Origin of the sequence: Seohaeicola zhoushanensis (genome assembly GCF_014656415.1) — a bacterium.
Taxonomy (GTDB): Bacteria; Pseudomonadota; Alphaproteobacteria; order Rhodobacterales; family Rhodobacteraceae; genus Seohaeicola_A; species Seohaeicola_A zhoushanensis.
In genome coordinates this window covers 56,836-168,750 of sequence record NZ_BNCJ01000008.1, presented here as the reverse complement: position 1 = coordinate 168,750, position 111,915 = coordinate 56,836, and the positions used below count along the sequence as shown (strand labels likewise).

General features: G+C 66.5%; 112 protein-coding genes (1 of these 112 only partly in view). 46 read left to right on the top strand and 66 right to left on the bottom strand.

The window, feature by feature from the left end:
* Together IE266_RS15050 and gluQRS are read left to right on the top strand one after the other, a co-directional pair.
* Positions 1-21, top strand: the end of a protein-coding gene (locus IE266_RS15050; protein ID WP_189680915.1) for a class I SAM-dependent DNA methyltransferase. It extends 594 nt beyond the left edge of the window; 21 of the gene's 615 nt are visible here — the last part of the coding sequence; the start codon falls outside the window, past its left edge; its stop codon occupies positions 19-21.
* Complete coding sequence (gene gluQRS, locus IE266_RS15045) at positions 18-881, top strand: tRNA glutamyl-Q(34) synthetase GluQRS (protein WP_189680914.1); 864 nt, start codon at positions 18-20, stop codon at positions 879-881. Before IE266_RS15050 ends, gluQRS begins: the two co-directional genes overlap by 4 nt.
* 104 nt (positions 882-985) lie before the next feature.
* Here the strand turns inward: gluQRS and IE266_RS15040 are convergent, their stop codons facing one another.
* The 9 genes from IE266_RS15040 to IE266_RS15000 all read right to left on the bottom strand — a co-directional run bounded on the left by IE266_RS15040 (position 986) and on the right by IE266_RS15000 (position 8,508).
* A complete protein-coding gene (locus IE266_RS15040) occupies positions 986-1,384 on the bottom strand; it encodes a rhodanese-like domain-containing protein (RefSeq protein WP_189680913.1) in 399 nt (132 codons plus the stop codon).
* Between the two features lie 33 nt (positions 1,385-1,417).
* Positions 1,418-2,806: an amidase family protein gene (locus tag IE266_RS15035; RefSeq protein ID WP_189680912.1), complete on the bottom strand. Its 1,389-nt coding sequence runs from the start codon at positions 2,804-2,806 to the stop codon at positions 1,418-1,420.
* Between the two features lie 68 nt (positions 2,807-2,874).
* Complete coding sequence (locus IE266_RS15030) at positions 2,875-3,084, bottom strand: hypothetical protein (protein ID WP_189680911.1); 210 nt, start codon at positions 3,082-3,084, stop codon at positions 2,875-2,877.
* A gap of 106 nt (positions 3,085-3,190) precedes the next feature.
* Positions 3,191-3,937, bottom strand: a complete 747-nt coding sequence (locus IE266_RS15025; RefSeq protein WP_189680910.1) for a maleate cis-trans isomerase family protein — start codon at positions 3,935-3,937, stop codon at positions 3,191-3,193.
* Positions 3,938-5,083, bottom strand: a complete 1,146-nt coding sequence (locus IE266_RS15020; RefSeq protein ID WP_189680944.1) for a M24 family metallopeptidase — start codon at positions 5,081-5,083, stop codon at positions 3,938-3,940. It lies immediately after the preceding gene.
* A gap of 2 nt (positions 5,084-5,085) precedes the next feature.
* Positions 5,086-6,135 (bottom strand): pyridoxal-phosphate dependent enzyme, encoded by a 1,050-nt coding sequence (locus IE266_RS15015; protein ID WP_189680909.1) that lies wholly within the window; start codon positions 6,133-6,135, stop codon positions 5,086-5,088.
* A gap of 51 nt (positions 6,136-6,186) precedes the next feature.
* Complete coding sequence (locus tag IE266_RS15010) at positions 6,187-7,248, bottom strand: methyltetrahydrofolate cobalamin methyltransferase (RefSeq protein ID WP_189680908.1); 1,062 nt, start codon at positions 7,246-7,248, stop codon at positions 6,187-6,189.
* Between the two features lie 10 nt (positions 7,249-7,258).
* On the bottom strand, positions 7,259-8,185 hold the full coding sequence (locus tag IE266_RS15005; protein WP_189680907.1) for a methylenetetrahydrofolate reductase: 927 nt from the start codon (positions 8,183-8,185) through the stop codon (positions 7,259-7,261).
* A gap of 26 nt (positions 8,186-8,211) precedes the next feature.
* Positions 8,212-8,508, bottom strand: coding sequence for a virulence factor (locus IE266_RS15000; RefSeq protein ID WP_189680906.1), 297 nt, complete (start codon positions 8,506-8,508; stop codon positions 8,212-8,214).
* 254 nt (positions 8,509-8,762) lie between these two features.
* On the opposite strand from IE266_RS15000, the gene IE266_RS14995 reads away from it, so the two are divergent.
* Both IE266_RS14995 and IE266_RS14990 read left to right on the top strand, forming a co-directional pair.
* The gene (locus IE266_RS14995) at positions 8,763-9,878 is read left to right on the top strand and encodes a Ppx/GppA phosphatase family protein (protein ID WP_189680905.1); all 1,116 of its coding nucleotides are present in this window, start codon (positions 8,763-8,765) and stop codon (positions 9,876-9,878) included.
* Positions 9,879-10,011: 133 nt separating this feature from the next.
* Positions 10,012-10,713 (top strand): RlmE family RNA methyltransferase, encoded by a 702-nt coding sequence (locus tag IE266_RS14990; protein WP_189680904.1) that lies wholly within the window; start codon positions 10,012-10,014, stop codon positions 10,711-10,713.
* Here the strand turns inward: IE266_RS14990 and IE266_RS14985 are convergent.
* Together IE266_RS14985 and IE266_RS14980 are read right to left on the bottom strand one after the other, a co-directional pair.
* The gene (locus tag IE266_RS14985) at positions 10,660-10,893 is read right to left on the bottom strand and encodes a hypothetical protein (RefSeq protein WP_189680903.1); all 234 of its coding nucleotides are present in this window, start codon (positions 10,891-10,893) and stop codon (positions 10,660-10,662) included. The genes IE266_RS14990 and IE266_RS14985 overlap by 54 nt on opposite strands.
* 108 nt (positions 10,894-11,001) lie before the next feature.
* Positions 11,002-11,862, bottom strand: a complete 861-nt coding sequence (locus IE266_RS14980; protein ID WP_189680902.1) for a YihY/virulence factor BrkB family protein — start codon at positions 11,860-11,862, stop codon at positions 11,002-11,004.
* 81 nt (positions 11,863-11,943) lie between these two features.
* On the opposite strand from IE266_RS14980, the gene IE266_RS14975 reads away from it, so the two are divergent.
* Complete coding sequence (locus IE266_RS14975; RefSeq protein ID WP_189680901.1) at positions 11,944-13,062, top strand: acetoin utilization protein AcuC; 1,119 nt, start codon at positions 11,944-11,946, stop codon at positions 13,060-13,062.
* A gap of 3 nt (positions 13,063-13,065) precedes the next feature.
* On the opposite strand, the gene IE266_RS14970 is transcribed toward IE266_RS14975, so the two are convergent.
* Positions 13,066-13,386 carry a hypothetical protein gene (locus tag IE266_RS14970; protein WP_189680900.1) on the bottom strand — a complete coding sequence of 107 codons (321 nt, stop codon included), beginning with the start codon at positions 13,384-13,386 and terminating at the stop codon, positions 13,066-13,068.
* A gap of 152 nt (positions 13,387-13,538) precedes the next feature.
* On the opposite strand from IE266_RS14970, the gene IE266_RS14965 reads away from it, so the two are divergent.
* Genes IE266_RS14965 through IE266_RS14955 form a run of 3 tightly spaced genes read left to right on the top strand, consistent with a single transcriptional unit; the run spans position 13,539 to position 17,621 of the window.
* The gene (locus tag IE266_RS14965; protein ID WP_189680899.1) at positions 13,539-14,189 is read left to right on the top strand and encodes an ABC transporter ATP-binding protein; all 651 of its coding nucleotides are present in this window, start codon (positions 13,539-13,541) and stop codon (positions 14,187-14,189) included.
* Positions 14,186-16,588, top strand: coding sequence for an FtsX-like permease family protein (locus tag IE266_RS14960; RefSeq protein ID WP_373310584.1), 2,403 nt, complete (start codon positions 14,186-14,188; stop codon positions 16,586-16,588). The genes IE266_RS14965 and IE266_RS14960 overlap by 4 nt, the downstream gene beginning before the upstream one ends.
* Positions 16,578-17,621, top strand: coding sequence for a lipocalin-like domain-containing protein (locus IE266_RS14955; RefSeq protein WP_189680898.1), 1,044 nt, complete (start codon positions 16,578-16,580; stop codon positions 17,619-17,621). Before IE266_RS14960 ends, IE266_RS14955 begins: the two co-directional genes overlap by 11 nt.
* A 3-nt stretch (positions 17,622-17,624) precedes the next feature.
* Here the strand turns inward: IE266_RS14955 and IE266_RS14950 are convergent, their stop codons facing one another.
* The 10 genes from IE266_RS14950 to iscR all read right to left on the bottom strand — a co-directional run bounded on the left by IE266_RS14950 (position 17,625) and on the right by iscR (position 25,784).
* A complete protein-coding gene (locus tag IE266_RS14950) occupies positions 17,625-18,845 on the bottom strand; it encodes a cysteine desulfurase (RefSeq protein ID WP_189680897.1) in 1,221 nt (406 codons plus the stop codon).
* Entirely contained in the window at positions 18,838-19,428 is a 591-nt protein-coding gene (locus IE266_RS14945; protein WP_189680896.1) for a Yip1 family protein, read from the bottom strand. Before IE266_RS14945 ends, IE266_RS14950 begins: the two co-directional genes overlap by 8 nt.
* Positions 19,425-19,913, bottom strand: a complete 489-nt coding sequence (locus tag IE266_RS14940; RefSeq protein WP_189680895.1) for a YIP1 family protein — start codon at positions 19,911-19,913, stop codon at positions 19,425-19,427. Before IE266_RS14940 ends, IE266_RS14945 begins: the two co-directional genes overlap by 4 nt.
* On the bottom strand, positions 19,913-21,193 hold the full coding sequence (locus IE266_RS14935; RefSeq protein WP_189680894.1) for a SufB/SufD family protein: 1,281 nt from the start codon (positions 21,191-21,193) through the stop codon (positions 19,913-19,915). Before IE266_RS14935 ends, IE266_RS14940 begins: the two co-directional genes overlap by 1 nt.
* Positions 21,193-21,948 carry a Fe-S cluster assembly ATPase SufC gene (gene sufC, locus IE266_RS14930; protein WP_189680893.1) on the bottom strand — a complete coding sequence of 252 codons (756 nt, stop codon included), beginning with the start codon at positions 21,946-21,948 and terminating at the stop codon, positions 21,193-21,195. The genes IE266_RS14935 and sufC overlap by 1 nt, the downstream gene beginning before the upstream one ends.
* 67 nt (positions 21,949-22,015) lie before the next feature.
* Complete coding sequence (locus tag IE266_RS14925) at positions 22,016-22,330, bottom strand: heavy metal-binding domain-containing protein (protein WP_189680892.1); 315 nt, start codon at positions 22,328-22,330, stop codon at positions 22,016-22,018.
* 4 nt (positions 22,331-22,334) lie between these two features.
* Positions 22,335-22,673: a DMT family protein gene (locus IE266_RS14920; RefSeq protein ID WP_189680891.1), complete on the bottom strand. Its 339-nt coding sequence runs from the start codon at positions 22,671-22,673 to the stop codon at positions 22,335-22,337.
* A gap of 23 nt (positions 22,674-22,696) precedes the next feature.
* Positions 22,697-24,220, bottom strand: coding sequence for a Fe-S cluster assembly protein SufB (sufB, locus tag IE266_RS14915; RefSeq protein ID WP_189680890.1), 1,524 nt, complete (start codon positions 24,218-24,220; stop codon positions 22,697-22,699).
* 15 nt (positions 24,221-24,235) lie between these two features.
* Positions 24,236-25,279: a cysteine desulfurase family protein gene (locus IE266_RS14910; protein ID WP_189680942.1), complete on the bottom strand. Its 1,044-nt coding sequence runs from the start codon at positions 25,277-25,279 to the stop codon at positions 24,236-24,238.
* Between the two features lie 46 nt (positions 25,280-25,325).
* Positions 25,326-25,784 carry a Fe-S cluster assembly transcriptional regulator IscR gene (gene iscR / locus IE266_RS14905; RefSeq protein WP_189680889.1) on the bottom strand — a complete coding sequence of 153 codons (459 nt, stop codon included), beginning with the start codon at positions 25,782-25,784 and terminating at the stop codon, positions 25,326-25,328.
* Between the two features lie 188 nt (positions 25,785-25,972).
* On the opposite strand from iscR, the gene IE266_RS14900 reads away from it, so the two are divergent.
* The 3 genes from IE266_RS14900 to IE266_RS14890 are packed head-to-tail and all read left to right on the top strand — an operon-like array spanning position 25,973 to position 27,448.
* Positions 25,973-26,626: an alpha/beta hydrolase gene (locus IE266_RS14900; RefSeq protein ID WP_189680888.1), complete on the top strand. Its 654-nt coding sequence runs from the start codon at positions 25,973-25,975 to the stop codon at positions 26,624-26,626.
* Positions 26,627-26,628: 2 nt separating this feature from the next.
* A complete protein-coding gene (locus tag IE266_RS14895) occupies positions 26,629-26,871 on the top strand; it encodes a hypothetical protein (RefSeq protein WP_189680887.1) in 243 nt (80 codons plus the stop codon).
* Positions 26,861-27,448, top strand: coding sequence for an HD domain-containing protein (locus tag IE266_RS14890; protein ID WP_189680886.1), 588 nt, complete (start codon positions 26,861-26,863; stop codon positions 27,446-27,448). The genes IE266_RS14895 and IE266_RS14890 overlap by 11 nt, the downstream gene beginning before the upstream one ends.
* Before the next feature lie 57 nt (positions 27,449-27,505).
* On the opposite strand, the gene IE266_RS14885 is transcribed toward IE266_RS14890, so the two are convergent.
* On the bottom strand, positions 27,506-28,414 hold the full coding sequence (locus tag IE266_RS14885; protein WP_189680941.1) for a collagen-binding domain-containing protein: 909 nt from the start codon (positions 28,412-28,414) through the stop codon (positions 27,506-27,508).
* 257 nt (positions 28,415-28,671) lie between these two features.
* Between IE266_RS14885 and IE266_RS14880 the strand changes: the two genes are divergently transcribed.
* A complete protein-coding gene (locus IE266_RS14880) occupies positions 28,672-29,886 on the top strand; it encodes an NADP-dependent isocitrate dehydrogenase (protein WP_189680885.1) in 1,215 nt (404 codons plus the stop codon).
* A 71-nt stretch (positions 29,887-29,957) separates the two neighbouring features.
* Here IE266_RS14880 and IE266_RS14875 read toward each other — a convergent pair whose 3' ends face one another.
* From IE266_RS14875 to IE266_RS14865, 3 genes are all read right to left on the bottom strand, one after another.
* Entirely contained in the window at positions 29,958-31,781 is a 1,824-nt protein-coding gene (locus IE266_RS14875; RefSeq protein ID WP_189680884.1) for a calcium-binding protein, read from the bottom strand.
* Between the two features lie 128 nt (positions 31,782-31,909).
* Positions 31,910-32,704, bottom strand: a complete 795-nt coding sequence (locus tag IE266_RS14870; RefSeq protein WP_189680883.1) for a class II glutamine amidotransferase — start codon at positions 32,702-32,704, stop codon at positions 31,910-31,912.
* Positions 32,705-32,911, bottom strand: a complete 207-nt coding sequence (locus IE266_RS14865) for a DUF6356 family protein (RefSeq protein ID WP_189680882.1) — start codon at positions 32,909-32,911, stop codon at positions 32,705-32,707.
* Positions 32,912-33,026: 115 nt separating this feature from the next.
* Here IE266_RS14865 and IE266_RS14860 point away from each other — a divergent pair, with 115 nt between their 5' ends.
* Positions 33,027-33,485, top strand: a complete 459-nt coding sequence (locus tag IE266_RS14860) for an Lrp/AsnC family transcriptional regulator (protein WP_189680881.1) — start codon at positions 33,027-33,029, stop codon at positions 33,483-33,485.
* On the opposite strand, the gene IE266_RS14855 is transcribed toward IE266_RS14860, so the two are convergent.
* Together IE266_RS14855 and dksA are read right to left on the bottom strand one after the other, a co-directional pair.
* Positions 33,466-34,587: an FAD-dependent monooxygenase gene (locus IE266_RS14855; protein WP_189680880.1), complete on the bottom strand. Its 1,122-nt coding sequence runs from the start codon at positions 34,585-34,587 to the stop codon at positions 33,466-33,468. The two genes, IE266_RS14860 and IE266_RS14855, sit on opposite strands and share 20 nt — an antisense overlap.
* A gap of 75 nt (positions 34,588-34,662) precedes the next feature.
* Complete coding sequence (gene dksA / locus IE266_RS14850) at positions 34,663-35,085, bottom strand: RNA polymerase-binding protein DksA (protein ID WP_189680940.1); 423 nt, start codon at positions 35,083-35,085, stop codon at positions 34,663-34,665.
* 182 nt (positions 35,086-35,267) lie between these two features.
* Between dksA and IE266_RS14845 the strand changes: the two genes are divergently transcribed.
* The 7 genes from IE266_RS14845 (at position 35,268) to IE266_RS14815 (ending at position 41,765) form a co-directional block, all read left to right on the top strand.
* Entirely contained in the window at positions 35,268-36,110 is an 843-nt protein-coding gene (locus IE266_RS14845) for an AAA family ATPase (protein WP_189680879.1), read from the top strand.
* 10 nt (positions 36,111-36,120) lie between these two features.
* Positions 36,121-37,020, top strand: coding sequence for an AEC family transporter (locus IE266_RS14840; RefSeq protein WP_189680878.1), 900 nt, complete (start codon positions 36,121-36,123; stop codon positions 37,018-37,020).
* Between the two features lie 127 nt (positions 37,021-37,147).
* On the top strand, positions 37,148-38,449 hold the full coding sequence (locus tag IE266_RS14835) for a calcium-binding protein (RefSeq protein WP_189680877.1): 1,302 nt from the start codon (positions 37,148-37,150) through the stop codon (positions 38,447-38,449).
* A 133-nt stretch (positions 38,450-38,582) separates the two neighbouring features.
* Positions 38,583-39,032 carry a GNAT family N-acetyltransferase gene (locus tag IE266_RS14830; RefSeq protein ID WP_189680876.1) on the top strand — a complete coding sequence of 150 codons (450 nt, stop codon included), beginning with the start codon at positions 38,583-38,585 and terminating at the stop codon, positions 39,030-39,032.
* Positions 39,029-40,399 carry a DUF2927 domain-containing protein gene (locus IE266_RS14825; protein WP_373310583.1) on the top strand — a complete coding sequence of 457 codons (1,371 nt, stop codon included), beginning with the start codon at positions 39,029-39,031 and terminating at the stop codon, positions 40,397-40,399. Before IE266_RS14830 ends, IE266_RS14825 begins: the two co-directional genes overlap by 4 nt.
* A 10-nt stretch (positions 40,400-40,409) precedes the next feature.
* On the top strand, positions 40,410-40,577 hold the full coding sequence (locus IE266_RS14820; protein WP_189680875.1) for a hypothetical protein: 168 nt from the start codon (positions 40,410-40,412) through the stop codon (positions 40,575-40,577).
* A gap of 3 nt (positions 40,578-40,580) precedes the next feature.
* Positions 40,581-41,765, top strand: a complete 1,185-nt coding sequence (locus tag IE266_RS14815; RefSeq protein ID WP_189680874.1) for a vWA domain-containing protein — start codon at positions 40,581-40,583, stop codon at positions 41,763-41,765.
* Between the two features lie 329 nt (positions 41,766-42,094).
* Here the strand turns inward: IE266_RS14815 and IE266_RS14810 are convergent, their stop codons facing one another.
* Both IE266_RS14810 and IE266_RS14805 read right to left on the bottom strand, forming a co-directional pair.
* Positions 42,095-43,486: a glutamine synthetase family protein gene (locus IE266_RS14810; RefSeq protein WP_189680873.1), complete on the bottom strand. Its 1,392-nt coding sequence runs from the start codon at positions 43,484-43,486 to the stop codon at positions 42,095-42,097.
* The gene (locus IE266_RS14805) at positions 43,483-44,865 is read right to left on the bottom strand and encodes an aspartate aminotransferase family protein (RefSeq protein WP_189680872.1); all 1,383 of its coding nucleotides are present in this window, start codon (positions 44,863-44,865) and stop codon (positions 43,483-43,485) included. The genes IE266_RS14810 and IE266_RS14805 overlap by 4 nt, the downstream gene beginning before the upstream one ends.
* A gap of 126 nt (positions 44,866-44,991) precedes the next feature.
* Here IE266_RS14805 and IE266_RS14800 point away from each other — a divergent pair, with 126 nt between their 5' ends.
* Positions 44,992-45,996, top strand: a complete 1,005-nt coding sequence (locus tag IE266_RS14800) for a proline racemase family protein (protein WP_189680871.1) — start codon at positions 44,992-44,994, stop codon at positions 45,994-45,996.
* A gap of 69 nt (positions 45,997-46,065) precedes the next feature.
* On the opposite strand, the gene IE266_RS14795 is transcribed toward IE266_RS14800, so the two are convergent.
* Positions 46,066-46,821, bottom strand: a complete 756-nt coding sequence (locus tag IE266_RS14795; protein WP_189680870.1) for a hypothetical protein — start codon at positions 46,819-46,821, stop codon at positions 46,066-46,068.
* Between the two features lie 57 nt (positions 46,822-46,878).
* The gene (hisI, locus tag IE266_RS14790; RefSeq protein ID WP_189680869.1) at positions 46,879-47,244 is read right to left on the bottom strand and encodes a phosphoribosyl-AMP cyclohydrolase; all 366 of its coding nucleotides are present in this window, start codon (positions 47,242-47,244) and stop codon (positions 46,879-46,881) included.
* A gap of 67 nt (positions 47,245-47,311) precedes the next feature.
* On the opposite strand from hisI, the gene IE266_RS14785 reads away from it, so the two are divergent.
* Together IE266_RS14785 and IE266_RS14780 are read left to right on the top strand one after the other, a co-directional pair.
* Positions 47,312-47,764 (top strand): iron-sulfur cluster assembly scaffold protein, encoded by a 453-nt coding sequence (locus IE266_RS14785; RefSeq protein WP_189680868.1) that lies wholly within the window; start codon positions 47,312-47,314, stop codon positions 47,762-47,764.
* A gap of 50 nt (positions 47,765-47,814) precedes the next feature.
* Complete coding sequence (locus IE266_RS14780) at positions 47,815-49,224, top strand: methyl-accepting chemotaxis protein (RefSeq protein WP_189680867.1); 1,410 nt, start codon at positions 47,815-47,817, stop codon at positions 49,222-49,224.
* A 162-nt stretch (positions 49,225-49,386) separates the two neighbouring features.
* Here the strand turns inward: IE266_RS14780 and IE266_RS14775 are convergent, their stop codons facing one another.
* The 5 genes from IE266_RS14775 to sciP form a co-directional block, all read right to left on the bottom strand.
* On the bottom strand, positions 49,387-49,599 hold the full coding sequence (locus IE266_RS14775) for a hypothetical protein (protein WP_189680945.1): 213 nt from the start codon (positions 49,597-49,599) through the stop codon (positions 49,387-49,389).
* A gap of 26 nt (positions 49,600-49,625) precedes the next feature.
* Complete coding sequence (gene recG, locus IE266_RS14770; protein ID WP_189680938.1) at positions 49,626-51,716, bottom strand: ATP-dependent DNA helicase RecG; 2,091 nt, start codon at positions 51,714-51,716, stop codon at positions 49,626-49,628.
* Positions 51,713-53,833: an NAD-dependent DNA ligase LigA gene (gene ligA / locus IE266_RS14765; RefSeq protein ID WP_189680866.1), complete on the bottom strand. Its 2,121-nt coding sequence runs from the start codon at positions 53,831-53,833 to the stop codon at positions 51,713-51,715. The genes recG and ligA overlap by 4 nt, the downstream gene beginning before the upstream one ends.
* Before the next feature lie 105 nt (positions 53,834-53,938).
* The gene (gene ctrA / locus IE266_RS14760) at positions 53,939-54,655 is read right to left on the bottom strand and encodes a response regulator transcription factor CtrA (RefSeq protein WP_189680865.1); all 717 of its coding nucleotides are present in this window, start codon (positions 54,653-54,655) and stop codon (positions 53,939-53,941) included.
* A gap of 99 nt (positions 54,656-54,754) precedes the next feature.
* Positions 54,755-55,033, bottom strand: a complete 279-nt coding sequence (sciP, locus tag IE266_RS14755; protein WP_189680864.1) for a CtrA inhibitor SciP — start codon at positions 55,031-55,033, stop codon at positions 54,755-54,757.
* Between the two features lie 127 nt (positions 55,034-55,160).
* Between sciP and mnmA the strand changes: the two genes are divergently transcribed.
* A complete protein-coding gene (gene mnmA, locus IE266_RS14750; protein ID WP_189680863.1) occupies positions 55,161-56,300 on the top strand; it encodes a tRNA 2-thiouridine(34) synthase MnmA in 1,140 nt (379 codons plus the stop codon).
* Between the two features lie 4 nt (positions 56,301-56,304).
* On the opposite strand, the gene lpxB is transcribed toward mnmA, so the two are convergent.
* From lpxB to pyrH, 13 genes are all read right to left on the bottom strand, one after another.
* Positions 56,305-57,435, bottom strand: a complete 1,131-nt coding sequence (lpxB, locus tag IE266_RS14745; RefSeq protein ID WP_189680862.1) for a lipid-A-disaccharide synthase — start codon at positions 57,433-57,435, stop codon at positions 56,305-56,307.
* A complete protein-coding gene (locus IE266_RS14740; protein ID WP_189680861.1) occupies positions 57,432-58,235 on the bottom strand; it encodes an LpxI family protein in 804 nt (267 codons plus the stop codon). Before IE266_RS14740 ends, lpxB begins: the two co-directional genes overlap by 4 nt.
* Positions 58,236-58,239: 4 nt before the next feature.
* Complete coding sequence (gene lpxA / locus IE266_RS14735; protein WP_189680860.1) at positions 58,240-59,025, bottom strand: acyl-ACP--UDP-N-acetylglucosamine O-acyltransferase; 786 nt, start codon at positions 59,023-59,025, stop codon at positions 58,240-58,242.
* Between the two features lie 3 nt (positions 59,026-59,028).
* A complete protein-coding gene (fabZ, locus tag IE266_RS14730) occupies positions 59,029-59,493 on the bottom strand; it encodes a 3-hydroxyacyl-ACP dehydratase FabZ (protein ID WP_189680859.1) in 465 nt (154 codons plus the stop codon).
* A gap of 67 nt (positions 59,494-59,560) precedes the next feature.
* Entirely contained in the window at positions 59,561-60,106 is a 546-nt protein-coding gene (locus IE266_RS14725; protein WP_229864132.1) for an OmpH/Skp family outer membrane protein, read from the bottom strand.
* An 8-nt stretch (positions 60,107-60,114) separates the two neighbouring features.
* Positions 60,115-62,472, bottom strand: a complete 2,358-nt coding sequence (bamA, locus tag IE266_RS14720) for an outer membrane protein assembly factor BamA (protein WP_373310582.1) — start codon at positions 62,470-62,472, stop codon at positions 60,115-60,117.
* A gap of 132 nt (positions 62,473-62,604) precedes the next feature.
* Entirely contained in the window at positions 62,605-62,730 is a 126-nt protein-coding gene (locus IE266_RS27195) for a hypothetical protein (protein ID WP_268249757.1), read from the bottom strand.
* Between the two features lie 116 nt (positions 62,731-62,846).
* On the bottom strand, positions 62,847-64,196 hold the full coding sequence (gene rseP, locus IE266_RS14715) for an RIP metalloprotease RseP (RefSeq protein ID WP_189680858.1): 1,350 nt from the start codon (positions 64,194-64,196) through the stop codon (positions 62,847-62,849).
* 4 nt (positions 64,197-64,200) lie between these two features.
* Positions 64,201-65,373: a 1-deoxy-D-xylulose-5-phosphate reductoisomerase gene (gene dxr / locus IE266_RS14710; RefSeq protein ID WP_189680857.1), complete on the bottom strand. Its 1,173-nt coding sequence runs from the start codon at positions 65,371-65,373 to the stop codon at positions 64,201-64,203.
* Positions 65,373-66,164 carry a phosphatidate cytidylyltransferase gene (locus tag IE266_RS14705; protein WP_189680856.1) on the bottom strand — a complete coding sequence of 264 codons (792 nt, stop codon included), beginning with the start codon at positions 66,162-66,164 and terminating at the stop codon, positions 65,373-65,375. The genes dxr and IE266_RS14705 overlap by 1 nt, the downstream gene beginning before the upstream one ends.
* Positions 66,161-66,892 (bottom strand): undecaprenyl pyrophosphate synthase, encoded by a 732-nt coding sequence (uppS, locus tag IE266_RS14700; protein WP_189680855.1) that lies wholly within the window; start codon positions 66,890-66,892, stop codon positions 66,161-66,163. Before uppS ends, IE266_RS14705 begins: the two co-directional genes overlap by 4 nt.
* Positions 66,893-66,901: 9 nt before the next feature.
* The gene (gene frr / locus IE266_RS14695) at positions 66,902-67,465 is read right to left on the bottom strand and encodes a ribosome recycling factor (RefSeq protein WP_189680854.1); all 564 of its coding nucleotides are present in this window, start codon (positions 67,463-67,465) and stop codon (positions 66,902-66,904) included.
* A gap of 156 nt (positions 67,466-67,621) precedes the next feature.
* Positions 67,622-68,368 (bottom strand): UMP kinase, encoded by a 747-nt coding sequence (gene pyrH, locus IE266_RS14690; RefSeq protein WP_189680853.1) that lies wholly within the window; start codon positions 68,366-68,368, stop codon positions 67,622-67,624.
* Between the two features lie 114 nt (positions 68,369-68,482).
* Between pyrH and miaA the strand changes: the two genes are divergently transcribed.
* The 5 genes from miaA to IE266_RS14665 all read left to right on the top strand — a co-directional run bounded on the left by miaA (position 68,483) and on the right by IE266_RS14665 (position 75,037).
* Positions 68,483-69,355 carry a tRNA (adenosine(37)-N6)-dimethylallyltransferase MiaA gene (miaA, locus tag IE266_RS14685; RefSeq protein ID WP_189680852.1) on the top strand — a complete coding sequence of 291 codons (873 nt, stop codon included), beginning with the start codon at positions 68,483-68,485 and terminating at the stop codon, positions 69,353-69,355.
* Between the two features lie 79 nt (positions 69,356-69,434).
* Complete coding sequence (locus IE266_RS14680; RefSeq protein ID WP_189680851.1) at positions 69,435-70,361, top strand: helix-turn-helix transcriptional regulator; 927 nt, start codon at positions 69,435-69,437, stop codon at positions 70,359-70,361.
* Between the two features lie 211 nt (positions 70,362-70,572).
* Positions 70,573-71,625 (top strand): ABC transporter permease, encoded by a 1,053-nt coding sequence (locus IE266_RS14675; RefSeq protein ID WP_189680850.1) that lies wholly within the window; start codon positions 70,573-70,575, stop codon positions 71,623-71,625.
* A 13-nt stretch (positions 71,626-71,638) separates the two neighbouring features.
* On the top strand, positions 71,639-72,853 hold the full coding sequence (locus tag IE266_RS14670; RefSeq protein WP_189680849.1) for an ABC transporter permease: 1,215 nt from the start codon (positions 71,639-71,641) through the stop codon (positions 72,851-72,853).
* A gap of 96 nt (positions 72,854-72,949) precedes the next feature.
* Positions 72,950-75,037 carry a dipeptide ABC transporter ATP-binding protein gene (locus tag IE266_RS14665; RefSeq protein ID WP_189680848.1) on the top strand — a complete coding sequence of 696 codons (2,088 nt, stop codon included), beginning with the start codon at positions 72,950-72,952 and terminating at the stop codon, positions 75,035-75,037.
* A 63-nt stretch (positions 75,038-75,100) separates the two neighbouring features.
* Here IE266_RS14665 and IE266_RS14660 read toward each other — a convergent pair whose 3' ends face one another.
* On the bottom strand, positions 75,101-75,616 hold the full coding sequence (locus IE266_RS14660; protein ID WP_189680847.1) for a hypothetical protein: 516 nt from the start codon (positions 75,614-75,616) through the stop codon (positions 75,101-75,103).
* A 223-nt stretch (positions 75,617-75,839) separates the two neighbouring features.
* On the bottom strand, positions 75,840-76,427 hold the full coding sequence (locus IE266_RS14655; protein WP_189680846.1) for a lytic transglycosylase domain-containing protein: 588 nt from the start codon (positions 76,425-76,427) through the stop codon (positions 75,840-75,842).
* Between the two features lie 194 nt (positions 76,428-76,621).
* Here IE266_RS14655 and ssb point away from each other — a divergent pair, with 194 nt between their 5' ends.
* Complete coding sequence (ssb, locus tag IE266_RS14650) at positions 76,622-77,107, top strand: single-stranded DNA-binding protein (protein WP_189680845.1); 486 nt, start codon at positions 76,622-76,624, stop codon at positions 77,105-77,107.
* A 98-nt stretch (positions 77,108-77,205) separates the two neighbouring features.
* Here ssb and aroB read toward each other — a convergent pair whose 3' ends face one another.
* Together aroB and IE266_RS14640 are read right to left on the bottom strand one after the other, a co-directional pair.
* Complete coding sequence (gene aroB / locus IE266_RS14645; protein ID WP_189680844.1) at positions 77,206-78,309, bottom strand: 3-dehydroquinate synthase; 1,104 nt, start codon at positions 78,307-78,309, stop codon at positions 77,206-77,208.
* Positions 78,306-78,896 (bottom strand): shikimate kinase, encoded by a 591-nt coding sequence (locus IE266_RS14640; protein ID WP_189680843.1) that lies wholly within the window; start codon positions 78,894-78,896, stop codon positions 78,306-78,308. The genes aroB and IE266_RS14640 overlap by 4 nt, the downstream gene beginning before the upstream one ends.
* Before the next feature lie 217 nt (positions 78,897-79,113).
* Between IE266_RS14640 and IE266_RS14635 the strand changes: the two genes are divergently transcribed.
* The 4 genes from IE266_RS14635 (at position 79,114) to IE266_RS14620 (ending at position 84,050) form a co-directional block, all read left to right on the top strand.
* Positions 79,114-80,637 carry a hypothetical protein gene (locus tag IE266_RS14635; RefSeq protein ID WP_189680842.1) on the top strand — a complete coding sequence of 508 codons (1,524 nt, stop codon included), beginning with the start codon at positions 79,114-79,116 and terminating at the stop codon, positions 80,635-80,637.
* Positions 80,634-81,572 (top strand): tyrosine recombinase, encoded by a 939-nt coding sequence (locus tag IE266_RS14630; RefSeq protein WP_189680841.1) that lies wholly within the window; start codon positions 80,634-80,636, stop codon positions 81,570-81,572. The genes IE266_RS14635 and IE266_RS14630 overlap by 4 nt, the downstream gene beginning before the upstream one ends.
* Positions 81,573-81,671: 99 nt before the next feature.
* The gene (locus IE266_RS14625; protein WP_189680840.1) at positions 81,672-82,976 is read left to right on the top strand and encodes an HlyC/CorC family transporter; all 1,305 of its coding nucleotides are present in this window, start codon (positions 81,672-81,674) and stop codon (positions 82,974-82,976) included.
* Positions 82,977-83,213: 237 nt separating this feature from the next.
* Entirely contained in the window at positions 83,214-84,050 is an 837-nt protein-coding gene (locus IE266_RS14620) for a LysR family transcriptional regulator (RefSeq protein WP_189680839.1), read from the top strand.
* A gap of 6 nt (positions 84,051-84,056) precedes the next feature.
* Here the strand turns inward: IE266_RS14620 and IE266_RS14615 are convergent, their stop codons facing one another.
* From IE266_RS14615 to IE266_RS14605, 3 genes are all read right to left on the bottom strand, one after another.
* Positions 84,057-86,477 carry a GcvT family protein gene (locus IE266_RS14615; RefSeq protein ID WP_189680838.1) on the bottom strand — a complete coding sequence of 807 codons (2,421 nt, stop codon included), beginning with the start codon at positions 86,475-86,477 and terminating at the stop codon, positions 84,057-84,059.
* Positions 86,478-86,580: 103 nt separating this feature from the next.
* Positions 86,581-87,843 (bottom strand): DUF2254 domain-containing protein, encoded by a 1,263-nt coding sequence (locus IE266_RS14610; RefSeq protein ID WP_189680837.1) that lies wholly within the window; start codon positions 87,841-87,843, stop codon positions 86,581-86,583.
* 60 nt (positions 87,844-87,903) lie between these two features.
* Positions 87,904-88,464: an NADPH-dependent FMN reductase gene (locus tag IE266_RS14605; protein ID WP_189680836.1), complete on the bottom strand. Its 561-nt coding sequence runs from the start codon at positions 88,462-88,464 to the stop codon at positions 87,904-87,906.
* A 276-nt stretch (positions 88,465-88,740) separates the two neighbouring features.
* On the opposite strand from IE266_RS14605, the gene IE266_RS14600 reads away from it, so the two are divergent.
* Together IE266_RS14600 and IE266_RS14595 are read left to right on the top strand one after the other, a co-directional pair.
* Positions 88,741-91,149: a GcvT family protein gene (locus IE266_RS14600; protein ID WP_189680835.1), complete on the top strand. Its 2,409-nt coding sequence runs from the start codon at positions 88,741-88,743 to the stop codon at positions 91,147-91,149.
* A 147-nt stretch (positions 91,150-91,296) separates the two neighbouring features.
* On the top strand, positions 91,297-91,896 hold the full coding sequence (locus tag IE266_RS14595) for a nucleotidyltransferase family protein (RefSeq protein ID WP_189680834.1): 600 nt from the start codon (positions 91,297-91,299) through the stop codon (positions 91,894-91,896).
* A gap of 89 nt (positions 91,897-91,985) precedes the next feature.
* Here the strand turns inward: IE266_RS14595 and IE266_RS14590 are convergent, their stop codons facing one another.
* The gene (locus tag IE266_RS14590) at positions 91,986-94,283 is read right to left on the bottom strand and encodes a Hint domain-containing protein (RefSeq protein WP_189680833.1); all 2,298 of its coding nucleotides are present in this window, start codon (positions 94,281-94,283) and stop codon (positions 91,986-91,988) included.
* A 499-nt stretch (positions 94,284-94,782) separates the two neighbouring features.
* Complete coding sequence (locus IE266_RS14585; protein ID WP_189680832.1) at positions 94,783-95,655, bottom strand: glycosyltransferase family protein; 873 nt, start codon at positions 95,653-95,655, stop codon at positions 94,783-94,785.
* An 89-nt stretch (positions 95,656-95,744) separates the two neighbouring features.
* Between IE266_RS14585 and IE266_RS14580 the strand changes: the two genes are divergently transcribed.
* The 5 genes from IE266_RS14580 (at position 95,745) to IE266_RS14560 (ending at position 99,217) form a co-directional block, all read left to right on the top strand.
* Positions 95,745-96,539 (top strand): hypothetical protein, encoded by a 795-nt coding sequence (locus tag IE266_RS14580; RefSeq protein WP_229864131.1) that lies wholly within the window; start codon positions 95,745-95,747, stop codon positions 96,537-96,539.
* 195 nt (positions 96,540-96,734) lie between these two features.
* Positions 96,735-97,265, top strand: coding sequence for a hypothetical protein (locus tag IE266_RS14575; protein WP_189680831.1), 531 nt, complete (start codon positions 96,735-96,737; stop codon positions 97,263-97,265).
* Between the two features lie 65 nt (positions 97,266-97,330).
* On the top strand, positions 97,331-97,735 hold the full coding sequence (locus IE266_RS14570) for a PaaI family thioesterase (protein ID WP_189680830.1): 405 nt from the start codon (positions 97,331-97,333) through the stop codon (positions 97,733-97,735).
* Positions 97,736-97,799: 64 nt separating this feature from the next.
* Complete coding sequence (locus IE266_RS14565) at positions 97,800-98,462, top strand: DNA-3-methyladenine glycosylase I (protein WP_189680829.1); 663 nt, start codon at positions 97,800-97,802, stop codon at positions 98,460-98,462.
* 65 nt (positions 98,463-98,527) lie between these two features.
* The gene (locus tag IE266_RS14560) at positions 98,528-99,217 is read left to right on the top strand and encodes an eCIS core domain-containing protein (RefSeq protein ID WP_189680828.1); all 690 of its coding nucleotides are present in this window, start codon (positions 98,528-98,530) and stop codon (positions 99,215-99,217) included.
* Between the two features lie 3 nt (positions 99,218-99,220).
* On the opposite strand, the gene IE266_RS14555 is transcribed toward IE266_RS14560, so the two are convergent.
* The gene (locus IE266_RS14555) at positions 99,221-99,619 is read right to left on the bottom strand and encodes a c-type cytochrome (protein ID WP_308434597.1); all 399 of its coding nucleotides are present in this window, start codon (positions 99,617-99,619) and stop codon (positions 99,221-99,223) included.
* 15 nt (positions 99,620-99,634) lie between these two features.
* Positions 99,635-100,042, bottom strand: coding sequence for a c-type cytochrome (locus tag IE266_RS14550; RefSeq protein ID WP_189680827.1), 408 nt, complete (start codon positions 100,040-100,042; stop codon positions 99,635-99,637).
* A gap of 157 nt (positions 100,043-100,199) precedes the next feature.
* On the opposite strand from IE266_RS14550, the gene IE266_RS14545 reads away from it, so the two are divergent.
* On the top strand, positions 100,200-101,396 hold the full coding sequence (locus IE266_RS14545; protein ID WP_189680826.1) for a UbiH/UbiF family hydroxylase: 1,197 nt from the start codon (positions 100,200-100,202) through the stop codon (positions 101,394-101,396).
* Positions 101,396-102,088, top strand: a complete 693-nt coding sequence (locus IE266_RS14540) for a M50 family metallopeptidase (protein ID WP_189680825.1) — start codon at positions 101,396-101,398, stop codon at positions 102,086-102,088. The genes IE266_RS14545 and IE266_RS14540 overlap by 1 nt, the downstream gene beginning before the upstream one ends.
* Here the strand turns inward: IE266_RS14540 and IE266_RS14535 are convergent.
* From IE266_RS14535 to IE266_RS14525, 3 genes are all read right to left on the bottom strand, one after another.
* Positions 102,076-103,203 carry an aminotransferase class V-fold PLP-dependent enzyme gene (locus IE266_RS14535; protein WP_189680824.1) on the bottom strand — a complete coding sequence of 376 codons (1,128 nt, stop codon included), beginning with the start codon at positions 103,201-103,203 and terminating at the stop codon, positions 102,076-102,078. The two genes, IE266_RS14540 and IE266_RS14535, sit on opposite strands and share 13 nt — an antisense overlap.
* 65 nt (positions 103,204-103,268) lie before the next feature.
* Positions 103,269-103,727: an Lrp/AsnC family transcriptional regulator gene (locus tag IE266_RS14530; RefSeq protein WP_189680823.1), complete on the bottom strand. Its 459-nt coding sequence runs from the start codon at positions 103,725-103,727 to the stop codon at positions 103,269-103,271.
* Positions 103,724-104,179, bottom strand: a complete 456-nt coding sequence (locus IE266_RS14525) for an Lrp/AsnC family transcriptional regulator (RefSeq protein ID WP_189680933.1) — start codon at positions 104,177-104,179, stop codon at positions 103,724-103,726. Before IE266_RS14525 ends, IE266_RS14530 begins: the two co-directional genes overlap by 4 nt.
* A 131-nt stretch (positions 104,180-104,310) precedes the next feature.
* Here IE266_RS14525 and ilvC point away from each other — a divergent pair, with 131 nt between their 5' ends.
* Both ilvC and IE266_RS14515 read left to right on the top strand, forming a co-directional pair.
* Positions 104,311-105,333 (top strand): ketol-acid reductoisomerase, encoded by a 1,023-nt coding sequence (ilvC, locus tag IE266_RS14520; RefSeq protein ID WP_189680822.1) that lies wholly within the window; start codon positions 104,311-104,313, stop codon positions 105,331-105,333.
* Positions 105,334-105,533: 200 nt separating this feature from the next.
* Positions 105,534-107,141, top strand: a complete 1,608-nt coding sequence (locus tag IE266_RS14515) for an OpgD/OpgG family glucan biosynthesis protein (RefSeq protein WP_229864130.1) — start codon at positions 105,534-105,536, stop codon at positions 107,139-107,141.
* A 245-nt stretch (positions 107,142-107,386) separates the two neighbouring features.
* Here IE266_RS14515 and IE266_RS14510 read toward each other — a convergent pair whose 3' ends face one another.
* Positions 107,387-108,613, bottom strand: coding sequence for a glutamate carboxypeptidase (locus IE266_RS14510; protein WP_189680820.1), 1,227 nt, complete (start codon positions 108,611-108,613; stop codon positions 107,387-107,389).
* Between the two features lie 239 nt (positions 108,614-108,852).
* Here IE266_RS14510 and IE266_RS14505 point away from each other — a divergent pair, with 239 nt between their 5' ends.
* Entirely contained in the window at positions 108,853-110,709 is a 1,857-nt protein-coding gene (locus IE266_RS14505; RefSeq protein ID WP_189680819.1) for a GAF domain-containing protein, read from the top strand.
* A 22-nt stretch (positions 110,710-110,731) separates the two neighbouring features.
* Here IE266_RS14505 and rnd read toward each other — a convergent pair whose 3' ends face one another.
* The gene (rnd, locus tag IE266_RS14500) at positions 110,732-111,889 is read right to left on the bottom strand and encodes a ribonuclease D (protein WP_189680818.1); all 1,158 of its coding nucleotides are present in this window, start codon (positions 111,887-111,889) and stop codon (positions 110,732-110,734) included.
* Positions 111,890-111,915 lie beyond the last annotated feature (26 nt).

Sequence of the window (111,915 nt, the reverse complement as noted above, 5' to 3'; positions counted from 1 at the left end):
TACGTGCTTGAAAAGACGTGAACTTCATCACCCGCTTCGCGCCTTCCCCGACCGGCCCTCTGCACCTGGGTCACGCCTATTCGGCGCTGCTGGCCTTTGACATGGCGCGCGCCGCAGGTGGCACCTTCCTGCTGCGGATCGAGGATATCGACCAGAGCCGCGCCCGCCCGCAATGGGAGGCGCAGATCTATGATGACCTGCGCTGGCTCGGACTCGACTGGCCCGCGCCGGTGATGCGCCAGTCGGACCGGCTGACGGTCTACCGGGCGACGCTGGAACGCCTCTGGCAGATGGGCGTGCTCTATCCCTGCACCTGCTCGCGCCGGGACATCGAGGCCGCCGCATCGGCCCCGCAGGAAGGCGGCGCGCCGCTGGTCGGGCCTGACGGGATCGTCTACCCGGGCACCTGCCGCCCGTCCGCGCCGCCCAGCCGCGCAATGCCAGAGGATACGCCGCTGCGCCTCGACATGGCCCGCGCGCTGGACATGGTGGCGCCGCCCTCCTTCCGCGAAACCGGCGCGGGGCCCGAGGGCGAGAGCGGCACCATCATCGCCGACCCTGCCGCGATGATCGCCGGCATCGGCGACGTGGTGCTGGCCCGGCGCGGCATGGGCACCTCCTACCATCTCTCGGTGGTGGTCGATGACGCGGCGCAGGGCGTGACCTGCGTGGTGCGCGGGCGCGACCTTTTCGAGGCGACGGTGATCCATGTGCTGCTGCAGGGCCTGCTGGGCCTGCCGGTGCCCGAGTATCACCATCACCGCCTGATCCGCGACGAGTCCGGCAAGCGCCTTGCCAAGCGCGACGACGCCCGCGCCATCGCGCTGTTCCGCGCCGAAGGGGCCAGCCCGGATGATATCCGCCGTATGGTCGGGCTTTGATCCGGAGTTGCGCCAGGAACCCGGCGCAACTACAGGCAATCATTCAGGAAATCTTCAGCGCCTCAGCCTACCCTCGAGGGTTGTAGGGAGGGGCGAAACTGGGTTCACTCGACCGTTTCCACGGGCAGCCCCGCCGCCTTCCAGGCGGTGAATCCGCCCTCGATATGGGCCACCGGGTTCAACCCCATCTCCTGCGCCACCTTGGTGGCGAGGGCCGAGCGCCAGGCACTGGCGCAGTAGAAGACAAAGGTCTTGTCCTGGGCGAAGACCGGCTTGTGGTAGGGGCTGGCCGGGTCGATCCAGAACTCCAGCATCCCGCGCGGGCAGGAGAAGGCGCCGGGGATCTTGCCCTCGCGCTTCAGCTCGCGCGGGTCGCGCAGATCGACGATCACGTGGTCTTCGCGCCCCGCCAACTCGCCCGCCTCGGCCACCGGGATGGTGCGGATCCCGGCATTGGCCTCGGCCACCATCTGCTTGACGCCCTTGGTTATAGTCTGCGGCATACTCATTTCCTTTCAGCGCCTTGCGGAAAATATTTAAAGTTCTTCCACCTGCGGCACGCCACAGGCCGCCTCGATGGCGGCCCCGGCGGCCAGCAGCACGTCCTCGCGGAACCGCTCGGCGACCAGCTGCACACCCACCGGCGCGCCCGAGGTCATGCCGGTGGCCACCGCCAGCGCCGGCACGCCCAGAACCGGCAGGGCGCGCTGGGTCAGTTGCGCCTCCATGATCGCGTCGAAGGCCGCCTCGGAGGAGACGTCCTGCTGCTGCGCGAAGGGCAGTTCACCCGAGACCGGGCAGATCAGCACCGGGTAGCGGGCCAGGAACGCGCTCCATTCCCGCATCATGCCGACCCTCTGCTGCAGGGCGGTCATCAGGGCGGGCATGTCCATCTCGGGAGAATCCGCGGTCATGCGGGCAAAGACGAAATTGGCGTCGGGGTCGTTCTCGCGGGCAATCGCCTGCGCCACGGCACGCGACTCGGCCATCCAGAGCTGTGCGTTGATCGCAGCCGCGGGGCGCAATGGCGGGCAGTCGACCTCCTCGACCTGCCAGCCCGCCTCGGTCAGCGCCGCCGCGGCCTGCCGCAGGGCTGCCTCGACCTCGGGGGCCACCGACAGACCGTCAGGGCGGACACAAAGCGCGGCGCGCTTGGGGAACTCGCCCAGGCGCAGCGGCACCGGCACCCACCAGGGATCGCGGTAATCGCCCGCCGCCATCGCCTCGAAGGAGAGCGCGATATCCGAAATCGAGCGCCCCAGCGGCCCCGAGACTGCCATGAGCTGCGCTCCGATGTAGCGGTCGGGCAGCGAGGAGTTCCACGCCGGGATCCGCCCCAGCGTCGGGCGCAGCCCATGCAGCCCGCAGGCATAGGCCGGATAGCGCACCGAGCCGGCGATATCTGTGCCGTGGCCGATGGCGCAGAAACCCGCCGCCACCGCCGAGCCAGCCCCTCCCGACGAGCCGCCCGGTGTCAGCGCCGTGTTGCGCGGGTTCAGCGTCATGCCGTGCAGGCTGTTGTTGGTGAACCAGCGCATCGAGAAGGCGGGGGTATTGGTGCGCCCGACGATCACCGCACCGGCCTTGCGCAGGTTGGCCACCACAGGGGTGTCGGCGCTGGCGACATGGTCCTTCTGCAGTACCAGCCCGTTGGTCGTGGCATGGCCGGCCTGGTCGACGTTGACCTTGATGGTCACGGGCACGCCCGCCAGCGGCCCCACGTCCTCGCCCTTTGCAATCCGCGCATCGAGCGCGCGGGCGGATTTCATCGCCTCTTCGGGGAATTCCTGCACCACGGCGTTCAGTTGCGGGTTGGCGGCGGCGATCCGGTCGAGATGGGCGCGCGTCACCTCTTCGGCCGAGAGTATCCGCGACCGCACCGCCGATGCGATCTCGCCCGCCTGCATCTTCCAGATCTCGCCCATGCGCTTCCCCTTGTCTCGCTGCGCGCAGGGGACAGCAAAACGCCTGTGGTTTCAACGGTGAATTAAGCTCAGCCGCCGCCGAGTTCGGCCAGCAGCCGGTCTCGTTCGAGCGTCAGGCGCACCCGGTAACGGCGCAGCGCCTTGCAGGCGAACTTGTTGTGACGTGCCGCGTTCGACTTCAAGTCGCGCCGCGCATCGGCCTCGAGATCGGCGACACAGGTGTCGACCTCCTCGATCTCCTTGATAACCTCGGCCAGTTCGGTTGCCGGATCAGCCATGCGCTGCCATCCTTCTTCCCCGCGCCGGTGCGCCATAGCCGTGCCCCGGCCCCGCCGCCGTCCGCAGGACCGCGGCGCGTGTTCGGCATTAAACCCTCCGATTGTCCTAGGGGCAAGTCCGGCCCAGCCGGGTATCGGCAAGGCATTGCCCCTGCCCGACCCCGGCCAGACGCGCCATGTGCCAGGCGAGCACCAGGTTCGAAGACAGCACCGGCAGGCCGGAATCGGCTTCGAGCCCGGTGATGATGTCGAGCGTGTCGAGGTTGGTGCAGGAGAGGAAGAGCGCGTCGACCCCGCCCTGCGCCAGCAGGTTCAGCGCGGCGGCGCGGGTCGAGATCGGGTCGATGCGGCTGACCTTGGCCTCCTCGGCCTCGGCAAAGGTGCCGAAAACCGGGCTGGTTACTCCCTGCCCGGCCAGCACCTCGCGCAGCCGGTCCGAGACCGCCTCGACATAGGGCGACAGGAACGCGACCCGGTTCACCCCCAGCGCCCGGCAGGCCGCAACAAGCGCGCTGACCGGTTCGGTGACCGCCTGCGCCGCCGTGCCGGCCCGCACCTGCCGGGCGACATTGGCCGGACCGATCTGCGCCGAGCCCGAGGTGCAGCCGTAACCGACCACGTCGAAGGGCTTCACCTGCGGCAGCAGCGCGGCCGAGGCGGGGATATGGTCGTGCATCGCCTGCAGCGTCTCGGGCGTCACGTCCAGCCCGCTTGGTACCCGGCTGACGAAGAGATCGGTTCCGACAGGCAACAGGCGGCGGAAATCAGGTTCGATCCGCTCGTCGGTCTGCAGCACGATCAGGCCCAGGCGCGGCGGGTCGGCGGGTTTCAGGACATAGGAATAGGTCTGCATTCAGCCCTCCAGCTCCACCATTTCGCGCCCGTAGCGTGGCGAGAGGAACTCGGGCGCGCCATTGCGGATCACGATGTCTTCCTCGTGCACCAGGATCCGGCCCGGCGCGACCTCGATCCCCGGCTCCAGCGTCAGCACCATGCCCGGCTCCAGCACCGTGTGGTCCTGCGGGATCAGCGAGAGCCCCTCGGTCAGCTGCATCCCGAGGCCGTGCCCCAGCCGGCCCGCGTCCGAGCCCTTGCCGCCGGTCAGCAGGCGGTCCATCGCGTGGAAGAGCTCGGCCGCGGTGGTGCCGGGGCGCGCGATTTCCGCCGCCGCATCGGTTGCGTCGATCAGCCGGGCGTGGGCGGCACGCAGCTCGGGCGCCGCCGGACCGAGGGTGAAATTGCGGTCGAAATCGCAGAAATAACCGTCGCGCATCATGCCGGTGTCAAGCATCAGCACATCGCCCCGCGCCAGCGGCTCCGGCCCGGCGGGCGAGATCACGTCGGCATAGCCCCCGGCGGCCGAAGCGCCGGCGACATAGGGCACCCAGTCGGCCCCCTCCTCCAGCCCCAGCATCTGGAAGCGGCGGAACACCTCGTCGAGCGGCACACCTGCCCGGGCAATCTCGGGGACGCGGGCGAAGGCACGGCCGGCGATGGCGCAGATCTCGCGGACCTTGGCGATCTCGGCCTCGGACTTCACCGCCCGCAAGCCGCGCATCAGGCCGTTGTCGGGGGCGAAATCCAGCCCCTCGCCCTGCAGGCGCGCCCAGTCCGCCAGCGGCATCCGCAGGTGGCTCTCGTGCCCCATCGGCAGGCCGATGCGCCCGCCGCCCGCGATTTCGCGCAGCGTCGCGGCCAGCAGGCTTACACCGTCGTCGTCGTAATCGGGCGCACGCCAGGTGCGGATGTCGCGCACCCAGGTGATCGCCATCAGCGCGGCACCGATCGAGGGGATCACCGCCACCGGATCGCCCGCGGCCGGAACCACCAGGAACCAGGGCCGCGTCGGGCTTTCCCAGAACCGGGTGAGATAGCCCGAGAAATAGCGCACCTCCGGCTCGGTCGTCAGCAGCAGTGCGGCCAGCCCAGCCTTCGCCATCGCGCCTTGCGCCCGAGCCACGCGTTCGCGGTATTCCGCGACCGGAAAGCCGCGGGGCAAACTCACGCCTCGGGGCCTTCCGACAGGATCAGCAGCACCCGCGAAGCGGCGTCCAGCCCCAGTTCGCCACGGTGGGAGACCGCCCCCTCCAGCAGCGCGGCAAGGCCCGCCGCACCCGAGGGGGTCGAGGCCATGCCGATCCGCGCGGCCTTGTCGGCGCCGGCCTGGCCTTCGTCCTCGGTGATGGCGATGAATGCGGTGGCATCCCGCGCCAGCCCCTTCAGGGCGATCAGCGAGGGTTCCTTGCAGTCGAGCCGGCCCATGGCCGAGACCGGGCCCTTCGACTCCTGCGGCTTGCCGGCGATGATCGAGCCGCGCAGCGCCTGGGCGGCCAAGGGCTCCACCACCGCGATATGCACCCCGTTACCCCAGGCCTCGCGCGCCAGCGCCGCGACCGAGGCCGCGAGACCGCCGACACCCGCCTGCACGAAGATATGGGTGGGCGGCTGCGGGATCTGGCGGATCGCCTCGGCGGTCAGGACCAGATAGCCCTCCATCAGCCGATGCGGCGGATCGGTGTAGAGTGGCCAGGAGCTGTCGGACAGCAGGCGCCAGCCGTTCATCTCGGCGGCCCGCGCCGCTGCGGCCATGCTGGCCTCGTAGGTCTCGCCCTCGCGCACCACGGCGGCGCCCTGCCGCGCCAGCCGTCCGGCAAAGGCGTCGGACACCTGCTCCGAGATATAGACCACCGCCCGCGCGCCGAAGGCCGCAGCCCCCGCCGCCACCGACATTCCGTGATTGCCGGCGCTGGCGGTCACATAGGTGATGCCCGAAAGCGGCCCGGCTTGCGCGTCATGGGCGATGACATAGGCAGCCCCCAGCGCCTTGAAGCTGCCAAGCCCCATGCGGGCGCGTTCGTCCTTGATCCAGACCCGCGCCACGCCACAGCGGGCGGCAACCACCGGCGCATCGACCAGGGGAGTCTCGCCGGCAGCCGGGCAACATTCCAGCAGCCGCATCGGCGCGCCCGCGTCGGTCGAGGGGTAAGGGACACCCACAAGCCCCTGCGGGCTTTCTGGCCGGGCGAAGAAGGGATTCCGCAGGATTTCCATTGCAGTTAACGGAACTATCCTGCGGCCCTTACGTCAAGTCAATTCCACCGCTCAGGCGCGGCGACGACGACCGCCGGCACGCCCGCCACGGCCACGGGCCTCTTCGCCCTCCTTGGCCGGGGGCTTGTTGAAGCGGATCCACTCGGCGCCGTGGGCGTCGTTGTTGGTGAGGAAGTTGGCGGCGCGGATCGCCTCCATCTCCTTGCCCGGTCGCGACAGGGTCGAGCCGAGACCGAAGATGGTCACGAAGGTCTCGTCGTCCATGTCGGGCGGCAGGAAGATCCCGGCGGCCTCGATCTCGGCCTTCTTCTCTGCGATGGCCTTCTGCGTCACCGGCAGCGCAACCGGGTTCATGATCGCCGAGGTCATGCCAGCGCCCATCGCCATCGGCAGGAAGGCGTTGTTGATGCCATGCCGGTTCGGCAGGCCGAACGAGATGTTGGACGCGCCACAGGTGGTGTTCACGCCCAGTTCCTCGCGCAGGCGACGCACCAGGGCGAAGACCTGCAGGCCGGCGGTGCCCATGGCTCCGATCGGCATCACCAGCGGGTCGACCACGATGTCATGCGCGGGAATGCCGAAATCCGCGGCGCGGTGCACGATCTTGCGGGCCACCTCGAAGCGCACGTCGGGGTCTTCGCTGATGCCGGTGTCGTCGTTGCTGATCGCCACCACCGGCACGTTGTATTTCTTCACCAGCGGCAGGATCAGTTCCAGACGCTCTTCCTCGCCCGTCACAGAGTTCAGCAGCGGCCGCCCCTCGCAGACGCCAAGCCCCGCTTCCAGCGCACCCGGCACCGAGCTGTCGATGCAGAGCGGCACGTCGACCAGCGATTGCACCAGCTTCAGCATCTCGACCATCAGCGGCGGCTCGGTCTCGTTCGGGTTGGGGTTCGAGTTGTACACGACGCCCGCGTTGACATCGAGCATGGTCGCCCCGGCGGCGACCTGCGCCAGCGCGTCCTTCTCGACGGTCGAGAAATCCCCGGCCTCCAGTTCCGCCGCCAGCTTCTTGCGCCCGGTGGGATTGATGCGCTCACCGATCACGCAGAACGGCTGGTCAAAGCCGATAATGGCAGTCTTGGTCTTGCTCTCGACGATGGTGCGGGTCATGTCCGGCCTTTCAGGCGTTTGCGGGGCGCCCCGAGGCGCCGCCGTTTTCGATGGCCCAGGTGGCATTGGTCTTGATGCCGCCCAGCGGGAAGAAGTGAACGTTGGTGATGTTGAAATCCGGGTTCGCGGCCTTGTGCGCGGCCAGATCGGCGATCACCTCGGTCGGCTCGTAGGGCAGCAGCAGCTTGGTCACGTCCATCGCCCGCTTCTGCAGCACCTTCAGCGAGGGGCCGACACCGCAGGCGATGGCGAACTTGATGAGCGTCTGCAGCTTCGCCGGCCCGGCGATGCCGATGTGGATCGGCAGCGCGATCCCGGCCGCCTTGAGATCGTCGGCCCAGCGGATGATCGGCGCGGCCTCGAAGCAAAACTGCGTGGCAATCGCCATCTCGGCATCGGTGGTTTCCGAGAATTTCTGTTTCCACCGAAGCGCCTGGCTGACGTTCTTCATGCTTCCGTCGGGGTCGATGTCGCGGTTGCCCTCGGGGTGGCCGGCCACGTGCAGCCGCTTGAACCCGGCCTTGTCGAACAGCCCGGTTTCCATCAGCGCAATCGAGCTGTCGAATTCACCGACCGGCTGCGCCACGCCACCGGCCAGCAGCAGCGCCTGCTCGACTCCGGCCTCGCCCTGGTAGCGGGCGATCCAGTCGGCCAGCGTCGCGCGGTCCTTGATGATGCGCGCCGGAAAGTGCGGCATCACCGGGTAGCCTTCCGAGGCCAGCCGCCGGGCGGTCGCGACCATGTCGTCAATGGGCGTGCCCTCGATATGGGCGATGTAGACGCGGGTGCCCTCGGGCAGCAGCGTGCGGAAGTCCTCCACCTTCTCGGCGGTGCGCGGCATCACCTCGATCGAGTAGCCGTCCAGAAAGGCCTCGACGGCGCCATTGGCCGTGCGGTCGGCCGGGGTTTCGCGACGCCTGAAGTTCAACAAAGCCATCATGGCCTCCCAATAGCGCTTCGGGCTCATGCCCATCCGTCGTTGTCGATCAACGCCTTGATCTTCCCGGCGTCGTATTCCGCGGCCAGCCGGGCGGCTTCCGCCTCGGCCACCGCCTCCGGCTCGCCCTCCACCTGGTAGGGCTCGCCCTTGCGCCACTCGGCCAGGTAGGCGTCCGTGTCGCGCGCATTCGCCTTCATCGCGGCCCGGTCGATTGCCTGCTCGAAACGCTCGGGCAGTTGCCGCTTCGCCCCGCGCCGGCCCTTGCCGACAATGACCTGCGCCGGAATATCCCGCCAATACACAATCGTGACATCCGGCATCGTCTGATTCCCTATCCCATGGCCCTACTTAGGGCAGCTTGCGGCGACATCGCGCGCCGTTTTCGACATAACGAACCATAGTCGCGACCTGCCCCTCCTTGCCACGCCCCCGGCGCCTGTGCCTGTGCCAAGGGCTGTTGGCGCGATTGCTGCAACGTCAGCCGTCCGGAGTTACGTTAGCGCCCAAACGATCTCTTGCGCGGATGGGGGCGGCTCCCTATTGTGAAGGCAACTCGAAATCGGAGGGCGTGCTCATGGCGCCCAGGCGTCGCTACGGTGCGGGCGCTTTTCCGAAAGCGGTCGAAAGCCCCGCGCCAGAACCACCGGATCCGGCCGAACTCTATGCGGCCCTGGACCTCGGAACGAACAGTTGTCGAATGCTGATCGCCCAGCCCAAGGGCAGCGGCTTTCATGTGGTCGACAGCTTTTCCAAATCTGTCCAGCTGGGCAGCGGACTCGAGCGCACAGGCCGCCTGTCGCGCTCGTCGATGGCGCGCACCGTCCAGGCGTTGCGGATCTGCCAGCAGAAGCTGAAGCGCAACAAAGTCAGCCGGATGCGGCTGGTCACCACCGAGGCCTGCCGCCGCGCCCGCAACGCCGGCGAGTTCATCCAGATGGTGCGCCACGAGACCGGTATGGCGCTGGAAGTGATCCAGCCCGAGGAGGAGGCGCGCCTGGCGGTGATCTCATGCGCGCCGCTGGTCTCGACGCGCACCGACCAGTTGCTGGTGGTCGACATCGGCGGCGGTTCCACCGAGTTGGTCTGGATCGACCTGACCAACGTGCCGAATCGCGACCGCCCCCGCGCGATCATGCGGCTGCACGCCGGGTTTCACCCGCCCGAGAGCCCGTTTCCGGCGGCGCGCGTGGTCGACTGGATCTCGGTCCCGCTCGGCGTTGCGACGCTGCGCGACCAGTTCTCGGACGTCGAGGACGATGCCGCGCGTTTCGCGCTTATGAGCTGGCATTTCGAGGAAAACCTCGCCGAATTCGCGCCCTACCGCGACGATATCGCCCGGCGCGGCCAGTTCCAGATCGTCGGCACCTCGGGCACGGTGACGACGGTGGCGGCCAGCCACCTCGGCCTCAAGCGCTATGACCGCACCAAGGTCGACGGGTTGCGGATGACCTCGGACCAGATCGACGCGGTGATCCGCCGCTATCTCGCGCTCGGCCCCGCCGGCCGGCTCAAGGATCCGCGCATCGGCGAGGACCGGCAGGCGCTGATCATGTCGGGCTCGGCGATCCTGCAGGCGCTGCTGCGCTGCTGGCCGACCGACCGCCTCTCGGTGGCCGACCGCGGCCTGCGCGAGGGGCTGCTCTACGCCCAGATGAGCGCCGACGGCGTGCTGGAAGACGGGCCGTTCTGAACCGGGACCAAGACTTTCCAGGAAAGTCTTGGCAAAAGTCTCGTTGAGACTTTTGCACCCTGCCCGCCAAGGCCGCATCGGCTTGTGTGCGCGCCGCGACGGCACTATGGCTGGACCGGAAAGGGGATGTCGGATGGCAAAGAACACATCGGGGCGCGGGCAGCGCGATCTGACGGTCAAGGTAAAGACCGCACGGGGGCGCAAGATGTCCTCGACGATGTGGTTGCAGCGCCAGCTGAACGACCCCTACGTGAGCCGCGCCCGCGCCGAGGGCTTTCGCGGCCGCGCCGCCTTCAAGATCATGGAGCTCGACGACAAGTTCCGCTTCCTCGTCCCCGGCGCCCGCGTCGTCGACCTCGGCTGCGCGCCGGGCGGCTGGCTGCAGGTGGCGGTGCCGCGCATCAACGCGCTGGGTGAGAAGTCGGGCAAGGCGGTCGGACGCATCATCGGCGTCGACCTGCAGGAAGTCGAGCCGATTGCCGGGGCCGAGATCCACCAGCTCGACTTCATGGAGGACGATGCCGACGAGAAGGTCAAGGAATGGCTCGGCGGCCAGGCCGACGTGGTGATGTCCGACATGGCGGCCTCGGCCTCGGGCCACAAGCAGACCGACCACCTGCGTATCATCGCGCTCTGCGATGCCGCGGCGCATTTCGCCTTCGAAGTGCTGTCGGAAGGCGGCACCTTCGTCGCCAAGGTGCTGGCCGGTGGGGCCGAGGGCGAGTTGCAGAAGCTGCTCAAGCAGAAGTTCACCAAGGTGGTGAACGTCAAGCCGCCGGCCTCACGCGCCGACAGCTCGGAAAAATTCGTCGTCGCTACGGGGTTCCGGGGCTGAGGTTTCGGGGGCCGTCTCGGGCAGGCTCCAGGACCCCAGCGCCGAGGACAGGAAGGCCGCCGCCTCGGCTGCGTCACGCGCCTGGGCGCTGATCCGGCGCTGCGACACCTCCGAGATGTTCTGGCGGCGCGGCATCTCGAACAGCACGCCCCGGCGTTCGGGCATCACCATGATCGTCATCGCTTGGCCTCCCTCGGCCCGGCAGGTGGAACGCCGGCAGAGTGCGCGCCGATTGTGCCGGTGCCGTGGCAGGGCGACGGCGGCGTCAGGGTCTTTTCGCGGCCGGGTTCAGTCCTCTATCCCGTCGCGCCGGCGCAGCAGGGCGGCGTTGAACTCTGCCCCCAGGATCAGGATCGCGCCGATCAGGTAGAGGAAGATCAGCGCCGCCATCGCCCCGGCGAGGCCGGCGTAGGTGGCGCTGTAATTGGCGAAATACTGCATGTAATAGGAAAAGCCCCAGACCGCGCCGAACCAGAGCAGCACGGTCAGCACCACGCCCGGCCAGACCTCGCCAAAGCGGTGCCGCATTCCGGGCAGCCAGATATGGCAGGCGGCGACGCCCAGCAGCAGGAGCAGCACGACCACCGCCGTCTTCAGCACACGGTTCTCGAACCAGGTGCCGTAGGGGTCGGGGATACGTTCGGCGATCAGGTGGAAATAGGCCGGCAGGCCGACGCCGAAGGTCAACCCGGCCAGCAGCACGGTGCCGCCCACCAGCACGAAGGCCAGGCAGAGCGCGCGGGTCTTCCAGAACGGGCGCGGGTCGATGTCGCGATAGGCGCGGGTGATCGCCAGCCGCACCGCATCAACCCCGTTCGAGGCGAAGTAGAGCGCCAGCGCCCCACCCAGCGTCACCAGCTGCACGCTGCCATTGGCCAGGACCGCGCGCAGCTCGGCCACCACCGGCGCGCCGATCGCATCGGGCCAGAGCGACAGGATCAGCCCGGTCAATTGATCGACGTTCGGCTCGCTCGACAGCGCGCCGGCCAGCGCCACCACGAAGAGGAAGAAGGGGAACAGCGCCAGCATCAGCGACATCGCCACGTGGCTTGCCAGCGTCCAGCCGCCGTTGCGCTCGAACCGGCGCAGCGCTGTCCAGAGGACCAACGGCAGGTCGGCGGGGGTGATAGGATGCGGCACGGGGCTCATATGCAAAATCTAGCCGCGGCGCAGCGTCGTGACCACAGCGGGCGATTGCGCCGAGGCGAAATTCCCGGCAGCATCGCATTGATGACACAACCGCTTTTCCTCGGGAACGATATCTATCGCGGCTCGACCTTCGGGCGCGCCCATCCGCTGGCCATCCCGCGCGTGCCGACGGTCATGGACCTATCGCGCGCCCTGGGCTGGCTTGGCCCCGGCAATTATCGCACCAGCCCGCGCCTGCGCCCGGCCGGACTGACCGCCTTTCACACACCCGAATACGTCGCGGCCCTGCAGGCCGCCGAGGCGAGCCAGAGCGTGAGCGAGGAGGTGCGCCAGCGCCACGGGCTCGGCACGCTGTCGAACCCGATCTACCCCGAGATGTTCCGCCGCCCCGCCACCGGCGCGGGCGGGGCGCTGCTGGCGGCCGAGCTGGTGGCGGCGGGGCATACCGTCTACCACCCCGGCGGAGGCACCCATCACGGGATGCCCGACCGCGCCAACGGCTTTTGCTATTTCAACGACCCGGTGCTGGCGATCCTGGCGCTGCGCCGGCGCGGGCTGAGCCGCATCGCCTATGTGGATATCGACGCGCATCACTGCGACGGTGTCGAAGCGGCTTTTGCCGAGGATCCCGAGGTGCTGCTGGTTTCGACTCACGAGGAAGGCCGCTGGCCCTTCACCGGCGCGCTGAGCGATCGCGGCGCGGGCAATGTCTTCAACCTGCCCTTGCCGCGCGACCTCAACGACGATGAATTCGCCCTCGCGCTCGACCAGGTGATCCTGCCCGCCGTCGCGGCGCATCGCCCGCAGGTGGTGGTGCTGCAATGCGGGGCGGATGCGGTCGAGGAAGACCCGCTCTCGCGCCTCGCGCTGTCGAACAACGCGCATTGGGCAACGGTGCGCGCGCTGGCTGCGCTGGCGCCGCGTTTCCTCGTGCTGGGCGGCGGCGGTTATAACCCCTGGTCGGTCGGGCGGCTCTGGACCGGCGTCTGGGCGACGATGAACGGCTTCGAGATCCCCGAACACCTGCCGCCCGAGGCGCAGGCGGTGCTGCGCGCGCTCAGCTGGACCCGCCGCGCCGGGCGCACGCCGCCACCTAATTGGTTCGATACGCTGCGCGATGCGCCCCGGACTGGGGCGATCCGCGACAGCGTCCGCAGCCGGACCGCGCAGCTGGCGGGCCGGCTCAAGGTCCAGGTCTGAGGCTCAGCGCCCCGCCATGCAATCCGCGTAGAGGCGCTTGTATTCCGCTTCGGCCTGGTCGCGGCGCATCATGCGCTGCCCCGCACCGCGATCCGGCGTGCCCACGAAGGCGCCGCGGGTGTTGCTGACGCCAACGGCAACCTCTCCGGTGATCTTCAGCGTCAGCGGCCCCATGCTCACCGGCGGGATCAGCCCCGGCACATGGCCCGAGATCTTGCGCGCCTGCATGTCGCAGCTTTGCGACAGCGTGTCATCGGCCAGCGCCGCCGCCGGCAGAGCCAGCGCCAAGGCCGCGATCAGCGACAAATTCCTGAAACCTGCCATGCCGGCACCTCTTTACCTGTTCCGATCCAAGATAGGCACTCCACGCCCTGCCCGCCAGCCTCGCGCGACAGATGAGCGCCTTGCTGCCGGATCGGGTGGACTTGGCTCTTGAAACCGTGTGATCTCGCCGCCGAACCTAAGGGGCGAAACACGTGCTTCTGGACATCGACAAGGTCAGCAGAATCTATCCCGGCGCCGAACGGCCCGTGCTGAACCACGTCTCTCTGCGGCTCGACGCGTGCGAGACCCTGGCGCTCACCGGCGAGAGCGGCAGCGGCAAGAGCACCCTGCTCCACCTCGCCGGCGCGCTCGATCATTTCGACGCGGGCGAGATCCGGCTCGACGGGCAGGCCTATTCACCGCTCGACGACGCCGGGCGCGCGGCGCTGCGGCGCGGGCCGGTGGCGCTGGTGTTCCAGCAGTTCAACCTGGTACCCTCGCTGACCGTGGCGCAGAACCTCGCCTTTCACGCCCGGCTCGGAGGGCGTCACGATCCGGCCTGGACGGCGCATCTGGCCGAACGCCTGGGGTTGGGCGCCCTGCCCGACCGCTATCCCGAGACGCTGTCCGGCGGGCAGCAGCAGCGCGTCGCCATCGGCCGCGCCATGGCGCTGCGCCCGCGCCTGCTGCTGGCGGACGAACCCACGGGCAACCTCGACGAGGCGACCGGCGACGCGGTGCTTGACCTGATGCTGGAGCTTGTGGCCGAGACCGGCGCAGCGCTGCTGCTGGTCACCCATTCCGAGCGCATCGCCGCCCGCCTCTCGCGCCGGGTCCATTTGACCAAGGGTGACATCCGGTGATCGCCGCCGCGCTTGGCGCGCTGCTGTCGCACTGGCGCCGCCAGCCGGGGCAGTTCGCCACGCTGGTGCTGGGGCTGGCGCTGGCCACCGCGCTCTGGTCTGCGGTGCAGGCGATCAATGCCGAGGCGCGCGCCAGCTATGCCCGCGCCGCCGCGCAGCTGGGCGGCGATGCCGGCCTGGTGCTGAAGGCGCGCAGCGGGGCGATCCCGCTCGCCACCTATGTCGCGCTGCGCCGCGCCGGCTGGCAGGTCTCGCCGGTGCTGGAGGGGCGCACGCGCATCGGGCAGACCAGCCTGCGGATCCTGGGCGTCGACGGGCTGACCTATCCGGTCATGCCCGCCTCCGAGACGACGGACGCCACCGACCCCGCAGCCATCCTGCTGCCGCCCGGCCGGCTTTTCGTGACGCCCGCCACCGCCGAGGCGCTGGCGAATGCCCCCGACCTGCCGCCGCGCATCACCACGCCCGACCTGCCCGAGGGCGTCGCCCTCACCGATATCGGCACCGCCGAACGGCTGCTGGCCCGCACGGGCGAGATCACCCGCCTGCTTGTCCTGCCCGATCAGCCCGCCGGCCTGCCGCCACTGTCGCAACTCGCCCCCGATCTGGAGCTTTCCGAGACCGGCCAGGGCGACGTCGCCCGGCTGACCGACAGTTTCCACCTGAACCTTACCGCCTTCGGGCTGCTTTCCTTCGCCGTCGGGCTGTTCATCGTGCATGGCACCGCCGGCCTCGCCTTTGAACAGCGCCGCGCCATGTTCCGCACCCTGCGCGCGCTTGGCCTGCCCGCCCGCACGCTGACGCTGCTGGTGCTGGGCGAGCTGCTGGCGCTGGCGTTGCTCTCCGGGCTGCTGGGCCTCGTCCTCGGCTACTTCGTCGCCGCCGTGCTGCTGCCCGATGTCGCCGCCACCCTGCGCGGCCTCTACGGCGCGCCGGTCGAGGGCGGGCTGACCCTGCGCCCGGCCTGGGTGGCCAGCGGCCTTGGCATGGCGGTGGGCGGCGCGCTGCTGGCGGGGGTGCAGGGGGTGGTCAAGGTGGCCCGGATGCCGATCCTCGCCGCGCCCGGCCTGCTCGCCTGGTCGGGCGCCGCGCGGCGCGGGCGCTGGCGCATGGCGCTGGCGGGTCCGGCGCTGATGCTGGGCGGGGTGCTGGCGCTCTGGCAGGTCGGTGGCTTGCTGGGCGGCTTCATGCTGCTGGGCGGGCTGATGCTGGGGGCCGCGCTGCTGCTGCCCCCGCTGCTGGCCGGGCTGCTGGCGCTTGGCGGGCGGTGCGCCACGGGCGTCACCGGCCAATGGCTGCTCGCCGACCTGCGCGCCCAGCTGCCGGGCCTGACGCTCGCGCTGATGGCGTTGCTTCTGGCGCTGGCCACCAATGTCGGCGTCGGCACCATGGTGTCGAGCTTCCGCCTCACCTTCACCGGCTGGCTCGACCAGCGGCTGACCTCCGAGCTTTACATCTATGCCGAGAGCGACAGGCAGGGCGCGGCGCTGGAAGACTGGCTGAGGCCGCGCACCGAGGCGGTCCTGCCGATCCGCTATGCCGAGGCCGAGCTGGCCGGCGCGCCGGGGCGGATCTATGGCATCGTCGACCATGCGACCTACCGCGACAACTGGCCGATCATCGCCGCCGCGCCGGGCGGCTGGGACCGGGTCGCGGACAGTACCGGCGTTCTGGTCAACGAGCAGCTGGCCCGCCGCGAGGGCCTCTGGCCGGGGACGACGCTGACCCTAGGCCCCGGCTGGCAGGCCGAGGTGGTCGGCGTCTATTCCGACTATGGCAACCCCAACGCGCAGGCGATCGTCGCCATGCCCGCCCTGCTTGCCCATGTGCCCAATGTCCCCAACCGCCAGTTCGGCATTCGCATCGCCCCCGAGAAGGCCCCCACCCTGGCCGCCGAGCTGCGCGCGGCCTTCGACCTGCCCGAGACCTCGGTGGTCGACAATGCGGCGGTCAAGGCCGCCTCGCTGGCGATCTTCGAGAAGACCTTCGTGGTCACCGCCGCGCTGAATGTCCTGACGCTGGGCGTCGCGGGCTTTGCCATCCTGACCAGCCTGCTCACGCTCTGGACCATGCGGCTGCCCCATGTCGCCCCGGTCTGGGCCATGGGCATGACCCGCAAGGCGCTGGCCCGGATCGAGATCCTGCGCAGCCTGGCGCTGGCCGGGCTGACGGCCCTGCTGGCCCTGCCGCTGGGGCTGGTTCTGGCCAAGGTGCTGCTGGATGTCATCAACGTGACTGCCTTCGGCTGGCAGCTGCCGATGTATCTCTTCCCGCTCGACTGGTTGCGCCTGCTGGCGCTGGCCCTGCTGGCCGGGGCGCTGGCCGCCGCCCTGCCCGCCACCCGCCTGCGCCGCCTGCCGCCGGCCGACCTGCTGAAGGTCTTTGCCCATGAACGCTAGGCTGCTCGCCCTGCTGCTGCTCTGCCTGCCCGGCTTCGCCACGGCGCAGGGCTTTGCCGGCCTTGGCACCGATGCCCAGGGCTTTGCCGTGCCCGACCCGGCCCATCGCCTGAGCTTCCCCGCCGACCACGGCGCGCACCCGGAGTTCCGCATCGAATGGTGGTATCTGACCGCCACGCTGACGGGCGAGGACGGCAGGGACTATGGCATCCAGTGGACCCTCTTCCGCTCGGCCCTCGCGCCATACGAGGCCGAGGGCTGGGCCAGTCCGCAGCTCTGGATGGCCCATGCGGCGCTGACCACGCCCGACCGACATTTCGTCGCCGAACGCCGCGCGCGCGGCGGCATCGGCCAGGCGGGCGTAAGTGCCGAGCCTTTCCTCGCCTACCTCGACGACTGGGAGATGCGCGCCACCGCCCCCGGCATAGTCGCGCTGAGCCTGAGTGCGCGGGGGCAGGACTTCTCCTATGCCCTGACCCTAGAGGCGCAGGGCCCGCTCGTCCTACAGGGCGACCAGGGCTATTCCGTCAAGTCCCGTGATGGCCACGCCAGCCACTACTATTCGCAGCCTGCCTACGACGTCACCGGCACCCTGACCCTGCCAGATGGCCCCGTGCGGGTCACCGGCCAGGGCTGGCTTGACCGGGAATGGTCCTCGCAGCCGCTGTCGGGCACGCAGAGCGGCTGGGACTGGTTCTCGCTCTCCTTCGAGGGCGGCGAGAAAATGATGGGCTTCCGCCTGCGTGACACCGCGGGCGATTTCACCGCCGCCACCTGGATCAGCCCCGACGGCAGCGCCGAGGCCCTGCCCGAAGGCGCGCTGAGCGTCGAGCCCTTGACGACCTCGCAGGTCGCCGGGCGCGGCGTGCCAACGCGCTGGCGGCTCGACCTTCCGGCCAAGGGGCTGAGCGTCGACGTCACCGCCCTGAACCCGCAGGCCTGGATGACGACCTCATTTCCCTATTGGGAAGGCCCGGTCACCATCACCGGCAGCCATGCGGGCAAGGGATACCTCGAGATGACCGGCTACTGACCCTCAGCCCAGCAGATCGTGCGCCAGTTCCAGCGCCTCGACCAGCCGGTCGACCTCTTCGGGCGTGTTGTAGAGCCCGAAGGACGCCCGGCAGGTTGCCGTCACGCCCAGACGCTCCATCAGCGGACCGGCGCAGTGATGGCCGGCGCGCACGGCGACACCCTTCTTGTCGAGGATGGTCGAGATGTCATGCGCATGGGCCGCGCCATCGAGCGTGAACGAGAAGATCGCCGCCTTGTCCTGCACCGTGCCCTGCAGGTGCAGCCAGTTCAGCCCGCGCAGCCGTTGGAAGGCATAGTCGCGCAGGTCGGCCTCGTGGCGGGCGATGTTTTCCAGCCCGATGTCCATCATGTAGTCGAGCGCCACGCCCAGACCGATGATCTGCACGATCCCCGGCGTGCCCGCCTCGAACATCATCGGCGGGTCGTTGTAGGTCACATTCTCGCGCGTGACCTCGCGGATCATGTCGCCGCCGCCCAGGAAGGGGCGCATCTCGGCCATGCGATCGGCCTTGATGTAGATCGCGCCCGAGGCCGACGGCCCATAGAGCTTGTGCCCGGTGATGGCGTAGAAATCGCAGTCGATGTCCATGACGTTGACCGGCATGTGCACCGCACCCTGGCTGCCGTCGACCAGCACCGGAACCCCCTTGGCATGGGCGCCGGCGGTGATGGTCTTGACGTCAACAACGGTCCCCAACACGTTGGAACAATGGGTGATTGCCACCAGCTTGGTCTTCGGGCCGATGGCGTCGATCACCGCCTGCGGGTCCAGCGCGCCGCTGTCGTCCATGTCGACCCACTTCAGCACAACGCCCTGGCGTTCGCGCAGGAAGTGCCAGGGGACGATGTTGGCGTGATGCTCCATCACGCTCAGCACGATCTCATCGCCGGCCTGCAGGCGCGGCATCGCCCAGCCATAGGCGACCGTGTTGATGCCCATGGTGGTGCCGGTGTTCAGCACGATCTCATGCTCGGACGCCGCGCCAAGGAAGCGCGCCACGGTGCCGCGCACCGCCTCGTATTTCTCGGTCGCGAGGTTCGAAAGGTAATGCAAGCCCCTGTGAACGTTCGCATATTCATGCGCATAAGCGCGCGTCACCGCGTCGATCACCACCTGCGGCTTCTGCGCCGAGGCGCCGTTGTCGAGATAGGTCAGCGGCTGGCCGTTCACCTCGCGCGAGAGAATGGGGAAATCCTTGCGGATCCTTGCGACGTCATACATGGCCGTTCGCTCCTGGAAGCGGGTCTCCGACAACGGAGATCAGAATGGAAAGCGCGATCCCGATCACCAGCGAGGCGATCAGCATCACGAAGAAGGCATTCAGCAGCGAGTTCAGCCGCAGCGCCTGCTTGATGAAATGCACGGTGATGTAGAGGCCGACGAAGGTCGCCCCCAGCATCAGCACGATGGCCAGCATCGGAACGGTCAGCGAGAGCACCAGCATCGCCACCTGCACCAATGCGCGCAGGGCGTTGAGCCAGACCATGACGGCCAGCACGTCCTCGAGGCTGCCATGGCCATCGAACATCCGCCCCGCGAAATGCAACGCATAGACGAAGAGCACCATCCCCAGCAGCGCGATGGCGAAGAACTGGAGCGGCGCGCCGAAGATCCAGCGCGTCGTGTTGGGGCCGGGAAAGGCGATGTCCGAGACAGCGTAGATCATCGCCTGGAGCACCGCCATCAGCACCAGCCCCTGCCAGAGCACCGCGCGCGGCAGCTTCAGCGCCAGCACCGCGCGGGCGGCAGCGGCGGGGTCGGTCACGCTCTGCAAGGCCAGGGTGCGGGCGTCGTCCAGCGTCATGTCCCGGCCCTTTCGGCGCGCAGCAGCCCGGCGATCAGGAACCAGCCGAAAACCGCGAGCCAGGCCAGACCGACGATGTCGAGCTGCCGCCCCGGCCCGATGAAGCCCGAGACCAGCCCCGCCAGCAGCGCCACTGGCGACGAGGCCAAGAGCGCCCAGACCAGAGAGAGGCGGATGCCATAGCCGCTGATGCGCCGCCGCGTGATCCGCGCCAGCACCCAGAGCACGGCGGCCAGCCCGTAGGCCAGTAGCGGCACCATCAGCACCCAGAAGAAGGCGCTCCAGTACAGCCGCACCGCCAGCGGGCCGTTCGGGTCCAGCTCGGCCTCGCGCGCCTGGAACGGCGCATTTGCCACGAAGAACAACAGCCCCGCGACCAGGGCGAAGGTCAGCACCCGGCCTTCCTGCCGGCCATCGGCCAGCATCCGGCCGATCACACGGCCGGGCCCGCGATAGGTCGCGGTGATATCCGAGGTGACTGCCATCAGCTCCGCCGGGCCAGCCAGCCTTCCAGCCGCGCGACGATATCGGCGGCAAGGTCCGCATCTTCGATCTCGGCCACCGCCTCGGCCAGGAAGGCCAGCGTCAGCAGGTTGGTCGCCTCCGTATGCGGCACCCCGCGCGAGCGCAGGTAGAACAGCGCAGTCTCGTCGATCGCGCCCGAGGTCGAGCCGTGCGAACAGGCGACGTCATCGGCATAGATCTCGAGCTCGGGCTTGGCGAGGAACTGGCTGTCCTCGTCCAGCAGCAGCGACTGGCTGATCTGATAGCCGTCGGTCTTCTGCGCGCCGGGCTTCACCAGGATCTTGCCTTGGAACACGCCGACCGCACCGTTGCGCAGCACCTTCTTGAACACCTGCCGGCTTTCGCAGCCAACCGCGTCATGGGTGACGAAGACGGTGTCGTCATGGTGGAAATCGCCGTCACCGACGCAGGCGCCCGCGACATGGGCGATGGCGTCATCGCCGGTCAGCTCGACCACCACCTCGTTGCGGGTCAGCACACCGTTCACCGAGAGGGTGAAGGACTTGAACACCGATTCCGCGCCCAGCCGGGCAAAGACATGGGTGGCCGCCCGCCGGTCGTGGTCACGGCCCTGCGCGCGCACCAGGTGCAGCTTGCCGGTATCGGCAATGTCGACTTCCATGCACTTGTTGAACCGCGCCGCTGCCGGGCCGTTCTCCAGAATGGTGGCCTCGCCCCCGGCATCGACCTTCACGACATGGTGCAGGATCACGTCAGAAGTCTCTGATTCATGGACATAAACCAGGTTGATCGGCTTGCTCGGCCGGCCCGTGACATGGATCAGCACGCCATCGCTGGCAAAGGCGGTGTTCAGCGCCGCGAAGGGGCGCTGCACCGGGGTCTGCCCGCGCGCCTCGAGCACGCCGTAAAGGTCGCGCGCCCAGTGGATGTCTTTGCCGGCGGTCTCGGCCAGCCTCTCGATGCTCACGCCTTCCAGCGCCAGGTCGTCCGAAGCGGCGGCATCGAAGACGCCATCGACAAAGACGATCCGCAGCCGCTCGGTCTGGCCGAACAGCGGCGCCTCGTCATCGGCCATCAGCCGCGCCGAAGGCGCCTCGGGCTGCACCAGCGTATCGGGGCGGGTAAAGCGCCAGTATTCGTCCCGCCGGTCGGGCAGGCCCATTGCGGCGAGCCGGTCCAGCGCCTCGCGCCGGGGCGGTTCCGACCAGCCGCCCGCGGGCAGCACCAGCCCGGCGAGCCGGGCCTCGGTCGCGCTCTGCTTGCGTTGCGGCAGGGCCATCACGCGACCTCGTTCAGGATGTCGGCATAGCCGTTGTTCTCGACCTCGAGCGCCAGCTCCGGCCCGCCCGTCTTGATGATGCGCCCGTCGGCCATGATGTGAACCACGTCCGGCTTGATGTGGTCGAGCAGCCGCTGGTAGTGCGTGATGACCAGGAAGCCGCGCCCTTCCGAACGCAGGCGGTTCACGCCCTCGGCCACCAGTTTCATCGCGTCGACGTCGAGGCCCGAGTCGGTCTCGTCAAGGATGCACATCTTGGGTTCCAGCATCGCCATCTGCAGGATCTCGTTGCGCTTCTTCTCGCCGCCCGAGAAGCCGACGTTGACCGGGCGCTTCAGCATCTCGGCGTCGATCTGCAGCTCCTTGGCCTTGGCGCGCACGACCTTGAGGAACTCGGCCGCGCTCATCTCGTCCTCGCCGCGAGCCTTGCGTTGCGCGTTCACCGCGGTGCGCAGGAAGGTCATGTTGCCGACGCCGGGAATTTCCACCGGATACTGGAACGCCAGGAACAGGCCCGCCGCGGCGCGCTCTTCCGGCTCCAGCGCCAGCAGGTCGACTCCGTCGAGCGTGGCCGAGCCACCCGTGACCTCATAACCGTCGCGGCCCGAGAGGACATAGGAGAGCGTCGACTTGCCCGACCCGTTCGGCCCCATGATCGCATGGACTTTGCCGGCCTCGACGGTCAGGTCGACACCCTTGAGGATCTGCTTGTCCTCTTCCTCAAGTTTGACCTGCAAATTTTTGATATTCAGCATTTTCCACCTCATCTCTCAAGGCCGCGCGCCAATCGGGCACAGCCGTTATTCCTTGAAACCCGACGCCTCAGTCGATCACCACGGCGGTGCCCGAGGCCGAGACCATCAGCATCGACTGCCCGACAACCTCGTAATCCAGATCGACGCCGACAACCGCATTGGCCCCCAGCGCCCGCGCGCGGGCCTCCAGTTCGGCCAGCGCCGTCTCGCGCGCGTCCTGCAGCTTGCCCTCGTAGGCGCCCGACCGGCCGCCGACGATATCGGTGATCGAGGCAAAGATGTCGCGCACGACGTTCGCCCCCATGATCGCCTCGCCGACGACGATGCCCTTGTATTCCGCGATCAGGTGGCCCTCGATATTGGGCGTGGTGGTCACGATCATGTCCTTACCCCCTGAAGACAAGCGCCGCCCCGGCGGCGATCAGCACGAACCCGGCGACGACGCCCCAGCTGAGGCTTTCCTTCAGCCAGAACACCGAGAAGCCGGCGAAGATCACCAGCGTGATGACCTCCTGCATGGTCTTGAGCTGCGCCGCCGAATAGACCTGATGCCCGATCCGGTTGGCCGGCACCGCCAGCCAGTATTCGAAGAAGGCGATGCCCCAGCTGACCATCACCGCGATCCAAAGGGGCGCGGCCTTGTGGCCGAGATGGCCGTACCAGGCGAAGGTCATGAAGACGTTCGAGGCGATCAGCAGACCGATCGGCAGTATGTAGGGCGCCATTCATCGGCAACTCCAAAGGGGGCTCAGCCCACCGACCCTTCCAGCGAGATCGCCACCAGCTGCTGCGCCTCCATGGCAAATTCCATCGGCAGCGCCTGCAGCACGTCCTTGCAGAAACCGTTGACGACCAGCGCCACCGCCTCTTCCTCGTCCATCCCGCGCGAGCGGCAGTAGAACAGCTGGTCCTCGTCCACCTTCGAGGTGGTCGCCTCGTGTTCGACGCGGGACGAGTTGTTCTTGACCTCGATATAGGGAACCGTATGCGCGCCGCACTGATCGCCGATCAGCAGGCTGTCGCACTGGGTGTAGTTGCGCGAGTTCTTGGCCTTCGGGTGCATCGAGACCAGCCCGCGATAGGTGTTCTGCGCGTGGCCCGCGCTGATCCCCTTCGACACGATCCGGCTCTTGGTGTTCTTGCCGAGGTGGATCATCTTGGTGCCGGTATCGGCCTGCTGGTAGTTGTTGGCGATGGCGATGGAGTAGAACTCGCCCTGGCTGTCGTCGCCGCGCAGGATGCAGGAGGGATACTTCCAGGTCACGGCCGAACCGGTTTCCACCTGGGTCCACATCACCTTGGCCCGGTCGCCCCGGCAATCGGCGCGCTTGGTGACGAAGTTGTAGATGCCGCCCTTGCCGTTCTCGTCGCCCGGATACCAGTTCTGGACGGTCGAGTATTTCACCTCGGCGTCTTCCTCGACGATGATCTCAACCACCGCCGCGTGCAGCTGCGCCTTGTCGCGCTTGGGCGCGGTGCAGCCTTCGAGGTAGCTCACGTAAGAGCCTTTGTCGGCAATGATCAGCGTCCGCTCGAACTGGCCGGTGTTCTCGGCGTTGATGCGGAAATAGGTCGACAGCTCCATCGGGCAGCGGACGCCCGGCGGGACATAGACGAAGGACCCGTCCGAGAAGACGGCAGAGTTCAGCGTCGCATAGAAGTTGTCCGAGACCGGAACCACCGAGCCGAGGTATTTCCTCACCAGCTCGGGATGCTCGCGGATCGCCTCGGAGATCGAGCAGAAGATGACGCCGGCCTTCTTCAGCTCGGCCTGGAAGGTGGTGCCCACCGAAACCGAGTCGAAGACCGCGTCGACCGCGACCTTGCGGCCCTCGGCCGGCAGCGATTCCGCACCTTCCACCCCGGCGAGGATCATCTGCTCCTTCAGCGGGATGCCGAGCTTTTCATAGGTCGCCAGCAGCTTGGGGTCGACCTCGTCGAGCGACTTGGGCTTTTCCGCCATGCTCTTGGGCCGGGCATAGTAATACTGGTCCTGGAAGTCGATTTCCGGATAATCGACCATCGCCCACTTCGGCTCTTCCTTGGTCAGCCAGCGGGCATAGGCCTCGAGCCGCCAGTCGGTCATCCACTGCGGTTCCTCGTTCTTCGACGAGATCAGCCGCACGATGTCCTCGGTCAGGCCCTTGGGCGCGTAATCCGTCTCGATCTCGGTGTTCCAGCCGTATTTATAGGCGCCGCCCACCTCGCGCACCGCGTCGACCGTCTCCTGATCGACGCCTTCCTTAACCTGGGTCTGGTCCAATGCGGCCATATCCGTCTCCTGACCTCACGCGGCGCGCGCGCGATGTTTCTTTTCCTTGGCGAGCCAGGCCTCTGCGAACCGCAGCACCTGCTCTTCCGTTGTCTGAGTCCCCAGCGACACGCGTATCGCGCTTGCCGCAGCACCCTCGTCAAAGCCCATGGCACGCAAAACGCGCGAAGCCCTTACTTTTCCGCTGGAACAGGCGGAGCCCGCGCTGATCGCAAAACCAGCCAGGTCCATCTGCATCACCTGGGTCTCACCCTTCCAGCCCGGCGTGACGATGCACGAGGTGTTGGGCAGACGCGGCGAATCTTTCCCGACAAAAATAGTCTTATTTCCGGCAGCCTCAAGACTGTTTTCTAGAATATTTCTAAGTTTCGCGACGTCATCCCAGACGCCGCTGGCCAGCTCGCGCACCGCCGCCTCGGCGGCCGCGCCAAAGCCCGCGATGCCGATGATGTTCTCGGTCCCGGCACGCCGGCCCATCTCCTGCCCGCCGCCGCGCAGCTGCGCCGCGATCTCGGTGCCGCGCCGCACCACCAGTGCGCCGATCCCCTTCGGCCCGCCCAGCTTGTGCGCCGAAATCAGCGCCATCTGCGCGCCGCACCAGTTGAAGGCGACCGGCAGCTTGCCGAAGGCCTGCGTCGCATCGGTCACGGCCAGCCCCTCGGGCAGCGCCTGCACCACGCCGGTCTCGGAATTGGCCATCTGCAGCACCGAGCGCGCCGGGTCCGCCACCTGCACCAGCCCGCCGGCGTCGACCGGCAGGTCGTCGCTGACCCAGGCTCCCACCGCGTCATGCTCGATCGCCGCGCCCAGCAGCCCACGCCCGGCACAGGCCAGAGCCGCCGCCTCGGTCGCGCCCGAGGTGAAAATCACGTCGGCCCCGTCGGCGCCGAAGGCCGAGGCGACCTGCGCGCGCGCGCGCTCGACAAGCGCCTTGGCGGCACGCCCCTCGGCATGAACGCTCGATGGGTTGCCCACCACGTCCATCGCCGCGATCATCGCCGCCCGCGCCTCGGGGCGCAGCGGGGCGGTCGCGTTATGGTCGAGATAGACACGCATCAGAGTCATCTTTTCCTTCAGTTCGAACAGGACGGCAGGCCCGGCGGGCCTATTCGTCCACCACCGCAAACAGCCCCGGCACCGCCGGACAGGGCGCCAGCTGGTTGCCGATCACATCGGCCAGGCTGGTCTGGTGCAGGAAAACATAGACGTTGGCGCTCAGGCTCTCCCACAGCCGGTTGGTCAGCGACTGCGCCCGGCTGCCCGAAGACCCGCCCGAGGCGCCGGCCCCCTTGTGCATCGCATCCACCGTCTCGTCCACCGCCGCCAACACGTCGGCGATGCGGATGTCCTTGGCCGGCCGGCCCAGCCGATAGCCGCCGCCCGGCCCGCGCACCGAGGTCACCAGCTCGGCCCGGCGCAGCTTGACGAAGAGCTGTTCGAGATAGGGCAACGAGATCTTCTGGCGCTGCGCGATATCGGCAAGCGTCACCAATGCACTCTCCGGTTGCAGCGCGATGTCCGCCAGAGCCACCATCGCATAGCGTCCCTTGGTAGAAAGCTTCATCCAGACCCCCGAAATCACGGCGTTCAATGCGAAAACATTGACGTTTCGCCGCCCAATGCGTATGTGCCCCTGACACGTTCGCGCCCGCGGGCGCAACTCATCTATTAGAACCGTTCTAAGGTGACCGAGCGATATCGTCAAGAATATCGGCTCCGCCTCTGGAAGAAACAGACAGGACCCAACTGCACATGCCCGAGGTCATCTTTCCCGGACCCGAAGGCCGCCTCGAAGGCCGCTATCACCCGCAAAAGGAAAAGGACGCGCCGATCGCCATCGTGCTGCATCCGCATCCGCAATTCGGCGGGACGATGAACAACAAGGTCGTCTACAACCTGCACTATGCCTTCTACAACATGGGCTTCACGGTGCTGCGGTTTAATTTCCGCGGCGTCGGGCGGTCCCAGGGCGAATACGACCAGGGCATCGGCGAACTCTCCGACGCCGCCTCGGCGCTCGACTACCTGCAGTCGATGAACAACAACTCGAAGCACTGCTGGGTCGCCGGCTTCTCCTTCGGGGCCTGGATCGGGATGCAGCTGCTGATGCGCCGCCCCGAGATCACCGGCTTCATCTCGGTCTCGCCGCCGGCCAATATGTACGACTTCTCCTTCCTGGCGCCCTGCCCCTCCTCGGGCCTGGTGATCAACGGCACTTCGGACCGCGTCGCACCGCCCGCCGATACCGCCGCGCTGGTCGCCAAGCTGCACGAGCAGAAGGGCATCACGATCACCCACCAGGAAGTGCCCGGCGCCGACCACTTCTTCCAGGACAAGCACATGGACACGCTGATCACCAGCGTGACCGACTACGTGAAGAAGCGCCTGACCGAGACGACGCGCTGAGCATGGGCACGACCGAGAAACTCGCCACCGAACTGGCGGACGACTGCATGAAGGCGATGGAGCTGACCGGCAACGACCGGCTCTACGTCGAGGTCGGCAAGGTGCTCGGCGCCTCCTCGCAGACGCTGGAAGAGGCCTTCCTGACCGAGATGCGCGTCCGCCTCGCGGCGATCGGCGCGCAGAAGTTCCTGCGCGCACAGCTGGCCGCGGCGGCGCAGCCGGGGCCGGCCACCCGTGCCGACTGACCATATCGAGGCGCAGATCGCCTTCCTGGCCGAGGCCGACCGCCTGAAATCGGTTCTGCGCGCCTCGCGCCTGATCGACGGTTCACGCCACGAGAACTCGGCCGAGCACAGCTGGCACGTGATGCTATACGCCTTCGTGCTGGCCGAACACGCCCCCGAAGGCGTCCGGGTCGACCGCGTGCTGCGGATGCTGCTGCTGCATGACATCGTCGAGATCGACGCCGGCGACGCGCCGATCCACGGCAAGGTCGACCACGCCGCGATGGCCGCCAAGGAAGCCGCCGCCGCCGACCGCCTTTTCGGCCTGCTGCCACCCAGCCAGGCGGCCGAGTTCCGCGCCCTCTGGGACGAGTTCGAAGCCGCCGAGACGCCCGACGCCCGCTATGCCAAGGCCATCGACCGGCTGCAGACGCCGATTGCCAACCTCGCCAGCGGCGGCGGCACCTGGGCGGAATACAGCGTGACGCTGGAACAGATGGACGCCCGCGTCGGCACCCCGATCACCCGCGGCGCCCCGACGCTCTGGGACTGGCTGCGCCCGCAGATCGCCGCCTTCTTCGCCCGCACCGACAGCTGACGGCCAGACAAACAAAAGGGCGGCCGAGGCCGCCCTTTCCGTTGTTCTGCGAACGGCTCAGGCGCGGCGGCGCCGGCGCAGCACAGCAAACGCACCCGCACCGGCCAGCAGCAGCGGTAAGGTCGCCGGAACCGGAACCTGCGAAACCGGCGGCGGCACCTCGTAATCCAGGGTCTGGATATGCAGCTGCGCGCCTGCCTGCACCGTCCCGGCGTAGAGCGTTCCCTCGATATCGGAATTGAAGTTGACCGCCATGCCGCCGGCCAGCACCTGTCCCTTGACCGAGCGCTGGAGATTGACCGAGCTGAAGCCCGAAAGGTTCCAGATCACGTTCTTGGCCAGCGTCGCGTCGAAGTTGAAGTTGCTCAGCACGTTGAACGTGCCGGTCCCGCTCACGTTGATGACCACAAGATCGGCCCCGTTCAGCGCCAGCGAGATGTCGCGGTTCTGGAAATCGGCGGCGGTCATGTCGTAGACGGTCACGCCTCCGGTGGAGGATGCGTTGAAGCTCAGCCCGTTGCCACCCACCTTGGTCGCGCTCGCCGTGGCGCTCATCGCGCCCAGATCGGCGGCGAAGGCGTCAAGGATCGCCGCGTAGTTCTCCGGCGCAATCGCGGGCGTTGACTTCACCTTGGCATAAAGCTCGCTCGGAGCGCCGTTGTAGCTGGCGCTGCCGTTGTTGTTGACCCGCACCTTGGTGCCCGAGGTCGCGCTACCCAGAACCAGCTCGTCAAAATCCGAGGCGACCTTGGCGTCGATATTCCCGTTGTTCACCTCGGCGAAATTGCCGGTCAGGCTGCCGCCGATCAGCGCGCGGCCATGCACCTTGAGCGCACCGACGGTCACATTGCCGGTGGTGATCAGGCCGAACTGCTGCAGCAGCGATACCGCATCCAGCGTTGCTGCCTGCGCCGCGCCGAAAGGCGCCAGGGCAACAGCCGCGGCCAGCAAAGTCTTCTTGAACATGGGAATCGTCCTCTGGTCTTACTGCGCGCTCCGTACCACCCGCCGCGCGCGTCGCACGCCTGCCGTGGCGTCACGGCGCGCGTCCCCAGGCGCCAGGTAAACAATCTTCGCCACCAACAATTGATCGTTTCGTACTTGGCAACGCGGCCAACCTGCGACAAAGCGGTATACGAAGGTATACCACCTTTCCCGCCCGAGCGTTCTGCGCTAGAGACGCGGCAATCCCGACTCAAACAAAACGGAAAGGTTTCGCACGCATGACCAAGATCAAGGTGGCTAACCCGGTCGTTGAACTCGACGGCGACGAGATGACCCGGATCATCTGGGACTTCATCAAGCAGAAGCTCATTCTGCCCTACCTCGACATCGACCTGAAATACTATGATCTCGGCATCATGGCCCGCGACGAGACCAACGACCAGATCACGGTCGATGCGGCCAATGCGATCAAGCAGTACGGCGTCGGCGTCAAATGCGCGACCATCACCCCCGACGAGCAGCGGGTCGAGGAATTCGGCCTCAAGGAGATGTGGCGTTCGCCCAACGGCACCATCCGCAACATCCTCGGCGGCGTGATCTTCCGCGAACCGATCATCTGCAAGAACGTGCCGCGCCTGGTGCCGGGCTGGACCCAACCCATCGTCGTCGGCCGTCACGCCTTCGGCGACCAGTATCGCGCCACCGACTTCCGCTTCCCCGGCAAGGGCAAGCTGACGATCAAGTTCGTCGGCGAAGACGGCGAAGTGATCGAGAAGGAAGTGTTCAACGCCCCCGGTGCCGGTGTCACCATGGCGATGTACAACCTCGACCAGTCGATCATCGACTTTGCCCGTTCGTCGATGAACTACGGCCTGCTCAAGGGCTGGCCGGTGTATCTCTCGACCAAGAACACCATCCTCAAGGCCTATGACGGCCGCTTCAAGGACCTGTTCCAGAAGGTCTACGAGGAAGAGTTCGAAGAGCAGTTCAAGAAGGCCGGCATCACCTATGAACACCGCCTGATCGACGACATGGTCGCCTCGGCGCTCAAGTGGTCGGGTGGCTATGTCTGGGCCTGCAAGAACTACGACGGCGACGTGCAGTCGGATACCGTGGCCCAGGGCTTCGGCTCGCTCGGCCTGATGACCTCGGTGCTGATGACGCCCGATGGAAAGATCGTCGAGGCCGAAGCGGCCCACGGCACCGTCACCCGGCACTACCGCCAGCACCAGAAGGGCGAGCAGACCTCGACCAACTCGGTGGCCTCGATCTATGCCTGGACCGGCGGCCTCAAGCACCGCGCCAAGCTCGACGGCAACGACGCGCTGATGAACTTCGCCACCACGCTGGAGCGCGTCGTGGTCGAGACCGTCGAAGCCGGTGACATGACCAAGGACCTCGCGCTGCTGGTCGGCCCGGAACAGAAGTGGCTCACCACCATGGGCTATCTCGAGAAGGTCGACGAGAACCTGAACAAGGCGCTGGCCGGCTGATCCGCCGCCAGATCGCATGAAAAGAAACGGGGGCCTTCGGGCCCCCGTTTCCATTTTCGTGTCAGCGCGCCTCAGAGATAGCTAAAGACGATATCGCTTTCGCTGAGCTGCACCCCGTCGAGCGTGACCGAGGCTCCACCGAAGCTCACCAGCGTGTCGGAACCGACGATGCTGACGTCGACGATGCTGACGTCGACGACACTGGTCTCCTCGCCGCGCAGGTCGATCTGCAGCACGTCCTGACCGGCGTTGAAATCGGTGATGTGGTCATCGCCGGTGCGGTCGTAGACAAAGACGAAGGTGTCTTTCCCTGGGCCGCCGGTCATGACGTCGTTGCCCAGCCCGCCCTTCAGGACATCATTGCCCTTCTGACCGAACAGCCGGTCATTGCCCGCAGCACCGCCCAGCACGTCGCGGCCATCGCCCCCCAACAGCCGGTCGTCGCCGGCACCGCCGCCCAGACCATCGTTGCCGGCGCCACCGATCAGCGTGTCAGCGCCGTTCCCGCTGCGCAGCGCGTCATTGCCATTCCCACCATCCAGCGTGTCGTCGCCATCGCCGCCGAACAGCCGGTCATCGCCACCGCGTCCCTTGATCTCGTCATTGCCGGCCAGGCCGAAGATCCGGTCGTTGCCGCCGACCCCGCCCAGAACATCGTCACCGGCGGTCCCGGTGAACTTGCCCGATGCGCCGGTCACCTCGAATTCAACCAGGCGCAATGTATTATGGTCGCCCGAACTGTCGGTATAGACTAGGGCGATGGCGCCCCCGTCCAGTTCGGTCAGCGAGGGATGGCCCTGATCGCCAATGTCCGACGTGCTGGCCTGGAGGCGCGATTGCAGGCTGCCGTCGGCATCGAACAGCAGCAGGTCCACGCCCTTGGTCAGGCCGCCGTTGTCCGGTGCTGTCATCGCGATGGCAAAGCCGCCACCCGAAAGGCCGATCATGTCGAATTCGCCATCGGTACTATCGAACCGGACGCTGAACGAGACTGGAACCGCCGCACCCGCGAAGGCCGCGTAATCGGACAGGATCGAGACGTTCAGGGTGGAGGGCGCGTTGTCGAACTCCTCGACATAGGCCAGTGCGACCCCGCCCCCGGCCAGTGCCGCCAGTTCGATCGCATCGGATTTGACCCGGCCGTTCCCGGCATCGATATAGAAGTCGAGCGGCTCGTAGATTCCCTCGAACCCGATCGGAACACGGAACAGCGAGTTGCTGAGCGTCAGCAAGATCCGCTCACCGGCTGCGGCACCCAACTGCGCTCCCGCACGGATGATATTGCCATTTGCAAGCTGGACCATCGCATCGACGGGACCACCCAGATACGCGCCGGGTGTTCCCGCCGAGTCATAGACGATGGCCTGGTAACCATCGGTGGTATTGACCATGGGCTCTTCCAGGATCACCGCGAACCGGTTCCCCGAAAGGCTGACGATATCGCGCAGCAGTTCCTGGTCGAAAGCCGTCGGATCAAGTCCGCCGGTATCTGGATTCACATCCAGAGCGAAACTGCCCGACGGCGTGCCATCATCCAGGAAAAAGCGGATAATCGAATCGGCATCCGCTGGTCCGCTTCCCGGCGACAAAGTCGAGGTGTACCCGATGGCGAATCCACCGGAGGACATCGCGACGACCTGGGGGCGATCCTGCACATAGGGGCTGAACTGGTTGACCTGGAAGATGTCGCTGACCGGCACCCCCTCGGCGGTGAGGACCCGGGCGAAGACAGCGCTGTCGACATCGTCGAATTCGTCAGTCGGCTGCCCCAGCACCTCGGTCCAGGTGACGACAAGTTGTCCGTTGGAAAGGACCGTAATATCCGGATCGGTCGCGCCAGGTCCAATTCCGGCGGATTCAATGATTATTTCGGATCCCGTTTTCTGCAATTGCATAATGCGCCTCATCAATTTTGGTTATTTGCTTTGCAGGCATTTCAATGACGCGCCGCGCAGCTGTCAACACGGGCAGCCGGCGCACCCACAGGTTGAATCCGAAAGGTGCAAATTGCCCACACCCGGCCTCAGGCCGCGCGTTCCGCCGCGAGAAGGCCGAAAGGCTCGGCCACGACGCTGTCGGCCGTGAAACGGCAGACGGTGCCCATCTCCACCTCGGTCCAGCCGCTGGCATCGCTTTCCAGCGGCTCGGACACCACCATGAAGCCGCCGCGCTCGGCGCAGTGGCGGTAATAGAGCGTCGGCGCTGCCGCGTCCGAGGCATAGCGCACCGCCCAGAGGCTCTGCCCGTCGGACCAGGCCGCCGAGAGCCGCAGGTGTGGCGCGGTGCCCCTGGCCTCGGACAGGCGCTGCATATGGGCGGCGGCGCGGCGCATCGCGCCGACGGGCTCGCGGTCCAGCCCCATGCCGACCGCGTGCAGGAAGATCGCCTCGCTGTCGGTCGCGCCCTTGCGCATCGGGTAGAGCGCGTCGTCGATCCCCATGTCGGCCTGCTTGCGGAAGGCGTCGAAGCCGCCGACCTGGCCGTTGTGCATGAAGCTCCAGCGGCCGACCGCGAAGGGATGGCAGTTGTTTCGCGAGATCGCCGAACCGGTCGAGGCGCGCACATGGGCCAGGAACAGCGGAGAGCGCACCTGCCGCGCCACGGCGGCAAGGTTCGGGTCCGACCAGGCCGGGTAGACATCGCGGTAGAGCCCCGGCTCGGGGCGGTGGTCATACCAGGCGACGCCAAAGCCGTCGGCGTTCACCGCGCTGGGGCAGCGTTCGGCCTGATGGCTCTGGACGATCAGCGAATGGCCGGGCCGGCTGATGATTTCCTCAAGAAAGATCGGCTTGCCGATCCAGGCGGCCCAACGGCACATTCACTTTCCCCGGTTGTGGGTGCGCTGATACATCTGCGCGATCATCGTGCTCGCAGTCTTCTCGAAGAGGCAGGGGATCACCGCGTGAACGGCCGCCGCGCAGGCCGCGCCGAACAGGCGCAGCGCGAAACCGCCGGCAAAGCGGGCGTGTTCGACATAGCTTTCATCCACGCTGCGGGGATGGTCGAGAAAGACACGGGTGATCATGCGGCGCTCCTGTAACGAGATGGACGGCACATTAACCTGCGATCATTGGGAGCTTTTCCCAAACTTCAACTGAAACGAATTGATCCCGTGACGATATCCCACGATAGTGACATTTATGAAGACGATTGATGACATAGACCGCCGCATCCTCGCCCTTTTGCAAAAGGATGCCTCGTTGCCGCTCGACGAGCTTGGCAGCCGCGTCGGCCTGTCTCGCAATGCCTGCTGGCGCCGGATCAAGGCGCTGGAAGAGGCCGGCGTGATCCGCGCCCGCGTCACCCTGCTCGACCCGGCGGCGCTCGGCTTGGGATTGACCGTCTTCATCCTGGTGCGCACCAGCCGCCACGAACCGGACTGGCTTGAGAAATTCGCCAAGGCCACCCGCGCCATGCCCGAGATCCTCGGCGCCTACCGGATGAGCGGCGAACTCGACTACCTCATCCGCGCCCGCGTCGCCGATGTGGCGGGCTATGACCGGCTCTACCGCGAGCTGATCCGCAAGGTCGAGATGTCGGATGTCTCCTCCAGCTTCGTGATGGAAGAGATCAAGGAGACTACGGAACTTCCGCTGTGACGTCATGGCCATGCACCCAGCCGAAATCGGGTGCCAGCCGGGTACCCCCGAGGCGCAGCACGGTCTGCGCCACCTGCCGCAGCGGGCTGCGCAGGTGGAACCGCCAGGCGTTCTTGCCGGCCGCCGCGACCACCCGTGTGGCCCGCGCCTTGCGCAGCGCCTCGTAGCTCTCGAGCCCCCGCCCCCCGGCGATGCAACCGGCCAATACCCAGGCGTCCTCCAGCGCCAGGCAGGCGCCCTGCGCCAGGAACGGCAACGTTGGATGCGCCGCATCGCCCAGCAGCGCGGTGCGGCCCCGCTGCCAGCGCGTCGCCACCGGGTGGAGGTGCAGCGCCCAGAGATGCGCCACCTCGACCCGCTCCAGCGCCGCCCGCACCGGCCCGCCAAAGCCGATGAACCGCCGCCGCAGCGCGTCCGGGTCGCCCTGGCGCCGCCAGCTCTCCTCGGTCCAGTCGCGCCGCTCCTCGACCGCGACGATGTTCAGCAACGCGCCGCCCCGCAGCGGGTAAAGCACCACGTGCTGATCCGGCCCCATGAAGAGCCGAGCCTTCGCCGGCTCGCCCTGCCCCGGCACCAGCGCGCGCCAGGCCACCTGCCCGGTGAACTCGGGCTTGCCGGCACCGTTGACGGCTGATCGCGCGACACCGCGCACCCCGTCGGCACCGATCAAAATCTGTGCAGATTCGACCGAACCGTCGGAGAAGACCACCCGGCCGCCCTCGGCATCCAGTGAAACTGCCTGACGGCCAAGCTCGATCGCAACCCCCAACTCGCGCGCCCGCGCGGCGAGTCGCGCCAGCAGATCGGCCCGGTGCACATACCAGGTCGGCCCGGCCCCGGGCGGCGGCAGATGCAGCACCAGCCGCCCCGTGGCCCCGTCGCGCAGCTCGGTCCCCTCCGAGCGCACGGCGCCCTCCAGCGAGACGCCCAGCCGGTCGAGCACCACCTTGCCGTTCGGGCTGATCTGCAGCCCCGCGCCCACCTCGGCCAGCTCGGGCGCCTGCTCGATCACGTGCACCTGCACCCCGCGCTGCGCCATCGCCACCGCGGCGGCCAGCCCGCCGATCCCGGCGCCCAGAACGGTTATCTGCTGTCCCGACATGCCCACGCCTCAAAAGCAACGGCGCCGGGGCATACCGCCCCAGCGCCGTGAAACCATTACGAAATTTCTCACCGCTCAGTCGTCGCGGTGCACCTTCTCGCGACGCTCGTGACGCTCCTGCGCCTCCAGGCTCATCGTCGCGATCGGACGCGCGTCCAGCCGCTTGAGCGAGATCGGCTCGCCAGTCACTTCGCAATATCCGTATTCGTTTTCCTCGATCCGGCGCAGCGCGGCGTCGATCTTGGCGACCAGCTTGCGCTGGCGGTCGCGGGTCCGCAGCTCCAGGGCGCGGTCCGTTTCCTCGCTTGCGCGGTCGGCCATGTCAGGGATGTTGCGGGTGCTGTCTTGCAGACCTTCGATCGTATCGCGGCTGTCTTCGAGAAGGTCGTTCTTCCAGTTCAAAAGCTTTCTGCGGAAGTATTCGATCTGGCGTTCATTCATGAAAGGTTCATCTTCGGCCGGCCGGTAGTCGTCCGGCAAGAAAACGTCCTGCTTCATTTCCACTCCCTTGGATTGACCCACAACTTCGGACATGACACTTCCTTGGAACACGGGTTCCCCACTGCCGCAGCGTTTAGCCGAGCATGCCGCGAATGTCACTACACAATAGCATTCGCTTCGCGCTAAAACCCTAGATGCAGGCGGGTCGACACACTCGGGCAACAAGGGATTGGAACGACATGAAATTTCAGGGCACCAGCGAATATGTGGCCACCGACGACCTCACGATCGCGGTAAATGCCGCCGTCACGCTCGAGCGGCCGCTGCTGGTCAAGGGCGAACCGGGCACCGGCAAGACCGAGCTCGCACGCCAGGTCGCCTCGGCGCTCGGGATGGACATGATCGAATGGAACGTCAAGTCGACCACCCGCGCCCAGCAGGGTCTCTACGAATATGACGCGGTCAGCCGCCTGCGCGACAGCCAGCTTGGCGACGAGCGCGTGCATGACGTGCGCAACTACATCAAGAAGGGCAAGCTCTGGCAGGCCTTCGAGTCGGACAAGCGCGTGGTGCTGCTGATCGACGAGATCGACAAGGCCGACATCGAGTTCCCGAACGACCTGCTGCAGGAACTCGACCGGATGGAGTTCTACGTCTACGAGACCGGCGAGACCATCAAGGCGCGCCAGCGGCCCATCGTCATCATCACCTCGAACAACGAGAAGGAACTGCCGGACGCCTTCCTGCGCCGCTGCTTCTTCCACTACATCCGCTTCCCCGACGAGCAGACCATGCGCAAGATCGTCGAAGTCCACCACCCGGGGATCAAGGAAGCGCTGCTGACCACCGCGCTCACCCAGTTCTACGAGCTGCGCGAACAGCCGGGCCTCAAGAAGAAACCCTCGACCTCCGAGGTGCTCGACTGGCTCAAGCTGCTGCTGGCCGAGGACCTGACCGCCGAGGACCTGCGCCGCGACGGCGCCAATGCCCTGCCCAAGCTGCACGGCGCGCTGCTGAAGAACGAGCAGGACGTCCACCTCTTCGAACGCCTCGCCTTCATGGCCCGCTCGAAGACGCGCTAAGGGCAAAGCCATGCTCTCGGTCCTGACCGGAAACATCCTGCCGGTCTTCTCGGTGCTTGCGCTCGGCTTCATCCTGGGCCGGGCCGGCACCGTCTCCGAGGGCGAGGCGCGGGCCGCCAACCGGATCGCCTTCCTGATCTTCCAGCCGGCGCTGATCTTCCCGCTGGTGGCGAAATACGACGCCTCGACCTTCCCGATCGTGGCGCTGGCGCTCTACGTCGCGGCGCAGGCCATCTGCTTTACCCTCGCCTACCTGACCGCCCGGCGGATCTTCGGGCGCGAGCATGGCGAGAGCTGGCTGCTCGGCATGGCGGTGGTCTTCACCAATACGCTGCTCTACGTCTGGCCGATCTCGGTGCTGATCTACGGCGCCGCCGGGGCCACCCCGATCACCGCCATCGTGGCCTGGGATTCCACCGTCTCCTTTGCCTTCTTCATCATCTCGATGGAGCTGATCGCGGGCAAATACGGCACGGGCGCGGCGGTCCGCTCGATGGGGCGCAACCCGGTGCTGATGGCGATTCTGCTGGGCCTCGTCGTGAACCTTTCGGGCCTCACCCTGCCCGCCCCGGTCGAGACCGCTCTGCATTATGCCGGCGTCGCCGCCTCGCCGCTGACCCTGCTGGCGGTCGGCATCATACTCTCGGGCAGCCGCCTGACCCCGACCCCGGTGGTCGCCGGCATCTCGGCGCTCAAGCTGTTGCTCTTCCCGGCCATGGTCTGGGCACTGATCGCGGTTGTGCACCCGAGCGACCCCGCCGCACCACAGTTCCTGCTCGCCGCCGCCGGCCCTTCGGGGATGATGGCCTTCTCGCTCGCCTTGCTGCACGGCGTGCGCACCGATGCGATCACCCCGGTCATCATCTGGACCAGCCTGCTGTCGACCGTGCCGCTGGCACTGCTGGCCTGAGGCCGCTCTGATCCGTGTGGCGTCCGGTGCACCCACATGCAAATTTATACTTTAGATAACATCTTCATTTGATTTGATTTTATTTCTCAACCATCAGTGGATCTACTGACTGATTGGAGATTCTGACTTGGCGAAGATTAACGGAACATCAGGTAGTGACTACCTGACCGGCACCCCGAATGATGACATCATCAAGGGTTTCGGCGGCAGCGACTATATTTCCGCGGGTGCCGGCAATGACTACATCGATGCCGGTGGGAATATCGCTGGCGGGGATACCATCGACCCGGGCACCGGCTTCGATACGATCGATTTCTCCAGCTACGCGGATGGTCTCGGCTTCGTGTCGGTGTCCCTGGGATGGTACGATCCGGCGAACACGCCGGACCCGGACGCGGGGCTTCTGGTCGTCATCGACGGTGACAACAACTTCGGCTTCATCCGCGGGCATGACATCAACGTCAACCTGGTCGACGTTTCCAACGCCATGCTGAACATGCAGTACAGCGGCCTACAGATCGTAACGGGTCACAATGCCGGTGACGATGAGTTCCGGGTCAATCCCGGCGAGGACCGCTGGCTCAGCCTGTCCGGTGGCGGCGGCAATGATTCATACCATATCGGGGAAGGCCTGATCCGGCTGAGCTACGCCAGCCTCGGCGCCGGGATCACCGCCAACCTGAACATGGGCCTCGTTACCAAGACCTACGAATTCTCTGCCGCCGATGGCATTCTGAACTTCGTTGCCGACACCATTTCGGGCCCCGGTCAGATCTATGAACTTTGGGCCACCAATTTCGATGACAAGGTTGTCGGCAGTCGCAACGACGAAAGGTTCACCCTGGGCCAGGGCAATGACGTCTTGAACGGCAAGGGTGGGATCGACCTGATCAGATATGACCGGGGCGGCGTGGGGCCCGTCGACGTCGACCTCGCAAAGGGGGTCGCTACCGGCACCTGGCAGGGTCAGACCTTCAATCACAAGCTTCGCAACATCGAAAATGTACGTGGATCCAACTTCGAGAACGACACCATCGCGGGTGACGAAAACGACAACCTGCTCGATGGCAAGGGCGGCAATGACACGCTCCTAGGCCGGGGGGGCGATGACACGCTGATCGGCAATGACGACTCCGACAGGCTCGACGGTGGCATCGGGGACGATACGCTGACCGGCGGTGCCGGCCTCGACAAGTTCATTTTCCGAGGAAACTTTGGCAACGACAGGATCACCGATTTCAACGCGCTCAACGGGGGCGAGGATATCAATCTGAGAGGCGTCGCGTCGATTACGTCTTATAGCGACTTGGTCAGGAACCACATGTCGCAGGTCGGCGCAGACGTAGTGATAGATGCGGGAGAGGGCAATACCATTACCCTTGTCGGGATTTCCCTGTTCAATCTCGACCGCTCCGACTTCATCTTCTGACGTCCTCGGGCCCGCCCGATATGCGTCCGGCCCCAGGGCCGGGCGCGCCTGACTGTTGCCCGCCGGTCGCGTCCGCCCTACTCTGCGGCAGATCCATCTTGAGCGCCTGTGCGCCCCCTGCCACGCTGAGACCATGACCACCGAGATCATCATTCGACCCCTGCGCGCCGAGGACCGCCCGGAATGGACCGAGCTCTGGACCGCCTATCTGGAATTCTACGAAAGCTCCGTCGCGCCGGAGGTCTATGACAGCACCTTCGCCCGCCTGCTGGGCGACGATCCACGCGACTTCAGCTGCCTGGTCGCCGAACAGGACGGCCGGCTGGTCGGGCTGACGCATTACCTCTTCCACCGCCACGGCTGGAAGATCGAGGAGGTCTGCTACCTGCAGGACCTCTACGCCCGTCCCGAGGTGCGCGGCACCGGTGTCGGCCACAGGCTGATCGAGGCGGTCTATGCCGCCGCCGACGCGCATGGCGCGCCCTCGGTCTACTGGCTGACGCAGGATTTCAACACCACGGCCCGCCAGCTCTACGACCGCATCGCCGTCAAGACGCCCTTCATCAAATACAGCCGCCCGTGAGACGCGCCCCCGCCCTTTGCGCCGCCCTTCTTGCCGCGCTTGCGCTGGCCACCTGCGGCGGCGATCCCGACATGCCCACCCGCGCCACCATCGCCGACAGCACCCTGCCGCCGATGAAGGCCTTCGGCGCCACCGAGGTGCGCCCGCCGGTCTCCTCGAACGCCAATATCGCCGCCGACTTCCTCGCCCTGCATTTCGAACTGGAGAGCGGGCGCGCGCTCGACACCTTCACCCGCTTCGAAGGGCCGATCACCGTGCGCGTCACCGGCAAGGCGCCGCCCAGCCTGCGCCCCGACCTGCGCGCCCTGCTCGGCCGGCTCCAGCGCGAGGCCAATATCAATATCGGCGAGGTGACCGGCCCCGAGGCCAATATCACCATCCAGGCCGTCAGCCGCGACGAGATCCGCCGCGCCCTGCCCCAGGCCGCCTGTTTCGTGGTGCCCAATGTCACAAGCATCGACGACTACCGCCGCAACCGGCACCGGGCGCAGACCAACTGGTCGATGCTGCGCGAACGCTATCGCCTCGGCATCTTCGTGCCCGCCGACGCCGCCCCGCAGGAAATCCGCGACTGCCTGCACGAGGAACTGGCCCAGGCGCTCGGGCCGCTGAACGACCTCTACCAGCTGTCGGATTCCGTCTTCAACGACGACAACGTCCATACCGTGCTGACCGGCTTCGACATGCTGATCCTGCGCGCCACCTATGCGCCCGAACTGCACAGCGGCATGTCCCGCGCCGAGGTGGCCGCCCGCCTGCCCGCTCTGCTCAGCCGGCTGAACCCGCGCGGCGAAAGCGAACCGCCCCGCGCGGTGCAGCCGACCCCGCGCGCCTGGATCGACGACGTGCAAACCGCGCTTGGCCCCGGCGCGGCCTTCGAGGCCCGCCGCCGCGCCGCAACGGAGGCCGCCCGGATCGCCCAGGACCTGGGATGGCAGGACCACCGCCGCGCCTTCAGCCATTACATGCTGGGCCGGATGATCCAGAGCTATGACCCGGCGCTGGCGCAGCAGCACTATGCCAGCGCGCTGGCCCTGCTCGACCGCACGCCCGGCACCGAGCTGCACCGCGCCTTCATCACCACCCAGACCGCCGCCTACCTCATCACCCAGGGCGAAGGCACCAGCGCGATCCGCCAGATCGACCCCTGCCTGCCCGTCGCCGCCCGCGCCGAGAACGCCGCCCTGCTGGCGACGCTGATGCTGCTCAAGGCCGAGGCGCTCGATCTCTCCGGCCGCTCGGACGAGGCACAGGATCTGCGTATGGACAGTATCGGCTGGGCGCGTTACGGCTTTGGCTCGGATTACGCGGTACATGCCAAGATGCGCGAGATCGCGGCGCTCAGCCCGCACACGCGCCGGCTGTGAAAGGACAGAGATGATTGTGATCGGTGGCGGTTTGCTTGGCCTTATCATCGGCGTGCTCACCGCGAAGAAGCGCGGCGGCTCGGGCGCAGACATGGCGCAATACGGCGCCGGTTACGGCATCGCCTTCGCCGTCGTCGGCATGATCGCAACCGTCATCCTCGAACGCATGTTGGTCTAAGCCATGTTCCTGCCCTTCTTCGAATCCCTGAGGAAACACGGCGTCCCGGTTACGCTGCGCGAGTTTCTGACCTTCCTCGAGGCAATGAAGACCGGGCTTGCGACCTATGATGTCGAGGCCTTCTACTACCTCGCCCGCATCTCGATGGTGAAGGACGAGCGCAACCTCGACAAGTTCGACCAGGCCTTTGCCGCCGCCTTCAAGGGGCTGGAATCGATCGGTTTCGAACAGGTGCTCGAAGCGGTCGACATCCCCGCCGAATGGCTGAAGAAGATGGCCGAGAAACACCTCACCGAGGCCGAGAAGAAGGAAATCGAGGCGCTCGGCGGCTTCGAGAAACTGATGGAGACGCTGCGCGAGCGGCTCAAGGAACAGCAGGGCCGCCACCAGGGCGGGTCGAAGTGGATCGGCACCGCCGGCACCTCGCCCTTCGGCGCCTATGGCTACAACCCCGAAGGGGTGCGCATCGGCCAGAAGGAAAGCCGCAACCAGCGCGCGGTGAAGGTCTGGGACAAGCGCGAGTTCAAGAACCTCGACGACACGGTGGAACTGGGCACGCGCAACATCAAGGTCGCGCTGAAACGCCTGCGCCGCTGGGCGCGCGAGGGCGCGGCCGACGAGCTCGACCTCGACGGAACGATCCGGGCCACGGCGGAACACGGCTATCTCGACGTGCAGATGCGCCCCGAGCGGCACAATGCGGTGAAGGTGCTGCTGTTCCTGGACGTCGGCGGCTCGATGGACCCGCATGTGAAAGTGGTGGAAGAGCTGTTCTCCGCGGCGCGCACCGAGTTCAAGCACATGGAGTATTTCTACTTCCACAACTGCCTCTACGAAGGCGTCTGGCGCGACAATCGCCGCCGCTGGGACGCGCAGACCCCGACCCACGAGGTGCTGCGCACCTATGGGCCGGATTACAAGTGCATCTTCGTCGGCGACGCCTCGATGAGCCCCTACGAGATCGCCTATCCCGGCGGCGCCTCGGAACACTGGAACCCGGAACCCGGGTCTCTCTGGCTCAAGCGCGCGCGGGAGAAGTGGACCTCCAGCCTTTGGATCAACCCGGTGCCCGAGAAATACTGGAGCTATACCCAGTCGATCTCGATGATCAACGAGATATTTGACGGCCAGATGGTGCCGATGACCCTGGCGGGCCTCGCCAAGGGCATGAAGGAACTGACCCGCTGAACCCGCGCGGCGGGGTAAACCCCGCCCTACGCAGGGTTTCCGGCGTCAACGCCCAGTGGCGGGTGGATTCTTGGGGGGCGCTGCCCCCGCCGCGCCTTGGGGCGCGGCCCCCCCGGAGAAATTTGAGAAGAAGAGAAGCCAGGGGCGCGCGCCAGCTGCTTCTCTTCTTTTGAAATACTCCAGTCCGAGATCAGCCAAACGCATGCCTTCCGGCTTGGGCGTAGGGCGGGGTTCACCCCGCCGCCCGTTGCAGCTGGGTGTCCCGGATGCTCACTCTTAATTTTTTGTTTTTCTTCAGAGGCTTGATGAGCGTCCTAGCTGGGACACCCTCAAACCGTGTGCAGGTAGAGGTCGAAATCCACTTCCGATATCGTCCGCGCCACCCGCGCGTGTTCGGCCGCCTTCACCGCCGTGAAGGTCCGGTGCATGTCCTCGCCGAGGGCCGCTTTCAGGAAATCCGACTGCTGCGCTGCCACGATCGCCTGGTGCCAGTCGCGCGGGATCCCGGCGCCGGCATCCTCCTGGTCGTAGGCGTTGCCCGTGGTCTCGGGTCCCGGATCGATCCGGTTGTCGAAGCCGTGCAGGATCCCCGCCAGCACCGTGGCCGCGACCAGGTAGGGGTTGGCGTCGACGCCCGAGGGGCGGTGCTCGATACGGCGCGCGCGGACCTCGCCTGCCGGCACCCGCAGCGCCACCGAGCGGTTGTTGACACCCCAGGCGGTGGAGACCGGCGCGTAGCTTTGGTTGGCGAAGCGCCGCCAGGAATTGAGGTGCGGCGCGAAGACCAGCATCGACTCGCCCATCGTCGCGCGCAGCCCGCCAAGGGCGTGGAGCAGCGGCTCGGTCCAGCCCTGGCCCGGCGCCTCGGCAAAGATGTTGCTGCCCGCCTCGTCCATCAGCGAGACGTGGAAGTGCATGCCCGAGCCGGCGTATTCCTCGACCGGTTTCGCCATGAAGCAGGCGACCACCCCATGCGCCCGCGCCTGCTGCCGCACGATCCGCTTCAACCGCACCAGGTCGTCCGCTGCCTGCATCACGTCGCGGCGGTAGTTCAGCGTCAGCTCGTATTGCCCCGGCGCATATTCCGAGATCAGCGTCTCGGCCTCGATCCCCGCCTTGGCGGCGCCGGCGTAGATGTCGGAGAAGAGCGGCAGCATCCCGTGCAGGTGGTCGACCGAATAGACTTCGGTCTTGTGACTCTCGCGGCCGTCCAGCACATCGGCGGCCGGGCGGACCTTGCCGTCGGGGCCACGATCCCTGGCGAGCAGGAAGAACTCAAGTTCGAAGGCCCCTGCCGGGGTCAGCCCGCGCGCGGCGAAGGCGTCGACCTGGCGTTGCAGGGCGAGGCGGGGGTCGTAGGTGACCGGCGTGCCGTCGAGCTCGTAGAGCGACATGAACACCTCGGCCCGTGGCGGATGGGTGTTGTGCAGCGGCTTGAGCGTGCCCGGGATAGGCCAGGCCCGCTTGTCGCCGTCGCCCTCGTCCCAGATCAGCCCGGTCTCGTGGACGTCCTCGCCGCAGATATCGAGGCCGAGGATCGAGATCGGCATATGCCGCCCGGTGCGGTAGAGCGCCGCCAGTTCGTGTCGACGGATGATCTTGCCCCGGCCGATCCCGTTGGAATCGTGCAGCAGGATGTCGATGGCCTCGATCTCGGGATGGGCGTCGAGAAAGGCCTGGGCCTCGGCAAGGGTGGCGCCGGTCGGGCAGGGCTGGGTCATGGGTCGCTCGCGAAAAGCTCGGTCAGGAGGGTGTCGAAGCTGGCAATCAGGCGGTCGATTGCCGCGTTGGTGGTGGCGGGGCTTACCAGCATCATGTTGTGGAAGGGAGCGATCAGGCTGCCTCGGTTCAGCAGGGCAGTGTGGACCACTGCCTCGACCTCGGGCTGATGCGCCCGCGCGGCCTCGTCGCCGTTCCGCAAAGGCCCCGGCGCGCAGATGAATTCGACTCGGGCACCGACCCGGACCACGTGCCAGGGCGCGCCGGCGCGGGTGATCGCGGCGGCGAGGCCGGCTTCGAGCCGGGCGGCGTCGCGCTCCATATGGGCATAGGCCGCGGGTGTCATGACCTGTGACAGCGTCGCCACCAGGCAGGCGAATTGCATCGGGTTGGCCGAGAGCGTCGTGCCCATCCCGGAATGGCCCGCGGGGCGGCTGGCGTCATAGGCCAAGTACCGCTCGGCTAGGTCGGGGCGCAGGCCCCAGACCGCCGTGGGCATCCCCCCGGCGACGCATTTGCCGACCACGAAGATGTCCGGGTCGAGCCCATGGATCCGCGTATAGCCGCCGTGGCCGGAGGAGATCGTATGGGTTTCGTCGATGATGAGGAGCGCGCCGTAAGCCTTTGCCAGAGCGCGCAAACCTTCATGGAATCCCGGATCGGGCAGCACCATGCAGGAATTGGTCATCACCGGCTCGGTCAGGATGGCGGCGATATCGCCCGGCGCCAGCAGCGCCTCGACACCGGCGAGGTCGTTGAACTCGGCACAGGCGGCGGTGCGGGTCAGGTCGGCGACTTGACCGGTGAGACCTGGTCGCGCCACGGTGCGTCCGTCTTCCAGCGTCACCATCGTCTCGTCGACGGTGCCGTGGTAGCAACCGTTGAAGACCAGCACCTTGGGCCGGCCGGTCACGGCGCGCGCCACGCGAAGGGCGAAGCGGTTGGCATCGGTCGCCGTCGTGGCGATCTGCCAGCGGAAATCGCCGAAGGTCTCGCAGAGCAGTTCCCCGGCCTGCAGCGCCGCTTCGGTGGGCAACATGTAGGTCAGGCCCTGCCCGGCCTGGGCGCGGATCGCCTCGGCCACCGGGGCCGGCGAATGGCCGAACATCGAGCCGGTGTCGCCAAGACAGAAATCGTCGATCCGGTTGCCGTCGATGTCGGTGATCTCGGCCCCCTGCGCCGAGGCGACCAGCATCGGGAAGGCCATCGGCCAGTCCTTCATCCAATGCATCGGCACCCGGTCGAGGAAGGCGCCCGAACCGGCATCGAGCGCGGCCTTGCTGTGCGGGCGCGCGGCGGCATAGGCGGCGGCCTCGCGCGTGGCGACCGCGCGCAGGCGCGGCTCGGCGATGCCGGCGATTCGGACAGGTGAGGACGCCATGGCGGGCTCCGGTGACAGGGTGGATAACATTTGATCAAATTTTTCACCAATCACAAGCCACCACGTGCGACCGCTTGCGCTCCGCGTCGGAATGCCGCCTGATGGCCGCAACCGAGAGGGACGTCGATGACACCTATCACCACCATCGAAATGCATACCGGGGGCGAACCGGTGCGCATCATCACCGGTGGCTGGCCCGAGGTCGATGGGGCGGGCATCCTCGATAAACGCCGCTTTGCCCGCGACCATCAAGATCACCTGCGCAAGTTGGTGATCTTCGAGCCGCGCGGGCATTTCGACATGTATGCCGCCCTGCCCGTCGAGCCTGACCTGCCGGGGTGCGACATGGGCGTGCTGTTCCTGCACAACGAAGGCTATTCAACCATGTGCGGCCATGCGGTGATCGCATTGGGGCGTTTTGCCGTCGATCACGGCATCATCCCGGCGGTTGCGCCGCTGACCCACCTGACGATCCAATGCCCCTGCGGGCCGGTCGCGGTGGAGGTAGAGGTGGCCATCCACGGCGATGACGTGCAGAGCGGCGCGGTGCGGTTCACCTCGGTGCCCTCCTTCGCGCCGGTGCTGGATGCGCAGGTCGAGGTCGAGGGGTTCGGCAGGGTGACGCTCGACATCGGCTATGGCGGTGCCTTCTATGCCATCCTGCCGGCCCAGGCGCTTGGGCTGACGCTCGACGCGCCGCTGCGCGATCTGGTCGAGGCGGCAACGCGGGTGACCGAGGCAACGGCGAAGGCGATCCCGCTGTCGCATCCAGACGATCCGGACCTGGCCTTTCTCTATGGCACCATCCTGACCGACGGCATCGCCCCCGGCCCCGAACGCGCAAGCCGAAACATCTGTGTCTTCGCCGCCCGCGAGGTCGACCGCTCGCCCACCGGGTCGGGCGTCAGCGCGCGGATGGCGATTGCCACGGCGCGCGGGCTGAGGCCGGGGACCCTCTGCCGGTTCGAGAGCGTCACCGGGGCGGTCTTCACTGGCGAGACGATGGAGGAGACGGTGGCCGGGGCACATCGCGCCTGGACGGTTCGGGTTGGCGGGCGAGCCTATTACACGGGATCGGCAGAGTTCCTGCTGGAAGAGGGTGATGAGCTGGGGCGCGGATTCCTGCTTTGATACAACATAGAAATTGAATTAAATCAAGAACTTGTCTAAACAGCCTAATGGGTTATGCGAGGCGCCCGCCTACTCCAGCGCCCGCCACGGCTTGGGCATCAGCACCCAACGCCCATTGACGAAGATCAGCCCGTCGAAGGCCAGCCCCAGTTCCTTCCCCTCTTCCACGAACTTGAATCGCACGATCGGGTGGTCGCCCCGGAAATATTGCAGCACATCGGCATAGCCGCCGGGGAAGTTCGACAGCGCGGGATCGCCGGACTTGAGCCGCGCCGTGGTGGAGTAATAGACCAGCAGCGCATTCTGATCCGGTTTCGGCCCGATCTGGATGCCGGGCGTGAAGGTCTGGGCAAAACTGGCCTTCAGCTTGCCGGCCAGCGGTTCGGCGTAAACTTCCGAGATATCGGCATCTTCCGGCTTGAGCGCGGCGGTCAGCGCCACCCGGTCGGCGGCAGGGTCGAGGAAGCGCATGAGCAGCGCCCGCGCATCGGCCTCGGTACCGGCTGCGGCAGGGGCCACGACCAGATCGCGGGAGGGCTCGGCGGGGGACATGATCTCGTTGAGCGACCGGGTTTCGTCCGCGAGGCAGGAGGTGAAAAGCTCGCCCAGCAGGCTGGCCGAGGTGGCCAGGTCCACCATCCCCGCGGCCTCGCCCCCGGCTGAGCGATAGCCGTGCATCCAGGCGGCGATCATCAGCTTGTCGGTGTCGTCGGCCGCGCGCAGCTCGCCCCCGCAGGGGGCATCGGGATCGAAACCGGGATTCTCCTGCGCCGCGGCTGCCGTGGCCAGCAGGCATCCCACCACCAGGCCCGTTCTCCTGACCATACGCTGCACTCCCGCTTGAACCAACAGGGAAACCCTAGCAGCGCGCGGGCGCGGCTGTCATGCCTCTTTGTCCGGTGCCATCAGTTCGACCTCGGCGCTGTCGCGCACGGCGGTGTAGAAGCAGCTTCGCCGGTTGGTGTGGCAGGCCGGGCCGGTCTGGCGCACCTGCAGCAACAGGCAGTCGCGGTCGCAGTCGAGGCGAAAGTCGACCAGCTCCTGCACGTGGCCAGAGGTCTCCCCCTTGATCCAGAAGGCCTGGCGCGAGCGCGACCAATAGGTGACGCGGCCTGTGTCGAGCGTTTTCGCAACGGCCTCGACGTTCATCCAGGCCACCATCAGCACTTCTCCGCTGTCGGCATCCTGGGCCACGGCGGGAATCAGGCCGTTGGCGTCGAAGCACAGGCTGGCTGGATCGAAGGTCATCGGCAAAACCCTTTGCATCACTTGGTTGCGCGACTATGTATGGGGAACCACGGCCAAGGGAAAGTCCATGTCGGGCGACAGCGATCTCATCAAGCTCTACTCGGCGCGCATCCTGGCGCTTGCGGCGGATATTCCCCATGCCGAGCGGCTGGCGAGTCCGGACGCAACGGTCAAGAAACGCTCGCCGCTCTGCGGGTCGACCATCACGGTGGACGTGGCAGTGAAGGACGGGCGCGTTGCCGACTTCGGGCAGGAGGTGAAAGCCTGCGCGCTTGGCCAGGCCGCAGCCTCGGTTGTCGGCGGCGCGGTGATAGGCGCGACGCGCGAGCAGGTTGAAACCGCCCGCGACCAGTTGCGCGCTATGCTCAAGGAGGGCGGACCGGCCCCCGAGGCACCCTTCGACGGGCTCGACGTGCTGTTGCCGGCACGTGACTACAAGAACCGCCACGCCTCGATCATGCTGGCGCTCGAAGCCACCGCCGAGGCGATGGCCCAGGCCGAACAAGCGCATTGCGCTTAAGCCTTCGGTAAGTTCCGCCTGCTACTGCTCCTCCAGGGCCGGAGGAGCGGATGGGCGCAGCAGCCAGAGTTGAGACAGACCCGCCCGGCGATGCCGCGCTGAACCGGCTGGCCGATCTTTCGGCCGGTCTGGGATACGAAATCGTCGACATCGCAGGTTTCCTGGACACGCTCGACGAGGATGCCAACGCCCAACTGAGCGCCCTGGGCGAGGTGCGCGGCCAACTTGGACAGGTGGTTGCCGCCAACGAGGCGGTGCATGGCGTGGTGGCCGAGATGGGAGCATCGACCCACCGCACGCTCGAGGCGGTGGGAGAGTCGATCACCGTTGTCCGCGATGCCGGCGCGCGTTCGCAGACGATCGCACGCTGGGTGCAGGATCTGACCGAGAAGGTGCGCCAGGTCGCCGCATCGCTGCAGGCCGTGCAGTCCAGCAATTCCGAAATCGCCGATATCGCCCGCCACGTGAACATCCTCGCCATCAACGCCAAGATCGAGGCCGCGCGCGCCGGCGACTCGGGGCGCGGTTTCGGCGTGGTTGCCGAGGCGATCAACGACCTTTCGCGCAAGACCGCCACCGCCGCCGAGGAGATTGCCTCCAACCTCGGGGATCTCTCCGGTTGGGTCGACGGGATGCAGCGGGACTCCGGCCAGATCGCGGGGGATGCGAGCGCGGTGATCGACAACAGCAGCGGCATCGACCGGGCGCTGAACGGTATCGCCGAAGGGGTGCGCGCCGCAGATGCCGCGGCGGGGCGGATCCAGGCAGAGGCCGAGCGTATGCAGGCCGCCACCGACCAGGTCGGCCCCGCCGTTACCCGCATCGACACGGCGGTCGGCACCACCATCGACGGGCTGGCACAGGCAAGGGCGCGGGTGAACGCACTGATCGACCGGGGCGAGGCGATCTCGCAGGCATCGGTTGCGGCGGGGGGCGTTTCGACCGACGGGCGCTTCATCGCGCGCGTTCAGGCCGATGCCGCGCGGCTCTCGGGCCTGCTGGAGGCCGCAGTGGCGCAGGGCCGTATCACGCGCGAGGATCTGTTCGACCACGACTATCGCCCGATCGAAGGCAGCAATCCGCAGCAGTTCATGACCCGCTTCACCGGCCTGACAGACAGGCTCTTTCCCGAGGTGCAGGAGGCCGCGCTGACGATCGATCCCCGTGTCGTCTTCTGCGTGGCAATCGATACAAATGGATACTTGCCCACGCACAACCGCAAGTTCTCGCAGCCGCAGCGCAACGACGTGGCCTGGAACACGGCGAACTGCCGCAACCGGAGGATCTTTGACGACCGCGTCGGGCTGAAGGCCGGCCGCAACCAGATGCCCTTCCTGCTGCAGGTCTATCGCCGCGACATGGGCGGCGGCAGCTACGCCATGATGAAGGATGTTTCGGCCCCGATCCGGGTTGGCGGCAAGCACTGGGGGGCGCTGCGCCTGGCCTATTCCCACCAATAAGAACCGCCGCGCATCCGGGCGGATGGCGGCGGCGAGGTATGCGTCTTCACGAGGGACCGGGCGGCGCGGACCGGGACAGGCAGAAGCCCGGCGTATCGGTGATGGGACAGGACACGCCGGAGGACGTGCGCGCGCCACGCGTGAGATCGCAGGCAGAAAGGGTCAGAAACCTCCTGGCAGGTGGAGGGCGGCCACCAGCATGACCATCAGCGCCGCGACACCGGCGGCATCCTGCGCCAAGGTGGCGCGGCAGCGGGAAAGGGCATTTCTGATCTCGGTCATCGGCGTCTGCTCCGTTGAAGTGGTCAGTGTTGACCTTTTGTTCTCATTTTCCGGCGCAGCTGTAAAGAACTTTTTGAGAACATTTGCGAACATTCTGGAATGTTCCGGGAGCGAATCCGCTAACCCACTGATATCAGGCGGATCGCCTGATCCTGCCGCATCAGCCAGAGCAGAACGCGCGCCGCCTGCCCCCGGTCGCTCTCGAGGCCCGGATCGGTCGTCAGCAGCGCCCGCGCATCGGATTGCGCCACCGCCATCAGCGCCGCCTGGCGTTCCAGATCGGCGATCTGGAACCTTGGCAGGCCGGACTGGGCGGTGCCGATCATGTCGCCTGCCCCCCGCATGGCGAGGTCGGTCTCGGCGATGACAAAGCCGTCATCGGTTTCGCGCAGAACCTCGAGCCGGCGGCGTCCGCCCTCGGTCAGCGGCGGTTGATACATCAGCAGGCAGGTCGATTCCGCCTCGCCCCGCCCGACCCGGCCGCGCAGCTGGTGAAGCTGCGCCAGGCCGAAGATCTCGGCCCGCTCGATCACCATGATCGAGGCATTGGGCACGTTCACCCCCACCTCGATCACCGTGGTGGCGACCAGCACCTTGGTGTTCCCGTCGACGAATTCAGCCATGGCGGCGTCCTTCTCGGCGGGCGGCATCTGGCCGTGGACCAGCCCGACCACGCCCTCGCCCAGCACGGCGCGCAGCCGCTGGAACCGGTCCTCGGCGGCCGTCAGGTCGACCAGTTCGCTCTCCTCGACCAGCGGGCAGACCCAGTAACACTGCCGCCCCTCGGCAATCGCGCGGCGCAGGTGGCCGATCACCTCGTCCATCCGCTCGGTGCTGACAACGGCGGTCTTGACAGGCTTGCGCCCCGGCGGCTTCTCGTCCAGCACCGAGACGTCCATGTCGCCATATTGCGCCAGCGCCAGACTGCGCGGGATCGGCGTGGCGGTCATCACCAGCACATCGGCGGCCATGCCCTTGGCGCCCAATTCCATCCGCTGGCGGACACCGAAGCGGTGCTGCTCGTCGATGATCGCCAGCCGCAGGTCGGCAAAGGCCACATCGGCCTGGAACAGCGCATGGGTGCCGACGAGGATCTGGATATCGCCCCGCGCCAGGGCTTCGAGCTTGGCGCGCCGCTCGGCCCCCTTGTCGCGCCCGGTCAGGATCTCGAGCACGACACCGGCCTGTTCGGCCAGCGGCTGAAGCCCTTCCAGATGCTGACGCGCGAGGATCTCGGTCGGAGCCATCAGCGCGCCCTGCCCCCCGGCCTCGACCGCGACCAGCAGCGCGAGGAAGGCCACCAGCGTCTTGCCCGCGCCCACATCGCCCTGCAACAGCCGGTTCATCCGCAGCGGCGAGGCCATGTCGGCGGCGATCTCCTCGCAGGCCCGCGCTTGCGCATTGGTCGGCCGGTAGGGCAGAGCCGCCAGCACGCGTTTCTGCAACTGCCCGGTCGCCACGCTAGACACGCCCTTGCCCCTGCGCTCGCGCCCGCGCGCCAGGGCAAGGGTGAGCTGGTGGGCGAAGAATTCGTCATAGGCCAGCCGTTCCCGCGCCGGGGCGGTCGGGGCGAGGTCTGCCGTGCCTTCTGGCGCATGGGCGGCGGCGATGGCCCCGGCCCAATCGGGCCAGCCGGCCGTCGCCTTCTGGCCGGGGTCGATCCATTCGGCCAGGTCCGGCGCGCGCGACAATGCGCTGCGGGCCGCCTTGAACATGGTCTTTTGCGTAACACCCTGGGTGAGGCGGTAGACCGGTTCGAAGGGCGGGATTTCGGCCGCTTCCTCGACCGGCAGGATGTGGTCTGGGTGTACCATCTGGGCCAGCCCGTCGAAGATCTCCACCCGACCAGAGACAAGCCGCCGGCTGCCTATGGGCGCGATCCGCTTGAGATAATCCGCTCGGGCGTGGAAGAAGACCAGCTGGAAATCGGCGGCAGAATCCTCGACGTGGATGCGGTATGCGCCGCCCTTGTTCCGCGGTGGGCGATGCGCGCCGATCTCGACCTCGACGGTCAGCACGCCCGGCAGCTCGGCGCCGCGGATGGTGTCGCGCCTGCGCCTGTCGACCAACGAATAGGGCAGCGAAAACAACAGGTCACGCGGCGTTTCCAATCCGGAATCGACGAGCAGTTTCGCGGTTTTTGGCCCGACACCCTCCAGCGTTTCCAGCCCCGCGAAGAGCGGGAAGAGCGCAACCGGCCGCCCGCTCATGTCCCGGCGATGAGGGCGAGCCAACCGTCCTCGTCCAGCGTCTGGATGCCCAGTTCGGCCGCCTTCTTGGCCTTCGACCCCGCGCCTGGCCCGGCGACCAGAATGTCGGTCTTGGCGCTGACCGAACCGGCGACCTTGGCCCCCAGCGCCTCGGCCCGCGCCTTGGCCTCGGCGCGGGTCATCTTTTCGAGCGTGCCGGTGAAGACCACGGTCTTGCCGGCGACCGGGCTGCCCTCTGTCTTGGGGGCCGCCACGGGCTGCACGTAGAGGTAGCCGACGAGGCGGTCGATCGAGGCGCGTTCGTTGGCCTGCGCGAAGGTCGTGACCAGCGAGGTCGCCAGCACCTTGCCGACGCCGTCGATGCTGATGAGTTCGTCCCAAGCCGGGCCTTCCAGCGGTTCGGCTTCGCGCACCGCAGTCTCGAAGGCCTCCCAGGTGCCATAGTGGCGGGCTAGCAGGTTCGAGACCTGTTCGCCGACATGGCGGATGCCAAGCGCAAAGATCAACCGACCCAGCGGGATGCGGCGGCGTTCGTCAATGGCGGCGAAGAGGTTGTTGGCCGATTTCTCGCCCCAGCCCTCGCGGTTCTTGAGCTGGCGCAGGCCCGAACCCAAACGCTCCTGCAGCGTGAAGATGTCGGCCGGCTCGGCGATCCAGCCATCGGCGTGGAACTGTTCGACCTGCTTCGCGCCCAGCCCGTCGATGTCGAAGGCGGGACGCGAGACGAAGTGTTTCAGCTTCTCAACGGCTTGCGCGGGACAGATCAGACCGCCGGTGCAACGGCGCACCGCATCTCCGGCCTCGCGCACCGCCTCGCTGCCGCATTCCGGGCAACGGGTGGGAAAGGCATAGGGCTGCGCCTCGGGCGGGCGTTTGGACAGGTCGACATCGGCGACCTTGGGGATCACGTCGCCGGCGCGGTAGATCTGTACCCAGTCACCGACGCGAATGTCCTTCCCCCCGCGGATCTCTTCGCCACTGGCCGAGCGGCCGGCTATGTAATCCTCGTTGTGCAGCGTGGCGTTCGAGACGACGACACCGCCCACGGTGACCGGCTGCAAGCGCGCCACCGGCGAGAGCGCGCCGGTGCGGCCGACCTGGATGTCGATCGCTTCGAGCCGGGTCCAGGCCAGCTCGGCCGGGAACTTGTGCGCGATGGCCCAGCGGGGCGTGGTCGAGCGGAACCCGAGCCGCGCCTGCAGGGCGAGGTCGTCAACCTTGTAGACCACCCCGTCGATATCATAGCCGAGCGTGGCGCGCTGCTCTTCGATATCGGCGTAATGGGCCAGCATTTCCTGCGGGCCATCGCAGAGCCGGGTCAGCGGGTTTGTGGAAAAACCAAGCGATTTCAGCCGCTCGATCGCCTCCAGCTGCGTCTTGCCGAGGGGTTCGGAAAGTTCGCCCCAGGAATAGGCGAAGAACTTCAGCGGACGACCGCGCGTAACCGATGGATCGAGCTGACGCAGCGATCCGGCGGCGGCGTTGCGCGGATTGGCAAAGGTCTTGTCGCCCGAATCGGCCTGGCGGGCGTTCAGCGCGGCGAAATCGGCGTGGCTCATGTAAACCTCGCCGCGCACCTCAAGCACCTCGGGCGCGCCGCTCAGACGCTGCGGAATATCGTCGATGGTGCGCGCATTAGCGGTGACGTTTTCACCGACAGAGCCGTCGCCACGCGTCGCCGCCTGCACCAGTTCGCCATTCTCATAGCGCAACGACAGCGACAGACCGTCGATCTTCGGCTCGGCCGTGTAGCGTAGGGGGGCGTCGGGGCCGAGGCCCAGATACTTGCGAATCCCGGTATCGAAATCGGTGACGTCTTCGACCTCGAAGGCGTTCCCGAGCGAGAGCATCCGCTGGGCGTGCGTGACCTTGGCAAAGCCTTCGGAGGGACGCGCACCGATCTGCGCCGAAGGGCTGTCGGCGCGTATCAGCTCGGGGAATCGCGCCTCGATCGCGGCGTTGCGCCGTTTCAAAGCGTCATATTCAGCGTCCGAAATCTCGGGCGCGTCCTCGGCGTGATAGGCCTGGTTGGCGGCCGCGATCAGGCTGGCCAGCCGTTCCAGTTCCGCCTCTGCCTGCTGGCGGTTCAGGTCTTCGACCTTGACGTCGTCTTTCACTTCAAGCGCCTCACGAGCATTGCGCCTCAAGTGATAGGACGCGGCCCGGCAATGGTCCAGATGCCTGTCCGCGAGTGGTGGCCCTGCCCGTCCGCGCGCCCCTCGTCAGCCGCCGACAACCAGCCTTGGCACCATCAGCCGGTCAGGCTGAGGATCGCGCAGGACATAGCCGCGCCCCCAGACGGTTTCGATATAATTTTCGCCACCTGTCGCTTTGCCGAGCTTTTTCCGCAGCTTGCAAATGAACACGTCGATGATCTTCAATTCCGGTTCGTCCATGCCGCCATAGAGGTGGTTGAGGAACATTTCCTTTGTCAGGGTGGTCCCCTTGCGCAGGCTCAGCAATTCGAGCATCTGGTATTCCTTCCCGGTCAGATGCACCGCCTCGCCATTCGCCTCGACCGTCTTGGCGTCGAGGTTGACCGAGATCTTTCCGGTCTGGATCACCGATTGCGAATGACCTTTCGAGCGCCGGATGATCGCGTGGATACGTGCAACAAGCTCTTCGCGGTGAAACGGCTTGGTAAGGTAATCGTCGGCGCCGAATCCGAATCCCTTGATCTTGTTTTCCGTATCATCGGCCCCGGAAAGGATGAGAATCGGCGTTTGGATCCGCGAAAGACGCAGCTGACGCAGCACCTCGTGACCGTTCATGTCTGGCAAGTTGAGATCGAGAAGAATCAGGTCGTAGTCGTAAAGCTTTGCCAGATCAATGCCTTCCTCACCCAGATCCGTCGAATACACATTCAAATTCGCATGTGTGAGCATCAATTCGATGCTTTTCGAAGTAGTCGGGTCGTCTTCAACCAAAAGGACGCGCATTCAAATGTCTCCGTCTTTGCCCCAGAATCCTCAATTACGTTAACACTGACGAAGAATAGTTAACTATAAGTTACCAATATGGGACAACCCTAAAACAACTCATGGTTGTCGATATTTTTTTAGGCAGGTTGTTTTCAATGCATCCTCGCCATGATCGGCAACCGCGGCGACCCAGCTGCGGAATTCTTCGTCGCTGAGGCCATAGGCACGCAGGGCTTCTTCCTGGCCGATCAGGCCGTAGAGAACGCCGCGCACCACCTTCGCCTTGCGCGATGCTACCCAGCGGCTGGTATCCGCCGCCGGAAGATCTGCGCGCGTCATGACCGTGCCATCGGGCAGCGTGACTGCCCTTGGGCCCTCTACCTTCTTGAGAAACATCGGCCTTTCCCTTGCTATTCCGCGCCAGACTGCGCTGAACAGGATTAAGGAGGCGTGAAGCCGGCCCTTGCGAGTGTGGCGGATTTTCCTATATTCCGCCAATCCCAGCTCCCGAAAGGACCGTGCCATGGCGCTCGACGCGCATCCGCTGAATTCGCTCGGCTTTGCCAAGCCCCCCGCCGAGACCCGTGTGGTGGTGGCGATGTCGGGCGGCGTCGACAGTTCCGTGGTGGCGGCCATGCTGGCCGACGAAGGCTATGACGTGGTCGGGGTGACGCTGCAGCTGTACGATCATGGCGCGGCGCTGGCCAAGAAGGGCGCCTGCTGCGCCGGGATCGACATTCACGACGCGCGCAGGGTGGCGGAGATGCGCGGATTCCCGCATTACGTTCTGGATTACGAGAACGTCTTCCGCGATGCGGTGATCGACGAATTCGCCGACAGCTACCTGGCGGGGGCAACTCCGGTGCCCTGCATCCGCTGCAACGAACGCGTGAAATTCAAGGACTTGCTGGAAACTGCCAAGGACCTGGAAGCCGATTGCATGGCCACCGGCCATTACATCCAGCGCCGCATGGGCGCCGAGGGGCCGGAACTGCATTGCGCGGCGGATGCCAACCGCGACCAGTCCTATTTCCTGTTCTCGACCACGCCGGAACAGCTGTCCTTCCTGCGCTTCCCGCTGGGCCACCTGCCCTCGAAAGCGGCAACGCGGGAGCTCGCGGCGCAATACGGACTGGCGGTGGCCGACAAGCCCGACAGCCAGGACATCTGCTTCGTGCCGAATGGCGACTATGCCTCGGTGATCGAGAAGCTGCGCCCCGGTGCGGGCCGGCCGGGCGAGATCGTCCATGCCGACGGCCGCGTGCTGGGCAAGCATGACGGGGTGATTCGCTATACCATCGGTCAGCGCCGGGGCCTGGGTGTCGGCGGGCTGGCGGAGCCGCTCTACGTGGTGGCGCTCGACGTCGACAACGCCCGCGTAGTCGTCGGGCCCAAGGCGATGCTGGCCACCCGCACGGTGCCGCTGCGCGAGATCAACTGGCTGGGAGACGAGCCCTTCACCTCGCGGGCGGAATGGCCGGTCTCGGTGCGCGTCCGCTCGACCCGCCCGCCGACCGAGGCGGTCCTGCGACCGCTGAGCGAAACCACCGGCACGGTGGAACTGATGAACGCCGAGGAAGGCGTCTCGCCGGGACAGGCTTGCGTCTTCTATGAAACCGGCGGAAGCCGGGTGCTGGGCGGCGGCTGGATCTGGAAGGGCTGAGACCCTAGAGCCGCGACAGCACCGCGCGCGCGGCGCGCAGGCCCGGCGGTTCGCCCCCCAGTCCAAGGCGCTGCATCGTCAGGGCCATGGCCTCGGTCTGCGCCTCGGGCGCGTCGAAGACCTGCGCGAGGCCCTCGGCGATCCGCTCGGGGCGGCAGTTGGCGCCGATGAACTCGGGCACGGTACGGGTTTCCGAGACCAGATTCACCAATGTGACGGTATCGACCAGCAGCATCCGGCTGATGATCTGGCGGCTGAGCCAGCTCATGTCATAGGCGATGACCATTGGCGTGCGTGCGGCCGCCAGTTCGAGCGAGACGGTGCCGGAGGCGGCCAGCGCCAGCGGCGCGGCGGCGAAGGCGGCGCGTTTGAGCGCGGTCTCAGCCGGGTCGATCACCACCGGGTCACCGGGCCAGGTGGCGACGGCCTCGCGCACCAGCCCGGCCACGGGCCCGGCGGCGGGCACGACCACGCGGAGCTGTGGGCGCGGCGCGAGGAAGCGTTGCAGCGTCTCGCCGAAGATCGGAGATAGGCGCGCGACTTCGCCACGCCTTGATCCAGGCAGAACGAGGAGAAAATCTCCATCAACTCCAGCGGTTGCGCGGAACCCTTCAATTTCTTGTTGAGTTGCCTGCGGCTCGGCCACCACCGGGTGGCCGACGAAATCGCAGTCCATCCCGGCGGCGGTCATCAGTGGCGGCTCGAAAGGGAAGAGCGCCAGAACGTGGTCTATCACCTCGGCCATCTTCGCGGCACGTCCCGGCCGCCAGGCCCAGACGGTGGGGGCGACGTAGTGTACCGTGCGGATCGCCGAGCGCGCCTTGACCAGCCGCGCGACGCGCAGACAGAAGTCGGGGCTGTCGATGGTGATGAGCACATCGGGCCGGGTGTCGAGCACCGCCTCGGCAGTCTCGCGGATGCGGCGCTTGAGGTGGAAATACTTCGGCAGGATCTCGGCCAGACCCATGACTGAAAGCTCGTCCATCGGGAAGCGGCTGACCAGCCCCTGCGCCATCATCTGGGTGCCGCCGATGCCGTCGAATTCGACATCGGGCACCAATTGGCGCAGGCCCGCCATCAATGCGCCACCCAGACGGTCGCCCGAGGGCTCGCCCGCGACGAGGAAGACCTTCATCGCCGCACCCAGAGGAAGAGGCCCCGCGCATCCGCCTCGGCGATAACCGCTTCGGGGTCCAGCACCAGGACGCCCCCCGCCTCGATCACGATACCGTCGAGGCCCGCCGCAGCGGCGCCCTGCACTGTCTGCACGCCGATCGCCGGCAGGTCGAAACGCCGGTCTTGCGCGGATTTCGGGGCCTTGAAGAACAGGCCCCCGCGCGGCCCATCGTGACCGGCGGCAAGGCTCGACAGCATCCAGTCGGTGCCGGGCAGCGCCTCGATTGCGAGCACCTGGCCACGCGACACCACGCAGCCCTGCCCGACGTCCAGCGGCGCAAGGGCCGCGAGTACGGCGGCGGCGCGGTCGGCATCGCTGGTGTGGACAGGCTGCGGCTGTGCGTGCGTCGGCACGCCCGCCTCCAGCAGCAACTCGGGCGCGATGTCCGAGGCACCGACGACGCGCAGCCCGGCGTCCTCGAAAATGGCAACCAATGCGCGCAGGGCGCCGTCGTCGCCCGAGTGCAGCGCCGCGAGGATGCGTGGAACCAAGGGCGCGGTCGCGGCATCGACCGCGGCCGGGTCGACCGCCGGCCGGCGGACGGCACCGGCAAGGCAGACCTCGGTTGCACCATCCGCTACCAGATCGCGCAGCAGCGTGCCCAGATGTTCGAGCCGGAACCGCCGCACCGGATGCGCGCCCATGCCCTCGGCCGGGAAACCGTCAAGCTCGGCCACGGTGAAGGCCCGCCCCCCGCGTTCCAGCGCCGCCGCCAGCAGGCCCGGCAAACGCCCCTGCCCGGCGATCAGCGCGAGCACGGGCTCAGCCTCCCGGCGTCAGGAAGGAACGGTCGCTGTGCGCGGTCACGAAGTTGACGATGTCGCGTACATACTGGCTTTCGGTTTCCTCGCCCAACCGGCGGGCGCGGTCCTGGAAGGCCCCCTCGCCCTGCGCAAGCATCTGGAAGGCCGCCCGCAGCGCGGTGATGTCCGACCGGGCCACCCCGCGGCGCTTCAGCCCGACCAGGTTCAGCCCGTCGAGCTGCCCGCGGGGCGCCTGCACCAGGCCGTAAGGGATCACGTCGCTGGTCACCATGGTGACGGCCCCGATGATCGCGCCCTTGCCGATGCGCACCCATTGGTGAATGCCCGAGAGCCCGCCGACGATGACGTCATCCTCGAGCACGCAGTGCCCGGCAATGGCAGACTGGTTGACCACGATTACCCGGTTGCCGATCTGCGCGTCATGAGCGATGTGGCAGCCGGCCATGAACAGACCGTCGTCGCCGACACGGGTCACTCCGCCGCCCCCCTCGGTGCCGCAGTTCATGGTCACATGCTCGCGGATCCGGTTACGCGCGCCGATCACCAGGCGGCTCTGTTCGCCGCGGAACTTGAGGTCCTGGGGGATCTCGCCGATCACCGCGAAGGGGAAGACCACCGTGCCCTCGCCAATCTCGGTATCGCCGGTCACGACGACATGGCTCTTGAGCTCGACATCCCTGCCGAGCTTGACGTTCGGACCGACCAGGCAGAACGGGCCGACGATGCAGCCTTCGCCCAACTCGGCTCCCTGTTCGACAACGGCAGAGGGATGGATGGTGGCCATGGCTCAGGCCTTCGGCATGTCGATCATGGCGGTAAACTCGGCCTCGGCGGCCAGTTCGCCCTCGACCGTGGCCTTGCCGGCGAACTTCCACACCTTGGCGCCGGCCTTGCCACGCAGGGTGGTCAGTTCCATCTCGAGCACGTCGCCCGGAATGACCTTGCGGCGGAACTTGCAGTTGTCGATCGACATGAAATAGATCAGCAGATCCTTGTCGGCGAAATCGAGCGCGACGCCCACCATCACGGCGGCGGTCTGCGCCATCGCCTCGACGATGGTGACGCCCGGCATGATCGGCGTTCCGGGGAAGTGGCCCTGGAAGTGCGGCTCGTTCATCGAGACGTTCTTGATGCCCTTCGCCGAGGAGGTGCCGTCGATATCGACCACCTTGTCGACCAGGAGGAAGGGATACCGGTGCGGCAGGATTCGCTGGATCAGCTGGATATCCGCCTGTTTCAGGGTCTCGTTCATCTGCTCTTTCCCGTGGTTCGACTTGCTTGAATGACTAGCAACCCAGGCAGGGTTGGGCAAGTTGCCCTCATTCGCCGGTGCCGATGATCGCGTCGATCCGCTCGATGGCGATATCGGTGATATCGGTCGAATTGGCGCTAAGGAAGACGCTGGAGCGTTCCAGGATCACTCCCGCTCCCGCCTCCTGCATCAGTTCCGCCAGGACCGGCCTCGCTGCCTCGAAGAACTGCTTGCGTGCGGCATCGCCCTTCTGTGCCAGCGCCCGTGCCTTGGTGTCCTGCGTCTTGCGGATCACCTGGACCTTTTCGTTGAACGCGTCGGCAAGTTTCCGGAACTCCTCGGGAGCCATGCCCTTGCGCTTGTCGGTCAGGTCGCGTTCCTCGGCCGTCAGTTCGGCCTCCATCTTCCGGTTCTCGGAAGCCAGCGCCTGACCTTCGACCTCGATCTCGTTCTGGATCCGCTTCCCGAAGGCGGATTCGGAGAACAGCCGGTCGGACGAAATGGTCAGGATTTCGCCTTGTGCCAGCCCCAGCTGCTGCGCCGAGACCGGAACCGCGGCGAGCGCGACCGCGAGCATCAGCGCCCGCAGTCCGGCGCGCAGCCGTCCCCGCACGGAACGCCTCAGAACTTCGCCTGGAGCGTCAGGTCGAATGACTGCTCCTTGTCGAAACTCTCCTTCCGGAGGGCGTTGGAAAAGTTGAATCGCAACGGGCCGAAACCCGTATCCCAGAGCAGTGAGAAGCCGATCACGTGGCGCACGGATCCATTGGCCCCCTGGATATCGTTCAGCCCTGCGCCGGATGTGTCGACGTTAGAGATATCCCAGAGGTTGCCCACATCGTAGAAAAGCCCACCCCGCAAGCCAACCTCTTCTGGCAGGCCAAGCGGGAATTCGGCTTCGAAACGGGCGACCCAGTACTTGTTGCCACCGATCGCATCATCCTGCCCACCGGAGAGATCGCGCGGGCCAAGGCCCGCAGGTTCGAAGCCCCGGAATGTATCGGTGGAGAGGAGATACCTGTCGATCGTGCGGCTGAAATTGTTCCCGCGCCAACTCATCACACCAGCTTCCACCGTCGCCCGCAAGGTCACTTCCTCGTTATAGACCTTGGTCTGGGCAATCGCCTTTGCATTGGTGCGCACAAAACGGTTGTCGCCGCCGACCCCGAAGTCGGCACCAACCTGGAACAGCATTCCTGCATTGGGATTCAAGCCGGACAGCCGGCTGTCCCAAGTATAACTCAATCCGACCGCGCTGCTCGTTTGAGCTCCGAAACCGATTTCATTGCCGATCACCGCGCCAGGCGTCACCTGGTCACGGGCCAGCATCTCGGAGGAGCTGTAAGCGTAGCGCATCTGCATGGTTCCGCGTTCGGAAACCGGGAAAGACAACGCCGGCGCGAAATACACGCGCTTTGTATCATAGGTCGCATAGGACGAGTCGGTGCCGGTCGATCCAAGATCCAGATCGAGCTTGAGATCGCGCCCGAGCAGGCTCGGCTCGCTGAAGCTCAGCACGTATTGCTCGGAATCCGAGGCCGAAGAAATCGTGAAACCGACCGATTGGCCACGACCAAGGAAGTTGTTCTCGCGCAGGCCGATCGCAATGCCAAAGCCGTCGTTGACCGAATAAGAGCCACCAAGGCTCAGCGTGCCTGTCGGCTGTTCCTCGACGTTCACATCGACGACAACCTGGTCCTCGGTCGACCCTTGGCGCGCGTTGACATCGGCTGTCTTGAAGAAGCCCAACGCACGAATACGCTCCGCACTTTCACGGATTTCACGCGGGTTGAAGGGGTCGCCTTCGGCCACCCGGAACTGCCGCCGGACCACGCGGTCGAGCGTGGTCGTATTGCCTTCGATGTCGATCCGCTCGACGAAAACGCGGGGACCGCGGGTAAGGGCAAATTCAACGTTCAGCGTCTGGTCCCGGTCGTTGCGGGTGATGCGCGGCTCGACGCGAAGGAAATCGATGCCCTTCTGGATCGCCAGCCGTTCCATCCGGGCGATCGAGTTCTCGACCAGCATCGGCGAATAGACGACGCCCGGCTTGATGCGCAGCGCCTCCTGGAACTCGGCAGCAATGGCTTCCGGGATCTCGCTTACAGTGGTGATTTCGCCAAAGCGGAACTGCTGGCCTTCCTCGACATTGACAACCATGTAGAAGGCGTCACGTTCGCGGGTGAACTCTACGTTCGAGCTCAGGATGCGGAAGTCGATGTAGCCGCGGCTCAGGTAGAAGTCGCGCATCACCTGCTTGTCGAATTCTACCCGTTCTTCGATCAGGGTGTCCTTGTTGATGAGCGCCCTGAGGATGCCGGCCTGCTTGGTCTCCAGCACGCGGCGCAGGCGCCTGTCGGAATAGACTCGGTTGCCGACGAAGCTGATGCGCTCGATCTCGGTGGTGGCGCCCTCGGTGATCTCGAAAATCAGATCGACCCGGTTGTCGCTACGCCGGATGATCCGCGGCGTCACGACGGCCGCTACACGGCCCTGCGTCGAGTAGAGCTTGCTCAGCTTGTCTGCATCGGCTTCGGCAATTGTCGGATTGAACACCCGTCGAGACTTGGACTCGATGAGTTCGGACAGCTTGTCGTCCTTGATCCGCCGGTTGCCCTCGAAGCTGATCCGGTTGATCGTCGGGAACTCGGTGACGCGAACGACCAGCGTGTTGCCGCGGGGCTGGATGTCGACTGTTTCGAACAGGCCGCTGGCGACGATCCGCTGATAGGCATCGTTCAACTCGCCCGCGGTGACGGATTTGCCGCTTTCGATGCCGGTATAGCGGGCGATGGTTCCGGTCTCGATGCGCTGGTTGCCTTCGACCTGGATGCGCGAGAAACGATAGCTTTGCGCGTCTGCGGATCCTGCGGCGACCAGCATGCCCAAGGCCACCGCCGGCATCGCCGCGCGCCACAACATGAAGCCGGCTCGTTTGCGCCCGGTGCAAGATGTGCCTTCTGCGCCGCCCAATTTCATGTTCCCCACCCGCATAAATCCACCTTCAAACCTGACTACCCAGATTGAGCCGAGTTGTCAAAACCACAAAGGAAAACGGCGCCCCGATTTTCGCGGGGCGCCGTTGGGGTTCGGTTGAATCCGATGGTCCGGTCAGAGACCTGCCACATAGGCTCCGAGCATCATGGCGAGGGGGATCGCCACGACGAAGAGCAAACGATCGGTATTCAGCGACACCAGAAGGGAGAATCCTCGGTAGGATTGCTGCAAAGTCTGCATGATTTGGTGTCCTTGTGCTGCCTGGTTGGCGAAAAATTAGCCGCCGAATATGGCAAGACTTTGGCCGCAAGATGGAGAGACCGGCCAGATCCCTCCATTTCGGCGGCCTTTCGCCGTCAGCAGAAGACGTCGTTCAGCAGCGCAAAGGCCATCAGGCTCAGCAAGGCGGTGATGCCGATGCTCATCATCACCCGCAACGCGAGGTCGCTGGGCGGGCGCCCCGCGACCGCCTCGTAGGCGTAGAAGACCAGGTGGCCACCATCGAGCGCGGGAATCGGGAAGAGGTTCAGCAAGCCAACGGCCGTCGAAAGCGAGGCGATGAACCAGATGAAGGTCTGCGCACCCTGGCTTGCGGTGTCGCCCGAAGCCTTGGCAATGCCGATCGGCCCCGAGATATTACAGGTGCTGATCGCCCCGGTGACGATGTGCCAGAGGCCCGAGATCGAGGTCGTCACGGTGCCGACCATCTGCGACACTGCTCCTTCCAGCGCGGTCAGCACGCCGGCCGGTTCGCGCGCGGCGGCAAAGGCCATCGAGCTGACGACGCCGATTCGCCACTGGGTGGCGAAGCTGCCGTCGCTCTGCGGCTCGTCCACCGAGCGCGGTACGAGCGCGAATTCATGGATCGTGCCATTGCGCCAGACCTCCAGCTTCAGCGCCCGCCCGTCCGAACTTTCGACCTGGCTCTTCAACTGATCGAAGGCGAAGATCGGCGCGCCGTCGACCGAGGTGATGACGTCGCCTGCCTCGAGTCCGATGTCCATCGCCGCGCTGCGCGGCATCACCGCGTCGATCAGCGGCGGGTAGAGGAACGGCCCCTTGACGGTCATCTCTGCCCCGTCGCGGCGCACGGAATAGTCCAGCTCTTCCGTGGGCGGCAGCTGCGCTCGGAAGGCGTCCCAGTCGTCGCTTGCGTCGAAACTCGGCAGCGGCAGGCCACCGATGGCAAGAATCTCGTCGCCGGTCTGCAATTCGTAGGAGCCGGCCGGCAGCGCCCGGATCTCACCCACCGTCAGCGGGTCGGAAGCAATGCCGCGCGCCATGAAGATGCCGGCGAAGATGAGGATGGAGAGCACAAAGTTGAACACCGGGCCGGCGGCGACTGTGGCCGTGCGCGCCCAGAGCGGCGCGCCATGCATGGTGCGCCGCATCGCCGCGGGATCGGCCGAGACCTGCGACATGGCTGCCTCGTCCTTCCCCGAGGCGGCGTTGGAATCGCCCAGGAACTTCACGTATCCGCCAAAGGGCAGCGCCGCGACCTGCCAGCGGGTGCCACGCTTGTCGACGCGGCTCCAGAGCACCGGGCCGAATCCCAGCGAGAAGACCTCGGCATGGATCCCCGACCAGCGCCCGACGATGTAATGGCCGTATTCATGCACCGCCACGATCACCGAAAGCGCCACGACGAAGGCGACCACGGTATAGGCGAAGCCGCCGAATTGCGGGATCAGTCCGGTAATGTCCAAGTGTCTATCCTGCTCGTTCTGCCATCACTTCGCGGGCGCATACTCTGGCCAGATGGTCGGTTTGCGTCACGTTATCAAGGGTCATTGCGGCATCAATGAGACCCGATTGCCGGTCGAGCCGGCCCAGCACCTCCTCGACAACCTCGGCCATGGCGGTGAAGCCGATCCGACCGTCGAGGAAGCCATCCAGCGCCGCCTCCTTGGCCGCGTTGAACACCGCGCCGGAAAGGCCGCCGCGCGCCATCACCTCGCGTGCCAGGCGCAGCGCCGGGTAGCGCACCTCGTCCGGCGCGCGGAAGGTCATCGCGCCGACCGCCGCGAGATCCAGCCGCTTTACCGGCAACGGCCGCCGTTCGGGCCAGTTCAGCGCATAGCCGATTGCGTGGCGCATATCCGGCGCGCCGACATGGGCCATCATCGCGCCGTCCGAGAAGCCGACCAGCGCGTGGATCAGCGATTCCGGGTGGATCACGACCTCGATCCGGTCCGGATCGACGCCGAAGAACTCTCGTGTTTCAATGACTTCCAACGCCTTGTTGAACATCGAGGCGGAATCGATGGTTATCCGCTGCCCCATGTCCCAATTCGGGTGGTTCGAGGCCTGCTCGGGCGTGGCATTGGCTAGTGCCTCGAGCGGCCAGTCGCGGAAAGCGCCTCCGGAGGCGGTCAGCACGATGCGATCGACCGCCTCGATATTCTCGCCGGTGAGCGCCTGGAACACCGCCGAATGCTCGCTGTCGACCGGCAGGATCCGCCCGCCGGAGCGTTCCGCCGTTGCCTGGACCAGCGCCCCGGCGCAGACCAGCGTCTCCTTGTTCGCCAAAGCCAGCGTCGCGCCCTGTTCGAGCGCCCGCAGCCCCGGCGCCAGCCCCGCCGCGCCGACGATGGCCGACATCACCCAGTCGGCAGGGCGCTCGGCGGCCTCGGCAACGGCCGCTGCCCCGGCCTGGGCTTCGATCCCCGAGCCGGCGAGCGCCTCGCGCAGCGGGTCGAGCATGTCGTCAAAGGCGGTCACGGCGACCTCGGCCTTCAGCCGCACCGCGTCGCGCGCAAGTTGGGCCACGTTGCGACCGCCGGTCAGCGCGACGACCTGGAACGCGCCGGGTTCGCGCGCGATCAGATCAAGCGTATTCTGGCCGACCGATCCGGTCGCCCCGAAAACCGAAACGCGTCGCATTACAGTGCTCCGAACGGCAGATCGAAAAGAATGGCCACGACCAGCACGAAGAGCGCGGCCCCCAGCATCGCATCGAACCGGTCGAGCAGCCCGCCGTGGCCGGGGATCAGGTTGCTGGAGTCCTTGACACCGGCAAGGCGCTTGACCGCGCTTTCGGCAATGTCACCCAACTGTCCGGCCAGTGCGGTTACCATCGAGAGCGGCACCAGCGCCGCTTCGGCCCCGCCCCAGAGCCAGAAGCCGGCCCCGACCAGGCCCGCGCCGATCCAGCCCGCGACGGTGCCGGACCATGTCTTCTTCGGGCTGACCTTCGGCCAGAACTTCGGCCCGCCCAGCATCCGCCCGGCGAAGTAGCCGGCCACGTCCGAGGCCACCACGACGCAGATCAGCCAGACCAGGGTCTGAGCGTTGAAATGATCGCGCAGCGCGGTGATCTCGTAGCTCGCCAGCAGGATCAGCCCGAGATAGGCGGCACAGATGCGCCGGTAGCGGGGCATCTCGAAGAAGCAGACAACCGGCGTCACCACCAGCATCGGCAGAGCGACAAGCGGCGCCATGTAAGGCGCGCCGATGGTTACGAGGGCGCCGAGACCGCCGAACTGCCATGCCAGCATGGCCCGTTCGGGCGCCAGCATACGGACCAGTTCCCAAACCATGCCGCCAGCAATCAGAGCGACGAAGACGTGGAACACATGACCGCCCGCCCAGATCGCCCCGGCGGCCACCGCCACCATCACGACCGCCGAGATCACCCGCGGCGCAAGGTCGGCCCAGCGGCCGCCGTTGCTCATGTCAGGACCGCTCCGAAACGGCGGTCGCGCGCGCCGTAGGATTGGCACAGGCGTTCCAGTTCGGCCGCGGTGAAATCGGGCCAGAGCGTATCGATGAACTCGTATTCCGAATAGGCCGACTGCCAGAGGAGGAAGTTGGAGATCCGCGCCTCGCCGCTGGTGCGGATGACCAGGTCGGGGTCGGGCAGGACATGGGTGTCGAGGTAGCGGGTCAGCGTCTGTTCGTCGACGTCGTCGGGGTTGAGCCGACCCGCCGCCACGTCCTGCGCCAGCCGCTTGGTCGCCCGCGCCACCTCGTCCCGCCCGCCGTAGTTGAGCGCGATGGTGAGGTGGACGAGGTCGTTTTCGCTGGTCTGCTCCTCGAGCATGTCCATCAGCTCGATCAGCTTGGCGTCGAGCCGCACCCGGTCGCCGATGAAGCGCACGCGCACGCCCTTGGTGGCCAGCGCGCGGGTCTCCTTGATGATGTAGCGGCGGAACAGGCTCATCAGCCCGGCGACCTCGACCTGGGTGCGTTTCCAGTTCTCGGTCGAAAAGGCGAAGATGGTCAGATACTTGATCCCGAGGTCGGGGCAGGCCTCGACCACCTCGCGGACCCGGCGCGCGCCGGCGTGATGGCCAAACAGCCGAGGACGGCCGCGCGCCTGTGCCCAGCGTCCGTTACCGTCCATGATGATCGCGACATGGCGCGGACCAACCTGCGGCGTGGTATCGGGATCCTTGGGCATCGCGGTGCGTCAGACCTGCATGATCTCGGCCTGCTTGGCCTCCAGAGCCGCGTCGACCGCGGCGATCATCTTGTTGGTCAGTTCCTGAACCTCGGCCTCCCAGAACTTCTGGTCGTCTTCCGAGATCCCGTCGGCCTTGGCCTTCTTGATCTGGTCCATACCATCGCGGCGCACGTTGCGCACGGCGACGCGGGCGTGTTCGGCATATTGGCCGGCGACCTTGGTCAGCTCGCGGCGGCGTTCCTCGTTCAGCTCGGGGATCGGCAGCATGATGATTGTGCCGTTGAGCTGCGGGTTGATGCCGAGGCCGCTTTCGCGGATCGCCTTCTCGACCTTGGAGACCAGCGACTTGTCCCAGACGTTGATCGTCACCATGCGCGGCTCGGGCACGTTGATGGTGCCGACCTGGTTGATCGGCGTCGGACTTCCGTATGCATCCACCATGATCGGTTCGAGCATGCTGCCCGAGGCACGGCCAGTCCGGAGGCTCGCGAATTCGGTGCGCAGGTTGTTCATCGCCCCGTCCATCCGGCGAAGCAGCGCATCGGTGTCGAGCATGAAATCATCGGACATGGGAACCCCTTCCCTAATCTTGAACGTTTGCGGCTCTATAGCCCCAGTCGGGGCGCCATGTATAGGGTGGATGCAGACGGACGGACCGGGCATGGCCGAACGGCGCCCGTTTTCCTGCAAGGAAAACGTCCGAAATCCGTGACGGATTTCGGCGCCTCAGCCCTGGACGCGGGTATAGGTCCCCTCGCCCGCGAGGATGCCGCGGAAACCGCCAGGCGTGTCGAGCGAGAATACGATGATCGGCAGGTTGTTGTCTCGCGCGAGCGCGATGGCCGAGGCGTCCATCACGCCCAGCCGCTTGGCCAGCACATCGTCGTAGCTCACGTTTTCATAGCGCTTGGCGTCCGCGTGCTTGACCGGGTCCTTGTCATAGACGCCATCGACCTTGGTGCCCTTGAAGATCGCCTCGCAATTCATCTCGTTGGCGCGCAACGTCGCGGCGGTGTCGGTGGTGAAATAGGGGTTGCCGGTGCCTGCGGCGAAGATGCAGACCCGCTTCTTCTCGAGGTGGCGCACAGCGCGGCGGCGGATATAGGGCTCGGCCACCTCGTCCATGCGGATCGCGCTGATAACCCGGGTGAAGACACCCAGTTCTTCCAGCGCCGACTGCATGGCCAGCGCGTTCATCACCGTCGCCAGCATCCCCATATAATCGGCGGTGGTGCGCTCCATCCCCTGCGCCGAGCCGGCCAGACCCCGGAAGATATTGCCGCCGCCGATCACCATGCAGATCTCGACGCCCATGTCGTGCACCGATTTGACCTCGGCGGCGATGCGGTGGACGGTCGGCGGATGCAGGCCGAATCCCTGGTCTCCCATCAGCGCTTCGCCCGAGATCTTCAGCATGACACGGCGGTAGGCAGTGCCGGAAGAACGCGTCGGGGAAGTGGTGGGAAGGGTCATGTTGCGCTCCGCTGGGCCTGTGGGTTAGATCGCGCGCAAAATGGCCGAAATCGGCGGCGGGTTCAATGCGGGATCCCGGTCATCGGCCCCAGTGACGGGACGGCAATGAGAGGCATGGGCTTTCACGATCTGCCAGAGCTGCGGGCGGACATGCCGGTGCTGATCGCCGGGCCGACCGCCTCGGGCAAATCGGCGCTGGCGCTGGCGATTGCCGAGCGCCAGGGCGGCGTGATCGTCAACGCGGATGCCAGCCAGGTCTACGACTGCTGGCGCCTCATCACCGCGCGGCCCTCGGTCGAGGAAGAAGCCCGTGCGCCGCACCGCCTGTACGGCCACCAGCCCTGGGATGCGGCCTATAGCGCGGGCGACTGGCTGCGCGAGGTGGCGCCTCTGCTACGCGAGGGGCCGCGCCCCATCATCGTCGGCGGCACCGGCCTTTATTTCAGCGCGCTGACCGGAGGCATGGCGGCGATTCCGCCGGTCCCGCCCGAGGTGCGCGCCGAGGCCGACGCGCTGAATCTCGACAGCCTGCGCGCCGGGGTCGATCCCGCCACCCTCGCGGGCATCGACCAGTTGAACCGCGCTCGGGTGCAGCGGGCCTGGGAGGTGGAGCGCGCCACCGGGCGGCCGCTGGCCGCCTGGCAGGCCGAGACGCCGCCGCCGCTGCTGCCGCTGGAACAGGCCCAGCCGCTGGTCCTGGATGCGCCGAAGGACTGGCTCGACCCGCGCATCGCACGCCGCTTCGACCTGATGCTGGAGCAAGGCGCGCTGGACGAGGTGGCGGCAATGCGCGGCCGCTATGACCCGGCCCGCCCGTCCTGCAAGGCGATCGGTGTGCCCGAGCTGATGGCGCATCTGAACGGCGAGCTGACCCTTGCCGAGGCACGCGAGCGCGCCGTCGTGGCCACCCGGCAGTTCGCCAAGCGGCAACGCACCTGGTTTCGCGCAAGAATGCGCCGATGGCATCGGATCGCGCCGGAAACCTGATCCGCCCCGGTTGCGATTTCAGGACATGCGGTGCAGGTTGAGGGCGAAATTCACCTAATAGCTTTCGGAAACCGAACAAATGCCCCAAGCGGACAGCGATTCCGCCAGCATCCGACTTTTGACTCTCGCGCAGCTGTCTGCACGCGGGTCCTGGCAGCTCGAACTGGCCCATGACCGTGCCGAGTCGCTTCTGATCTGGCTCACGCGCGGCCAGGGCCTGGCCCTGATGGACGGCGTTCGGCGCGGCATCGGGGCACATAACGCGCTGTTCATCCCCGCCGGCACCGTGATGTCGATCGAACTTGGCCGGCAGGGCTTTGGCCAGGCGCTCTGCATTCGCGACACCTCGGGTCTCAACCTGCCGCGCACGCCAGTTCACCTGCGCACCCGCGAGGCACCGGCCCAGATGGAGCTGAACGGGCTGCTCGACGCGATGATGCGCGAACAGGTTGCCGGGCGCGCGATGCTCGATACCGCGATGGCGGCCCATGCGGCGTTGATCTCGGTCTGGCTGCATCGCCAGATCGACCGGGTTGGCCCCGAGATCCTGCCGGACACACCTTCGGTGCGCCTGATGCGCGCCTTCATGGCGCGTATCGTGCAGCCCGATGCCGAGATGATCAGCCTCGAGGAACATGCGGCCGTGATCGGCGTGACCCCGACCCACCTGGCACGCGTCAGCAAGGCCGAGACCGGGCGCACCGCCGCCGCCCTCATCACCGAGCGCCGCCTGCACCGTGCCCGCAGCCTGCTGGCCGAGACCGAAACGCCGATCCAGGACATCGCCCGCCAGCTCGGCTTTGCCAGCGCGGCCTATTTCACCCGTTTCATCCAGCAGCACTGCGGAATCGGCCCCTCTGCGCTGCGGCGCAACCCGGCGCGTCCGCTCCCCGGCCCGACCCCTGCAATTTCCGCTGCAACCACAGCGACCGCCGCACCACCCGCACCACAACTGATCCGTGCCCGTGTCGCGTTTGGACCGGGAAGTGACGAAAGCAAGCGTTGACGTCACCGGCAAATTTGTGCCGAATACGCCCAGACGCGAACCGAGAAAGGGGAGCGGTGATGAATTCCGAAGGAATGCGGCACGAACCAAACGGCCGGACGCACCGCCCGGCTGAACCCTGACTGGCCATGCGCGCGGACGCCTGACAGCGTGTGCGTGACACGAGTGCGATCAACGCACCAGGCCGGCTGACAGACCGACAGGGGACCATATGGGACTATTCATTCTGCGCAGAACGGGCGTGATGCTGCTTACAGCGCTCTGCCTGACGTTCATCGTGTTCTTCATGACGAACCTCTATCCCAATCTCGAGAAACTGGCGAAGAGCGAAGGCGATATGCGCATGGACGACCAGGCCGTGCAGTCCTGGCTCGACAAGAACGGCTATCTTCAGCCCCTGCCCGTCAGCTATGCCCAATGGCTCGGTGTACTGCCGGGCTGGACTCGAGAAACCGAGGGCGGGGTCACCGGGCGCTGTTTCAAGGGGACGAAATCACCTGAGGAAGCCGCGCAGGAACCCCGGTTCTGCGGCATCATCCAGGGCGATTTCGGCTATTCCACCGTCTCCAATACCGACGTCAACGACGTGATCTGGAAGCGCCTGGCCCTGACCGGAAAGCTGATGTTCTGGGTGTTGGTGGTCATGGTGCCCTCGTCGCTCATCATCGGCGTCCTGGCGGGGATGCGCGAGGGGTCTCGGCTGGACCGGAGCCTCTCGACCGTTTCGATCCTGACGACGGCGACGCCCGAATATGTCTCTGGTGTGGTCTTCATCGCGGTCTTCACCTCCTCGGCGGTGGGGCTCAAGTGGTTCAACGGCTCGGCCAAATCGGCCATGGACGAGGCCACGCTGAACAACTTCCTGCTGCCGGTCCTGACCATCGCGCTCTACGGGATGGGCTATATCGCCCGCATGACCCGCGCCTCGATGACCGAGGTGATGACGGCGCAATACATCCGCACCGCCCGGCTGAAGGGCGTGAGCTTCGGCAATATCGTATTGAAACACGCCCTGCGGAATGCGCTGATCGCGCCTTTTACGGTGATCCTGCTGCAGGTGCCCTGGCTGCTGAACGGCGTGGTGATCGTCGAGGCGCTGTTCTCGTATCAGGGGTTCGGTTCGCTGCTGGTCTCGGCGGCGGGGAACAACGACATCGAGATGCTGCTCGCGGTCTCGGTGGTGTCGGTCTTCGTGGTGCTGATTACGCAGCTGCTGTCGGACATCGGCTACGTCTACCTCAACCCGCGCATCCGCATAAGCTGAGGGAGAGCAGAACATGGAACCCCTCGGTTTTCTCGAAATTGTCCTGCGGATCCTCTGGCAACTGATGCCGGTCTGGATCGCGCTTGTCGTTCTCTTCGTCGTCTCGATCACCTACAAGCGCAAGCTCGGCCTCTATGGCCGGCTGTTCGACAGCCCGATCGGCATGATCGGCTTCGGGCTGGTGATGTTCTGGGTCTTCGCCGGCATCTTCGGCGCGATGGACCTTATCGTGACCCATGACGCGCTAAGCCAGATCTCGGGCATGAAGAACAAGGTGCCCGGAACCCCACTGCGCGCGCCGGAAGAAGGTCAATACGCCTGGTACCTTCTGGGCGGCGACAACCTTGCCCGCGACGTCTTCTCGCGGCTCATCAAGGGCGCCTGGATCGTCGTGCAGATCGCACCGCTGGCGACGCTCTTCGCCTTCATGGTGGGCATCACCCTGGGCCTGCCGGCGGGCTATTTCGGCGGGCGGCTCGACACTTTCCTGAGCTTCCTCGCCAACCTGATCCTGGCCTTCCCGGTGATCCTGCTGTTCTACCTGCTGGTGACGCCCGAGATCGTCGACACCGGAGTGCCGGCCTACATGGCCATCGTGCTCTTCGTCTTTCCGGTGATCTTCATCGGCGTGCTGCTGAACTCGCGCTATCACACCCAGCCAAAGGTGCGCACGCCGCTGCTGATCGGGGTGTTGGGAGTGGCGCTCTGGCTCTACCTGTCGCTGGTCTCGAACGGCGGCTGGCTGATCGACACCGACCAGCTGCGCCTGCCGGGGCTGCCGCGCTTCCTCGACCTCTTCGACGTGCCGGCGAATATCCTGGTGGTCTTCGTCTCGGTGGTCTTCGTGAACTCGCCCACGGTGTTCCGCATTGTTCGCGGCCTCACCATGGACATCAAGACGCGCGACTACGTCGCCGCCGCCCAGACCCGTGGCGAGGGACCCTGGTACATCATGCTGTGGGAGATCCTGCCCAACGCACGCGGCCCGCTGATCGTCGATTTCTGCCTGCGGATCGGCTATACGACAATCCTGCTCGGCACGCTCGGCTTCTTCGGCCTAGGGCTGCAATCGGAGAGCCCGGACTGGGGCAGCACGATCAACGAAGGGCGCAAGCTGCTGTCGATCTACCTGCACCCGGCGCTGCCGCCGGCGCTGGCGCTCCTGAGCCTGGTGCTGGGGTTGAACCTGCTCGCGGACGGGTTGCGCGAGGAGAGCCTGAAGGACTGAAAGGCGGTGAGGCCGGGGGCGCTGCCCCCGGACCCCCGGAGGTATTTGGAAAGAGAAGAAGCAGGGGAGACACCCTGCAACCAGCGGGGAAGACGCATGGCGAAGACCAAGGATTACACCGGACCGATCCTCGAGATCGACAAACTGTCGATCTCCTTCTTCACCCGGCTGCGCGAGATCCCCGCGGTCATGGACTTCTCGGTCACGGTCCAGCCCGGCGAGGCCGTGGGCCTGGTGGGCGAGAGCGGTTGCGGCAAGTCGACCGTGGCACTGGGGGTGATGCAGGACCTTGGCAAGAACGGGCGCATCGTCGGCGGATCGATAAAGTTCAAGGGCCGGGATCTGGGCAAGATGAGCGAGGCCGAGCTGCGGGACATCCGTGGCAACGAAATCGCGATGATCTATCAGGAGCCGATGGCCTCGCTCAACCCGGCCATGCGGATCGGCAAGCAGCTGATGGAAGTGCCGATGATCCACCAGGGGCTGAGCGAGAAGGAGGCCTATGCCCGCGCCCTGCAGGTGGTGACGGACGTCAAGCTGCCCGACCCCGAGCGGATCCTGCGCGCCTACCCGCATCAGCTCTCGGGCGGGCAGCAGCAGCGCATCGTCATCGCCATGGCGCTGATGAGCGAACCGGCGCTGCTGATCCTCGACGAGCCGACCACCGCGCTCGACGTGACTGTCGAGGCGGCGATCGTCGAGCTGGTGAAGGACCTCGGGCGCAAATACGGCACCTCGATGCTGTTCATCTCGCACAACCTCGGGCTGGTGCTGGAGACCTGCGACCGCATCTGCGTGATGTATTCCGGCGAGGCGGTCGAGCGCGGCAGCATCGAGGATGTCTTCGACGAGATGCGCCACCCCTATACCCAGGCGCTGTTCCGCTCGATCCCACTGCCCGGCGCCGACAAGACCTCGCGCCCGCTGGTGGCGATCCGGGGCAACTTTCCCCTGCCCCACGAACGGCCCAAGGGCTGCAACTTCGGGCCGCGCTGCGACTATTTCGAGAAGGGGCGATGCGATGCAGGCGCCATCAGGATGGAGCCGGTGCCGGGCAACGACCGCCACCATACCCGTTGCCTGAAGTTCCGTGAGATCGACTGGGATGCGCCGATCCAGGCGACCGAGGTACGCGAGAAGGCCGAAGTCGGGCCGGTCGTTCTGAAGATCGACAACCTGAAGAAATACTACGAGGTCGCCGCCAACGCGCTGTTTGGCGGCGGCGACAAGAAGGTGGTGAAAGCCAACGAGACCCTCTCCTTCGAGGCGCGCGAATCCGAGACGCTGGCCATCGTCGGCGAATCCGGCTGCGGCAAGTCGACCTTCGCCAAGGTGCTGATGGGGCTGGAGACTGCGACCGAGGGCGAGATCCTGCTCGACAACCGATCGATCGAACAGGTGCCGATCGAGGCGCGCGACACCAGGACCGTCTCGGATATCCAGATGGTGTTCCAGAATCCCTTCGACACGCTCAACCCCTCGATGACGGTGGGTCGGCAGATCATCCGCGCGCTGGAGGTCTTCGGCATCGGCAATTCGGAGGGTGAGCGGCGGGAACGGATGCTGGAGTTGCTCGACCTGGTGAAGCTGCCCCGCGCCTTCGCCGACCGGATGCCGCGCCAGCTCTCGGGCGGGCAGAAGCAGCGCGTCGGCATCGCCCGCGCCTTTGCCGGGGGCGCGCGTATCGTGGTGGCGGACGAGCCGGTCTCGGCGCTGGACGTGTCGGTGCAGGCGGCGGTGACCGACCTGCTCATGGACATCCAGCGGCGCGAGAAGACCACGCTGCTGTTCATCAGCCACGACCTGTCGATCGTGCGCTATCTCTCGGACCGGGTGATGGTGATGTATCTCGGGCATGTGGTGGAGCTCGGGACCACTGACCAGGTCTTCAGCCCGCCCTATCATCCCTATACCGAGGCGCTGCTTTCGGCGGTGCCGATCGCCGATACTTCGGTGGTGAAGCAGCACATCGTTCTCGAGGGCGATATCCCCTCGGCGATGAACCCGCCGCCCGGTTGCCCGTTCCAGACCCGCTGCCGGTGGAAATCGAAGGTGCCGGGCAACCTCTGCGAGCGCGAGGTGCCGCCGATGCGGGTGAGCCCGGAGGGCCACCAGATCAAGTGCCACCTCTCGGAGGCGGATTTCGCCGAGATGGAGCCGGTGATCCGCCTTGCGGCGGAGTGAGCGGCGGACGCGAAAACGCCCGCAGCGGGTGCCGCGGGCGTTGGTCGCGAATCTGCGCCGAGATTACTTCGACGAAGCCGTGGGCATGGTTTCCGGCTCATGCTCGGCCACGGCCTTGGCAAAGCCGGTGATCATGGCGGTGTAGAAGTCGGTATCCGACGGCGCCACGGTGACGTAGCCGGCCGGCGATGCAATGTCTGGCGACTGCGCGACGATCTTGATCGGGAAGCTCATCTCGCCGGCATTGGTGTCCGGTGCGGTGACCGACATCACGCCTTCCATCTGGTTGAACTCATGGGTGTCGGCCGCGAGAGCGCCGCCGTTGAGGCTCATGTGCTGGATCTCGACATTGACCACGTAGCCCTGGTTGTCGCCGGTGAGCGGCATCTCCTCGACGATCTTCTCGAGGATGTCATGGGCGATGTTCGGGTAGAACGCCTTGGCGTTTTCGTCGAGGTTGGTGACCTGAGCGGTCACGTTGACTTCGCGCACGGTCGGCGTGTCGGAGGCAAAGCTCGGGGCTGCCAGCATGGTGAGAGCGGCAGCGGCGGCAGTGGTCTGCATCAGAAAACGGTTCATCTTTATCAACTCCTTCCGGGCGGGGCCGAGGTGCGCAAGCACACCTGGGCGGACCGCTGTTGTGTGATCCAGAAACGGAGGAGGACGGGGGGAGGTTCCGAGAAATCGGGCGCCCGGTTGCCGGCAGCCCGGTCGGCGGGACGACGCAGGCCAGCCAGTTGCGTCACAAATTTAGGCTTATCAATGAGTTAGACGTGTCGCCGCAACACGACCGGATCGGCGGTCAACTGCCGAAGATGACCCGGACGTAATTCGTGGTCTCGTTGTAAGGCGGCACGCCGCCGTATTTCTTGACCGCGTCGGGACCGGCGTTATAGGCCGCCAGGGCCAGTTTCCAGGAACCGAATTCGCGGTATTGCATCGCCAGGTAGCGCGCACCGCCTTCGAGGTTCTGATATGGATCGTTGGGATCGACGCCAAGATGGCGCGCGGTTTCCGGCATTAGCTGTGCCAGCCCCATCGCGCCCTTGTGCGAGCGTGCATTCGGGTTCCAGCCGGATTCCTGCTGCACCAGGCGGGTGAAGAGATCCTCGGGCACGGCGTGGCGCCTTGCGGCCTCGCGCGCCATTTCGAGGAATTCGCCGCGATACTTGCCGTTATAGACAACGCCGCTGCCGTATTTGGATGGGGTGTAGACGGTCGGCGGCTGCAGCCGGACAGAGTCGTTGTATTGCGCGGCGGCCCGGGTATCGAGCAGCTTGGTCTGCGCCTTGAACAACTGTTTCTTGGCCTTGCTGGCCAGAACGTCCGCCTCGGCGGGAAAGGCCGCCGCAAGCGTAATGGAAACCGCAAACCCCCAAATGCCGCGCATCCGGCCCGTGCCCCCTCGTCCCACCGAGTATACTACTGTCCGCCGCACACTATACCTGCTGGCGCGAGAATTTCCAGCCCCGCAAATCCCTCGCCGGTTTACTATGTTTAAACCACGTTGCGTCACGTATAGGGTCGATCGGACCGGATCTCGGATTCGGGACTCAGGATGGACGCCGCACTCAGGGGAAGCATATGGCCGGATCAGTCAACAAAGTCATCATCGTCGGAAATCTCGGACGGGATCCCGAGGTGCGCACCTTCCAGAATGGCGGCAAGGTCTGCAACCTGCGCATCGCGACCTCGGAGAACTGGAAGGACCGCAACACCGGCGAACGCCGGGAGCGCACCGAGTGGCACTCGGTCGCAATCTTCTCCGAGCCGCTGGCCAAGATCGCCGAGCAGTATCTGCGCAAGGGCTCGAAGGTCTATATCGAAGGCCAGTTGGAGACGCGCAAGTGGCAGGACCAGTCCGGCCAGGACCGCTATACGACCGAGATCGTGCTGCGCCCCTATCGTGGCGAACTGACCCTGCTTGACGGTCGCGACGGCGGCAGCGGCGGTGGCGGCGGCGACCGGGGTGGCTATGGCGGCGGCTATGACAGCGGCCCGCAGGATGACCGCGACTATGGCCGCAGCGCGCCTTCGTCGCGCGACATGGACGACGAGATCCCGTTCTGACCCATTGGCCTCGGATCGCTTGCGCGATCCGACCCGCGGGGGCAATGCCCCCGCACCGCACGGGTAATTCCCGGTCAGCTAAAAGACCCCGACGCGGCTCAGGCCGCGGAGTCGGCCAGGACCTGCAGCACGGCATCCGCCGGAACGTCCGACGTCACGAAGGCCGCGCCGATGTCGCGCGCCAGGATGAAGCGCAGACGTCCGTCCACCACCTTCTTGTCCTGCCCCATCAGCGCAAGCAGCGACTCGGCCCCCGGCAGGTCGCCCGGAATGTCGGTCAGGTCACGCGACATGCCCATCGCCGCGAGATGCGCGCGCACCCGCACCGGGCATTCCTGGCTGCAGAGGCCCAGGCGCGCCGAGAGGTCGAAGGCCAGGGCGCAGCCGATCGCTACCGCCTCGCCGTGCAGCAGCCGGTCGGAATAGCCGGTTGCCGCCTCGAGCGCATGGGCGAAGGTATGCCCGAGATTCAGCAGCGCGCGGTCGCCCTGCTCGGTCTCGTCGCGGGCGACGATGTCGGCCTTCATCTCGACCGAGCGTGTCACGGCGTGCAGCCGCGCCTCGGCTTCGCCGGCGGCCAAAGCCGGGCCATGAGCTTCAAGCCAGTCGAAGAAGGCGGCATCGCCCAGCAGGCCGTATTTCACAACCTCGCCATAGCCGGCGCGGAAGTCGCGCGGCGGCAGTGTGTCGAGGATGCCGGTATCGGCCAGCACCAGCGAGGGCTGGTGAAAGGCGCCGACGAGGTTCTTGCCCTGGGTGGCGTTGATCCCGGTCTTTCCGCCGACCGAGCTGTCGACCTGCGCCAGCAGCGAGGTCGGCAGCTGCACGAAGCGCACGCCGCGCCGCAGGATCGAGGCGGCAAACCCGGCGAGATCGCCGATCACGCCACCGCCGAGCGCCACCACCACGTCGCGCCGCTCGACCTTCTGTTCGAGCAGCCATTCGGTGGCCTGCTGGAGCTGCGCCCAACTCTTGGTCGCCTCGCCCGCCGGCAGCGCCAGCGCCTCCATGGTGATGCCTTCGGCCGCGAGGCCGGCGCGCAGCGCGTCCAGGTGCAGCGCGGCGACGTTTTCGTCGGTCAGCACTGCAACCCGCTTGCGCGGCAACAGAGGGGCGATCTCGGCCCCGGCGCGGGCGATCAGTCCGGGGCCGATGCGCACGTCATAGCTGCGCTCGCCCAGGTCGACGTGAACGGTATTCATGAAGTCTCCAGCACATCCGGCCGGGTTGCCAGCACAGCCAGCACCCGGTCGACCATCTGTTCCACCGAGACATCCGCCTCGGAGACCACCATGAGATCGGCCTGCCGGTAGAAGGGCAGCCGCGCCTCGTAGAGTTCCAGCAGGGTCGCCTTGGGGTTCGCGGTGCGCAGCAGCGGGCGCGAATCCTTGTGGCGAACCCGGTTCCAAAGCACTTCGGGCCCGGCGTTGAGCCAGACCGAAACGCCCTTCTCCGAGATCATCTTGCGGTTCGCCTCGGCCAGGAAGGCGCCGCCGCCGGTGGAGAGGATCCCACGTTCCTCGTCGAGCAGGCGCGAGATCACCTGGCTTTCCTTGCGGCGGAAGAAGGGCTCGCCGTCGCGCACGAAGATCTCGGGCACCGTCATGTTCGCCGCGGCCTCGATCTCGGAGTCGCTGTCGAGGAAAGGCACGCCCAGGCGGGCGGCCAAGGCGCGGCCCACTGCGGTCTTCCCGGCGCCCATCATGCCGACCATGACAACGGTCTTCTTCAGCCGTCCCGCCCCCGGAACGGGCGCCTTGCGCACCGCTGTCTGCTCAATTCCGCTCATTTCGCCTGAATGACGTGATCTTGTCGAAAAGGCCATATATAACTTGAGCAAAACAAGAGCAGAGTGCGAGGGGCCGCCGTGGGAAAACTCATCAAGTTTGTTGTCTATCTGGTGTGTTTGGCGTTTCTAGGCGTTGTAGGCTATGCTTATCTCGGACCCCTTTTCGGGACCGACTTCGACGCCCCGCAACGGGAGATACGCAAACCAGTGGTGCTTGATGCGGATTAGATGGCTGGCCATCGCACTGATTCTGCCCCTTCCGGCGGCGGGCCAGACCCCGTTGTCGGCGATTGAATGGCTTGGAAAGAACTCTCCCACCGTCCGCACCGGCCCGGTCCTGACCGAGCCGCCGGTATCGCGTTCGGCCACCCATCCGCAAATCGACGTGCGCCCCCTGCAGGCCCTGGCCGATCCGGTTGGCCTGGTGCCGGCCTCGGTCACAGGCTTGCCGCAGGAACTCTGGCAGGAGAGTGACGGCAAGACACTGGCGACGCAGGTGGCTTCGGTGCCGGTGCGGCGCTATCCGGCCATGCAGACGCTGCTCTACACGCTGCTCCTCTCCGAGACGCGCCCGCCCGAAACGGGTGGCGAGGCGCTGCTGCTGGCCCGCCTCGACCGGCTGGTGGCGATGGGCGCGGTAGAGCCGGCGCAGACGCTGGCTGAAACCGCTGGGGCAAGCAGCAATCCGCAGCGCTTCCGGCGCTGGTTCGACGCCACGTTGCTGACCGGCGAAGAGGACAAGGGCTGCGCGGAACTCTCGGCCAATCCGACACTGCTGCCCGATTACGGTGCCCGGATCTTCTGCGCGGTGCGCGCCGGCGACTGGGAGACCGGGGCGCTGCTGCTCGAAGCCGCCCACGCGCTCGAACTGCTGCCCGAAGCCAAGCTCAACCTGCTCGACCGCTTCCTCAGCCCCGAGGTCTTCGAAGGCGCCCCCGCCCTGCCCGCGCCTGCTGCCCCTGACCCGCTGACTTTCCGCCTGTTCGAGACCATCGGCGAGCCGCTGCCAACAACCACGCTGCCCGTCGCCTTTGCGGCTGCCGACCTGCGCGACCTAGCCGGTTGGAAGGCGCAACTGGAGGCGGCCGAACGGCTGACGCGCACGGGTGCCCTGCCGCCGAACCGGCTACTTGGCCTCTACACCGAGCGCGATCCGGCGGCTTCGGGTGGCATCTGGGATCGGGTTCAGGCGTTGCAGCGCTTCGAGACGGCGCTCGATCACACCAGCATCTCGGGCGTCGAAAAAACCCTTCCAGCGGTCTGGCAGGCGATGGAAGAGGCGCAGATCGAAACCGCCTTCGCAACGCTCTTTGCCGAACGACTGGCCGGGCTGACGCTGGAAGATCCGGCGGCCCGCGCGGTGGCTTGGCGGATCCAGTTGCTCTCGGCTGATTACGAGGCCGCTGCCCAAACCCCGCCGGATGATAGCGCCCTCTCGCTGTTCCTCGCCGCGCTGGCGCAGGGACGCCCCGGCGAGGCGCCCGCACCGACCCAGCGCGCGCAGGCAATCGCCAACGGATTTGCCCCGGACGCAGCGCTGCCGGAGCGGGTGCGCGAGGCGCTCGAGGCGGGGCGGTTGGGGGAAGCGATCCTGCGGGCGATGGACTATTTCGACCGCGGGGCACGCGGCAACCCCGTCGACCTGTCCGGCGCCATCGCCGCGATGCGGCTGGTGGGCCTTGAAGACCTGACCCGACGGGCCTGCCTGCAGCTCATGCTGCTGAAGCGGAGCGGCGCATGAGCGCGCCCGATCATCCACATCGCTGGATCTCGACCTTTCTCGAAGCCCAGGCAGCCGAACTCGGCGCCGCGCGCAACACCCAGGCCGCTTATGGGCGCGACCTGAAAGACTTTGCCGAATGGCTCGACCGCAAGCCGCTGTCCTTCGCCGCTGCGAGCCGTTCGGATATCGAAGACTACCTGATCTTCTGCGATGCCCAGGGCCTGTCCCGCGCCACCCGCGCGCGACGGCTCTCGGCGATCCGGCAACTCTACCGCTTTGCCTTCGAGGAAGGCTGGCGCGCCGAGAACCCGGCGATCCAGATCCGCGGCCCCGGCCGTGACGAGCGGCTGCCCAAGACCCTGGACGTGCCCGAGGTCACCCGCCTGCTGGCCGCCGCCCGCGAGAGCGGCCGCACCCCCGAGGACCGGCTGCGCAACATCTGCCTTATGGAACTGCTCTACGCCACCGGTATGCGGGTCAGCGAGTTGGTCGGTCTGCCGGTCGCCGCCGCGCGCGGCAATCCGAAGATGCTCTTGGTGCTCGGCAAGGGTGGCAAGGAGCGGATGGTGCCGCTGTCGCCTCCCGCGCGCGAGGCGCTGGCCGACTGGCTGAAGGCGCGCGACGCCGACCAGGAGGAACGGCAGCGCAAGGGCGCGGCGCCGTCGCGCCATCTCTTTCCCTCGCATGGGACCTCGGGCCACCTGACCCGGAACCGTTTCTACCTGCTCATCAAGGAGCTTGCCGTCGCTGGTGGCGTCTCACCCGCCAAGGTGACGCCGCATACGCTGCGCCATGCTTTCGCCACGCACCTGCTGGCCAATGGCGCCGACCTGCGGTCGATCCAGACCATGCTGGGCCATGCCGATGTGGCGACGACCGAGATCTACACCCATGTGCTGGACGAGCACCTGAGCGAACTGGTGCTGACGCGCCACCCGCTGGCACGCAAGTAGCCGACAGCCCGGCCCGGGGGGCCGATTGCCGCATCCCGCCCCCTTGATCGCGGCCTCGCGGCCCCCCATAACTTCCTGACCATAATCATAGGCAATATCATGGACACCGCCGGCACTTTGGACTTCACCTTCTGGTTCACCGGAGGCGCGATCCTGCTGTTGCTGGTCATGTCGGCCTTTTTCTCGGGCTCGGAGACGGCGCTGACCGCTTCCTCGCGCGCCAAGCTCAAGTCGCAGGCCGACAAGGGCTCGAAAGGCGCCGCCAATGCGCTGAAGGTGACCGAGGACAGCGAGAGCCTGATCGGTTCGGTCCTGCTGGGCAACAACGTGGTGAACATCCTGGCCGCCTCGCTGGCCACCTCGCTGCTGACCCAGATGTTCGGCGACAGCGGCGTGGCGATCGCCACGTTGGTGATGACCCTGCTGGTGCTGATCTTCTCCGAAGTGATGCCCAAGACCTATGCCATCAGCAACCCCGAGCGGGCAGCCTCCTTCGTGGCGCTGCCGATCATGTTGTTGGTTACAGTGCTGACCCCGGTTGTCACCGCCGTCCGCCTGTTGGTACGCGGCATCCTGCGGATCTTCGGCGTTCAGGTCGACCCCGACAGTCATATCCTAGCCGTGCGCGAGGAGATCGCCGGCGCGCTGCAGCTCGGCCACTCCGAGGGCGTGGTCGAGAAGGAGGACCGCGACCGCATTCTGGGTGCGCTCGACCTCGGCGACCGGACGGTCGAGGAGATCATGCTCCACCGCTCGCGCATCGAGATGATCGACGCCGCCAAGGCGCCCAACGACATCCTGCGCCAGTGCCTGGACAGCCCGCATACCCGTCTGCCCGTCTTCAAGGACGAGCCCGAGAACATCGTCGGCGTGGTCCATGCCAAGGACCTGCTGCGGGCGATGTACAAGCTCATCAGCGATACCGAGGCCAATTCCAAGGCACTGCAGCGGTTCAAGATCACCGATGTGGCGATGGCGCCGTATTTCATCCCCGAGACCACCACGCTGGACGAGCAGATGCGCCAGTTCCTGCGGATGCGCACGCATTTCGCGCTGGTGGTCGACGAATACGGCTCGCTCCAGGGGCTGATCACGCTGGAGGACATCCTCGAGGAGATCGTCGGCGAGATCACCGACGAATTCGACCCGCACGCCGAACACCCGCTGAAGCGCACCGAGGACGGGCATTTCATCGTCAATGGCGCGATGACCATCCGCGACCTCAACCGCGCCACCGACTGGGCCCTGCCCGACGAGGAGGCCAATACCGTCGCCGGCCTGGTGATCCACGAGGCGCAGATGATCCCGACGGTTGGCCAGGTCTTCTCGTTCCATGGCTTCCGCTTCGAGGTTCTGGCGCGCGAGGGCAACCGGGTCACGCGGCTGCGTATCCGGCCGCTCTGAGACACCAACTGCTCCTTGATGGAGCGGAACGGCGCTACAGCGAACCGGCACCGGTGTTCACTCAGCCTCTATCAATGGTCCGCGATGCGCGCCGAAGCTTGCGGCCAACGCCCTGTCTGCCCGTGGACAGGGTGCGCCTGACCTGTCCACCACCGGACAGGGCCGGTAACCTTTTGGACAGGGACAGGTGATATCTGTCCGCTCATGGACAGGAATTGTCACCCCGACTGGAATGACATGCAGGTGCTTTTGGCGCTGGCCCTTGCCGGGTCCACGGCTCGGGCGGGGCTCAGGCTGGGGCTCTCGCACCAGACGGTCGCGCGGCGCCTGACCCGGCTCGAGGCGCGGCTGGGTGCGTTGCTGGTCGACCGCGGCCAAACTGCCTGGCGGCTCACGCCGCTGGGGGAAACGGTGGCCGGCCAAGCTCGGCAAATGGCGGGGATCATGGGTGGAACCTTGGCCCTGACGCGGCCGGAAATGGCAGGGCTGCGCGGCCGCGTATCGATCTCGGCGCCGCGCTGGACCGTGGCGACCAGCGTACTGCCGGCACTCGCCGCGTTGCGGCCTCGCCATCCCGGCCTGCAATTCGATCTCCTGTCCGAAGGCAATGCCGCCGACCTCGCCCTGATCGCCGCGCCGGTCATGCCGCCCGGCCCATCGGCCCGCCGCATATCGACGCTGGGGGCGTCGCTCTACGGCACCCCGGCGGCCATTGCCCGGATGGAAAGCGCACTTGCCTCGGGTGGCGCGTCCGACCACGAGGCCTTCGCCCACGCCCGTCCGCACCTGATCTCGCTCGACCCGCATGGCAATGGCGACAACATGACCCAGGTTGGTGACACCGATACACTGAGCGAGGCCGTGCGCCTTGGCCTCGGTGTCGCCGTCCTGCCCGATACAGTCGGGCGCACCCTGCCGGGTGTCGTCCCCTGTGCCCTCATCGCCCTGCCACGGGGCACGCTGGCGCTCTGGTGCGTCAGTGATCCGGACAGCCCTCGCGTGGCGCATGTCCGGCTGATCGAACGCGAGATTTTTCGCGCGGCGCGAACTCATGAACACCGGACGGCGGTGTGACGGGCATCACGCCCGCAGCCGCTCTCCCGCCGGATCGAAGGGCGGCTCTGCCAGGATGACCGCCCCGTGCGGCCGACCCAGAACCATCACCTCGACCCGGTCGCCCGGCACAGCGCCCTTCACGTATCCCAGCGCCAGCGACATGCCGACCGAATAGCCAAAGGCCCCCGAGGTCACCCGACCGACACCGACACCGTCCTTGAAGATCGGCTCGCCCCCGGTTGCATCGGCACTGGAGGCCGCCGTGTCGCTCTCGTCCAGCGCCAGAACCACCAGCCGCTCGCGCGCCTCGCGCGCCATGACCTCCTCGACCGCCGCCTTGTTCAGGAACGTCTTGTCGAGCTTCACAAGCCGGTCGAGCGCCACCTCCTGCGGCCAGTATTCGGGCGAATACTCCCGGCTCCACGAGCCATAGCCCTTTTCGATCCGCAGGCTCATCAGCGCGCGCGAGCCGACCGGGCCGGCGCCAAAGGCGCGCCCCGCCTCCAGAAGTGCTTCGTAGAGCCGCAACTGGTCGCCCGCCGCGCAATGCAGCTCCCATCCGAGATCGCCTGTGAAGGAGACACGCAGCGCCACGCAATCGACGCCCGCCAGCTCGATCCGGCGTGAGGTCATGAAGGGAAAGTCGGCGGTTTCGAGCGAGGCATTGGTCAGCCGCTGCAGCATCTCGCGCGACTTTGGACCGGCGACGTTGAAGCCGCAGACCGCTTCGGTGAGGCTCTTGAAACTCGTCCCTTCCGGCAGCGGCACCGCGCGGAAGAAGCGTTGGTGATAGCGTTCGGCCATGCCCGAACCGATGATCCAGAATTCCTCCGGCCCCAGCCGCGTCACGGTGAAATCGCCGGCAATGCCGCCGCGTTTGCCGATCAGCGGAGTGAGGCAGGAACGACCGACAGCCCTGGGCATCCGGTTGGCGAAGAGCGCGTTCAGCCAGTCCTCGGCCCCAGGCCCGGCGCAGCGGTATTTGGCAAAGTTCGAGATGTCGATGATCCCGGCGTGTTCGCGCAGCATCCGGCATTCACGACCCACCGGCTCCCACCAGTTCTGGCGGGTGAAGCCGTTGGTCTCGACCGTGCCCGGCTGGTCAGCGAACCAGACCGGATGCTCCCAGCCGAAGTTCAGCCCGAAGACCGCGCCCATCGCCTTTTGCCGCTCGTAGATCGGGCGGACCCGAACCGGACGGCCGGCGGGGCGTTCCTCGTTCGGAAAATGGATGGCGAAGCGGTGGGTATAGACCTCCTGCACTTTCGCCTTCGTAAAGGCCTTGTCGGCCCAGGCGCCGAAGCGTGCCATGTCCCAGGGGAACATGTCGTAGACCGTCTCGCCCTCGACCATCCATTGCGCGGCGAGCAGCCCCATGCCGCCCGACTGGGAAAAACCGGGGATGATGCCGTTGCAGCAGAAGTAGTTGCGCAGTTCCGGCACGGGGCCGAAGAGCACGTTGGAATCGGGCGACCAGATCATCGGGCCGTTAATCACCCGCTTGATCCCCGCCTGCCCGACCACCGGCACACGGTCGATGGCACGCATCATGTTGGGCTCGATCCGCTCCAGGTCGTCGGCGAAGAGCTCGTGACCGAAACCCGCCGGCGTCCCGTCCTCGGCCCAGAAGCGCATGTCGCGCTCGTATGCGCCGACCAGCAGGCCCTTGCCTTCCTGGCGCAGGTAATATTCGCCGTCTCGGTCGGCGACCGAGGGGAGGCGACGGTCCATCGCGGCGATCTCGGGGATCGTCTCGGTCACGAAATACTGGTGTTCAGTCGGTTGCAGCGGCAGCTGGATGCCTGCCATGGCGGCGACTTCGCGGCCCCAGAGACCGGCGGCGTTGACCACCCACTGCGTATGGATATCGCCCCTTTCCGTGCGCACGATCCACGAGCCGTCGGCCTGCGGCTCGGTCCCGGTCACCGGAGTGAAGCGGTAGATCTCGGCCCCCATCGCCCGCGCTCCTGCTGCATAGGCGTTGGTCACGCCCGATGGGTCGACGTTGCCACCGTCGGGCTCCCACATGATGCAGCGGATGTCGGTGAAATCGACCAGCGGGTGCAGCCGCTCTGCCTCGTCGCGTGAGACCTCGTGGAAGTTCATCTTGTAGAGCTTCGCCTTGGCCGCCTGCAGCCGCAGCTGGTGTTCACGCGCCTCGGTCTGGGCAAGGTAGAGCGAACCGGGCTGGAACACGCCGCAGCCCTGCCCCGTCTCCTTCTCCAGCTCCTTGTAGAGCCCCATCGTATAGTGCTGGATCCGGCTGATATTCGTCGAGTCATGCAGCCCGTGGATGTTCGCCGCCGCGTGCCATGTCGAGCCTGACGTCAGCTCGGAGCGCTCCAGCAGAACCACGTCCTTCCAGCCGAGCTTGGCGAGATGGTAGAGGATCGAGCAGCCGATCACGCCGCCCCCGATCACGACAGCCTGGGCATGGGTCTTCAAGGCAATGCTCCCCCTTAACGGTTTCACACCAAGGATGCGCAGCCCGCGGGCGGTGGTTCATGGCGAAAGCCGACATCGGGCGGCACGCCAGCGGCATCGCCGCTCAGGCGACGGCGGCGGCCAGCCGGTCGCGGTCGGCCTCAAGCGTCAGCGCAGACTTGGCCCGTTCCAGCGCCACGGCAGCCTCGTGCCGCGCGGCCTTGGCCACGGGTTGCGGCCCATGGCGGATCAGGCCGGCCAGGCGCTTCTGCAGGGCAATCTGCACCTCGACGAGGCCAGCGCCATCGCGCGCGATGGCGGCGAAGGCATCCTGCACCAGGTCGGCTGCATCGAGCGGCGGCAGCCAGAGATTCTCGTATTCCGGCGGATCGCCGACATCCTCGGGGTGGAAATGGCCCAGCACCCGCGCCAAGGTGCCCAGCACGTCGATTGCCGTGCCCGGATCATTGATGCCGGGGGAGAGCGCCTTCGAGCCGATTTCGCTCAGCATGATGATGCAGAAGCGCGGATCCTGGTCGCTGGTCCTGACCTTGCCGATGGAGATGCATGAGCCGATCTCGTCGATCAGCTTGTCGGTTCCGCCCGCGACATGCCCGATCACGTCACCCTTGTGCACGAAGCGGCCCGCCGGCGCGATGAGGTAGACCTGCGCCCCCGCCTTCGCCGCGTCGGCATTGATCTGCGGTTCGTAGATCGCCTGGATAAAACCGGTCGAGAGTGCACGCAGATCGCGCGCCCCGTCGGGAATCACCGTCTCGGCCGTCAGAGGGTGCGCCCCGTGACAGGGCCTCTGCGCGCGATCCTCCAGAGCGGTGATCGCCTCGGCCTCGATGGCGTCGAGCGTCTGGATCAGGCTGCCCCAGGTCTGCAGGTGCAGGATCCAACGCAGCATCATCGCCACGATCAGCACGATCACCACCAGCGTCATGCCGAAGAGCACCACCACACCGGCCTCGCCGAAATAGGGCGTCGAGAGCAGGATCAACGAGGCCAGCGCATAGATATAGGCGCCGATGAAGGTGGCGAGCACCGTCTGCGTCGGTGAATCCCGCAGCAGCACGCGATGGGCGCGCGGGGTCCATTGGTCGGCGACCGAGCGGTGGATGGTCACGATCACGCTGAGCGAGAAGGTCGTGACCGCCAGCATCGCATTGGCGATGATCGTGAGGAGCCCCACCAGCGAGTCGGCACCGATCGCCTCGCTGAAGCCTTGGGGGATGAGATGGGCGAACAGCTTGGCCCCGATTGCCGCCACCAGGCTCAGAGCCGCGATGCCGATCACCCGCACCCAGAGCTTGCGCCCGATCTCGCGCAGCTTGCGGGCCATCACGGCGAATGCCGCCGAAATCTCGCCGAAGTATCCCATGGCAGTCTCCCCCGACCGGTCCCCCGCGCGCCCAGATCCGGACGCGCGGGGGGAGATGCCTCAGCCGCGCATCGGCTTCAGCGCGTTGGCCCACTTGGCCAGTTCGCCGAACATGCCGCTGGCACCGTCGGCCATTTCCTTGTTCGGGGTGAATTTGCCATCTTCGATGAACTTGCTGAAGAAGGGCACCGGAACCACGCCCGGCAGGGCGACCATCGAGAGGTTTCCAAGCAGCTGGCGCAATTCCTGGGCCGAGCGCAGGCCGCCCGAGATGCCGCCATAGCTGACCATCCCGGCCGGCTTGTATTTCCATTCCTGCGACAGGCACTGGATCGCGTTGATAAGAGACGCCGGCGGGAAATAGTCATATTCCGGCGTCACGAAGACGAAGGCATCGGCGTCGGCCACGATGGCGCTCCACCGTTTGGTGTGGTCCTTGGTGTATTCCTTGCGCGCCGGATGGTTGGGTTCATCCAGCAGCGGCAGGTCGATTTCTGCCAGATCCACCGTCTCGACCTCGAACCCGCCATGAGCCTTGGCCGCTTCGGCGGCCCAGGTGGCAACGGTGGGACCGATCCGGCCGGGCCGGGTAGAGCCGATGATGATCTTCAGTTTCAACATGCCAGAAGTTCCTTTCTCTTGCCCCCGGCTGATGCAGAATGGCCGGGGCGTGGCGGTATCCGTTCGATACTGCCGCGCAACATAGAGTCGGCGCCGGCGACAGCAAGGCGGCACAAAAAGGATACCGTCTCGGGACCAAATCCCGACACCCTGCTTTGGTTCCCACTGGGGTGGCCACAAAACTTCCCGGCAGAAGCGACATCTTCTGTCGGAAACCGGCTTGCCTGCCCACCGCGCGCCAGCGAGGCTGCGGCCAGATCGAACTCCGGAGGCCCCATGAAAACCACTACACGTGTCGTCGTGATCGGCGGAGGCGTCGTCGGCTGTTCCGTCCTCTATCACCTGACCAAGCTCGGCTGGTCCGACGTCATGCTTGTCGAACGCTCGGAGCTGACCTCCGGTTCGACCTGGCACGCCGCGGGCGGGTTCCACACCCTGAACGGCGATACCAACATGGCGGCCCTGCAGGGCTATACCATCCGGCTCTACAAGGAGCTTGAGGCGATCACCGGTATGTCCTGCGGGCTGCACCACGTTGGCGGGATTACGCTGGCGGACAACCAGGACCGCTTCGACATGCTGCTGGCGGAACGTGCCAAGCACCGCTTCATGGGGCTGGAGACAGAGATCGTCGGCCCCGAGGAGATTGCGAAGATCGCGCCGATCACCAATCTCGACGGCATCATCGGGGCGCTCTACGACCCGCTGGACGGCCACCTCGACCCTTCGGGCACGACCCACGCCTATGCCAAGGCCGCGCGGATGGGCGGCGCGACCATCGAGACGCATTGCATGGTGCGAGAGACCAACCAGCGCGCCGATGGAACCTGGGACGTGGTGACGGACAAGGGCACCATCCACGCCGAGCATGTTGTGAATGCGGGCGGCCTCTGGGCGCGCGAGGTCGGTGCCATGGCCGGCGTCTACTTCCCGCTGCACCCGATGGAGCACCAGTATATCGTCACCGACGACATCCCCGAGATTTACGAGGCAGGCCGCGAGCATCCGCATGTGATGGACCCGGCCGGCGAAAGCTATCTGCGGCAAGAGGGGCGCGGACTTTGCATCGGCTTCTACGAACAGCGCTGCAAGCCCTGGGCAGTAGATGGCACGCCGTGGAACTTTGGTCATGAGCTGCTGCCAGACAACTTTGATAAGATCACGGAAAGCATTGAATTCGCTTACAAACGCTTCCCCGTTCTGGAGCGCGCCGGGGTCAAGACCGTGATCCACGGCCCCTTCACCTTTGCGCCCGACGGCAACCCGCTGGTCGGCCCGGTTCCGGGTCTGCGCAACTACTGGTCGGCCTGTGGTGTGATGGCCGGGTTCAGCCAGGGTGGCGGTGTCGGGCTGATGTTGGCGCAGTGGATGATCGAGGGCGAATGCGAGCGCGACACGATGGCGATGGACGTCGCGCGCTTTGGCAACTGGATCTCGCCCGGCTACACGCGGCCGAAGGTGATCGAGAACTACCAGAAGCGCTTCTCGGTGTCCTATCCGAACGAGGAACTGCCAGCGGCACGCCCGCTGCGCACCTCGCCGATGTATGACATTTTCACCAAGATGGGCGCGGTCTGGGGTCAGCAGTTCGGGCTTGAGGTCGTGAATTACTTCGCGCAAGCCACTGAACCGACATATGAAACGCCCTCCTTTCGCCGCTCCGACGCCTTCGGCGCCACGGCGCGAGAGGTGAAGGGCGTGCGCGAAGGCGTGGGCATCAACGAGGTGCACAACTTCGGCAAATACAGGGTGACGGGCCCGAAGGCGCGCGATTGGCTCGACCGGATCATGGCGGGCCGCGTGCCTGCGCCGGGCCGCGTCTCTTTGACCCCGATGCTCTCGGCCAAAGGGCGGCTGATCGGGGATTTCACCATCTCCTGCCTCAGCGAGACCGAGTTCCAGCTGACCGCCTCCTACGGCAGCCAAGCTTATCACTACCGCTGGTTCGAGCAGCATGAGGAAGGCGGCGTAAGCGTCGAGAATATCAGCGACAAGCGCACCGGCTTCCAGATCGCCGGACCGAAGGCGCGCGAGGTACTGGCCGCCTGCACCCGGAGCGATATCTCCGATATGCGCTTCCTCGAAGTGCGGCGCCTGGTCGTCGGCATGGTCAATTGCATCGTGCAGCGGGTGAGCTACACCGCCGATCTCGGCTACGAGATCTACTGCGACCCCATGGACCAGCGCGCGCTCTGGTCGGCGCTCTGGGAGGCCGGACAGGCCCACGGAATGGTGCCCTTCGGGATGCGGGCGATGATGTCGCTGCGGCTCGACAAGTTCTTCGGTTCGTGGCTGTCGGAATTCTCTCCCGACTACACCCCCGCCGAGACCGGGCTCGACCGCTTCATCGCCTGGAAGAAAAACGCCGATTTCATCGGCCGCGCCGCCGCCGAGGCGGAGCGCGCCAAGGGTCCGGCACGGCGGCTGGCGGCCTTCATCGTCGAGGCCGAGGACGCCGACGTGCAGGGCTACGAGCCGATCTGGCTTGACGGCAAGGTGCAGGGATTCTGCACCTCGGGCGGCTATTCGCACCACACCGGGCAGTCGGTGGCGCAGGGCTTCGTGCCCGCCGACCGGGTACAGGACGGGCTGGCGGTCGAGATCGAGATCCTGGGGCAGATGCGCAAGGCGCGACTTGTGACCGAGCATCTCTTCGACGCCGACGGCGCGCGGATGCGGGGCTGAGGCGAAATCCTTCGAGGATTTCGGGGCGTTTTCCTGCGAGGAAAACGCGCCACCGCTCGATACGAATTCCTCGCAGGAATTCGGACGTTTTCCGCGACGGAAAACGTGCGCCTTGTCAGACGGGCACCGCGCCGATAGCTCTTGGCCATGACCGACCTGCCCATCATCCTTCTGGCCGCAGGCGCCTCGTCGCGTATGCGCGGGACCGACAAGCTGCTGGAGATCGTCGACGGCCAGCCTCTGCTGCGCCGTCAGGCCGCCCGCGCGCGCGGCGTGACCACGGGGCCGGTGCTCGTCGCCCTGCCACCGCCGCCGCATCCGCGGTACGCGGCGCTCTCGGGACTGGACGTCAAACCGATCCCCGTCCCGGACGCCAGCGAAGGCATGAACGCCTCGCTGCGCCAGGCGTTTGCGGCGCTGCCGCCAGATGCACCGGCGGCCATGCTGATGCTTGCCGACCTTCCCGAGCTCACGGAGAGAGACCTTAACGTCGTCGCACAAGCCGTTGACCTAACATCTGAAACCCTGATATGGCGCGGTTCGACCGAGGACGACAAGCCGGGCCATCCGATCGTCTTCACCGCCGCACTGTTCCCGGCTTTCGCCAACCTCACCGGCGACGGCGGCGGCCGCGAGGTGGTGGCACAGGCTGGCACACGGGTTCAACTCGTCCCGCTGCCTGGCCAACACGCACGCCTCGACCTCGACACACCCGAGGATTGGGCCGCCTGGCGCGCCGGGCGCTGAAAACAGGAACGGGGCGGCCCCCGCCACCCCGTTCTCGTCCCATCTCGCCACAGGGGCGCGCGGGGCTGCATATTCCTTGAATATCCGGGTCAGTGCACCAATAGCTGCGCCTCGTGCCGTTTGAGTGAACGGCGGGCCGACTGATAGGCGGCGAGACCCGAGCGCGTCTTCAGATCGGGGAACAGCTCGTAGATCTCGTTGCGCTGCGCATTGCCGAGCCCCATCAGGCTCTGATCGCCCGGCTGGAAGCTCTCCGTCCAAGCGCCATCCGACAGCACCACCTCGTGCTGGTCGAACATGAAGTGGATATAGGTGACCTCGCGCGCCTCGATCACATCCACCCCACTCAGCCCGGTCAGATGCTTGGCGGCCACCAGCACTTCGCTTTCCTCGAAGTAGAGCGCGGTCTTGTCACTGGCGACCAGCACGCGGTGGTTGGGGCTGACCAGCATGTCGCGCTCGGGCAGGCCACCACCCAGCGCACCTTTGCGGATGCGCACCGGCTGTAGGTGGCTGTTGCGCGACAGTTCGGCGCCACTCAGGCTGCGCTGGCCGATCCAGCGGATGCGTTGAATGCCGTTGTCGCGGGTGATGATCCGGTCGCCGACCTTCAGCGTCTCGACCGCCTGCTCGCCGCGCGGCGTGGCGATCAGCGTGCCGGGCGTGAAACAGGGCACGATCCGTTCGATATTGGTGAAGGTCAGCGTGCCGGTGGCATTGCCGTCCTTGTCGAAGTAGTCGACGTAGCCGTCGACGCCGTTGCCGTCACTGTCCGGCCCGGTGATGTGCAGCTTGAAGGCCCCGTCACCCGCCGAGCCGGTCAGATCCAGCGTGTCGAAGTCGTCGTCGTAGCTCAGCGAATAACCGGCACCGCCATGCACGGTGTCGCCCGCATTGACGTTGACGAAGGTGTCGCGGTCGTCGCCGCCCTCCATCCAGTCCGCGCCTTCACCACCGTCGATCAGGTCGTCGCCCTGCCCTCCCAGCAGCGTGTCATTGCCGCTGCCGCCGAAGATGCGATCGTCGTCGATGCCGCCGTCGATATAGTCGTCTCCCTCGTCGCCATACAGAACGTCGTCATCGTCCTGGCCGTAGATGTGGTCGTTGCCGGCGCCACCGTGGATCACGTCGCGGCCGTTGTCGGTCACCGGGTCGGCCGGGCCGTCGGATCCATCGTCGCGGATGTTGAAGGCATCGGGCAGATCGGGGCCGAGACCGCCATAGATCGTGTCGTCGCCGTCACCGCCGTCGATGACGTCCGAACCTTCGCCGCCGATGATATAGTCGTTGCCGCTGCCGCCAAGGATGGTGTCGTCGTCGAGGCCGCCGTCGATGGTGTCATTGCCAGAGCCGCCGTCGATGTAGTCCTTGTCGTCGCCGGTCAGGATGGTGTCGTTGCCGGCGCCGCCATAGACGATATCGCGATCGTTGTAGATATTCCCATCGGCCGGAACCGCCGGAAATCCGTTGTACGAGGGGAAGCCGCGGTCAGGCAGTCCCTTGTCGCCCGAGGTGTCGATATAGTCATCACCCGCGCCGCCATCGACATAGTCAGACCCGTTGCCGCCATAGAGCCGGTCGTTGCCATCCTCGCCGAACAGCTTGTCGTCGCCATCCTCGCCATAGATGGTGTCGTCGCCATCGCCGCCGTGCAGCGTGTCATTGCCCGGCGCGCCGTTGTCGATCACCCCGTCGTTCGCGGGATCGTAGGTCTTGTAGAAATCGCCATACTGCAGCACCCGGTCGTTGCCGGGCCCGGTGTTCATCGTCGGGCCGGCATCCGGGGCCGGCCCGTTGGTATTGCCCTCGACCGCGTAGAAGCGGGTCGGCTGGGTCCCGCCCTTGATCGAGACACCGATCACGGTCGTCGTCGCGTCCAGGTTCGGGTCACTCTCGAGGATGAAGCTGTTCAGCTGGTTGTAATACTTGTCGAGGTCGTTGCCGATGAACTTGGAGCTGCCCGAGGACGGGAAGCCGTCGACCTTGACCGAGTAGTCGATGACCCCGTCGCCGTCGCGGTCATAGTAGAAGACGACGTTCGAGATATCCTGCGGCCATTTCGCAAAGCTGTCGGCATCCTTGTGGTGCAGGTTGCTGTCGCCATAGATGACGTCATCGCCCGCGCCGCCTTCGACGTGATCGTCGCCGCTGCCGGCATAGACCGTATCGTCGCCCTTGCCGGCGTAGATCCGGTCGTTGCCGGCCCCGGCGTCGACGATATCGTCGTTGGGCGCCTCGCCCGGCAGGATGGCGTCGTTGTTGTCGATCCGGTCGCCCTCGGGATCGCCGGTATAGGCGACGTCGATGATGTCGTTGCCAGCGGTGCCTTCGACCACGCCATCGGGCTGGTCTTTGTCATCCGGACCGCAGTTGTTCGACACCGTCATAGGTCACTCCAGGGGTACCGCCGGGCACATTCGCACCACGGAAAACAAGGACGTTCGGTCCCGCGAGAGGCCGTTCGACCCCTTCATCAATACCGGGGACGGACCATCGGGCAATTTTTTTAATTTTGGGTTTCGTCGGGTCGGCCCGTTGGCTGGACAGCGCCGTATGAACCGCCCATCCTGGCGTTGCCGCGGATTGTTTCGACATCCGGAACACCAGTGTTCAGAGGCCAACCACAAGGCGCTGAAAGCAGGCCGTTTTTCAAAATTCGCGACCGGGCGGCCTCGCTCTTGTTGCGAAAACGGAAACATAAACCCGTCGACGGGCGTCGCCTTTCACACGCCATGGTTGCGCCATAATATCGCCACATTTGCACATCGGATCATCAACAATCCAACCGTAAACGTGCGAATGTCGCCCGGCTTCACCCGATTCAAGCCGGAATTTGCAGGATGGCGACCAAACACCCAAGCAAACTCCGAATCGATTCGAGCCGTCTCAGACGAGCCCGGAGAAGCGCTCGGGCAGCCGGTATTGCGTATCGGTCTCAGGCCGCTCGAAAGCCCAGTAGCCGGTCGTGCCGCGCGCCTTCCAGGTGCGGTGCATACGCTTGCGCAGCGGCCCCATCGCAAAGCCCTCCTGCATTGCCAGCCTGGCAAAGCCCTCGAATACCGCCCGGTCCTCTCCCCGCGCCTCGGCGAACCAATGGCGGCCGATGGCGGTTTCCTTGATCGTTCCCCCGATGGCCTCGGTCACGGCGTTGCGCCGGTTCATCGCCTCGGCATAGGCGGTGAAATCGCAGTATTTGAGATGCAGCAGATAGAGATGCTCGGGCGTGTGCAGCTTGTCATACTGGGTGAAGTGCCCGCCGCGCGCGATCTTGGTTCCAGCCGAGACGACACAGGGCTTGGAGTAATGCGGCGCATGGCGGACGTGCATCCGCGGGCCCAGCACCCGCTCGGCAACCGGCTCGGGCTCGATGTCGATGCGGTGGATCACCTCGAGCCCCAGCGGCGTCAGCACACGGTCGTTGGGCTGCCCTTCGAGCCAGGTCTTCAGGTCGGTGCCGGCCTCGGGGTCGAGGACGACCAACTCGTCCACGTCGCCGACGACGACATGGGTATAGTAGCAGCGCAGGCCCATGACGAAATTGTTCAGCATCCGCCAGCGCTTCATGTCGAAGTTCTTGTGGTGGTCGCCGGGAATGCCGATGACGTTGCAGCCCTCGGCCAGCCGCGCCACTTCCTCGCCCCGGCCATGGTTCACCACGTAGCAGTTCTCGCGCCCGAACAGCCCGCCGTAGTGGTGCAGCCAGGCCTTCAGGAAGAACGCGTCATCGCGCACCATGGTCAGCGCGGCCGCTGTCTGCATCGCTGTCTGCCTCTCGCCCCTGTTTTGCCTTATGCTTACCGTTGCGACAGGTATAAGAGAATCCATCATTTTCCCTGTGCCGGCAAACGTTGCCGGCGCACCATAACCGAAGGAACCCGGCCCTGCTGCCCGATGACTTTGCCCAGACCGGCCTTCTGATCCGCCGCACAGGCCCGGTTCCGAAACGGTTCCAGGTGCTGGGCGAGCGGTCTTCGGGCACCAACTACCTTTCGCGCCTGCTGTCGCGCAATTCGACGATGGAAAGCACCGAGGCTGCGGGATGGAAGCATGGCCATCCCTCGGCCCTTGCGATCCCCGCCGATGTCGCGGTGATCTGCCTGGTGCGCCACGCCGAGGACTGGGCGCGCTCGATGCATTCCAAGCCGTGGCATGCGACCCCTGCCCTGCAGGAACTGGGCTTCTCGGCCTTCCTGCGCGCGCCCTGGACCAGCATCGTCGACCGCGCCCGCTATTTCGAAGCCAAGAGCGGCCTGGTGGGCCAGCCCCTGCAGGCCGACCGCGACCCGCTGACGGGAAAGATCTGCGCAAACCTCTTCGCCCTGCGCCGCAGCAAGCTGACCGGGCTGCTGACCTACCTGAACCGCGACTGCACCATGGCGTTGGTGCGTTTGGAGGCGCTGCAGGCCGAACCCGAGGCCATGACCAACCGCCTGCTGGCCGCGCTTGGACTGCCGGCCCGCACCGCGCCGTTCAAAGGCGTGAACAAGCGGCTGGGCGCCAAGTTCAAACCGGCGATCCCGGTGCGACCGATGACGCCGGACCGGTTCTCCGAAGCCGACCGCGCCTTCATGATCAGCCAGCTCGACCTCGAGCTCGAGGCGCGGCTTGGCTATCGCTACCGGGGCGACGTCACGACCAGCTGATCGACAGTCCCGCGAAGAACCCACGTTCCGTTGTCATTTCGGCGACAGTTCCGGATTTTCACCTACAACACAAATAACTGTAAATAAAAGACTTTCTCAAAATTCAACGGCATCCTCCTGCCCGGACCTCGAATCTTCTGGGCCGTTTGCCGCTTTCTCGCCATCTTTTGCCCCCGGTTCGTTCACGAGGGCTTCATGGCCTGTTTCCTGCGTTTCGCCATGACTGTGGTGCTGCTTGCCACTGCACTTCCCGCAACCGCCCAGCCCGCCCGCTGGACGGTCGTGGGCGAGTGGGACATCTCCTATTACCCGGCCACCGGCGGTTGCCTCGCCTTCACCCGCTGGGGCAAGACCAACATGTTCATCGGCTATGACACCCGCGACGGCGTCAAGGCGCTGGACATCACCCTGCTCGATGAACGCTGGACCTCGATCGAGACCGGCGCGATCTATCCCGTCACTGTCGCCTTCGGCCACCGGCCGGCCTGGACACTCGAAATGACCGGGGTCTTCATGGATGGCGCCCCCGGCCTGAACATCCTGCTGGGCGCCGAGGGCGAAAAGTCGCGCCAGCTGCTGGCCGAGTTCCGCCGCGAGACGCGGATGACCTGGGCCTATGCCGACACCGAGCTTGGCCGCTTCCCCCTGCGCGGATCGCGCCGGGCCTTCGACGCGGTGCTCGACTGCCAGCGCCAGCACTCGAGTACCATCACCGCTCAGCAATGAAACGATTGCCTTTTGCCGCCGCTCGCGCCACCTCTTGGGGCGGGTTCCAGGGAGAGGATGACCGGATGACGCCGCAGGACGCGCATGAGCTGCTCGAGAAATACTTCGCCGACTGGGTGCGCGCGCTGGATCCGCAGGTCGAGGAGGTCGGCGCCGACCATGTGGTCGTGCGTATGCCGATCGGGCCGCAGCTGATCCGGGTCGGCGGCATCGTCTCGGGCCAGGCGCTGGCGGCGCTGGCCGATACCGCGATGGTTCTGGCGGCTGTCGCCAATGCCGGCGGCTTCCGTCCCTTCGCCACCACCGACCTGCACACCCAGTTCCTGCGCCCCGGCACCGGCAGCGCCATCCTCTGCCGCGCCGAGGTGGTGCGGGCGGGCAAGGCGCTGGTCTTCACCCGGGCCGAGATGAGCGAGGCCGACAGCGGCAAGCTGGTCGCCACCGCCACCGCCTCGTTCTACGCGGCCTGAGACGCACGACAGGGCTTGCAATGGCGCTCCATTGCGGCAGCATGGCCGGCGGGAGGGCCACGACATGCGCCATTTCGACGAGATCTTCGCCATCTCCGCCAGCCGCCACGGCGGCGCGGATGCGCTGAACGCCAAGCTGTCAAAGCCCACACCGGCGGCGGAACTGGCCAAAGTTCCGGAAGACCGCTGGCTCGCGACCATTACGAAATGCATCTTCCAGGCCGGCTTCAACTGGAAGGTCATCGAGGCCAAGTGGGACGGCTTCGAAGCCGCCTTCCAGGGCTTCGACGTCGGCCGCAGCGCGCTGATGGATGATGCGACCTTTGACGCACTGCTGCAGGACACCCGGATTGTGCGCAACGGCACCAAGATCGCCGCCGTGCGCGACAACGCCGCCTTCCTTCTGGAGCTGCGCGACCAGGGCGGCGCGGGCAAGGTGCTGGGCGGCTGGCCCTCGAGCGATTACATCGGGCTGCTCGACCTGCTGAGGACCCGCGCCGCGCGCCTGGGCGGGACCACCGGGCAATATGCCATGCGGTTCTCGGGGCGCGACAGTTTCATCCTGTCGCAGGACGTCACCGCCCGGCTGATCGCCGAGGGGGTGATCGACAAGCCCGCAGGGTCGAAATCGTCGATGAAGGCCGTGCAGGGCGCGTTCAACACCTGGATGGAGCAGTCGGGCCGCTCTCTGACCGAGATCAGCCGCGTGCTGGCGATGAGCCTGTGAAGGAACGCCCGCACCGTGATCTGCCCGCTCTTCCGGTCCGACGATCCCGAGGCTAGGCTCGCGCCATGATCCTGCGCCTGCTGCTCTGCTCTGTCCTCGCGCTGGCCGCCTGCGGCCGCCCGCTCACCGTGAACGAACGCGCCTTTGCCGCCGCGATCATGGGGGACCAGCTGAACGCCAAACGAATTCGCCTTGTCGATGGCGCGCCGGTCGGGCCAGTGACCTTCCACCGCAAGCCGCGCCCGCGCGTGACCTGCCGCGAGTTGATCCTGCCGCCGGTCAAGGAGGCCATCGTCACCGCGAAGCCCGCCGCCGTGACCCTGTTCAACACGGTCTTCTTCGCCCGCGACTGGTACACCGACGACTACCTGCGCGGCTATCCCGACCGGATGAGCCTGACCGCCGCCATGCTGCTCGGGCACGAGCTGGTGCATGTCTGGCAATGGCAGAACCGCGACCGCACAGGCTACAGCCCGCTGCGCGCCGCCGCCGAGCACGGGCGGTCGCCCGATCCCTACCTGTTCTCGCTCGATACCTCGCCCGACCTGCTCGACTTCGGCTTTGAACAGCAGGGTTCGATCATGGAGGAATATGTCTGCTGCCGCGCGCTGGCGCCCGATGCCGCCCGCACCAAGCGCCTGCACGAGATGCTGAGCGCCAACCTGCCGGTCTCGGACCTGCCGAAGAACGGCAAACGAGAGCGCGACGTCTTCCTGCCGTGGAAGGACGCCGAACTGGACGGGATCTGCGATTAGGGCTCAGCTGCCCTGGATGCTTTCCAGGTAGAACAGCAGCGCCGCCAGCGAACGCGGCGTCGGGGTCATCACGCCGTCGACCTCGACCGGCACCTGTTCGCCCGACAGCAACGCGCCGAATTCCGGCATCAGCTCGGCGGGCAGCTTGCCCCGGCCATAGCCGTCGATCTGCGACATCACATGGGCGCGCGGGAAGACACCGTCGTAGCGCGCGGTGATCGACGTCAGGTCGGGCGCCTTCTTGCGCCCCACCAGGATGCCGCCGCGCGCGTCATTGCCGTGACAGGAGGTGCAGTTCTCGCGGAACAACACCTCGCCTTCGGTCGGCTCCGGCATTGCCTCGGCCACGCAGGCAGCCACGAGGGCAGTCAACGGCAGGGCGCTCCACACCATCCAGTTCATTCTATTCTGTCCCACTCAGTTGACTTGCAGAGATTCGATATAAGCGACCAGGTCGACGATCGGCTTGCTGGTCAGGATCGGTTGCCCCGCCGGCGTCTTAAGGGCGGTATCGTTGCCCTCGAAGAAATAGCCATAGACCGGCATCGGAGAGCCGTGGCTCACCAGCGGATCGCGCCCGTCGATGCGCGCCACCACGCGGGCGGTCGGGAAAGTGCCGTTGTTTGTCGCCGTCAGCCGCGTCAGGTCGACCGGCTTGATCGTCAGCACCCCGGCCATTGGCCCCTTGCCGTCGGCATCCAGCCCGTGACAGGTGGCGCAATGGGACAGGAACAGCTCCTCGCCCAGCTTGGCATCCTGCGCCGACGCCGACAGCGCCGTCGCCACCACCATGCATACCGCCGCAACTCCGAATCGCACGCTCATTTTCGCCTCCTGACTGGCCCGGGTGCCCCACCCCAGCTTTGACGCCGATTGTGGGCCAATCCATGATCGAGATCAACGGCGCCCGGCCGGGACAGGATGCCGCTTGGCCATCGCCGCCGCTTGTGCATAGGGTCGGGTCCGAACGAATGAGGCGCCGATGACCGAGTCCTGCGATATACTGATTTCCGGCGGCGGGGTCGCCGGCCTGACCGCGGCAGCCGCTTTCGGCGCCGCGGGGTTCCGGGTGATCTGCGTCGACCCTGCCCCGCCCGTCACCTCGCGCGATGCCGAAGGGTCCGACTTGCGCACCACCGCGATCCTGCAACCAGCGCGCGGCCTGTTGGAGGCCTGCGGCCTCTGGGTTCGCTTTGCCCCCCACGCCGAACCCTTGCAGATCATGCGGATCGTCGATGCCGGGGGTGAGGTCGCCGAGCCCCGCATCGTCAAGGAGTTCGACGCCGCCGACATCTCGGACCAGCCTTTCGGCTGGAACCTGCCCAACTGGTTGCTGCGGCGCGAGCTGGTCGCCCATCTCGCCACCCTGCCGAACGTCGATTTCCGTCCCGGCACCGCGGCCAGGGCACTGTTCACCCGCACCGCCGAGGCCCGCGTGACGCTCTCGGACGGGGGCCGCGTCACCGCCCGGCTGGTAGTGGCCGCCGACGGCCGCGACTCGCCCATGCGGCAGGCCGCCGGGATCGGCGTCACCACCTCGCGCTATGGCCAGAAGGCGCTGGCCTTTGCCGTCACTCACCCCGAGCCGCACCGCAATGTCTCGACCGAGATCCACCGCTCGGGCGGGCCCTTCACGCTGGTGCCGCTGCCTGACTACCAGGGCAAGCCCTCCTCGGCCGTGGTCTGGATGGAGCGCGGCCCGCGCGTGCTGGACCTAGCGGCGCTGGACGTGCCGGCTTTCGAGGCGGCGATGACCGAACGCTCCTGCGCGCTGTTCGGGCCGCTGACGCTGGCCTCGCGGCGCACGGTCTGGCCGATCATCCTGCAACATGCCGACCGGCTTTCGGGCGAGCGCATCGCGCTGATTGCCGAGGCGGCCCATGTGGTGCCGCCGATCGGGGCGCAGGGGCTGAACATGTCGCTGGCCGATCTGCGCGCCCTGCTCGACCTGGCTCAGGCCAACCCCGACCGGCTGGGCGATGCCACGATGCTGGACGCCTATCACGACGCCCGGATCAACGACATCCGCCTGCGGGTGCGCGGCATCGACCTGTTGAACCGCGCCTCGATGGCCGCGCAGCAGCCGCTGCGCGATGCCCGCGCGGCCGGGCTGAACGCGCTCTACGGTCTGGCGCCGGTGCGCCACACGTTGATGCGCATGGGGCTCGGGGTCAGCTGATGCGCCGCGCCGGGGCCTTCCTGGCGGGGCACTGGCATCTGCTGGCGCTGGTGGTGGTGATCTTCGCGCTCTGGCGCACCCCGGTGGTGATGCCGCTGAAGCTGCTGGTGGTCTTCCTGCACGAGGTCTCGCACGCCCTGGCCACGCTGCTGACCGGCGGCAGCGTCGAGAGCCTGACGCTCAGCCCCGACCAGGGCGGCATGGTGATCTCGCGGGGAGGCAACCGCTTTGTCACACTGAGCGCCGGTTATCTCGGCTCGCTGCTGATCGGCGTGGCGCTGTTTGTCATCGCGGTCCGAACCCATCTCGACCGCGCCCTGCTGGCCTTTCTGGGCGCGCTACTGCTGGCCGTCAGTCTGATCTACGTGCGCGACCTCTTCGCACTGGCCTTCGGCATTGCCACCGGCGCGGCCATGCTGGCCGCCGCGCGCTATCTGCCCCGCGATGCCTGCGACCTGGTCCTGCGGGTGATCGGTCTCGCCAGCATGATCTATGTGCCCTACGATATCTTCTCCGACACCATCGCCCGCGCCCACCTGCAATCCGACGCCTGGATGCTGGCGCAGGAGTTCGGCGGGCCGACCCTGTTCTGGGGCGGCCTCTGGCTGGTCATCTCGCTGGGTGTCATCGCCCTCTGCCTGCGCTACGGGCTCGGGGCGAGCAGCAACTTCCGGCGCGGTCAGAGCACCTGATCGATCACCCGCTTGAGCCGCGCCAGGGTGGCATCGACGTCAAAGAGCTTGTCGAGCCCGAAGAGGCCCAGCCGGAAGGTGCGGAAATCCGGGCCCTCGTCGCATTGCAGCGGCACGCCGGCGGCGATCTGCATACCCAGCGCGGCGAACTTCTTGCCGTTCTGGATCTCCGGGTCGGTGGTATAGCTGACCACGACGCCGGGCGCGCCGAAGCCCTCGGCCGCGACCGAGACCACGCCCTTGGCCTTGAGGATGGCGCGCACGCCGTCGCCCAGTTTCCACTGGGCCTCGCGCAGGCGGTCGAAGCCGTAATCCTTGGTCTCGATCATGGTGTCACGGAAGGCGCGCAGCGCGTCGGTCGGCATGGTCGCGTGATAGGAGTGGCCGCCGCCTTCGTAGGCCGCCATGATCGAGCGCCATTTCCTGAGGTCGATTGCAAAGCTGTCCGAGGTCGTCTCTTCCAGCCGGGCCGCGCCGCGTTCCGAGAGCATCACCAGGCCCGCGCTGGGAGAGGCGCTCCAGCCCTTCTGCGGGGCCGAGATCAGCACGTCGACTCCGGTGGTCTTCATGTCGACCCAGGCGCAGCCCGAGGCGATGCAGTCGAGCACCATCAGCGCGCCCACCTCATGCGCCGCGGCCGAGAGCGCGCGGATATAGTCATCGGGCAGGATCACCCCGGCCGCCGTCTCGACATGGGGCGCAAAGACCACCTCGGGCTTCTGTTCGCGGATCGCCGCGACGACCTCGTCGATCGGCGCGGGTGCGAAGGGCGACGGCGAGGCGTTGCCGGTGGGACGGGCCTTCATCACCGTGGCGCTGGCCGCGATGCCGCCGGTCTCGACGATCTGGCTCCAGCGATAGGAGAACCAGCCGTTGCGCACCACGAGCACTCTGGCGCCGCGGGCGAACTGGCGGGCCACCGCCTCCATCGCATAGGTGCCGCCGCCGGGGACCACGGCCACCGCATCGGCGTTGTAGACCTCTTTCAGCATGGCCGAGATGTCCCGCATAACCTGCTGGAAAGTCTGGCTCATGTGGTTGAGCGAGCGATCGGTGAAGACGACCGAGAATTCCTCGAGCCCCTCGGGGTCGACGGTGTTGAGCAGAGCGGGCATGGCTTCCTCCTGGGTGCGGTTGGCCCAAGGCTTAGCGCCTGATGCGCCGGGGCGCAATTTCCCGTTCAGCCGATCGGGCCGGGCCGTCGTTCTTCGGACAAGAGCACATTGGCCTCGATCTCGCCCGCGCCGGGGAGCGTCATGATGCGCCGCCGCAGCACGCGCTCGAAGTCGGCCAGGTCGCGCGCCACCACCCGCAGGCGAAAGTCGAAGCGGCCCAACACATGTTCGACCGTCTGCACTTCGGGGATAGCGCTGACCGTGCGCTCAAAGTCGGCAAAGCTGGCCCGGCCCTTGCGCGAGAGCTTGATGCCGAGGAAGACCGTCACCCCGAACCCCAGCGCCTCGGCATTGAGGCGCAGCCGGCGGCCCTTGATCGCCCCGCCCTCCTCCAGCCGCTTGACCCGCCGCCAGGTCGCCGGCTGCGACAGCCCGAACCGGCGCCCCAGCGCCCCGGCGGTCTGGGTCGCATCCTGCGCCAGCGCCCGCAGGATCATGCGGTCGATCTCGTCCAGATCCATCACAGCGGCAGCACCTCGTCGGTCTTGATCCGCGCGATATGCATCAGCGCCTCGACATCGGCGATATGGGGCAGCGTCAGGATGCGCTCGCGGTAGACCTCCTGGTAGTGGCGCAGGTCGCGCGCGATCACCGAGAGGCGCACGTCGACGAGGCCGAGGAAGGTCTGGATTTCCAGCACCTCGGGCACCTCGCGCGCGGCGGCGATGAATTCGTCGAAGGCGCGCGGCTGGTCCTTGTCGATGGTAAAGCGCAGGCTGACCTCGAGCGTATAGCCAAGCGCGCTCCAGTCGATCACCGCCTCTTCGGCCAGGATCACCCCTTCCGAGCGCATCCGGTCGAGGCGGCGCCAGCAGGTGGCTGCCGTCACGCCGGCCCGTTCGGCCAGGTCGGCGGTTGCCAGGGCCGGCTCGGCCTGGAAATGGCGCAGGATACGGCGGTCGACGTCGTCGAGAATGATCATTTCACATTTCCCATCCTGGAGGAATGATCTTTCCCCTCCATCGCAAAGACTCCCGCAAACCGCAATCGCATTATGCGCCGGGCATCGCTAGAACTGCGCAGGTCAACTCAAGGAAGGACAGGAACATGCGCGTCTATTATGATCGTGACTGCGACATCAACCTCATCAAGGACAAGAAAGTGGCGATCCTCGGCTATGGCAGCCAGGGCCACGCCCACGCGCTGAACCTGCGGGATTCGGGCGCCAAGAACCTTGTCGTCGCACTGCGCGAAGGCTCCCCCTCGGCCAAGAAGGCCGAAGGCGAAGGCCTGAAGGTCATGGGCATTGCCGAGGCTGCCGCCTGGGCCGACCTCATCATGTTCACCATGCCCGACGAACTGCAGGCCGACACCTACAAGAAATACGTCAAGGACAACATCCGTGAAGGCGCGGCGATTGCCTTCGCCCACGGCCTGAACGTGCACTTCGGCCTGATCGAGGCGCCCGCCGGCGTCGACGTCATCATGATGGCGCCCAAGGGCCCCGGCCACACCGTGCGCGGCGAATACACCAAGGGCGGCGGCGTGCCCTGCCTCGTGGCCGTGCATAACGACGCCTCGGGCCGCGCACTGGAAATCGGCCTGTCCTACTGCTCCGCCATCGGCGGCGGCCGCTCGGGCATCATCGAGACAAACTTCCGCGAAGAGTGCGAAACCGACCTCTTCGGCGAGCAAGCCGTGCTCTGCGGCGGCCTGGTCGAACTGATCCGCATGGGCTTCGAAACCCTGGTCGAAGCCGGTTACGCCCCGGAGATGGCCTATTTCGAGTGCCTCCACGAGGTGAAGCTGATCGTCGACCTGATCTATGAAGGCGGCATCGCGAACATGAACTACTCGATCTCGAACACCGCCGAATACGGCGAATACGTTTCGGGCCCGCGCATCCTGCCCTACGAAGAGACCAAGGCACGGATGAAGGCGGTTCTGAGCGACATCCAGACCGGCAAGTTCGTGCGTGACTTCATGCAGGAAAACGCCGTGGGCCAGCCCTACTTCAAGGCGACCCGCCGGATCCACGACGAGCACCAGATCGAAGCCGTCGGCGAGAAGCTGCGCGCCATGATGCCCTGGATCACCAAGGGCAAGATGGTCGACAAGGCCAAGAACTGATCCCTTCCGCACGGAAGCGAATGGCGGAACGGCGGGAGCGATGCTCCCGCCGTTTTGCGTTTTGGCGGCGGGGGGCCGCGCAGAATGCCGGTTCACTGCGCAAGGCACTGCCCTGCGATGATGCGCCCCTACGTGGCCCATCGCGCGGATTTAAGAAATGACATATGACCTTTGCGCGAATCGGTTTTCCGGAGCCTCCCTTGTCCTTCCCATCCGTTTTCTCCTTGCTGCGCGGCCTTACCGCCGCCTGCGCCTTCATCCTGCTTGCCGCCGCGCCGCTGGCTGCTCAGACAGCCCCTGCCGCCGAGGTCCGGATCGAATACGGCCCCGCGCAGCCCTTCTCGCTGGACTGGCTGAAGGCCCGCGCCCGCGATCTGGCCGGCCAGCCCCACGTCGCGCCGGTCATCGCCGATCCGGCGGCGCTCGATGCGATCGACTACGATGCGCATTGGAAGATCCAGTTCCGCAAGGATCACACCATCATGGCCGGGCCCGAGGCGCCGGTGCAGTTCTTCCACATGAACCGGTATTCGCGCGATCCGGTGCGGATCAGCATGGTAAGCGGCAACGAGGCCCGCGAGGTGCGCTACAGCGCCTCGTTCTTCGACATGCCCGAGGACAGCCCGGCGAAGAAGATCGAGGACCACGCCGCCTTTGCCGGCTTCCGGGTGATGCGGCCGGATCTGAAGACCGACTGGATCTCGTTCTTGGGCGCCTCATATTACCGGACCGACGGGGCCGAGAAGCAGTATGGCATGTCGGTGCGAGGCCTGGCGATCAACACCGGGATGGCGCAGCCCGAGGAGTTCCCGCGCTTCACCGAGTTCTACATCGCCGCCGGCGAGAACGGGGCGGCGGCGACGATCTATGCGCTGCTTGACGGACCGAGCGTGACCGGCGCCTATCGGTTCGACGCGGCGAACGGCGACGGGCAGGTGATCGAGGTCAGCGCCACGCTGTTCTTCCGCAACGGGGTGGAACGGCTGGGGATCGCGCCGATGACCTCGATGTACTGGTATTCCGAGACCAACCGGAACCTCGCCTTCGACTGGCGGCCGGAGGTGCATGATTCCGACGGGCTGGCCATGCTGACCGGCGGCGGCGAGCGGATCTGGCGGCCCTTGGCGAACCCCGACCGGGTGGTGACGTCGAGCTTCATGGATGCCAACCCGCGCGGGTTTGGGTTGATGCAGCGCGACCGGAGCTTTGCGAACTATCAGGACGACGGGGTCTTCTACAACAAGCGGGCCTCGGTCTGGATCGAGCCGCGGGGCGACTGGGGGCCGGGACAGGTGCAGCTGGTCGAGATCCCGACCGATGACGAGATCTATGACAATATCGTCGCCTACTGGCTGCCGGCGAAGCTGCCGGCGGCGGGTGAGGCGCTGGAGATCGGCTACCGGCAGGTCTGGGGCTCGGGGCAGCCGGACGTGGGGGCGCTGGCGCATACGGTGGCGACCCGCTACGGGCGGGGCGGCGTGCCGGGGCAGCCGCGGCCGACGGACGAGTTGAAGGTGCAGATCGATTTCTCGGGCGCGGTGCTCGAGGGCTTGGGCGCGGCGGACGGGGTGAAGCCGATGGTCAGCGCCGGCGCCGGGGTCGAGGTGCTGCGGGCCGCGGCGCGGCCGATCGTGGGGACCGACGACTGGCGGCTGAGCTTCGATCTGAAGCTGAAGACCGATGCAGACACGCTGGATGTGCGGGCCTATCTCGACCGGGAGGGCATGCCGCTTACGGAGACCTGGCTGGGCCAAGTGCATCCGGGCCTCTTCGGCCTGTCGGGGGCGGCGCGGGCGGCCTCGAATTGAGCCTCTCCGGCTGGGGCGCGGAAGCGTCCCAGCTAGGACGGGGGGTCATGTTATTGAAACCATTGATAAAACGTCGGGAGTGAATCTAGGACACTGTTGCCGCGCCTAATTCAGGCCCACTTTTTCGCCGCCTGGAACCTTTGCGGAAGCCACTCTCGACACCGCAATCAAGGCGCAAATTCGGCTCCGAAACCCGTTGAGGATCTGCCGCCACACCCGTGTTCCGGGATCGGCCCGGCGGCCCGTCACATCCTGCCAAGTTCCATCATCATCCGCCCGAACTGGTAGATCGTCGGCATCAGCGAGTCGATGTCGAGGTATTCCCCCGCCCCGTGGATATCCGCGCCCCAGGGCCCGAGGCCTTCGAGGACGATCACCTCGTCCGAGACGGCGGCATATCCGGCGTCGGTCGCGCCCTTGGCCATGGGGACGTAGTATATCTGTTTCGGCGAGACCTCGGAGCGCACCTTCGAGACCAGCCCCGCCGCCGCCGTCGACCTGGCGTTGGCCCGGAAACCGGGGCGCAGGATTTCGAGCGAGACGGTTGTCTCGGTGTCCGGTATCCGGCGGCCCTCGGCCACCCTGTCCTGCAGCGCCTTGAGCAGGAGAGCCTCGGCCCCCTCCTCGGTGATACGGGCGTCGCCGATGGCGACGGCGCGGTCCGGGATCTGGTTGAAGGCCTGATCGGCCTTCACGTTGGTCCAGTTGAGCTGCGCGCCAGGAACGGCATTGGCCACATCCGCCGTCTGCAGCAGTTGGTAGGCCAGTTCCAGAACCGCGTTCCGACCCTTGTCGGGGTCTGCTCCGGCATGGGCCGCAAGGCCCTTCACCTCCATCGTGACCTGCGCATAGGAGGCGGTTCCGGCCAGGACCCAGCCGAAGCCGCGCGCCATGCTGCCGCCGATCTCGAAGGAGAGGACCGCGTCCATTCCGGATGCAAGCGAGGAGATCAGCGGGCCGGAGCCGGCCGAGCCGGTCTCCTCATCGGGGTTGAAGAGGACGGTGAGGGAGGCGTAGTCGTTCCAGCCGACCTCGTGCAGCGCCGCCAGCCCGTGCAGGATCACCGCGATACCGCCTTTCGCGTCAACGACGCCGGGACCGTAGAGGCGCTGGCCGTCCTGCCGGAGCGGCATGGTGGCAAGCGTGCCGGGCGGAAACACCGTATCCATATGCGCCATGAGCATGATGCGTTTGGTTCCCGGCCCCGTCTGCGTCGCAACGAGGGTGTCGGCCTTCACGTCGAAAGCCGAGGCCTCGCGGCGGACCTCGAAGCCGAGGGTCCTGAGCCGCGCGTCCAGGGTCTCGGCCATTTTCGCCAGACCTTCGGCATCGCCGCTGCCGGATTCGATGGCGGCCAGCACCTTTACCGTTTCAAGCGCCTCTGCCGCCGCCCGTTCGGAAGCATCGGCGAGCGCCTGATTGCGCTCGGCCAGTGCGAGTGCCGGGGAGACGGCAAGCAGGAGGGATGCCAAGAGAAGTCTTGGAAGCGATCGGTGCGCCATGGATTCTCCATTCGTTTGCGGGGCAAGGATGGAAGCAGGAGCGACAGGCAGAGCTTGTCACAAAACGGGTCTCGGCAATAGCCCGAAGCGAGGCGATGTCGTGGTGGCATTCGGCACGGGGCCAACCGCCGAGGCGGAGCAATTTTCTGGTCAGACCGGCGCAGCCTGCCTAAGCTTGCTTGCAGTTCGCAACAAAGCCGGGGGAGGCCGTGCAGCAAGGTGCAGATCGCGATAGCCTGCTGACCGAACTTGCCCGCTGGCAGGAGCGCGAGCGCGCAACGCGTACCATCCTCGAGGTCATCAGCCGCAGCCGGGACGACGAGGCGCCGGTGTTCGAGGCGATCCTCGACAGCGCCCGCAGCCTTTCGGGGGCGACCACCGCCGCGCTCATGCTGGGGCGGCCCGAGGACGAGCATCTGCGGCTGGCGGCACTGGATCATGCCGACCCGGTGATGGCGGCGGCGGTCGTCAGCGAGATCGCCCAGATCAACGCGACGCCGATGAAGATGGACCCGGCGGTCCATGTCTCGGCGCGGGCCATCTGCGAGGGCCGCGCGATCCATATTGCCGACATGAGGGAGACGCCAAGCTACCTGGACGGCGAGCCGAGCTTTCGCCTCATGGTCGATGAACAGGGCCTGCGTTCCATCCTGAGCGTGCCGCTGATGGATGCACGGGGTGCGCTTGGTGCGATCAACCTGCACCGAAAGGTGCCGGGGCTGTTCCGTGACGACGAGATCGCGATGATCGAGACCTTTGCCGCGCAGGCGGTGATCGCCATCGAGAAGGTGCGCCAGTTCCGCGAGGTGCGGACCCGGCTGGAGCGCGAGGAAGCCTCGCGCGAGATCCTGCAGGCGATCAGCGCCTCGCGCACCGACCCGGCGCCGGTGTTCGACGTGATCCTGCGCAATGCGGCGCAGCTGTCAGGGGCGCCGCTGGCCAATCTCTGCCTGCTGAACGCCGCGCGCAGCCATTGGCACCTGGTGGCGCATTACGGCGCCGGGCTGCGGCACCTGGCGATTGGCAAGACCACCACGCCGCTGGACCGCGAACTCGTGCCGGCGGTGGCGATGCGGACGGCGCAGATCGTGCATATCGAGGACCTGACGGATACCGATCTCTACCGGCAAGGCGATCCGGGCCGGGTTGCGATGGTGGAGGTCGAGGGGATGCGCACGATCCTCTGCGTGCCGCTGCTGAGCGAGGCCAGGGCGATTGGCTGCATCACGCTGTTCCGGCGCGAGGTGAAGGGGTTCACCGCTGACGAGATCGGCCTTGTCGAGACCTTCGCCGCCCAGGCGGTCATCGCCATCGAGAACGTGCACCAGTTCCGCGCGCTGCAGGACAAGACCGAGGAGGTGCAGGCGCTGAACGCCTCGCTGGAGGGCCGGGTGCAGGAGCAGGTCGGCGAGATCGAGCGGATGGGCCGGCTGAAGCGGTTCCTGCCGGCGGCGGTGGCGGATACGGTGGTTTCCTCGGGGTCGGAGACCATGCTGCGCAGTCACCGGGCGCTGCTGGGCGTGCTGTTCTGCGATATCCGCGGGTTCACGGCGTTTTGCGAGACGGCCGAGCCGGAAGAGACCATCGAGGTGCTGCAGACCTATCACCGCGAGATGGGCAAGCTGATCGACGCCCATGGCGCGGGGGTGGATCACCGGATGGGCGACGGGATCATGGTGCTGTTCAACGACCCCCTGCCCTGCGACGACCCGGCGGGGGACGCGGTGCGGCTGGCGGTGGCGATGCGCGCGCGGATGGCCGAGCTGTGCCGGGGCTGGAAGCGGATGGGCCACCGGCTGGGGTTCGGCGTCGGCGTGTCGCTGGGCTATGCGACAGTGGGGATGGTCGGCTTCGAGGGGCGGTCGAATTACACCGCCTCGGGCACGGCGATCAACATCGGTGCGCGGCTCTGCGACATGGCCGAGGATGGCGAGATCCTGCTGAGCACGCGCGCGGCGATCGCGGTGGAGGACGGGTTTCCCTCGGTCTCGGTGGGCGAGGTCACGCTGAAGGGCATCCGCGAGCCGGTGGAGGTGTTCCGCCTGACCGGCGGCGCAGCGGGCTGAGCCGCGCGCCACCCGGTCGGGTTCAGAGATCGACCGTGCGCACGGTCTGGCCCTTGGCCGCCAGCGCGATCTTGCCGTCACAGAGGCGCAGGGCGTCGGAGCCGAAGACCTCGCGGCGCCAGCCGGTCAGGGCCGGCAGGTCACGTTCGCCGGCGGCGATGGCGTCGAGGTCGGAGCTGGATGCGATCAGCTTGGCGGCCACGCCCGAGCTTTCGGTCTTGGCCTTGAGCAGCACGCGCAACAGGTCGGCGAGCGCCGGGTTCACCTGCATCCGCTCCCGGCTGGTGTCGGCCTGGGGCAGCTGGTCGTTGGGCATCTCGAGCCCACGCTTCACGGCGGCGAGGATGCCGTCAGCGATCGCCCCGCGCCGGGCCTCGCGCAGCAGCAGGCGCAGACCGGAGAGGTCGGATTCGGCCTTGGGCTTGGCCGAGGCCAGTTCCATCAGCGCATCGTCCTTGAAGACGCGGTTGCGCGGGATGTTGTTCTCCTGCGCATAGCGTTCGCGGAAGGCGGCCAGTTCGCGCACGACCGAGAGGAAGCGCGGCGCATTGGTGCGGGTCTTGAGCCGCTGCCAGGCCTCGTCCGGGTGGGTGTCGTAGGTCGCCGGGTTGGTGAGGATCTGGAGCTCTTCCTCGACCCAGTGCTTGCGCCCGGTCTTTTCTAGCTGGGCGGCGAGGAATTCGTAGACCTTGCGCAGGTGGGTCACATCGGCCAGCGCATAGGACTTCTGCGCCTCGGAGAGCGGGCGGCGCGACCAGTCGGTGAAGCGCGAGGTCTTGTCGACGGTGCCCTTGGCGATCTTGCGCACCAGTGTCTCGTAGCCGGCCTGTTCGCCGAAGCCGCAGACCATGGCGGCGACCTGGGTGTCGAAGAGCGGCTCGGGGAAGACCTTGGCGTCGACCCAGAAGATCTCGAGATCCTGCCGGGCGGCGTGGAAGACCTTGACCACATCGGTGTTGCGGAACAGGTCGTAGAGCGGTTCCAGCGAGAGGCCCTCGGCCAGCGGATCGACCAGCACGGCAGTCGAGTCGTCGTTCCCGGGCATCGCCAGCTGCACCAAGCAGAGCTTGGAGAAGTAGGTGCGTTCGCGCAGGAACTCGGTATCGACGGTAACGTAGGGGTGGGCGGCGGCGGCGGCGCAGAAGGCGGCCAGTTCCTCGGTGGTGGTGATCGTCTGCATGAAGTCCCGGTTCTGAACGTTTTTCG

Excerpts from the sequence above, each read along its gene's own strand:
- IE266_RS14875 (WP_189680884.1), bottom strand. The coding sequence starts at position 31,781 with ATGCAATTGCAGAAAACGGGATCCGAAATAATCATTGAATCCGCCGGA.
- IE266_RS14605 (WP_189680836.1), bottom strand. The coding sequence starts at position 88,464 with ATGTTGAAACTGAAGATCATCATCGGCTCTACCCGGCCCGGCCGGATC.
- IE266_RS14815 (WP_189680874.1), top strand. The coding sequence starts at position 40,581 with ATGTTCCTGCCCTTCTTCGAATCCCTGAGGAAACACGGCGTCCCGGTT.
- IE266_RS14865 (WP_189680882.1), bottom strand. The coding sequence starts at position 32,911 with ATGATCACCCGTGTCTTTCTCGACCATCCCCGCAGCGTGGATGAAAGC.
- IE266_RS14535 (WP_189680824.1), bottom strand. The coding sequence starts at position 103,203 with ATGCCCGCTCTGCTCAACACCGTCGACCCCGAGGGGCTCGAGGAATTC.
- IE266_RS14935 (WP_189680894.1), bottom strand. The coding sequence starts at position 21,193 with ATGGCCCTGCCGCAACGCAAGCAGAGCGCGACCGAGGCCCGGCTCGCC.
- IE266_RS14775 (WP_189680945.1), bottom strand. The coding sequence starts at position 49,599 with ATGTTCGCAAATGTTCTCAAAAAGTTCTTTACAGCTGCGCCGGAAAAT.
- IE266_RS14610 (WP_189680837.1), bottom strand. The coding sequence starts at position 87,843 with ATGGGATACTTCGGCGAGATTTCGGCGGCATTCGCCGTGATGGCCCGC.
- lpxB (WP_189680862.1), bottom strand. The coding sequence starts at position 57,435 with ATGAAGGTCTTCCTCGTCGCGGGCGAGCCCTCGGGCGACCGTCTGGGT.
- IE266_RS14600 (WP_189680835.1), top strand. The coding sequence starts at position 88,741 with ATGAAAACCACTACACGTGTCGTCGTGATCGGCGGAGGCGTCGTCGGC.
- IE266_RS14845 (WP_189680879.1), top strand. The coding sequence starts at position 35,268 with ATGAAATTTCAGGGCACCAGCGAATATGTGGCCACCGACGACCTCACG.
- IE266_RS14975 (WP_189680901.1), top strand. The coding sequence starts at position 11,944 with ATGACACAACCGCTTTTCCTCGGGAACGATATCTATCGCGGCTCGACC.
- IE266_RS15010 (WP_189680908.1), bottom strand. The coding sequence starts at position 7,248 with ATGACCCGCACCATCGTCGAGAGCAAGACCAAGACTGCCATTATCGGC.
- IE266_RS14885 (WP_189680941.1), bottom strand. The coding sequence starts at position 28,414 with ATGTTCAAGAAGACTTTGCTGGCCGCGGCTGTTGCCCTGGCGCCTTTC.
- iscR (WP_189680889.1), bottom strand. The coding sequence starts at position 25,784 with ATGAAGCTTTCTACCAAGGGACGCTATGCGATGGTGGCTCTGGCGGAC.
- IE266_RS14805 (WP_189680872.1), bottom strand. The coding sequence starts at position 44,865 with ATGGCGTCCTCACCTGTCCGAATCGCCGGCATCGCCGAGCCGCGCCTG.
- recG (WP_189680938.1), bottom strand. The coding sequence starts at position 51,716 with ATGAGCGGGCGGCCGGTTGCGCTCTTCCCGCTCTTCGCGGGGCTGGAA.
- dxr (WP_189680857.1), bottom strand. The coding sequence starts at position 65,373 with ATGCGACGCGTTTCGGTTTTCGGGGCGACCGGATCGGTCGGCCAGAAT.
- IE266_RS14950 (WP_189680897.1), bottom strand. The coding sequence starts at position 18,845 with ATGTATGACGTCGCAAGGATCCGCAAGGATTTCCCCATTCTCTCGCGC.
- IE266_RS15030 (WP_189680911.1), bottom strand. The coding sequence starts at position 3,084 with ATGGCTGATCCGGCAACCGAACTGGCCGAGGTTATCAAGGAGATCGAG.
- IE266_RS14980 (WP_189680902.1), bottom strand. The coding sequence starts at position 11,862 with ATGAGCCCCGTGCCGCATCCTATCACCCCCGCCGACCTGCCGTTGGTC.
- mnmA (WP_189680863.1), top strand. The coding sequence starts at position 55,161 with ATGGCGCTCGACGCGCATCCGCTGAATTCGCTCGGCTTTGCCAAGCCC.
- IE266_RS15035 (WP_189680912.1), bottom strand. The coding sequence starts at position 2,806 with ATGGGCGAGATCTGGAAGATGCAGGCGGGCGAGATCGCATCGGCGGTG.
- IE266_RS14840 (WP_189680878.1), top strand. The coding sequence starts at position 36,121 with ATGCTCTCGGTCCTGACCGGAAACATCCTGCCGGTCTTCTCGGTGCTT.
- bamA (WP_373310582.1), bottom strand. The coding sequence starts at position 62,472 with ATGAAATTGGGCGGCGCAGAAGGCACATCTTGCACCGGGCGCAAACGA.
- IE266_RS14545 (WP_189680826.1), top strand. The coding sequence starts at position 100,200 with ATGACCGAGTCCTGCGATATACTGATTTCCGGCGGCGGGGTCGCCGGC.
- IE266_RS14565 (WP_189680829.1), top strand. The coding sequence starts at position 97,800 with ATGCGCCATTTCGACGAGATCTTCGCCATCTCCGCCAGCCGCCACGGC.
- IE266_RS15015 (WP_189680909.1), bottom strand. The coding sequence starts at position 6,135 with ATGGAAATCCTGCGGAATCCCTTCTTCGCCCGGCCAGAAAGCCCGCAG.
- IE266_RS14955 (WP_189680898.1), top strand. The coding sequence starts at position 16,578 with ATGAACGCTAGGCTGCTCGCCCTGCTGCTGCTCTGCCTGCCCGGCTTC.
- IE266_RS14585 (WP_189680832.1), bottom strand. The coding sequence starts at position 95,655 with ATGCAGACAGCGGCCGCGCTGACCATGGTGCGCGATGACGCGTTCTTC.
- IE266_RS14570 (WP_189680830.1), top strand. The coding sequence starts at position 97,331 with ATGACGCCGCAGGACGCGCATGAGCTGCTCGAGAAATACTTCGCCGAC.
- IE266_RS14940 (WP_189680895.1), bottom strand. The coding sequence starts at position 19,913 with ATGGCAGTCACCTCGGATATCACCGCGACCTATCGCGGGCCCGGCCGT.
- IE266_RS14795 (WP_189680870.1), bottom strand. The coding sequence starts at position 46,821 with ATGGTCAGGAGAACGGGCCTGGTGGTGGGATGCCTGCTGGCCACGGCA.
- IE266_RS14985 (WP_189680903.1), bottom strand. The coding sequence starts at position 10,893 with ATGACGATCATGGTGATGCCCGAACGCCGGGGCGTGCTGTTCGAGATG.
- IE266_RS14995 (WP_189680905.1), top strand. The coding sequence starts at position 8,763 with ATGGCGCCCAGGCGTCGCTACGGTGCGGGCGCTTTTCCGAAAGCGGTC.
- IE266_RS14620 (WP_189680839.1), top strand. The coding sequence starts at position 83,214 with ATGCAGGTGCTTTTGGCGCTGGCCCTTGCCGGGTCCACGGCTCGGGCG.
- IE266_RS15040 (WP_189680913.1), bottom strand. The coding sequence starts at position 1,384 with ATGCCGCAGACTATAACCAAGGGCGTCAAGCAGATGGTGGCCGAGGCC.
- pyrH (WP_189680853.1), bottom strand. The coding sequence starts at position 68,368 with ATGACCCTTCCCACCACTTCCCCGACGCGTTCTTCCGGCACTGCCTAC.
- IE266_RS14540 (WP_189680825.1), top strand. The coding sequence starts at position 101,396 with ATGCGCCGCGCCGGGGCCTTCCTGGCGGGGCACTGGCATCTGCTGGCG.
- hisI (WP_189680869.1), bottom strand. The coding sequence starts at position 47,244 with ATGACCTTCGATCCAGCCAGCCTGTGCTTCGACGCCAACGGCCTGATT.
- lpxA (WP_189680860.1), bottom strand. The coding sequence starts at position 59,025 with ATGGCCACCATCCATCCCTCTGCCGTTGTCGAACAGGGAGCCGAGTTG.
- fabZ (WP_189680859.1), bottom strand. The coding sequence starts at position 59,493 with ATGAACGAGACCCTGAAACAGGCGGATATCCAGCTGATCCAGCGAATC.
- IE266_RS15000 (WP_189680906.1), bottom strand. The coding sequence starts at position 8,508 with ATGCCGGATGTCACGATTGTGTATTGGCGGGATATTCCGGCGCAGGTC.
- IE266_RS15025 (WP_189680910.1), bottom strand. The coding sequence starts at position 3,937 with ATGCAGACCTATTCCTATGTCCTGAAACCCGCCGACCCGCCGCGCCTG.
- uppS (WP_189680855.1), bottom strand. The coding sequence starts at position 66,892 with ATGCCCAAGGATCCCGATACCACGCCGCAGGTTGGTCCGCGCCATGTC.
- IE266_RS14785 (WP_189680868.1), top strand. The coding sequence starts at position 47,312 with ATGTCGGGCGACAGCGATCTCATCAAGCTCTACTCGGCGCGCATCCTG.
- IE266_RS14555 (WP_308434597.1), bottom strand. The coding sequence starts at position 99,619 with ATGAACTGGATGGTGTGGAGCGCCCTGCCGTTGACTGCCCTCGTGGCT.
- IE266_RS14810 (WP_189680873.1), bottom strand. The coding sequence starts at position 43,486 with ATGACCCAGCCCTGCCCGACCGGCGCCACCCTTGCCGAGGCCCAGGCC.
- IE266_RS14625 (WP_189680840.1), top strand. The coding sequence starts at position 81,672 with ATGGACACCGCCGGCACTTTGGACTTCACCTTCTGGTTCACCGGAGGC.
- IE266_RS14870 (WP_189680883.1), bottom strand. The coding sequence starts at position 32,704 with ATGTGCCGTTGGGCCGCCTGGATCGGCAAGCCGATCTTTCTTGAGGAA.
- IE266_RS14655 (WP_189680846.1), bottom strand. The coding sequence starts at position 76,427 with ATGCGCGGCATTTGGGGGTTTGCGGTTTCCATTACGCTTGCGGCGGCC.
- IE266_RS14550 (WP_189680827.1), bottom strand. The coding sequence starts at position 100,042 with ATGAGCGTGCGATTCGGAGTTGCGGCGGTATGCATGGTGGTGGCGACG.
- IE266_RS14560 (WP_189680828.1), top strand. The coding sequence starts at position 98,528 with ATGATCCTGCGCCTGCTGCTCTGCTCTGTCCTCGCGCTGGCCGCCTGC.
- IE266_RS14860 (WP_189680881.1), top strand. The coding sequence starts at position 33,027 with ATGAAGACGATTGATGACATAGACCGCCGCATCCTCGCCCTTTTGCAA.
- ctrA (WP_189680865.1), bottom strand. The coding sequence starts at position 54,655 with ATGCGCGTCCTTTTGGTTGAAGACGACCCGACTACTTCGAAAAGCATC.
- IE266_RS14895 (WP_189680887.1), top strand. The coding sequence starts at position 26,629 with ATGGGCACGACCGAGAAACTCGCCACCGAACTGGCGGACGACTGCATG.
- IE266_RS14640 (WP_189680843.1), bottom strand. The coding sequence starts at position 78,896 with ATGAGCGGAATTGAGCAGACAGCGGTGCGCAAGGCGCCCGTTCCGGGG.
- IE266_RS14595 (WP_189680834.1), top strand. The coding sequence starts at position 91,297 with ATGACCGACCTGCCCATCATCCTTCTGGCCGCAGGCGCCTCGTCGCGT.
- IE266_RS14780 (WP_189680867.1), top strand. The coding sequence starts at position 47,815 with ATGGGCGCAGCAGCCAGAGTTGAGACAGACCCGCCCGGCGATGCCGCG.
- IE266_RS14660 (WP_189680847.1), bottom strand. The coding sequence starts at position 75,616 with ATGAACCGTTTTCTGATGCAGACCACTGCCGCCGCTGCCGCTCTCACC.
- IE266_RS27195 (WP_268249757.1), bottom strand. The coding sequence starts at position 62,730 with ATGCAGACTTTGCAGCAATCCTACCGAGGATTCTCCCTTCTGGTGTCG.
- IE266_RS14820 (WP_189680875.1), top strand. The coding sequence starts at position 40,410 with ATGATTGTGATCGGTGGCGGTTTGCTTGGCCTTATCATCGGCGTGCTC.
- IE266_RS14880 (WP_189680885.1), top strand. The coding sequence starts at position 28,672 with ATGACCAAGATCAAGGTGGCTAACCCGGTCGTTGAACTCGACGGCGAC.
- IE266_RS14800 (WP_189680871.1), top strand. The coding sequence starts at position 44,992 with ATGACACCTATCACCACCATCGAAATGCATACCGGGGGCGAACCGGTG.
- IE266_RS14665 (WP_189680848.1), top strand. The coding sequence starts at position 72,950 with ATGGCGAAGACCAAGGATTACACCGGACCGATCCTCGAGATCGACAAA.
- IE266_RS14705 (WP_189680856.1), bottom strand. The coding sequence starts at position 66,164 with ATGAGCAACGGCGGCCGCTGGGCCGACCTTGCGCCGCGGGTGATCTCG.
- IE266_RS14680 (WP_189680851.1), top strand. The coding sequence starts at position 69,435 with ATGCCCCAAGCGGACAGCGATTCCGCCAGCATCCGACTTTTGACTCTC.
- IE266_RS14675 (WP_189680850.1), top strand. The coding sequence starts at position 70,573 with ATGGGACTATTCATTCTGCGCAGAACGGGCGTGATGCTGCTTACAGCG.
- IE266_RS14635 (WP_189680842.1), top strand. The coding sequence starts at position 79,114 with ATGCGGATTAGATGGCTGGCCATCGCACTGATTCTGCCCCTTCCGGCG.
- IE266_RS14920 (WP_189680891.1), bottom strand. The coding sequence starts at position 22,673 with ATGGCGCCCTACATACTGCCGATCGGTCTGCTGATCGCCTCGAACGTC.
- sufC (WP_189680893.1), bottom strand. The coding sequence starts at position 21,948 with ATGCTGAATATCAAAAATTTGCAGGTCAAACTTGAGGAAGAGGACAAG.
- IE266_RS14970 (WP_189680900.1), bottom strand. The coding sequence starts at position 13,386 with ATGGCAGGTTTCAGGAATTTGTCGCTGATCGCGGCCTTGGCGCTGGCT.
- IE266_RS14575 (WP_189680831.1), top strand. The coding sequence starts at position 96,735 with ATGGCCTGTTTCCTGCGTTTCGCCATGACTGTGGTGCTGCTTGCCACT.
- ssb (WP_189680845.1), top strand. The coding sequence starts at position 76,622 with ATGGCCGGATCAGTCAACAAAGTCATCATCGTCGGAAATCTCGGACGG.
- IE266_RS14590 (WP_189680833.1), bottom strand. The coding sequence starts at position 94,283 with ATGACGGTGTCGAACAACTGCGGTCCGGATGACAAAGACCAGCCCGAT.
- dksA (WP_189680940.1), bottom strand. The coding sequence starts at position 35,085 with ATGAAGCAGGACGTTTTCTTGCCGGACGACTACCGGCCGGCCGAAGAT.
- sufB (WP_189680890.1), bottom strand. The coding sequence starts at position 24,220 with ATGGCCGCATTGGACCAGACCCAGGTTAAGGAAGGCGTCGATCAGGAG.
- rnd (WP_189680818.1), bottom strand. The coding sequence starts at position 111,889 with ATGCAGACGATCACCACCACCGAGGAACTGGCCGCCTTCTGCGCCGCC.
- frr (WP_189680854.1), bottom strand. The coding sequence starts at position 67,465 with ATGTCCGATGATTTCATGCTCGACACCGATGCGCTGCTTCGCCGGATG.
- IE266_RS14945 (WP_189680896.1), bottom strand. The coding sequence starts at position 19,428 with ATGACGCTGGACGACGCCCGCACCCTGGCCTTGCAGAGCGTGACCGAC.
- IE266_RS15005 (WP_189680907.1), bottom strand. The coding sequence starts at position 8,185 with ATGGCTTTGTTGAACTTCAGGCGTCGCGAAACCCCGGCCGACCGCACG.
- IE266_RS14990 (WP_189680904.1), top strand. The coding sequence starts at position 10,012 with ATGGCAAAGAACACATCGGGGCGCGGGCAGCGCGATCTGACGGTCAAG.
- IE266_RS14855 (WP_189680880.1), bottom strand. The coding sequence starts at position 34,587 with ATGTCGGGACAGCAGATAACCGTTCTGGGCGCCGGGATCGGCGGGCTG.
- ilvC (WP_189680822.1), top strand. The coding sequence starts at position 104,311 with ATGCGCGTCTATTATGATCGTGACTGCGACATCAACCTCATCAAGGAC.
- aroB (WP_189680844.1), bottom strand. The coding sequence starts at position 78,309 with ATGAATACCGTTCACGTCGACCTGGGCGAGCGCAGCTATGACGTGCGC.
- IE266_RS14830 (WP_189680876.1), top strand. The coding sequence starts at position 38,583 with ATGACCACCGAGATCATCATTCGACCCCTGCGCGCCGAGGACCGCCCG.
- IE266_RS14900 (WP_189680888.1), top strand. The coding sequence starts at position 25,973 with ATGCCCGAGGTCATCTTTCCCGGACCCGAAGGCCGCCTCGAAGGCCGC.
- sciP (WP_189680864.1), bottom strand. The coding sequence starts at position 55,033 with ATGTTTCTCAAGAAGGTAGAGGGCCCAAGGGCAGTCACGCTGCCCGAT.
- IE266_RS14630 (WP_189680841.1), top strand. The coding sequence starts at position 80,634 with ATGAGCGCGCCCGATCATCCACATCGCTGGATCTCGACCTTTCTCGAA.
- miaA (WP_189680852.1), top strand. The coding sequence starts at position 68,483 with ATGGGCTTTCACGATCTGCCAGAGCTGCGGGCGGACATGCCGGTGCTG.
- IE266_RS14670 (WP_189680849.1), top strand. The coding sequence starts at position 71,639 with ATGGAACCCCTCGGTTTTCTCGAAATTGTCCTGCGGATCCTCTGGCAA.
- IE266_RS14925 (WP_189680892.1), bottom strand. The coding sequence starts at position 22,330 with ATGATCGTGACCACCACGCCCAATATCGAGGGCCACCTGATCGCGGAA.